Source organism: Mesorhizobium sp. CNPSo 4684, from assembly GCF_057784315.1.
Genome location: NZ_JBWLUX010000005.1, coordinates 1 through 111,782, shown reverse-complemented (window position 1 = coordinate 111,782; position 111,782 = coordinate 1). Strand labels below are relative to the sequence as shown.

The window sequence follows — 111,782 nt, the reverse complement described above, 5'->3', positions numbered from 1 at the left end:
GAGCCTGTTTTGATGATCGGCCATGATGCCGCTCACATTGTGCAGATCGTCCTGAAGCGCCTGGGATAGTGTCGAACGATCCTGGACAAGCCGGCTCGTGTGGTCGGCGATCAGGCTGTTCACATTCTGCAGATCGGCTTCCAGTGCCTTCGAAAGCTGGCTGCGCTCTTCCGCCACCCTGTCGGAATGACCCGCGATGGCACCCTTGATGGTATTGATGTCGGCTTCGAGCGCGCGCTTGAGGATGTCACGGCCTTCGGCCAGCTTCTCGACCTGGCCGGCGACCAGCCCGTCGATGCTCGACCGGCTTTCCGCCAACTTGGCAAGGTCGGCCTCGAGCGTTTGGGACAAGAGGCCACGATCGTCGGCGAGCCGGTTCGAATGGTCGGAGAGCAGGTCCCTGATGCTGGACAGGTCGTTCTCCAGCGCCTTGCTGAGTTCGGTCCGGTCCTCGGCCAGTTTGGCCGAGTGGTTCTCGATCACGCCCTTGATGCCGATAATGTCGTTTTCGAGCGCCTTGGTGAGCACGGCGCGGCCTTCGGCGATCTTTTCGACCTGGCCGGCGACCAGCCCGTCAATCGAGGCGCGGCTGTCGGCCAGCTTGCCGAGGTCGGCTTCCAGGGCGCGCGACAGAATGTTGCGGCCTTCGGCCAGCTTGCCAACATGTCCAGCGACCATTTCATCAATGATCGTGCGGGCTTGCACGAGCTTTCCGGAGTCCTCATGCAAGGCCTGGTTGAGCCGGTTGCGGCCTTCTTCGAGGCGCTCGAGATGGCTGCCGACCGACGCGTCGATGGCGGCGCGAGACTCGTTGACCTTGCGCAGATCCTCTTCCAAAGCGCGCGAAATCAGGTTGCGGCCTTCGGCGAGCTTCTGCACCTGGTTGGTGACGGCTGCGTCGATGCCGGCGCGGCCCTCGGCGAATTTCGCCAAATCCGCCTCCATGGCCGCTGCCATGCGCTCGCGGCTTTCGGACAGCTTGCGGCTGTGGTTTTCGACCGCTTCCTCGATGCCGACGCGGGCGTCGGCAAGGCGCTGGATGTCGGTGTCGAAGGAGCGCGACACGACGTGGCGGGCCGCTTCCATGCGGCCGGCAAAGTCGCTGGCGCGAGCTTCGAGCATCGACGAGGTCGACGAAACGATGTCGGCCATGTCGGCGCCGATCTGGGTCTTGCCCTGATCGATCATCGCCGACAAATGATCCTTGCTCTCGGCAAAGGTGTGGGCGATCTCGCGGGCGCGCTCGACCAGCGTCTCGTTGATCTGGCGGGCACGCGCTTCGAGCGCGGCGTTGAGCTTCTGCGTGCCGGTGTCGAGCGCTTCGGCGCGGGTCTGGAATTCGCTGATCAACGCCTGGCCACGCTCGGCCAGCGTGCGCTCGATGCCGTTGAGGCTGGATTCGAATTCAGAGCTCAAGGTGCGCGCAGCACCGCCGAGCAGCGACACCATGCCGGTGGTGCGGTCGTCGAGCAGGTCGGTCAGCGACCGGGTCAAGCCGTCGGTGGTGTCCGTCAGCTTGGCGATGCGGGTGTCGAGCAGCGAAGCGAAGGCTTCGCCCGAGGTCGACAGCCTGTCGGTGATCGTGTCGAGCCGGCCTTCCACCTGATCGAAGATCGACATCGAGCTTTCATTGATGCGGTCGATCAGCGTGTCGCCGGAATTGGTGATCGTCATCGACAGCTTGGTCGACGCGTTGAGGATGGAGTCGCGAATGATGTCGCTGGCAGCGCCGATTTCGTCCTTCAGCGTCTCATGCGCGCCGGTGATCGAGGCGCGCACGCGCTCGGCATGGGTAACGACGGCTTCGCGCTCGCTGCCCAGCCCGTCGACCAGCGAACGGATACGGGATTCATTCTCCGAATAGGAGCGTTCGATCTGATTGACCTCGCTGTGAACCAGCGTTTCCAGTTCGACGGCGCGCGCCAGCGTGCGCTCGATGCCTTCGCCCATGGCCGCCACTTCGCGGCGAACGGCCTGGCCGATCATCATGACGCGGTCCTGAGCGAGGTTTTCCGGCTCCGCCAGGCGGAAAGCCACTTCCGTCATCGACTGGGCGGCGATGCGCATTTCCTGCGCGCGGCGGATCATTGCCGCGAAAGCCCAAAACAGGACGACCGGTATGATTGCCGCGATTGCGAGGCCGATCAGTTCGGGGCGGGCCAGGAGTTGATCGAATGTACGGATTTTCCAGACGCTGGGGCCAAACAGCAGATTGGCAAGACCTCCGGCGCCGGCAATCCAGGCCAGCGACACGAACGCCACGACCCAATAGATCGTGCTCGACGCACGCCGGTTGAGGCTGTGCAGCAGCGTCTTGTAATCTTTCTGGCGGTCATCGTTTGCCGGCTTGAAGCCGGCCGGCTGCGCGCTATTACGCGATTCAACCGGGCGCAACTCGGCGGGCTTGGCAGCCGGCGTCGCACTTTGATTCTGTTGGACGGGTGCGCTTTGAGCTGGGGCGGGTTTCTGGGTACGGCCTTCGCGCGCCAGTTCGTCCGCGGCCTGCGAAATCTGCGCTTCCAGATCTTCCATCGACGCCGCAATATCGAGATCGCCGCTGCCGTCTCCGCTAAGGTCGAGGTCTAGTGCCTTTTCGAGTTCCCTGGCTACGTCGTTGTCGAGAGTTCTGGTCGTCGTTGGTTTCTTCGCCATGCCTTCGCTACCCTGTACTAGCTGCCGAGGGACTTTATGATTTTGGCCTGATTCTGGCTTGTCTTATCCCACGCAGGAGGCTGAAAATGGACCCTCGTATCGTAATGACACACAGGGGTAAAGAAAACCTGCATTCCGCGAGATACGTAAAACTTTAAATATAAGGTTAACGTGAACGTGATTTCGCCGCCTCTGCGGCAACAATTTTCCAGCCCATTCATTAACGCGTTGGCGACGGAAATCGCCTAAGTTTTTTTGGCGAGCGGGACAAAGGAGTTTCAAATTGGTACGCGGTGAAAGCGGCATTGCCTTCTCAATGCCGGGCGGCGATGCGTCGGGTCCAGCCCGTTCGCGGCCGGTGGATCTGGCCCATCTGGCCCGCCAGACAATGGGCGATCGCGCCCTCGAGCAGGAGGTGTTGGCACTGTTCGTACAGCAGGCGGTTTCTGTTCGCGACAAGATCATCGATGCCGATGTCAGGGAGAGGCTGCTCCTGGCGCATGGGCTGAAAGGTTCGGCGCGCGGCGTCGGCGCATTTGCCATCGCCGACTGCGCCTCATCAATCGAACAGCAGCCGGAAGATACACGCAGCCTCAAGCGCCTCGGCGTCCTGATCGAGGAAGTGCGCGATTTCATCGCCGCCATCAGCCGGTAATGGCTGCCGCTCGTCGGCGGCCACCGACATGAATCGGCCGGGCCAGGGCGCGCTTTAGCCAGCTTTCCGAAAAAACGTCACGAAGCGGCGCTTTCGCGCCGCAGTTGACTTGTCTGGCGGAGTGATTATCTCGGCTGAGACTCCCTTCAGGTGACAAATGACCAAGCTAACCTTCATCGCCCATGACGGCACTCCTTTCGATGTCGAGGCCGAAAACGGCTCGACCGTCATGGAGAATGCGATCCGCAACGCGGTGCCGGGCATCGAGGCCGAATGCGGCGGCGCCTGCGCCTGCGCAACCTGCCATGTCTATGTCGACGAGGCCTGGACGGCCGAGGTCGGCGAGCCGGAGGCGATGGAAGAGGACATGCTGGACTTCGCCTATGACGTCCAGCCGAACTCGCGCCTGTCCTGCCAGATCAAGGTGCGCGACGCCCTTGACGGCCTCGTCGTGCGCGTGCCCGCCCGCCAGGGCTGAACCAACTTCTTTCGGATTTTTACCGCCGACGCTTGGCAGCAAGCCAATGCTCATGCAGTCTCGCGCCCAGTTTGGCCCAGTTTTGGCAATGAGGCTCGCCTGGCATGACCGATGTAATCAAGACGGACGCACTCATTGTCGGGGCAGGGCCGATCGGCCTGTTCGCCGTGTTCGAACTCGGCCTCCTCGACATGAAGTGCCATCTGATCGACATCCTCGACCGGCCCGGTGGCCAGTGTGCCGAACTCTATCCGGAAAAGCCGATCTACGACATTCCGGGCTGGCCCTTGATCTCGGCGCAAGGGCTGGTCGACAGGCTGATCGAGCAGATCCATCCGTTCAAGCCTGACTTCACCTATAACCGCATGGTCTCCAGCCTGGAGAAGCTGGAGGATGGCTCCTTTCGGGTCACCACCGACGAGAACGAGGTGTTCGAGGCCAAGGTGGTGGTGATCGCCGCCGGCGGCGGCTCGTTCCAGCCCAAGCGGCCACCCATTCCCGGCATCGAAGCCTATGAAGGCAAGAGCGTCTTCTATTCGGTGCGCCGCATGGAGGATTTCCGCGGCCACGACCTCGTCATCGTCGGCGGCGGCGATTCCGCGCTCGACTGGACGCTGAACCTGCAGCCGGTGGCAAGAAGCGTGACACTGGTTCATCGCAGGCCGGAATTCCGCGCCGCACCCGACAGCGTCAACAAGATGTACGCCATGCAGGAGATGAAGCAGCTGGAGTTCCGCGTCGGCCAGGTGAGCGGCCTGACCGGCGCCGACGGCCAGCTGGCGTCCGCAACCATCAAGGGCGGACCTGACGGTGACATCGAGGTGCCGTGCACCCGCATGCTGCCGTTCTTCGGCCTGACCATGAAGCTCGGCCCGATCGCCGAATGGGGGTTGAACCTTCACGAGAACCTCATTCCGGTCGACACCGAAAAGTTCCAGAGCTCGGTGCCTGGCATCTTCGCCGTCGGCGACATCAACTGGTACCCCGGCAAGCTGAAGCTGATCCTGTCGGGTTTTCACGAGGTGGCGCTGATGGCGCAGGCCGCCAAGCGCATCATCAGCCCCGGCGAGCGCATCGTCTTCCAGTACACGACGTCGTCGACCAGCCTGCAGAAAAAGCTCGGCGTCGTGGAATAGGCGTTCAGGGCTTTTGCCGGATCACTCCACCAGGACGACTGGCGCCTCGGCCTCGTCGCGGCCGCGCAACGACTTCTCCGGCATCAGCGCCAGCGTGATCAGCGCCAGCACGAGCGTGATGGCCGCGGCAAGGAAGATCATCATGAAGGGCGTCGCCGAGACGATCTGTCCGGCAGCCGGTACGCCTTCGCCGGCAAGCGGCAGGCCATAGCCGAGCGCGACGGCGCCGAGCATGGCGACGCCGAGCGCGCTGCCCAGCGAACGCAGGAAGGTCAGCACACCGGTGGCAACGCCGAGATGTGCACGGTCGACGGCGTTCTGCACAGACACTGTGGCGACCGGGAAAGTGGTGCCGCTTCCAAGCCCAATGCAGATCGTCAGCAGCTCGACCACCAGCAGCGAGGCGCGGCCGGCGACCAGGCTGAGCACGCCAAGGCAGACAATGGCGAAGAGAACGCCGACCATGGCGATGCGCTTGTAATGGAAGAAGCGCGGTATCGTGCGGCCGCTGAACGTCGCGCCGGCGACCGTGCCGAGCAGCAGGCCGAGCATGGCAAGGCCTGACTGGCTGACCGACAGGCCGATGATCGACTGCAGATAGACCGGCAGGTACACGGACAGGCCGATATTGGCGGCCTGCAGCAGGAACATCGACGCCGTGCCGGCAAGCACGATCGGATTGCTGAGCACTTCAAGCGAAATCAGCGGCTCGGCCGCACGCATCAGCCGCAGTGCAAACGCGCCCCAGAAGGCCGCCGAACAGGCGAGCAGGCCGAGGATTTCACGCGAGGCCCATGGATAGGCGCTGCCGCCCCAGTTGAGCGCCAAAAGCAGCAGTGCCGTCGCCACCACCAGAAGCAGTGCTCCCAGGGCGTCGATGCGATGCCGCTTTGCGGCAACCGGCAGTTTGCGCAGCGGCTTGTTGATGATCGCCATGGCCACCAGGCCAAGCGGGATGTTGATCCAGAAGATCAGCGACCAATGCAGATGTTCGGCAAAACCGCCGCCCAGCAACGGTCCGGCGATGCTGGCGACAGCCCATGTGCCCGAAATCCAGGCGGCATAACGCGCCCGTTCGCGTGGCGGCACCAGGTCGCCGATGACGATCTGCGCCAGGGCGAACAGGCCACCGCCGCCCGCGCCCTGGATCGCCCGGCCGATGACCAGCACGAACATGTTGGGGGCCATGGCGCTGACCAGTGATCCCGCGAGGAAGATCAGGATCGCCGCATAGACGGTCGGCCGGCGGCCATAGACGTCGGAGATCTTGCCGTAGAGCGGCGCCATCGCGGTTGCCGTCAGGAGATAGCCAGTCACGATCCACGGCAGATAGTCGGCATGGCCGAGCGAACGGCCGATGGTCGGCATGGCCGGCGCGACGATGGTCTGGTCGAGTGCCGCCAGGAGCATCGACAAGAGGATACCGGCGATGATGACGTTCTTCTCGCTTTCCGTCAGCGGCGTGGCGGGCGCCACCGTCACCGGCTTGTCGACAGCCTGGTCCATATCAGTTCATCCACAATGCTTGGCGAGCGATTGCGCGGCGCCAAATGGCCGCTCCGCTATACGCCGCCCCAATTGGTCTTGATCTCATGTTCCGAAGCTCGCGCCGTGCGAGCCTGACATATGTCGGTCGGTATAGGCCGATTTCGACCTTTGCCCGAAAGTTTTCTGGGGCTGGCCTCATGTTTCGGCAGGGTTGGCTTGGTATCGGTCCTGTGTTTCAGCCGGGCGGAAGCTGGCCGTTTTCGACGCGCTGCATGCGGTAGCGCAGCAGCCGCAGGATGCGGCTTTCGAAGTTGACGCCTTCGACGCGGTCGAAGCGCAGCTGGTCCTGGTCGTGCCTGGCGAGTTCGGCCGCGGTGATCTCAGCCGCCTTCGCCTTGGCCTCGGCGCAGGTCTTTTGCGGGTAGCTGGCGTTCAGCGCTTCCTCGAGCTGACGGCCGTGGTTCTTGGCGATCTCGACATGGCGCTCCTCATGGCGCTTGATGTCGGCCGACAGCGTGTCCCAGAACAGCCTGACATCGGCGTCGGCCTTGCGCGGCCTGCGCCACTCCGGAAGGATGACCTTGACCTTGACGGTGACGGTGGCCTTGGCGATCCGGCAGGAATCAGCGGTTTGTGCGTAGCTGATGCGGGTGGTGAACGCCATCTGGGTGGCGCCCGGATGCCTCATCCCGGTGCTTTTCACCTCGGGTCCATGTTTCGACAATTGCGTCTCGATATCATCGAGCGTGCTGCCGCCGACGGCAAAATAGCTGTAGGTCTTCACCAGATTGGCAGCATTCGCCGGCAGGACGGTCAAAGCCAGCATCAGGGCACAGAGCAGGGGTCGTTTCATCATGTTGCCTCTTCACCCACCTTGCTTTACGGCCGTTGCCGGCGCAACGGAATTGATCTTCCACCGATCACGCATCGTTGATGGATTGCAAGCGCCCGATGAGCCACATGGTTGAAGGACAATGACGACAAGGCGATGGCAACTGGCGCATGGACGCCATCTCGACCTTGGCGAGAAGGCCATAGTGGTCGGCATTCTCAACGTAACGCCGGACAGTTTTTCCGATGGCGGGCTGTTCATAGCGCCTGACCAGGCGGTGGCGCAGGCACGCCGCATGGTGGAAGAGGGCGCTGCCGTCATCGACATCGGTGGAGAATCCACGCGCCCGGGCGCCTCTCCCGTTACCCCTGGGGAAGAGCAGGCCCGCATCCTGCCGGTGGTCGCCGCACTCGCCGGTACCAGTGAAGCCCTTATTTCGGTCGACACCTATCGCGAGGAAACCGCGCGCCTGGCCGTCGCTGCCGGCGCGCACATCGTCAACGATGTCTGGGGCTTGCAGCGTGAACCCGGCATTGCCCGCGTCGCCGCCGAGACCGGCGCCGGGCTGATCATCATGCATACCGGGCGCGAGCGGCAAAAGCTGCCCGATGTCATCGACGACCAGTTTTTCTTCCTCAAGGCATCGTTGGAAATCGCCAAGCGCAATGGCGTCCAGGACGACCGTATCGTGCTCGATGCCGGCTTCGGCTTCGCCAAGGAGACGGCGGAGGAAAATCTCGACCTGATGGCGCGGTTTTCCGAGCTGACGGCGCTGGGCTTTCCCCTGATGGCCGGCACGTCCAGAAAACGCTTCATCGGCACCGTCACCGGCCGCGACGCCGCCGCACGAGATGCCGGGACGGCAGCCACCAGCGTCATCCTGAGGCTGAAGGGCGCCGATCTGTTTCGCGTCCACGATGTCGCAATCAACGTGGACGCGCTGGCCGTCGCGGATGCTATGCTGGCGCGTGAAAAGCCGGGACACTGAGCCCAGGAACCTAAGAAATGTATGTCATCCGCATGAAGAACTGCGCCTTCTTTGCCCGGCACGGCGTGCTGGATGAGGAGGAGGCGCTTGGCCAGCGTTTCTATGTCGATGCCGAGTTGACGGTCGAGCCCAGCCGCCCGCTGGAGGATGATTCCATCGAGGACACCGTCAATTACGGCATCGCCTTCACGGTGATTGAAAAGATCGTCACCGGACACCGCCGGTTCCTGATCGAGGCGCTGGCGCTCGAAGTGGCAAAGGCGCTGACGGCGCGGTTTCCGCAGATCAGGAAGGCCGAGATCACCGTGCGCAAGCCGAACGCGCCGGTGCCCGGTGTGCTCGATTATGTCGAGGTGACCGTTGTCTGGCCCGAATAACACGGTCTATCTCAGCCTTGGCGGCAATCTCGGCGATCCAGCGGCCTCGATGGCGACGGCGCTGCGCCTGCTCGACGCCGACGACAACACGCGCGTCATCGCCGTCTCCTCGCTCTACCGCACGCCGCCATGGGGCAAGCTCGACCAGCCGGATTTTCTCAATGCCGCTGCCGAAATCTCGACCGCGCTGACGCCAAGGGCGCTGCTTGACCTTTGCCTCGAGGCCGAGCGCAAGCTGAAGCGGGTGCGCGAGGAGCGCTGGGGGCCGCGCCTGATCGACATCGACATATTGGTGTTCGGCGACCGCATCATCCACGAGACCGGGCTGGAAGTGCCGCACCCCCGGATGCTGGAGCGCGCCTTCGTGCTGGCGCCCCTGGCCGAGATCGCGCCGGAACTGGCGGTTGGCGGCCGCAGCGTGAGCGAGCGGCTCAGCGCCGTCGATACGTCAGGCATAGAGCGGCTGGCGTCCGGCCGCGACTGGTGGCTGGGTTAGCCGGAGAATCCGCCGCCATCGAGAAATGCCTGTTCGTCCGCCGTCGTCTCGCGACCAAACATGCGATTGCGATGCGGAAAGCGCCCGAAACGCTCGATGATGTCGCGGTGCTCGACCGCGTATTTGATATACTCCGGCGCCCTGGCAGTGGTGAGCTCAACCGACCTGTCCTGGTCGGCGGGCAGTTCCGAATGTTCGTAAGGCAGATACAGGAAGACGCGCAGGTCTTCTTCCAGCGCCAGGTCATGGCCGGCGGCGATCGCCTTGGCGGCAAAGTGCCTTGCCAGCGGATCGGTGGCGTACATATGGCCTGAGCCGCGAAAGCAGTTGCGCGGAAACTGGTCGAGCAGGATCATCAGCGCCAGCGAGCCCTCGGCATGCTCCGACCAGGCGTCGCACTCGCGCCGCGCGGCCGCATAATGCAGGTCGAGAAATCGGCTGCGAAAATCCGCATCGAAAGCGTCGTTCTTTTCGAACCAGGCGTCTTCGCCGGCCTCGCGCCAGAATTTGGTGACGGCGAGCGCGCGCTCATCCAATGCGGTCATCTGCCTTCCTCTGGCTGGGCGGGTTCGGATTTGTTCAACACACCGGCGGTTTCTTCATTCAGCGCCTGGCCGGGTCGACGTGGCGGGGCGAGCGGCGTCGGAATCGGCGTGCCGATGTTGCCCCTGAGGAAGCGCCGGCCAGCCCGTATGCCTTCCGCCAGTTGCGTCTCGAAGCGGTCGTTGTCGCGGCGCCGTACATCCTCGATGACGTCGGCGACGTCTTCCGGTTCGACGCCAAGCGCTTCGAGCGCCGAGCCACCGAAGACGAGGGCCGATTCGAAGGTTTCGCGCAGCTGGAAATCCACGCCGACGCGAATGAGCGACAGCGCTGTGCCGCGATCGAAGGCGCGAGCCAGAACCGTCAGCAGCGGGAACTCCGCCTTGATCAGTTCGGCAATGCGAACGGCAGCGTCGGGCTTGTCGACACAGATCAGCACGGCGCGCGCACGACCAGCGCCAGCGGCGCGCAGAATGTCGAGCCGCGTGCCGTCGCCATAATAGACCTTGAAGCCGAAATCGGCGGCAGCCTGGATCATTTCGACATCATTGTCGATGATCGACACGTCGATGCCGCGCAACAAAAGCGGCTGGCTGGCGATCTGGCCGAAGCGGCCGAAGCCGATGACCAGAACACTGCCGGTCAGCCCTTCGGCGATGTCGACGCCTTCGAGCGACTGCTCGTCGCGCGGCGTGAGATATTTGAGCGCAATAATCGTCAGCGGCGTCAGCACCATCGAGATGATGATGATCGCGGTCAGCGTGGCGTTGGCCCGGCTGTCGATGATGCCGACTGCCGCGGCCGCGGAGTAAAGCACGAAGGCGAATTCGCCGCCCTGCGCCATGAACACGGCGCGCTCCAGCGCTTCGCGATGGCCGCTCTTCAGCATGCGGGCGACGAGATAGATGCCGAGCGCCTTCATCACCATGTAGGCGACGACATAGATGGCGATCAGCCGCCAATTGTCGACCACCACATGCAGGTCGAGCGACATGCCGACGGCGAGGAAGAACAGGCCAAGCAGGATGCCGCGAAACGGCTCGATGTCGGCTTCCAGCTGGTGGCGGAAGGTCGATTCCGACAGGAGCACGCCGGCAAGGAAGGCGCCCATCGCCATCGACAGGCCGGAGAGCTGCATGACCAGCGCCGATCCCAGCACGACCAGAAGTGCGGCCGCCGTCATCACTTCGCGTGCCTTGGCGTCGGCCAGGATGCGGAAGAACGGATTGAGCAGATAGCGGCCGGCCACCACCAGCCCGACAATGGCGCCAAGGCCGATGCCGACCTCGGTCAGCCTTTGCTGCAGGGTCATCTCGGCACCGCCCGGTGCCAGGAAGGCGACCAGCGCCAAAAGCGGCACGATCGCCAAATCCTCAAGCAGCAGGATGGACACGATGCGCTGTCCTTTGGGGCTGGCCATCTCGCCGCGTTCTTCCAGCAGCTGCATGACGATCGCCGTCGAGGTCAGCACGAAGCCGGCGCCGGCAACGAAGGATTGCGCGATCGGAAAGCCGCCCGCTAATCCGACGAGAGTCAGAAGCACCGCGCAGACGCCGACCTGCAGGGCGCCGAGTCCAAAAATTTCGCGCCGCAGTCCCCATAGCCGCGACGGCTGCATCTCCAGCCCAATGATGAACAGGAACATGACGACGCCGAGTTCGGCGACGTGCAGGATGGCTTCCGATTCGGAAAAGATGCGGATGCCGAACGGGCCGATAACCACGCCGGCGGCGAGATAGCCGAGGATCGAGCCCAGCCCCATGCGTTTGAAGATCGGAACGGCGACGACGCCCGCGGCAAGCAGCGCCACCACCTGAATAAGATCGCTGCCCGACGCTTCCGCTGCCATGCCTCTTGTCCCCGTGTTCAGCTGCACTCCTTGCATGCAGTTGGAGCTAGAGGCAAGGGTGGGAAGCCTGACAGGAAGGGTAGGTGCCGTTGACGCGATTCCCCGGGAGGAACAACGGTTCCCGCTTGCCTGCCGGACGTTCGGCATCTATATCAGCTCAATGCTTGACCATTCGTCCCGACCGTCTTCGCCGTCCCATATCCCGATGGATGCGCTCAGTGAAGTTCTGCAGGACTTTCGCTTGAGCGGCGTCAACTATGGCCGCTGCGAACTCCGGCATCCATGGAGCATAGACTTTCCGCAGCAACCGCTGCTTCGGTTCCATTTTGTCGGCCATGGGCCATGCTGGATTCATACCGAAGCGCAAGGCTGGCAGGAGTTGCGCGATGGCGATCTGGTGCTGCTGCCGCAAGGCATCGCCCATCGGCTGGCGAGCGCGCCGGACGTTGAGGTCGACTCGCTCGAGGGCTGCCAGGTGACCAAGTTCGGCGGCAACGTCTGCGAATTGGTACGGCAGGGAACGGGCGCGACGAGCACCCTTTTCTGCGGCTCGATGGCCTTGGGTTCCTGTGCGCTCAACCCATTGATCACGTTGATGCCGCCTGTCATCAAGGGTTGCGACGTGGCCGGCAATGACCCCGTCGTCGGTCCTTTGCTGGCGGCTATGACGGTGGAGGCCGCGCAACCGCAGATGGGCAGCGCCACCATTTTGTCGCGTATGGCGGATTTGCTGACAGCCCGGCTCATCCGCTGCTGGGTCAATTGCAACGGCGCTTCGACCACCGGTTGGCTCGCAGCTATCCGCGACCCCCATATTGGCCGCGCTCTGGCAGCCATGCACCGAAACCCCGGCCACAACTGGACGCTGGGAAGCCTGGCCGGCGTGGCAGGCCAATCGCGGTCGATTTTCGCCGAGCGCTTCAGCGCTGTCCTGGGCGAGGGTGCCGCACACTATCTCGCCCGCATGCGCATGCAGCTTGCCCGTGAGTTGCTGGGGCAAAACGGCTTGTCGGTTGCCGAAGTCGCTACCCGTTTGGGCTATGATTCCGAGGCATCCTTCGCGCGCGCGTTCAAGCGCATCACCAATGTTTCGCCAGGTGTTGTGCGCCGCACAATTCCCGGACGAATAGATATGAATTTCGGATTTTAAGGTACATATCATCCGAGCAGACTCGCCTATCTAAGATCTCCAAACTTTGGAGATCCTTCCGTGACTGACACAACATTACAGCTTGAAGACGCCGCGATTGGCCTTGACGCCGATGCGCCAACCGCATGGAGCGCAGCCACCTGGTTCGCGGTCATTTCATTGGCGGCCACCAGCTTTGCCCTGGTGTCCGCCGAATTCCTGCCGGCAGGTCTGTTGACGCCGATGGCGCGCGATCTCGGCATCAGCGAGGGAACAGCCGGACAGGTCGTCACCGCCACCGCTTCGGTCGGCGCCGTAACGGCGATGTTGAGCAATGTTCTCATCGGCCGGTTGAACCGCAAGACGGTGCTGGTTGGCCTCATGGCCCTGGCGGTCGCATCCAATATTCTTGCAGCACTGGCTCCGAATTTCTGGCTGCTGTTGCTGGGCCGGGCCGGGCTGGGAATCGCGCTCAGCGCTTTCTGGGCGCTTTCGGTTGCCGTCGTGGCAAGGCTGGTTGGCGCCAATGCGACAGGTCGGGGCATGGCTATTGTCACCCTGGGCGTCTCGCTCGCCACCATTGCCGCGCCGTCGATGGGTGCGCTGATCAGCGACTGGCTGGGGTGGCGCAGCGCCATGGCCATGACAGCGGGGCTGGCCTTGGTTGCCATGCTACTGCAGTTTCTCAGCCTGCCGACCTTGCCTGCAAGCGCAAGCAACAGCCTTGCCGACGTGTTTCGGCTGACACGGCGGCGCGGCATTCAGCTCGGCATGCTTGCCATTGTCTTGCTGATGACCGGGCATTTCGCCGGCTCTGTCTATGTGCGCCCCTTCCTCGAACATGTGACGCTGCTTGCAACCGGGCCGATTGCGCTGGCTCTGCTCGGATTTGGCATCGCCGCCGTGGTCGGCAACATTGTCGGCGGCCGCTTGGCCGACGCCAATATCCGCATGGCGCTCGTGGTGACCGCCGTCTTGATGGCGTTTGCGGCGCTGGCATTGGTGCTTTGGGGCGTGCACGTCGGCGCTGCCTTCGCGCTCGTAACGCTTTGGGGCTTGGCCTTCGGCATGGGGCCGGTGGTGCTGCCGACCAATCTGTCCCGTGCGGCACCTGACGCACTGGAAGCGGCGGGCAGCCTGATGGTCGTCTCTTTCCAGGTTGCGATCACCATCGGCGCGGTTGTCGGCGGCTATGTCGTGGACAATTACGGCGCCACGGCGCCTTTGACACTCACCGCCGTCCTTGCCGCATCGACAGCTTTGCTGGCGCTGCTACAGCCTCGCAGCTGAACCCTGCTCAACTGACCTAAAGCGCCTCACGCCTGAACGGCCCTGTGCGACGCGCTTTAGGTTTTTGTTTTTATGCATGTCGTTATCCCAAAACCGCTGCGCACTTTTGGGCGACATGCATTGGACGGCCTGACTCCGGGCCGTCGCGTGTTGCAGCCGCGTTACACAAGTTTATGCGGCACACGCGTTGCGTTTTGCCGCAATCGGCGGCTAAGGGACGCTCGGCTTCGGCCATTTGAAGGCAGCAACGATCAAGTTCTGCCTTTGTGAGGAGATGACTGACATGAAGAAGTTTTTGCTCGTCGGCGTGGGTGTCGCCATGCTTGCCGCATCGGCCTGTTCGAAGGCGCCTGAATGCACGCAGGAGATTGCGGCCAAGAAGGCCCAGGAGATGACCGCCGCGCTGCAGGAGGCGATCACCAAGGATCCGTCCAAGGCGGCTGACCTGACGGCCAAGGTGCAGGCGGTGACGACCAAGTACCAGGGCGCCACGACGCTGGACGAAGCCTGCAAGGCCTATGACGAACTGACGGCCGCCATCAAGGGCTGATTTCGTTCTGGGGAATTGCAGAAGGCGGTGGCTCGGGTGTGGCCGCCGCCTTTTTTGCTGGCCGCTGCCGGGACTCAGTTCTTGGCGATGGAGCCGACTTCGACGGCATCGACGCGCTTGAGGCTCATGCCGATCACCGGCACCAGTTGCTGGTCGACGCGCACGGCGATGGTCACCGTCATCGAATTGTCGTCGGGGATGCGGGCCTGCATGACGCCGCGCAACTGGTTGCGGTTGATGGTGAAGACCACCTTGCGGGGATCGACGACATTGCCGCCGATAATGTCGAGGCCCGAACCTGCGGCGCCGCCCATGAAGTTGCCCTTGTAGTCGCGTCCCTTGCGCTCGACGGTGGCTGACATTTTCTGGGTGAAGACACCGACCCGGCAGTCGCCGTCGAGCGACATGCCCGTCTTGTTGTCAGGCGTCGAGCCGTCGAAGCTGCAGGTGAATTTCGTGCCCTTGTATTTGCCGGCGACGATCTCGCCCGGGCCGACCCATTTGCCTTCGACGGTGCGGAAGAACTGCTTGTCGGGTTCGGCTGCCGAGGCTTTCCCGGCCAGGCCCAGAGGTGCAGCAAGCGCGACCAGGGGCAGGACGCAGGACAAGATTACGCATTTCATAGACGACACCCGGCAACAAGGAGGTTGTTGTTGGACGACCATGAACAAGATTGGTTAATGCTTGGTGACCGCGAGAGGACGTTCACTTGTCGGAAGCAGGCGTTTCACTCTCTTTTTTGGTCGTAAACGAGGTCAGCGCCGACAGGAAATCGCCCATGCCCGGCCGCCTGGCGGCAATGAACGGCAGGGGCCGCGCCGTCTCCATGGCGGCGATGCCGATGCGCGCCGTCATCATGCCGTTGACGACACCTTCGCCGAGTTTCGCCGAGAGCCGCGCGGCAAGGCCATGGCCGACGATCTGCTGGACAAAGCTGTCGCCGACGGCGATCGAGCCGGTCACCGCCAGGTGGGCGAGAACGCTGCGCGCCAGCCGGAAGAAGCCGAGCGTGCCCGGCCGGCCGCCATAAAGCTCGGACAAGCGGCGAATGAGGCGCCCGGCCTCGAAGACGACATAGGCGACGTCGACCAGCGCGCGCGGGCTGACGGCGGTGACCAGTGACACACGCTTGGCCGCTTCCAGGATCATCACCTTTGCCCTAGCGTCGAGCGGCGCCAGAATCTCGGTTTCGGCCAGTCGCACCAGATTGCCGCCATCGATGATCTCGCCGCGTAGTTCGGCCAGCGATCGCCTGCCGGCCGCCGTTTCTGGTTTCGCCGCGACAAAGGCCGAGAGTTCTTCGACGACAGCCCTTGCGGCCTTCGGATCGTCGCGCGCCACGGCATCGAGAGCCCGTTTTTGCAGCCTTTCGACCTCGGCCAGCCGGGCGATGGCCAGGAATTCGCGCACCAGCACCACCACGAGCGCCAGCATGGCGATTGCGGCCATGGAAGCCGCCAGCCAGCCCAGCCACTCCGCGCGCTCGAACAGATCGCGAATAAGCTGGTCGGTCCACAGGCCGACGGCCAGCGAAACCAGGACCCCGACCGCGCCGAAAAACAGGCTGGCGAACAGCGAGCGCTTGCGCGGCGCGGTCGCGGGCGGCGGTTCGGCGGCGACGATGTCAGGCTCGTCGAAGACGTCGACTTCGGCCGGCACGACGACGGCGCGCGGCTTGCGCGTCGGCAGCGGCTCGGCATGGCTGCGGGCCTGCTTCGATTCGGTCTCCGGCTCGATACGGAAAGCTGCCGGTCTGCGGGGCGCGGTCATGCCAGATGGTCTCCGATCAGGAACTGCAAGGCGCGGTCGAGCCTGATATGCGGCAACGACAGCGTGACGCCTTCGGCGGTGCGTTCAAGCTTTGGCGGGCGAAAGCGCACGAAACGGATCGCCGGGTCGTCGCTGCTCTGCCGGTGGTCGGCTTCCGAAACATCGAAAACCGCTTCAATTTTCTCCGGCAAGTCACCGGGAAATATGGCGGTTTCGGCTTTGCCGTCAAAGGTTTCGCCGTTGATCCTCTCGCCCTTCAGCGGCGTACCGATGATCACCGGCAGCGTTTCACGACCTTGCTTGACCATGCCTTCGCGTGTCGCGCGCACCGCCGCCATGGCGACCACGTCGACATCGGCACCGGTAAAATTCGCCCGCGCCACGGCCCGGTCGGCAAGCCGCCGCACGATCGCCTGCAGCCGGTCATGGCTTTCGTGATGCAGATGGTCGGCCTTGGTCGCAGCGACCAGGATGCGGTCGATGCGGCGCGAAAACAAATCGGTGAGGAAATTGCCGCGGCCGGGGCGGAAACAGGAGAGGATCTCGGTCACCGCGCGTTCGAGGTCGGCCATCGCGCCGGGGCCGGCGTTCAGCGCCTGCATGGCGTCGATCAGAACGATCTGGCGGTCGAGGCGGGTGATGTGTTCGCGGAAGAATGGCTTCACCACATGCGTCTTGTAGGCCTCGTAGCGGCGCTCCATCATTGCCTGCAGCGAACCGGAGCGTGGCCGCCGCTCGCCTTGGAGCAGCAAGGGCGCGAAGGTCAGCGCCGGCGAACCCTCGAGGTCGCCAGGCATGAGGAAACGGCCGGGCGGCAAGGTCGAGAGCGCCCGCTCGTCGAGCTTGCAGGCCTTGAGATAAGCGGCAAAGCCTTCGGCCAGCCGGCGCGCCGTCATTTCGTCAGCGTCGGCATTGGGGTCGATCGTCGCCGACAGGGCCCGCCAGTCCTGCGACAGGTCGTGACGCGCCGGCAGCATCGCCATTTCGAAGGCTTCGCGCGAGAAATCGGCGAAGGATTTGCCGAGCAGCGGCAGGTCGAGCAGCCATTCGCCGGGGTAGTCGACAATGTCGACCGACAACCGCCCGCTGGAAAACATGCGGTTCCAGCCGGAGGCTGATTCATATTCGATGGTGAGCCTGAGTTCGGAAATGGCGCGCGTCGAGTCCGGCCAGGCGCGATCGTTGACGAGGGCGGCGATATGGTCCTCGTACTGGAAGCGCGGTACGGCGTCATCCGGCTGTTCCTCGAGGAAGGCGCGCGCGATGCGTCCAGACTTCTGCGCCTCGAACAGCGGCAGGCGTCCACCATGGATCAGATTGTGGACAAGAGCCGAGATGAACACCGTTTTGCCGGCACGGGAGAGGCCGGTGACGCCGAGCCGCAGCGATGGCGAAAACAGCCCGCTGGCCCGCCCCGACAGCGTATCCAGGGCAATTCTCGCTTCGTCTGTGAAAGTGGTAAGCGATGATGCCAAAATCTGTTCTCTCGGGCCTCGGTCCGCCCCGATATAGGCTTTGCATCCGCAGTTTGAAATGGCGTCCGGACCGGGCCGGCTCCGCTCAGAGATCGGCGGGAGTCAGGAAGGCTTCGAGATAGCCCGCGCCTTGCGCGGCCTCGGTGAGGGTGCCCTCGAAGCGCACGACCGCCAGGCCGGAGGTCGGGAAGCCATGGTTCATGATGGCCCGCGCCGCTTCGTCGCCGTCGCCCGAAACCGCCATGGCAAGGTCTTCCGTCATTGGATTGTGGCCGATGACCAGCAGCGAGCCCGGCCCGCCATTGCCGCGGATGATGGCGAGATAGCCGGCGGCATCCTCGCTGTAGAGCGTGTCGAGGAACAGCACCCGGCCGGTGTCGGTGTGGCCGGCTATGCCCTCCAGCGTCTGGCGCGCCCGCTTGGCGTTGGAGCAGAGCGTGATATCGGGAATGTAGTTGCGGGCACGCATCACCGTCCCCATCATTTCGGCATCGGCAATGCCCGATGCGTCGAGCGGGCGGTCGAAGTCGCGCACGCCGGGCAGCGCCCAGCCAGCCTTGGCATGCCGCAACAGATACAGTCTGCTCACCGGGCCCCCATGGTGTGCTGCCTCTCAGATGACAATTGGATTAGCCACGAGAAAGGCCTGCCGCACAATGGCGGCGGCACCCAAGCGCAACGAATCATGTGCGAATTCGCCCGCGCCTTGCTGTGGAAGGCTTTGCCGTGGCTCGCCCCTTGCGGCATTAACAATTGCGTGAAACGCGCGCCGATTACGCTTGTGCAGCCTCCTCTGCGCGAATATATAGGCGCGAAATTTGGGGTTGTTGGGTGAGTCGAATGAACGATATCTCTACCGCCGATTACGTACCCTCCGAAGACGAGCCGTTCATGAACGAACGGCAGAAATCATACTTCCGCCTGAAGCTCGTCACCTGGAAGAACGACATACTGCGCGAAGCGCGCGAAACTCTCGAAATCCTGCAGCAGGAAAACGCCAACCACCCCGATCTCGCCGATCGGGCTTCTTCTGAAACCGACCGCGCCATCGAACTTCGCGCCCGCGACCGCCAGCGCAAGCTCATTTCAAAGATCGATTCGGCGCTGCAGCGCATCGATGAAGGCACTTACGGCTATTGCGAGGAAACCGGCGAACCGATCGCGCTGAAGCGTCTCGACGCACGCCCGATCGCGACCCTGTCGATCGAAGCGCAGGAGCGCCACGAGCGCCGCGAGAAAGTCTATCGCGACGATTGAGCCGCAGCCATCAGGCAGAACTTTTCATTAGAAATGGCCGGGTTTCCCGGCCATTTCTGTTTTTGCGTGGAGCTTCCGGGTTTTTGCCGCGCTAAGCCTCGGTTCGAAGAGATCATACGCAAGAATGGTATAGATCCACACTCCGGTCAGGACCGGCCGGTTTCCGGTAGGATTTATCGCTTCTGACTGGCGAGTTCGCCGAGCAGCTTGGTCATCTCGTCATCGAGCGAAGCCGGCGCTTTCGCCGCCGGCTTGCTGGCGTGCGAATCATCGAGCGAGACCTCAAGTTCCCGCATCAGCGTGTCGTCGATGGACTCGCGCTTCGGTGGCGGCGGGGCCTGCCGGGCGGTGTTGGCGGCGGCGCCATAGGCCGGCAGCGGTGTCACATTGCTCGCCTGGTAGATTTGGGTTGGTTTTGGCGCCGGTGCTGCTTGGCGTGGCGGAACGGCGGCAGGGGCCGCCCTTGCCGGCTGCGGCGGTGGCACCTGCCTTGCAGGTGCGGCGGGGGCGGGTTGTGCTGCGCGCGGACGCGGCGCCTGCTGCTGCAGGCCACCACCGCCGCCATCGCCGGTCAAAGCCGGACGGCGTGGCGCCGCCAGCCTGATATCGCGCTCGACGACGACGTCGGTCGGGCCGCCGATCAAAATCAGGTGTTCGATATCGTCGCGCCGGATGAGCACCAGCCGGCGGTGGCTGTCGACCGCGGTGGCGTCCATGACCGCCAGCCGCGTCTTGCGGTTCCTGCCGCCGGCAACGAAGGTGCCGAAAGTCAGGTTGCGGACCAGCCTGATGATCACAAGCACGATGACCAGCAGGACAAGAGCGGCAAACGTCCACAGCAGCGCTGCGGCATATCCAGGACCCGCCACGCTATCCAGCCACTGCATCGGTGCCCCCAAATCGGTTTTGAAGTGGAAGCGACACTAGACCGTTGCGACCGGGCACCGCAAGTTGCCTTCACGCCTCATGAACAGCTTGAAACACCGGCGCGTCATTTTTATCAGACATTTGCCGCCAAGGCCTTTTCCGGATTAGGAGAATGTGATTCAACCGGCCGGGGGCGATGTCGGACAAACTCACGAGCAGGGGGCATATGGCCAGGGAAACGCGCGGCGATTTCTATCCGGTACCGATCGTCGACCAGAACACGCGGCCAGGCGCGGTTACCCGGCTCATCGTCTTCATCATCGTCTTGACCGGTGCCGCGATCGTTTTCGGCATTTTCCGCGAACGTCTCGGCGATCCCTTCCTGCTCGGCATGCTGGGCGTGCTTGCCATGATCGGCGTCGGCTTCCTGTTTGCAACGGCCATCGGCTTCGTGCAGATCGCGCCGCGTTCGACCGGGGATGAACTGTCGAAGGCCTTCGTCGATTCGATGTCGCAAGGCCTGATCGTCACCGACACCAAGGGCCGCGTCGTCTACGCCAATCGCGCCTATGCCGAGATGACCGGTGCCGCGTCGGCAGCCGACCTGAAGACGGTCGAAGGCCTGCTTTCCGATGTTCCCGAAGCCTCGGTGACCATATACCGGTTGGCCTCGGGCCTGCGCGACGGCCAGGCCGGCGACGGCGAATTCCGGCTGGCGCAGTCGATCCGGCCGGGCGCGGAACCAGGCGCGCGCTGGTACCGCGCGCGGGCCCGCACCTTCAGCGTTCCCGGCCAGCGTTTGCCCATGCTCGCCTGGCAGCTCGCCGATATCTCGCAGGAACGGGCAGAGCAGGAGCGTTTCTTCCTCGACCTGCAGAAGGCCATCGACCATCTCGACCACGCGCCGGCCGGCTTCTTCTCGGCCGACCAGGAGGGCCGCGTCACCTACATCAACGCCACGCTCGCCGAATGGCTGGGCATTGACCTCGCGAGCTTCACGCCCGGCGCGGTCACGCTGCCGGAAATCGTCGCCGGCGACGGCATGGCGCTGGTGCGCTCGGTCAAGGCCGATCCCGGCACTACCCGCAACGCGGTCATCGATCTCGATCTGACGACGACGACCGGCGAGGCGCTGCCGGTGCGCTTCATGCACCGCGTTTCGGCCAGCCGCGAGGGGACCAACGGCCCGACCCGCACCATCGTGCTCAACCGCACCCAGGGTGAGGACGCGTCCGCCGACCTTCGCGCATCGGAAGTGCGCTTCACCCGCTTCTTCAACTCCACGCCAATGGCGATTGCCGGCGTCGACGCCAGCGGCCGCATCCTGCGCACCAACGCGCCGTTCCTGTCGCTGTTTTCCTCCGTCGTCGATCGCGATGCCGTCGACCGCCGCGTGCGGCTGGATACGGTCATCCACGAGCGCGACCGCCCGGCCTTTGCAGCCGCCTTCGAAAAGGCGCGGCTCAGGCAGGCCGACATCGAGCCCATCGATACACTGCTGCCCGGCAATGAGGAGCGCCACATCCGCTTCTACGTCAACGCGGTCGCCGATGGCACCGGCGGCGAGGGGGCTGAGGAATCGGCCATCGTCTATGCCGTCGACACCACCGAGCAGAAGGCGCTCGAGGGCCAGATGGCGCAGAGCCAGAAAATGCAGGCTGTGGGACAGCTCGCCGGCGGCATCGCCCACGACTTCAACAATGTGCTGACTGCCATCATCATGGCGTCGGACCTTCTGCTGACCAATCACCGGCCGTCGGACCCGTCCTTCCCCGACATCATGAACATCAAGCAGAACGCCAATCGGGCGGCCTCGCTGGTGCGGCAACTGCTCGCCTTCTCGCGCAAGCAGACGCTGCGGCCGGAAGTGCTGAACCTGACCGACGTGCTTGCCGATCTCAGGATGCTGCTTGCCCGCCTGGTCGGCAACGACATCAAGCTGAAGGTCGACCACGGCCGCGACCTGTGGCCGGTCAAGGTCGACATCGGCCAGTTCGAGCAGGTGGTGGTCAATCTCGCGGTCAATGCGCGCGACGCCATGCCGGCCGGCGGCGATCTCACCGTGCGCACCCGAAATGTTACCGCCGAAGAATGCAAGAGCTTTTCCTACCGCGAACTCACCCCGGCCGACTATGTCGTCGTCGAGGTCGAGGATAGCGGCTCCGGCATTGCGCCGGACGTGCTGAAGAAGATCTTCGAGCCGTTCTTCACCACCAAGGAAGTTGGCAAGGGCACCGGTCTTGGCCTGTCGATGGTCTACGGCATCATCAAGCAGACCGGCGGCTTCATCTTCTGCGATTCCGAAGTCGGCAAGGGCTCGATCTTCCGCATCTTCCTGCCGCGCCATATAGCGGAGGCGAAGAAGCCGGGTGAAGTCGGCGAAGCGCCGGCAGCCCCGGTGAAAGCCGCCGATCCCGGCAAGGACCTGTCGGGCTCGGCCACGGTGTTGCTGGTCGAGGATGAGGACGCCGTGCGCATGGGCGGTTCGCGGGCGCTGACCTCGCGCGGCTACACCGTCCATGAAGCGTCCTCGGGCGTCGAGGCGCTGGAAGTCTTCGAAGCGCTCGGCGGCAAGGTCGATATCGTCGTGTCCGACGTGGTGATGCCGGAGATGGACGGACCGACGCTGCTTGGCGAATTGCGCAAGCGCCAGCCCGACATCAAGTTTGTCTTCGTGTCCGGCTATGCCGAAGATGCCTTCGCCCGGAACCTGCCGCCCGACGCGCAATTCGGTTTCCTGCCGAAGCCGTTCTCGCTCAAACAACTGGCCACTGTCGTCAAGGACGTGCTTGAATCCTGATGCATGTCGCTCAAAAGTGGCCCCGGTTTTGAGAAAACGACATGCATAAAACAAAAGCCTAAAGTGCGTCGCAAGCGACGCGCTTTAGATCTCCCTAATTCACCGCTTGCGCAATGACGTGACGCTGGCATGATTGCAGGCGAAAGGGGCGGCGGGTTTTGGGGAGCATGTCGTGACGCCGCACAACGAGGCAGCCAAGGGTGACTATGCCGCAACGGTGCTGTTGCCGGGCGATCCGCAGCGCGCCGAGTGGATGGCGAAGACGTTTCTGGAGGCGCCGCGCTGCGTCAACCGTCGCCGGGGCGCGCTGGGCTTTACCGGCCTCTATCGCGGTCGTCCCGTCAGCATCCAGGCCACTGGGATCGGTGTCCCGTCCTTCCTGGTCTATGTGCATGAGCTGCTGGATTTCCACGGCGTCAAAACGCTGATCCGCACCGGTACCTGCGGTGGTCTGACCCCCAACGTCCCGCTGCGTTCCGTGGTGATCTCGCAATCGGTGCGCGCCGAAAGCGAGCGAAGCGGCCAGGTCTTCGGCCTCTACGATGCCGCCGCCGGGCCTGATCCCGGCCTGTACGCCCACGCCTTGGCCTGCGCCGATCAACTCGGCATCGACTATCAGGCAGGGCTGACCATCTGCAGCGATGTATTCTATCACCCGGAAGGGCGCGCTCGATTCGCTGAAGCACAGACGCTTGGCGCGCTTGCCGTCGACATGGAAACCAGCGCGCTCTACCGCCTCGCGGCGCATTTCGGCGCCCGCGCGCTGTCGCTGCTGACCGTCGTCGACAATATCGTGACCGACGAGCTAACCGCCTATTCCGAACGTCAGGCTCTGTTCACCGACATGGCGCGGCTCGGGCTCGAGGTTGCGGCCGAGGGATAGGCAATCGAGGAAAAGGGTGAAACGGTTTTCCCGGGAAAAGCGCGTTGCGCTTTCCCTAGGGAATTGCGTCAAAACGTCAAAACAAAGAGATAGAGCGGTTCGGCGTTTCCGCGAAACGATGAACCGCTCCAGCTTCAGGCGGCTTGGCGCTTCGGCGTCAGCTCATCCATGTCAGGCCGGTGACCGCGCAGATAGAGCGCGCAGGTGGTGCGCAGCATCGAGGCGAAGTTGGGAATGGCGCCGTTGATCTCGATCGCCTCGTCATAGAGTTTCGAGATGAATTTCGGCGTCGTCAGGCCCTGGCTGTCGGCAATCTCGTCCAGCAATGCCCAGAATGTCGCCTCAAGCTGGATGCTGGTCGAGTGTCCGTCGATGCGTATCGACCTGTTGATCTGTCGGTAGCCTTCCGGATCCTGCCCGGCAAAAACCCTGCACATTCCTTCCTCCCGATATTGTTGGTTTTGGGCGCAGTGAGTCGCGCCTTCAAGCATATATTTGTGCGAGCCATTTTCGGCCCGAAAGCCGCAAACGGCAATCGGACTTTCGTCTTTAGGCCCCAGGCATAGCAGTGATTGCAAAATTAGCCGTGGTAACCGGCTGCCACCACCTTTCGCGCATGCCGCCCATAATCGCCTCCAACACGCAGCGACGGAGACTGATTTGGCGAAAGCGATCCATTCCATGATCCGGGTCCTCGAGGAGGCCCGATCCGTCGATTTCTACAGAAACGCTTTCGGGCTCGATATCGCCGACAGGCTGGATTTCGAGACATTCACGCTGATTTACCTCGCCAGCGCCGAAACCGGGTTCGAGCTCGAACTCACCGTGAACAAGGGCCGAACCGAGCCTTATGGGCTTGGTGACGGTTACGGTCACCTGGCGGTCTCGGTCGCCGATCTCGACAGCGAGCACGACCGCATCGGCGCGCTCGGCCTCAACCCCAAGAAGATCGTCGAGTTCAACCGCGATGGGTCGCTCATCGCCCGCTTTTTCTTCATCGAGGACCCCGACGGCTACAAGATCGAGGTTCTGCAGCGTGGAGGGCGCTTCCAGTAGGGCATTATTCCGCCGCGTTCAGCCGCGCGACGCCAGCAACGGCGCTCTTCAAGGGCGCAAATAGCAAGCAGGGAGGAACAAATGGTCACGATCTATGACGGAAAGCCTGGGCTCTCACGTCGTGAACTTCTCAAGCGCGGTGGCATCGGCGCGCTGCTCGTCATCTCCGGCAGCGCCGTCATCAGCCCCGAAAATGCCTGGGGGCTCGAGACATCGGCGCTCAAGCCCGAAACCATGGCGACGCTGATCCAGATGGCGCGCGACATCTATCCGCACGATCAGGTGCCCGACAAATACTACGCCATCGCCGTGAAGGGCCATGACGAGCAGGCCGGCAAGGACGCCGCCTACAAGACGATGATCGAAGACGGCATTGCCGACCTCGACAAGAAGTCGGGCGAGGGCGGCTATCGCGGCCTCGGCTGGGAGGAGCAGCGCGTCGCCGTGCTGCAGCAGATCGAGGCGACGCCGTTCTTCCAGTCGATTCGCGGCGGCCTCGTCGTCAGCCTCTACAACCAGCAAGAGGTATGGCCGATCTTCGGCTACGAGGGCGAGTCCTACTCCAAGGGTGGCTACATCGCGCGCGGTTTCGACGACATCGAGTGGCTCTAGAGGCCCCGTCGTTTTGAACCCTCGCAAACAGGAATTCATGGGAGGAAACCATGGCAGCTTCATTTGATCTCAAGAACGACAATGTCGTCGTCATCATCGGCTCCGGCGCCGGCGGTGGCACGCTCGGCAACGAACTCGCCCAGAAGGGCGTCGATGTCGTCATCCTCGAGGCCGGCGCCCGCCACGAATATGAGGACTTCATCAACGACGAGTGGGGCTCCTTCAGCCAGCTTGCCTGGACAGACAAGCGCACGACGTCCGGCGACTGGCGGGTGTCGAAGGATTTCCCCAATTTGCCGGCCTGGATCGTCAAATCGGTCGGCGGCTCGACCACGCACTGGGCCGGCGCCTCGCTGCGCTTCCAGGAGCATGAGTTCAAGACGCTCTCGACCTATGGAAAGGTGGAAGGCGCCAACCTGCTGGATTGGCCGGTCACGCTGGCCGAGATGGAGCCCTACTACGCCAAGGCCGAAGCCAAGATGGGTGTCACCGGCACCAATAACTGGCCGCGACTGCCCGGCAACAACAATTTCAAGGTGCTGAAGGCCGGCGCCGACAAGCTCGGCTACAAGGAATGTCATACCGGCAACATGGCCATCAACTCGGTCGAGCGCGACGACCGCAACTCCTGCCAGCAGACCGGTTTCTGCTTCCAGGGCTGCAAATGGGGCGCCAAATGGTCGACGCTCTACACCGAGATCCCCAAGGGTGAGGCGACAGGTCATCTCGAAGTCAGGCCGAATGCCATGGCGATCAAGATCAACCACGACGCTTCAGGCAAGGTGACCGGCGTCGTCTATGCCGACAAGGACGGCAAGCTGCAGGAGCAGAAGGCCCGCATCGTCGCCGTCGCCGGCAATTCGATCGAAAGCCCGCGCCTGCTGCTGAACTCCGAGTCAGCGAAATTCCCCCACGGGCTTGCCAATTCGTCGGGACAGGTCGGCAAGAACTACATGCGCCACACCACCGGCTCGGTCTACGCCATCTTCGACAGGCCGGTGCACATGTATCGCGGCACCACCATGGCCGGCATCATCCGCGACGAGGCGCGCCACGATCCCTCGCGCGGTTTCGTCGGCGGCTACGAATTCGAGACGCTGTCGCTCGGTCTGCCCTTCATGGCTGCCTTCATCAATCCCGGCGGCTGGGGTCGTTCCTTCACCACCGCGCTCGACCATTATGATCACATGGCCGGCCTGTGGATCGTCGGCGAAGACATGCCGCGCGAGGAAAACCGCATCACGCTGCACAAGGACGAGAAGGATGCGCACGGCATGCCGATCGCGGACGTGCATTTCGACGACCATCCCAACGACACGGCGATGCGCAACCACGCCTACAAGCAGGCCACAGCGCTTTACGATGCGGTTGGCGCGACGCGCTCGTTCCCGACGCCGCCCTATCCCTCGACCCACAATCTTGGCACCAACCGGATGAGCGAGAAGGCGGAAGACGGCGTCGTCAACCAGCACGGCCAGGCGCACGACATCATGAACCTGTTCGTGTCGGACGGCAGCCAGTTCACCACCGGTGCGGCCGAAAACCCGACACTGACGATCGTGTCGCTGGCGATCCGCCAGGCCGAATATATAGCGTCGCAAATGTCGGCCAAGACGATCTGAGCCGTCCTCCCGGACCGCTACGCGGAACGCGCATCGGCGCGTTCCGCGCCTTTATCTCCCGAGATTGACTAGGCGCCGACCGGCTGCCCGTCCTTGCGGCGGATGGCGACGACGGACGGCCGCGGCAACTGGCCGTCTTTGAAATCGGGCCACAGCGTCTGCACCTTGTCGAGCGTCTCGGCGTCTTCCGCAGGGTGCTGTACCGACAGGAACAGCGTGGTGCCGTCCGGCGTGAAGCACGGGCCGGTTGCTTCCGCGCCATGCGGGCAAGTGAACAGCAGTTTCGGCAGGCCGCGCGCGGCACCCTCGGTGTCGACGCCATAGACGCCGTCCGGCAGGTCGAAATCATTGGCGCCGTCGGTCGCCACCCACAGCCGCCCGGCCGGATCGAACGTGATGTTGTCGGGGCAGACGAACCAGCCATTGTCCGACGTATCGGGATGGAAGGTCGCCCCGACCTTGGCATCCCTGGGATTGCCACAGAGCACGAACAGGTCCCAGGCATACTTTTCCGCCGTGTGGTCGGCATCCGCGCCGCGGCCGCCGGGCGGGATCAGTTCGACAATATGGCCCCAGAGGTTTTCCGGCCGCGTGTTGGCCGGATTGACCTTGGACTGGTCGCGCTTCTTGTTCTTGGTCATCACCGCATAGACGCGGCCGGTCACCGGATTGGTCTCGATGTCCTCGGGCCGGTCCATCGGCGTGGCGCCCAGCGCGTCGGCCGCAAAACGCGTCTTCAACAGCACTTCGGCCTGGTCGGCAAAACCGTTCTCGGCAGTGAGCTTCCCCTGGCCATGCACCAGCGGCAGCCATGTCATCGAGCCGTCGGCATCGAAGCGGGCGACCGACAGCACGCCCTCGTCGAGCAGATCGGCGCCTGAGGCCGGGTTGGCCTTGTCATAGGGCTTGGCCGAGACGAAGCGGTACATGTATTCGAAATAGTCGTCGTCACCCATATAGACGACGACGCGGCCGTCCTTGTTGAGGACCACGGTCGACGCCTCATGCGACATGCGTCCGAGTGCAGTGCGCTTTACCGGCTTGGACTGCGGGTCGTAAGGGTCGATCTCGACCACCCAGTCGAAGCGGTTGGCCTCGTTCGGCTCCTTGTCGAGGTTGAAGCGGTCGTGGAAGCGGCCGCGGCCATAGATGTCGGAGCCGTCGAAGCCGTAACGATCGAGAAGCTCGGCGGTCGGCGCCTTCTTCGGGTCGCCGCCGAAAATGTCCGACACGCCTTCCTCGCAGGTCAGCACCGTGCCCCAGGGGGTGAAGCCGCCGCTGCAGTTGTAGCTGGTGCCGAGCACCTTGGTGCCGGTGGCGTCGGCTGAAGTCATCATCAAGGCATGGCCGGCGGCCGGCCCGGAAACGGTCATTTCGGTGTTGGCGGTGATGCGGCGGTTGAGCGGGCTGTCAGCCACAGTTTCCCACTTGCCGTCCTTCAGTTGCACTTCGACGATCGAATGGCCCATCGCGGCCATGCCGAGATCGACCTGTTCCTTGGTCATCGTCTTGCCGGCGTCGTCCTCGGTCATCCCGGAAAACATCACATTGGGCGAGATGTATTCGTTGTTGACGCAGAGCAGACCGTGGTCGGAGTTCATCGTGCCCTTGGGCAGCGGCATGAAGGCGATGTAGTCGCAATTGTAACCGAAGCGTTTCTCCTGCTCGTCGGCGGCGACTTTGTTGCCGTCGAACTCGGCGAGGCCTGCGGCAAGCGGGTCGCCCCAGCGCGCGACGATGGTCGTCTCATAGCCCTCAGCGGCGGCATGGGTTTTGTCGTAGACCCGCTTCAGCTCGGGAAAGCCGAGCGTCGACTGCGCTGCCGCGGCATGCGTTTCGCCGGCAAACAAGGAGCCGACAAAGCTGCCGCCGGCAATCAAAGCGCCGGAGGCAAGGCTGCCTTTCAAAAGAGACCGGCGCGAGACGCGCTCGGCAATGACGTCGCGGATGACGGGGGAGGATGAAGACGGTGCGTTGGCCATGGTGTCTGCCTCTCAGGGTGGATGTTACGGCATACCGCTGCCCTAGTCTGCTTCGGCAACATCCGCATGACATGAGAGGAAGGTTTTGGCGCAAGCGATGGCGAGAGTGGTTTGCTCGGCTCAGCCCTTGGTGCAGGTCGAGGCGGTGAAGGCACCGTCGGGCTGCTTCAGGATGATGTCGAAGGACGGGGTGGTCTCGCCGTCCAGCGTCGCCTGCGTCATCGAGACGGAGTTGCCGCCGGTAGTGTAGCCGCCCAGCGGTCCCAGCCAGGTGATCTCGCCATTGGCGTTCATCTGATAGTTATAACCTTGCAGCGCGGTGCCGAACGTCACCGGGCCGGTATAGACATTGCCCTTGATAGTGATGTCACCGAGGTTGAGGAAGGCGCCGAGCAGATAGACTTCGCAGTGATAGGTGCCGTCCGGCAGCTTGCCATCGCTGAAATCGGCGCGCGCGGCGTCGCTCGTTGCCATCAGCAGCAGGATGCCGGAAATGCATGAGATGCGGGATGTCATCGGGTCACTCGTTTGCGGAGTGAGCTTGCCCCATTTTTGCGCCGTGCCGCAATATTGTTCGTCCGCATGCCGCTGGCTGAGTTCAAAATCTAGGCACTTGTCATAATTGGGCGAAAATTAGGCAAAAGCCTTGTGCGCTGCGCAAATTTCCCTCAATCAATTTTTAACGGCTGCCTTTGTTTTCTTTAGGCTAATATAATAATCGGCTGATAACGTTAGATTATTCCCCATTTCTGAGAGCCGCATTTGCGTTTGGCACGGCTGTTGCATTGCATGGTTGCGCTGCAATCAACCAGCTTGGGAGTGTTCGGTATGAGGGGTAATTTCGCTACAATAACAAAAATGTTTTCGGCCGGCGTGGTCGCTGCCGGCCTGTCGATGTCGTCTCCGGCCAAGGCCGCCGAAGACACGATCAAGGTCGGCATTCTGCATTCGCTGTCGGGGACCATGGCGATTTCGGAGACGACGCTGAAAGACGCCATGCTGATGCTCATCGAAGAGCAGAACGCCAAGGGCGGCCTGCTCGGCAAGAAGCTGGAAGCGGTCGTCGTCGATCCGGCGTCCAACTGGCCGCTATTCGCCGAAAAGGCGCGCGAGCTGATCTCCAAGGACAAGGTCGCCGCCGTGTTCGGCTGCTGGACCTCGGTGTCGCGCAAATCGGTGCTGCCGGTGTTTTCCGAACTCGACAACATCCTGTTCTATCCCGTCCAGTATGAGGGCGAGGAAAGCGAGCGCAACGTGTTCTACACCGGCGCCGCACCAAACCAGCAGGCGATCCCCGCCGTCGACTACCTCATGAGTGAGGATGGCGGCTCGGTGAAGCGCTGGGTGCTGGAAGGCACCGACTATGTCTATCCTCGCACCACCAACAAGATCCTCGAGGCCTATCTGAAGGCCAAGGGCGTCGCCGCCGAAGACATCATGGTCAACTACACGCCGTTCGGCTTCTCCGACTGGCAGACCGAAGTCTCGGCGATCAAGAAGTTCGGTTCGGCCGGCAAGAAGACCGCCGTCGTCTCGACCGTCAATGGCGACGCCAACGTTCCCTTCTACAAGGAGCTCGGCAACCAGGGCATCAAGGCCGAGGACATCCCGGTCATGGCCTTTTCGGTCGGCGAGGAAGAACTGGCCGGTCTCGACACCGGGCCGCTGGTCGGCCATCTCGCCGCCTGGAACTATTTCGAGAGCGTCGACACGCCGGAAAACAAGAAGTTCATCGCTGACTGGCACAAGTTCATCAAGAACGACAAGCGCACCACCAATGACCCGATGGAAGCCCACTATATCGGCTTCAACATGTGGGTGAAGGCGGTCGAGAAGGCCGGCACCACCGATCCGGACAAGGTCATCGACGCCATGGTCGGCGTGTCCGTGCCGAACCTGACCGGCGGCTATTCGACGATGATGCCGAACCACCACATCACCAAGCCGGTGCTGATCGGCGAGATCCAGGCCGACGGCCAGTTCGAGACCGTGTCGCAGACGCCCGGTCTCGTCATGGGCGACGAGTGGTCCGACTATCTGCCTGACTCCAAGGACCTGATCTCGGATTGGCGTGCGCCTCTGTCCTGCGGCAACTTCAACGTTGCCACCGGCAGGTGTGGCGGCAAGGGCACGAACTGATATCCCTCCCGGGACTGGCCGGTTCCACGGCCAGAGACCGCAAGGCGTCCGGGCGCTTCAGCCCGCCCGGGCGCCAAATTCCACCTCCCGGAAAAGTACCTGAACGGATGATCCTGTTGCGCGCTCTCGGCCTCATGCTGGTGTTCCTGATGGCAAGTCTTTTGCCCTCGAACGCAGCCGAATCCGATCTGCGCGCCATCATCGCCAAATTCGCCACCGGCACGGGATTTGCGGCCACCGAAGCCGTGGTGCGTGAGCTCGCCGCCACCGGCGATCCGCTGGTCGAACGTCCGCTTGCAGCGCTCGCCGAGGGCAATCTTTACATCCGCAAAACTGATTCAGCCGTCTTCGTCGGCAATGAGGCCGGCGACAGTGTCTCGCTGCTCGACCCGCTGAGTGGCGAGAGCGCCGGCGAGGCCGCCAAGGCCGATATCACCAAGATCAAGGTCAACAACACGCTGCGCCGCGTCATCCGCGATGCGCTGGGCACGCTGACGTTGCGTGCGAAAGATCCGGCTGTCCGCATCGCCGCCGCCGACACAATGTTCAAGACGCCCGATGCCGCCAACATCGAGCCGCTCGACGCGGCCATCGCCGCCGAAACCGACGCCAAGGTCAAGGCGCTGTTCGAGCAGGCGCGCGCTGCGTCGGTTCTGGTCTCCGACAAGCCCGAGGCCGACAAGCTTGCAGCCATTGCGCTCATCGGCGCGCGCGGCGACCGCGACGCGCTGTCGCTGCTCACGTCGGTCGAGGCCAACGCGCAAGGCGCGGTCAAGGACGCGGCGGGCGCTGCGATCGCCAGCATCAATTCGAGCCTGGCGCTGTGGGATGCCGGTCAGAACATCTGGTACGGCATATCGCTCGGCTCGGTGCTGCTGCTGGCGGCCATCGGCCTTGCCATCACCTTCGGCGTCATGGGCGTAATCAACATGGCGCATGGCGAGATGGTCATGCTCGGCGCCTACACCACCTTCGTAGTGCAGCAGGTGATCCGAACCTCATTCCCTGGCCTGTTCGACTGGTCGCTGGTCATTGCGTTGCCGCTCGCCTTCCTGGTTGCCGCCTCTATCGGCCTGATCATCGAGCGCGGCGTCATCCGCTTCCTCTACGGCCGGCCGCTGGAAACGCTGCTCGCGACCTGGGGCGTCTCGCTGGTCCTGCAGCAGGCAGTGCGCTCGATCTTCGGGCCGACCAACCAGGAGGTCGGCAATCCCTCCTGGATGTCGGGCTCCTTCGATGTCGGCCAGCTCGCCATCACCTGGAACAGGCTGTGGATTCTGGTCTTCGCGCTCACCGTCTTCGGCGTGCTGCTCTATGTCATGAAGCGCACGCCCTGGGGTCTGCAGATGCGCGCCGTCACCGCCAACCGTCGTATGGCCGCCTCCATGGGCATTCGCACGCCCTGGGTCGACGCGCTGACCTTTGCGCTGGGCTCCGGCATTGCCGGCATCGCCGGTGTCGCGCTCAGCCAGATCGACAATGTCTCGCCCAACCTCGGCCGCGGCTACATCATCGACAGTTTCATGGTCGTCGTCTTCGGCGGCGTCGGCAATCTGTGGGGCACGCTGGTCGGCGCCTTCTCTCTCGGCATCGTCAACAAGGTTTTGGAGCCCTATGCCGGCGCCGTGCTCGGCAAGATCGTTGTTCTCGTCCTGATCATCCTGTTCATCCAGAAGCGCCCGCGCGGCCTGTTCGCGCTCAAGGGCAGGGCGGTGGAAGCATGATCACAGGACGCTTCTTCGCTGCCGGCGCGGACCGCCGCATCGCCATCACCATCTTCATCCTACTGGCCGCCGCCATCATCGTGCCGCTGCTCAACCTCGCGGTGTCGCCGACCAGCGCGTTCTATATCCCGCCCTATATCGTGGCGCTGACCGGCAAATATCTCTGCTACGCATTGCTTGCCTTGGCGCTCGATCTCGTCTGGGGCTATTGCGGCATCCTCTCGCTCGGTCACGGCGCCTTCTTCGCGCTCGGTGGCTATGCGATGGGCATGTATCTGATGCGCCAGATCGGCTCGCGCGGCGTCTACGGCAACCCGATCCTGCCCGATTTCATGGTGTTCCTGAACTACAAGGAATTGCCGTGGTTCTGGTATGGCTTCGATCATTTCTGGTTCGCCGCCGTCATGGTTCTGGCCGTACCTGGCCTGCTCGCCTTCGTCTTCGGCTGGTTCGCCTTCCGCAGCCGCGTCACCGGCGTCTACCTCTCCATCATCACCCAGGCGATGACATACGCGCTGCTGCTCGCTTTCTTCCGCAACGATATGGGTTTTGGCGGCAACAATGGCCTGACCGATTTCAAGGACATTCTGGGCTTCAACGTCCAGGCCGACGCCACCCGCTCGGCACTGTTTGCCGCCAGCGCGGTGATGCTGGCGCTCGCCGTCTTCATCACCTGGGCGATCGTCGGCTCCAAATACGGAAAGCTCTTGATGGCTGTGCGCGATGCCGAAAGCCGCACGCGCTTCCTCGGCTGGCGGGCGGAAAATGTAAAACTGTTTGCCTTCACCGTCTCGGCTGTCATGGCGGGCATTGCCGGCGCGCTTTACGTGCCGCAGGTCGGCATCATCAATCCCGGCGAGTTCGAACCATCCAACTCGATCGAGGTTGTGATCTGGGCGGCCGTTGGCGGGCGCGGCACCATCGTTGGCCCGATCGTCGGCGCGCTGCTCGTCAATGCCGGCAAATCCTGGTTCACCGGCGTGCTGCCGGAATTCTGGCTGTTCGCGTTGGGGGGCCTGTTCGTCGCCGTCACCCTGTTCCTGCCCAAGGGCATCATCGGCATGTGGGATTCCTGGCGCGGAAACGCCAAGGCGATGCGGGCTGCAGCGATTGCAGAGGAAGCCGGCGCCGATTCCGACGTCCCGCCACCGGCGAAGATCGTCCGCTCCGCGGCGACAACGCCCGGCGCCTGGTCCGCGTCCGGCCCCGAACCGCAGCCGGCGGAGTAGAGCGATGTCGAAGTCCAACACCATCCTCTATCTCGACGGCGTCTCGGTCTCCTTCGACGGTTTCCGCGCCATCAACAATCTGTCACTGGTGCTCGACAAGGGCGAGATGCGAGCCATCATCGGCCCCAACGGCGCCGGCAAGACGACGATGATGGACATTGTTACCGGCAAGACCCGTCCCGACGAGGGCGAGGTGTTCTTCGACGGCCACGTCGATCTGACGAGGCACGATGAGGCCGAGATCGCCATGATGGGTATCGGCCGCAAATTCCAGAAACCGACCGTCTTCGAAAGCCACAGCGTCGAAGACAATCTGATGCTGGCGCTCAAGGGGCCGCGCTCGATCTTCCCGGCGCTGTTCCATCGCCGCTCGGCCGCCGAGGCGCGGCAGATCGACGACATCCTCGGCGTCATCCGGCTCGGCGACAAGCGTCACGATCTGGCGGCCAATCTCAGCCACGGCCAGAAACAGTGGCTGGAGATCGGCATGCTCTTGGCGCAGGACCCGAAGCTGCTTTTGGTCGACGAGCCGGTCGCCGGCATGACCGATGCCGAGACCGAGGAAACAGCGCGCTTGCTCAAAGACATAGCGCGTGACCATTCGGTCATCGTCGTCGAGCACGACATGCATTTCGTGCGAGAACTCGGCGTCAAGGTCACCTGCCTGCATGAGGGCTCGGTGCTGTCGGAAGGGACGCTGGATTTCGTCTCGGCCGACGAGCGGGTCGTCGAAGTTTATCTGGGGAGATGAGCATGGTGTGGCGGGTGCAATTCCATCGCTTTGACCTGTCTTTCCTCCGCTTCTGGAAAAGGCGCTGACATGCTCGAAGTTTCCAACGCCACGCTCCACTACGGCGCCGCCCAGGCGCTGCGCGGCGTGTCGCTGAAGGCGGGTGCCGGCAAGATCACCTGCGTGCTCGGCCGCAACGGCGTCGGCAAGACCAGTTTGATGAGATCGATCGTCGGCCACCACCGGCTGACGAGCGGAAGTGTTGCCTTCGAGGGGAAGGCGCTCGACCGGAGCGCGGCGTATGATCGCGCCCGGTCGGGCATCGCATTCGTGCCGCAGGGCAGGGAGATCTTTCCCCTGCTGACGGTACGCGAGAACCTGGAGTCCGGTTTTGCGCCCTTGAAGCGCGCCGACCGCAATGTGCCTGCGCATGTCTTCGAACTGTTCCCGGTGTTGAAGCAGATGCTGGGACGCCGTGGCGGCGATCTCTCCGGCGGCCAGCAGCAGCAGCTCGCCATCGGCCGGGCGCTGGTGATGCGGCCGAAACTGCTGGTGCTGGACGAGCCAACCGAAGGCATCCAGCCTTCGATCATCAAGGACATCGGCCGCGCCATCCGCTATTTGCGCGACCAGGCCGGCATCGCAGTGCTTCTGGTCGAGCAATATCTCGATTTCTGCCGCGAGCTCGCCGACGAGGTCAACATCATGGACCGGGGCCAGATCGTCCATACCGGCCCGGCCGAAGATCTCGACAGGGCGGATGTCAGGAAGTTTCTGACGGTCTAACCATTTTCCACTCAGTTCATCCCCAACACTGGCACCCGCAATACTGCATGCTAGTCTTTCTCAGGCCCCGGTGAGTCGGCCGCTTCCGTATCAGTCTGTAGCAGATGGAGGGAATGCGCTGGCTCAGCCTGCAAGGTCCACGCAAGCAAGCCACCCTAGCTTTCCCTCGCAGTTCTGATTGTCGGTCAATGCGTCCAGATAATCTTGCCAGGAGAATAGGCTATGGAACGGTTCGTCGAAGACCACCAGAAACGACGGCTGACAGAGCGCGTCGACATCATCACCGCCATCAACATTCTGCGCTCGCAAGGCTACCAGCAGGATGAATTGATCGGCGAAATCACCAAGGTTTTCTACGTCGATCTCGATACCTACAACGAGATCGTCCTGGCAGCCTGACCGCTCAGGCCGAGTATGTGTTGAGATTCAGGTCAGGCCGGCTGAATATCGGCACAGCCTACCCGGCGCGCCGGAAGGCGAGCACCCGGTTGCGGCCGCCGCGCTTGGCGCCGTAGAGCGCCTTGTCGGCGGCGCTGAGCACCTTGTCGAACTTGGTGCCGCCTTCGCTGCCGAAAGCGTAGCCGGCGCTGACCGTGCAGGCCAGCAGGCGGGTCTCGGTATCGATCCGGCGCGAGGCAAAACTGGCCCGGATGCGCTCGGCTATGAATTCCACCTTCTCAGGCAAGATGCGATCGAGGACCAGCGCAAACTCCTCTCCGCCCATGCGCGCGGCGACGTCGCCCGGCTGGAGATTGGCGGTCAAATCCTTGGCGAACAGTTTCAGCACTTCGTCTCCGGTGGCATGGCCGAACTCGTCGTTGATGGCTTTGAAGCCATCGAGATCGAACACGATCACGGCGGTGAAGGCCTCGACCGCCGTTTTGCCATACAGGTCGAACAAAGCGCGTCGGTTGAGCAGGCCGGTAAGCGGATCGGTTAGCGCTTCGCGGCGGTGATGCTGCGCCAGGCGCCCCTGGTTGAGCGCCAGCGACAGCGCGCCGATACCGGTCATGCAGGCGATGACGACGATGAGGCTGAGATCCTCGGCCCAGTTGCTCGGCGCATGGCCAAGCACCAGCCTGCCATCCCAGACCAGCACTCCGGAGCACAGCACGAAGGATATGGCGGTGGCCGTGTAGAGCCCGGCAATGCCGATGATCGGAGCCGGGAATTCGGTCCGTCCCTTCCAGTATTCATAGGCTGTTGCAAACAGGAGCAGCGCGGCAAACGCATTTTCCAGCATGAAGCCCAGCCCGTCATAGCCAAGCGCTATTGGCGGCAAGGCGATCGCCAGCGGAACGCCGGCGCCGATGGCGATGCGCGGCAGCGGCGAGGCGCCGGTCGTGAATTGGTGGGCGGCGCCCAGCATGGTCGCGAAGGCGAGCAGCAGGAAGGTGAAGGTGGCGAGGCCGAGCAGGCGTCCGGGCGCGTCGATATAGGCCTGGTAGGCGAAGACGTCGGCGACGATCAGAAGCACGCTGACAGCCCATGTCAGCAGGAATTTTTCCGAGCGCGCGGTAAGCCAGATGCCGAACAATGTCATGCAGAGGCAGGCGGCGGAAAAACCGACAGCCAATAGAAGCGAATTGTAGTCGAGCGACATGCCCTCGTCCTTGCCCGCGGCGACCTGGCTCTTGCAACCGGGCCGGACCGGATTCATGCAGCAAGGAGGTATCGATAAGGTTACGATAGCGGGGAAGATACTACGTTTGGCTTGATTTAGAGCAATTCTGGGTTGAAACGCACCTCCGTCCGGATTGCGTCAAAATGGAGAGTTGGAGCGATAGGGCGAACCACTCAGCCGCTCAGCTCACCCGCTTCATCAGTGCCATGGCGCCGAACGGCGCGCGCACCTTGCCCTCGGTGATGAAGTACGCAAACACGTCGCGCGGCTTCACCGGCGCGTCGACGGACGGATCGGCGCGCCGCAGATCGGCCGGCTGCTTGCCTTCCGCCCAGGTTTTTACCCGCGCCGCCCACTCGTCCAGAGCCTTCGGCGTGTAGCAGTCGGGATTGTCGTCCGAGCCGGTCTGCAGCCGTGCATAGATGAAATCGCCGGTGATGTCGGCAATGTCAGGGTATTTGGCATGGTCAGCATAGACGATCGCCGCCTTGTATTTGCGAGCGAGTGCGGCGAATTCCGGCACGATGAAACTGTCGTTGCGCACTTCGAGTGCATGGCGAAGCGCCACCCCATCCTGCTTTTCCGGCAGCAGTTTCAGGAAGGCTTCGAAATCGTCTGCATCGAACTTTTTCGTCGGCGCGAACTGCCACAGGATCGGGCCTAGCTTCTCGCCGAGCGCCGCGACGCCGGAGCTGAGGAAGCGCGTCACGGACTCGCCGGCCTCGCCGAGCACGCGCCGGTTGGTGACGAAGCGGTTGCCTTTCAGCGAATAGACGAAGCCGTCCGGCGCTTCGCTTGCCCATTTGACGAAGGTCGGTTCCTTGAAGCTGGAATAGTAGGTGCCGTTGACTTCGATGGTCGGCACCTGGCGGCTGGCATAGTGCAGCTGCTTGGCCTTCGACAGTTTGTCCGGATAGAAGGAGGTATCCCAGGGTTCGAAAGTCCAGCCACCCATGCCTGAGCGGATTGTCCCGGATTTGCTCATATTGTCCTCCCTAATTCAGAAAAATCAGGCCGTTGTGCCCGCGCCGACAGGTTTTGCCATGTCGACCACCGTCCATCCCGGCCGGTGGGGATTGGGCCGGCGACCCGTTTCGCTGAAACCATAGGCCGTGTAGATCGCGATGTTCCGCTCCATACGCGAATTGGTGTAGAGCCGCACCTCCGGAACGCCCCACGACCGCGCCTGTTCCTCGGCGAAGTCGAGCAGCGCGGTGCCGCGTTTCTTGCCTTGGAAAGCGGGAGAGACCGCAACGCTGAAGATCATCGCATGATCGGGATGCCGCTCGATGACGATCAGCCCGGCAAGATCCGCGCCGCTCTCCAAGAGCCAGACCTCACCGCGCTCGATGCGTGGCGTGTAATCCTCGGTGACCGGGATAGGTGGTGCGCCTAACAGCGGCGTGTAGTGCTCATAGGCGGCCTGCGTCAGCGAGACGATTGCGTCGAGATCACCGGCAAGCGCCTGTCGGAATGTCATTCAAAACTCTCCAGGCGCTCGACCGGTCTGCCTACTATTCCGCCGCTTCGCGCTTGCCCCCGGGGCGTCGCTCCAAAAGTTCCTTGAGGAACTGGCCGGTATAGCTGCGCTTTTCGCGCACGATGGCTTCCGGCGTACCCTGTGCCACCAGTTCGCCGCCGCCGTCGCCACCTTCGGGGCCGAGGTCGAGCACCCAGTCGGCGGTCTTGATCACTTCGAGATTGTGCTCGATGACCACCACCGTGTTGCCCTGGTCGACCAGTTCGTGCAGCACTTCCAGAAGCTTGGCGACGTCGTGGAAATGCAGGCCGGTTGTCGGCTCGTCCAAGATGTAGAGCGTCTTGCCGGTCGCCTTGCGCGACAGTTCCTTGGCGAGCTTGATGCGCTGCGCCTCGCCGCCCGACAACGTCGTCGCCTGCTGGCCGATATGGATGTAGCCGAGACCAACCTGCTTCAGCGTGTCGAGCTTGTCACGGACGCCGGGCACGGCGGCGAAGAAATCGACGCCTTCCTCGACCGTCATGTCGAGCACGTCGGCGATCGACTTGCCCTTGAACACGACATCGAGCGTCTCGCGGTTGTAGCGCTTGCCATGGCAGACATCGCAGGTGACGTAGACGTCGGGCAAAAAGTGCATCTCGATCTTGATGACGCCATCGCCCTGGCAGGCCTCGCAGCGGCCGCCCTTGACGTTGAACGAGAAACGGCCGGGCTGGTAGCCGCGCGCCTTGGCCTCGGGCAAGCCGGCGAACCAGTCGCGGATCGGCGTGAAGGCGCCGGTATAGGTGGCCGGATTGGAGCGTGGTGTGCGTCCGATCGGCGACTGGTCGATGTCGATGACCTTGTCGAGGAATTCGAGGCCCTCGATGCGGTCATGGTCGGCCGGATGTTCGCGCGAGCCCATGATGCGCCGCGACGCAGCCTTGAACAAAGTCTCAATCAGGAAGGTCGACTTGCCGCCGCCCGACACGCCGGTGACGGCGGTGAAGGTGCCGAGCGGGATTTCGGCAGTGACGTTCTTCAGATTGTTGCCTCGCGCGCCGACGATCTTCAGCCGGCGGCCCTTCTTGGGCTCGCGCCTGATACCAGGTGTGGCCACTTCAAGCGCGCCCGAAAGATATTTGCCGGTGATCGAATTCGGGTTGGCCATCACCTGCTGCGGCGTGCCCTGGGCGATGATCTCGCCGCCATGGATGCCGGCGGCCGGGCCCATGTCGACGACATAGTCGGCATGCAGGATGGCGTCCTCGTCATGCTCGACAACGATCACCGTGTTGCCGATGTCGCGCAAATGCTTCAGCGTGTCGAGCAGGCGCGCATTGTCGCGCTGGTGCAGGCCGATCGACGGCTCGTCCAGCACATAAAGCACGCCGGTGAGGCCGGAGCCGATCTGCGAGGCCAGGCGTATGCGCTGGCTCTCGCCGCCCGACAGCGTGCCGGAATTGCGCGACAGCGTCAGATAGTCGAGGCCGACATCGTTGAGGAAGCGCAGCCGGTCGCGGATCTCCTTGAGCACTCTGACAGCAATCTCGTTCTGCTTGTCGTTGAGCTGCGCCGGCAGGTCGGTGAACCATTTGTCGGCGTTGCGGATCGACTGCTCGGTGACCTCGCCGATGTGCTTTCCGGCGATTTTCACCGCCAGCGCTTCCGGCTTCAGCCGGTAGCCCTTGCAGACCGGGCAGGGCGTTGCCGACATGAAGCGCTCGATCTCCTCGCGCATCCAGGCGGATTCGGTTTCCTTCCAGCGTCGCTCCAGATTGGGAATGACGCCTTCGAACGTCTTGGTCGTCTTGTAGGAGCGCAGGCCGTCATCATACTGGAAGGTGACCTCGCGCTCGCCGGTGCCGCGCAGGACGGCTTCCTTGGCCTCTTCGGTCAGGTCCTTGAATTTGTCGCCGAGTTTGAAGCCGTATGCCTTGCCCAGCGCTTCCAGCGTCTGCGCGTAATAGGGCGAGGTCGATTTCGCCCACGGGCTGACGGCGCCGTCGCGCAGCGAGACGTTTTCGTCCGGCACGATCAGGCTGGCGTCGATGGCACGCTGGCTGCCGAGACCGTCGCAGGTCGGGCAGGCGCCGAACGGGTTGTTGAACGAGAACAGCCTGGGCTCGATCTCCGGAATGGTGAAGCCGGACACCGGGCAGGCGAATTTTTCGGAGAACAGGATGCGCTCATGCGTCTCGTTCTTCGACTTGTTGACCGAGTCTTCGCCGGTCTGGCTGGCGTCGAGCGGCCGGTCGGCAAACTCGGCCACCGCCAGCCCTTCGGCGAGCTTCAGCGCCGTTTCGATGGAATCGGCAAGTCGGGTCGCAAGATCACCGCGCACGACGATGCGGTCGACGACGACGTCGATGTCGTGCTTGTACTTCTTGTCCAGCGCCGGCACGTCGGCGATCTCGTAGAAGACGCCGTCGACCTTGACGCGCTGAAAGCCCTTTTTCTGCAGCTCCAGCAGTTCCTTGCGATACTCGCCCTTGCGGCCGCGCACGATCGGCGCCAGCAGGAACAGGCGCGTGCCTTCCTCGACCGCCAGCACCCGGTCGACCATCTGGCTGACCGTCTGGCTCTCGATCGGCAGGCCGGTGGCCGGCGAATAGGGGATGCCGACGCGCGCAAACAGCAAGCGCATATAGTCGTAAATCTCGGTGACGGTGCCGACCGTCGAGCGCGGGTTCTTCGACGTCGTCTTCTGCTCGATGGAGATGGCAGGCGACAGGCCGTCGATCTGGTCGACGTCCGGCTTCTGCATCATTTCGAGGAACTGGCGCGCATAGGCCGACAGGCTCTCGACATAGCGGCGCTGGCCCTCGGCATAGATGGTGTCGAAGGCAAGCGACGATTTGCCGGAGCCCGACAGGCCGGTCATGACGATCAGGCTGTCACGCGGCAGGTCGAGATCGACATTCTTCAGATTGTGTTCGCGTGCACCGCGAATGGAAAGGTATTTATGGTCGGCCATCGCCGGTCGCCGCCTCAGATTTGGTATCAGTGGGATCGGCGGGGTTTTCCCGGCCATCCCCTATGTAGGTATTTTTGCCGCCACGTCGAGAGACGCCATACTTCTCGACCAAAGTCGTTTAACCGTCTTTCGCGCGAAGGGGCAAGCGGAAAGAACAAAGGCTGAACACGCTCCTGACAAAGCTGTGCGGAAACCTGACAGGGGTGTTTCAGAAACTGACCCTGACGTAAGGTCCCGGCGATCACATTTTTCGGTAACCGGCTATTCAAAGGTTGACGCCGCCAACTCAGGGGCGCAGTCTCCGAAGGTCAACGAAGCCGGCCGTCTTTCGATGGCCTCGCCGCCCATAGGTGGCCTGCGAGACGCCGCAGGTTTTGCGATTTGTGCTTCGGACGACACAGTTGCAACGGACATAGGAGCGGAGCATGACGCCACCGGATAGTCCTTTGAGGCTCCACATCTCGTTGGAGCCGCGGCGGGCATAAGTGCCAGGGTTCAGCGTTTTCGCCACCCGACAAACCGTGACCTGCCATATCCCATGAAAATCAGAGACTGCTAGTCGGATCGTCGGCTGAATGCCGCGAAGCATCCGAGACAAAAGTCGGTATAACACTACCGGCAAGTTGGATCTGGGATCCAAAAAAAGCCCCGACCGTTTGCGGAAGCAACGGCGGGGCTGCTCTTTTGTGGGGATATCGGGGCGAAGCGCCCGCTCGCCCGATCGCACGGGGAGTCATAGATATCGGTGTTGGCGCTGCCCCTCATTGCCCTGCCGGGCATTTCTCCCCGTGAACGGGGAGAAAGAGGCAGCTGCGGCTGCGGTGCTATTTATGCAACGTTGGTGGTTGGCGAAAGCATCGATCGGGAGCGTCCCTCGCCCCGTTTACGGGGAGAGGATGCCGGCAGGCAGGTGAGGGGCGGTGCCAACGCTCGCAGGAAGCACGTATCGCCCGGCTCAGTGATTTGGAGGTCTGATCCCGCCTGTAGCCATATCGACGGTGATGCTGCCGGAAATCCGGACATCGGTATCGCCGATCTTGAATGTCCCGTTCTCGCCGGCGGGCAGCGCGTCGTCGGGCTCAGGCTGCGGCGTCGGCTTGGCGATACGGTAGTCGCTGGTCACGCCGGGCAGGGCGCCCGTCTGCGGCTGCGATGTGCTGTTCCCGGCAAGAGCCGCGCTACAGGTCGCAGCGGTGATCGCAGTGGCTGTCATCAGTCTGTTTAGGCGGTAACGCATTGCAGGACTATAGTGTCGCGCTCCATGCGAGGCCAGACCTGCGGCGTCGAAATTGACGCGACGCCGGTGCGCGTTCAATCCCGCGATCTAGGCCGCCGCCTGCTTGCGGGTGTCGAAAACATGGTCGACGAGGCCCCAGTCCTTGGCTTCGCGCGCGGTCATGAAGAAATCGCGGTCGAGCGTGCGTTCGACGTCTTCATAGGTGCGGCCGCAATGCTGCGCATAGAGCTCGGTCATCTGCCGCTTGGTGCGCAAAATACCTTCGGCATGGCGCTGAATGTCGGAGGCCTGGCCCTGGAAGCCGCCCAGGGGCTGATGCAGCACGATGCTGGCGTTGGGCAGCGCGATGCGCCGGCCCGGCGTTCCCGCCATCAGCAGGAACGAAGCCATCGAGGCGGCAAAGCCCATGCACACCGTCGATACCGGACAGCTGACATATTGCATGGTGTCGTAGATGGCGAAGCCACTGGTCACCACGCCGCCCGGCGAGTTGATGTAGAGCGAGATTTCCTTGTCGGGATTGTCCGATTCCAGCGACAGAAGCTGGGCGCAGACCAGCGCCGACATGCCGTCATTGATTTCGCCATTGATGAAGATGATGCGCTCGCGCAGCAGCCGCGAGAAAATGTCGAAGGCGCGTTCGCCGCGGCTCGATTGCTCGATCACCATCGGCACCAGATTGGCAAAGCCGCTCATCTCATTGTCTCCGTTCGTTTTTCTTCGACTCAGGCCGCGCGCATCAATAGATATGGCGCGTTGGCGGCGATCAGCGGTTTGGGCTTGTATGCCCTGAGCGAAAGCCGGCAACCGGCGCTCGCCATCGCCACCGCGGGCGTTGCCGCCTGCACAAACCCGTCATGAACGATGCGCAGATGTGTACCGCCTGAAACGGTGCGGGCGAGCGTGAAGGTGACGATGCTGTCCAACCCATCGGCATCGCCGGTGTCGGACCGCTCGCGCCAGGAATAGCGCAGCAGTCGCCCCGGTTCGGCATCGAGCACTTCGCACTCGATCGGCGCGTCCGGCCCGGCAAAGGCAAAGCGGCTGCCGGTTTCCGGCTTGATGTCGTTTGGCATCATCCACGCCGCCAAAAGCTCCGGCACGGTCAGCGCCCGCCACACCTTTTCCGGTGCGTCCGGGAGGTCACACTCGAAGGCGAGGGCATCTTTGGCGGTCTGCGCCTGCTTTTCATCGGTCATTGGTCCATGTCCTTCAAAACGGCCTTTAGTCTCTCGATGCGTTCCGGCCAGAATGCGCGGTAGCGTTCGATCCAGCCGAGCAGCGGCTCGAGCCCTTGCGGATCGGCGCGGTAGTACGCGTTGCGGCCGGACCGCCTTTCGCTGACCAGGCCGGCGCCGCGCAGCACGGCGAGGTGTTGCGACACCGCCGGCTGCGACACGCTCATGCCGGTGCGGAGTTCCGACACGCTCATCTCGCCTCCGGCCAGCCGCTCGTAGACGGCGCGGCGCGTCGGGTCGGCCAGGGCGCGAAAAATCTCTGCTTCGATCATGACAAAAGCATAAGTCGATACTTATTGATTTGGCAAGCGGTCTTTTATGGCGCTGCGGGAAGCCAACGCCTCACCGGCTCGGCGGCCCCTTCGAAAGTCGCCTCGAAGATCGGCGACGCCAGCACGGCCTGGATGTGAAGCGTTTCGGTGCCAACGTTTCTAAACCCATGTTTTCGTTGGGCAGGAATGAGAAGCGATTGTCCGGCAATCAGTGTCAGACGTCCTTCGTCGATCCACATTTCAGCGATCCCGGTGATGACGGTTAGCACTTCCTCGACTGGGTGTTGGTGTGTCGGAGCCCCGACGCCAGGCTGAATCCACTGTTCGAACAGGCAAAGCTGGCTCGCTCCGTTGCCGGCGGAAACTTGCATGCGGGTTTCCACGCCCGCTCGCCATTGCTCTCGCGGCTGGTCCAGATGCGCGCAATGACTTTCATTCGCCTCCGCCTTTCGATCCCGGCATAGTCGCAATTTCAGACGCACACCCTACCTCTTGCTGACATTCTTGACAGCCGAGGCAGACAAGAATAGAACAAAAAAAGAACAAAAACCTTGTGGGAAAAGCCAGCCGCGGCAAGCGAGGATCGCATGCAGGCTGTAAGGTGAGCGACTTAAAATTTGTTTCGGATGAGCGCGGAGAAGTGTCATGGCGGGTAGCGTCAACAAGGTCATTCTGGTCGGAAACCTCGGCGCGGACCCTGAAATCCGCCGCCTGAATTCCGGTGACCCGGTCGTCAACATCCGCATCGCCACTTCGGAAAGCTGGCGCGACAAGAATTCCGGCGAGCGCAAGGAAAAGACCGAGTGGCACAACGTCGTCATTTTCAATGACCAGATCGCCAAGGTCGCCGAACAATATCTGAAGAAGGGCATGAAGGTTTACGTCGAAGGCCAGCTGCAGACACGCAAATGGCAGGACCAGACCGGCGCCGACAAATACACGACGGAAGTCGTGCTGCAGAAATTCCGCGGCGAGCTGCAGATGCTCGATTCACGCGGCGAGGGCGGCGGCCAGGTCGGCAACTATGCCGGTGGCGGCGGTGCGAGCCGTGGCTCGGATTTCGGCCAGTCGAGCCCCAATGAAAGCTTCAACCGTGGCGGTGGCGGCGGTTCCAAGGGCGGTGGTGGCGGCGGGTCGTCGCGCGAACTGGACGACGAAATCCCGTTCTGAGCAGCGAGCGATTGCCACCTAGGGAGAGGGCGCGATGTCGCTCGGACCGCTTCTATCGGCGCCCCCTCCCATTCCATGGCACGCCTTCGCGGCCCTAGCCGCGCTGGCCATGGGCGGCGCCCAACTGGCGCTGCCGAAAGGCACGACGCGCCACCGTGTGATGGGCTATGCTTGGGCGGCGCTGATGCTGGTCATCGCCGCCTCTAGCTTGTGGATCCAGCAGATCCGCCTCATCGGCCCGTTCAGCCCGATCCATATCTTGTCGATCATAGTGTTGATCACCGTTCCGCTTGCGGTCTGGCACGCGCATAGGCATCGCGTAGCCAAACATCGCAGGGTCATGATTTCGCTGTATGTTTTTGCGCTGATCGGCGCCGGCGTGTTCACACTGCTGCCCGGCCGCATCATGCATGCGGTCGTGTTCGGCTAGGGATGTCTTTCCAGGAGGATGATTGCCGTGAAAGCACGGATCAAATGGGTCGAAGAGCGCACTTTCGTCGGCGAGTCCGGCAGTGGCCACAAACTCGTGCTGGGGACCGCCTCCGGTCCTGAAGGCAAGACGCCAGGCCCGAGCCCGATGGAGTTGGTGCTGATCGGCACCGGCGGTTGTTCGGCCTATGATGTCGTCCACATTCTGGAAAAAGGCCGCGAGGCGATCGAGGATTGCACCGTCGAACTCGACGCCGACCGGGCCGAAACCGACCCAAAAGTCTTCACCCGCATCCATATGCATTTCATCGTCACGGGCCGCGCGCTGTCGCACGACAAGGTCCAGCGTGCGATCGACCTCTCGATCGAAAAATACTGCTCAGCCTCCGCCATGCTGGCCAAGACCGCTGTGATCACCCATGATTTCGAGGTTGTTGATACGGCTGGGCAGTAGGGCAGTAGGGCAGTAGGGCAGTAGGGCAGTAGGCGCTGTCGTTCACCCCGCCATCAGCGCCTTGATGCCATCGGCCACGAACTGCACCGCAAGCGCTGCCAGAATGACGCCGAGCAGGCGGGTCAGGATCGAGCGGCCGGTCTGGCCGAGGATGCGGTCGATGCGTTCCGACAGCACGAACACCAGATAGGTGATGGCCAGGCAGACGAAGATGATGCCGACCAGCGCAGCCTGTGCGGTAAAACCCTGGAACGAGCCGGACAAAAGCACGGTTGCCGAAATCGCGCCGGGGCCGGCGATAAGCGGGATCGCCAGCGGGAAGGCGGCGATGTTGTGGATCATGTCCTTGGTGATGGCGACGTCGCCGATCTTCTCCTTGCGGTCCTGGCGGCGCTCGAACACCATTTCGAAGGCGATGAAGAACAGCAGGAACCCGCCGGCGACGCGGAAGGCCGGCAGCGTGATGCCGAACACCGACAGGATCGAGGCGCCGGCCACCGCAAACAGCGCCATCACCAGGAAGCCGATGATCGACGCGCGCACCGAAACCTGCTGACGCTCCTCGCGGTTCATGCCGCGTGTCACCGCCAGGAAGAGCGGCGCGAGACCGGGCGGGTCGATAGTCACCAGAATGGTGACGAAGGCGTTGAACAGGCTGTCGAAACTCGGCATCGCTGACCCCTCCCGCCGGGCCGAGCCCCGCACCACCCTATTGGTAGAGCAAAGCCCGGCCGGTGGGAACCGTCTGAGATGGCGATACCGGAGACGCCGGCGGTGTTAGCCGGCGGCGCTGCAATAGGCCTCCAGACGATAGCCGTCGGGATCGATGACGAAGGCGGCGTAGTAGTTCTCGCCATAGTCGGCACGCAGCCCCGGCGCGCCATTGCTGTTGCCGCCGGCGCGCAGGGCGCCGGTGTGAAAGGCGTCGACGCTCGCCCGCGTCGGTGCGGCAAAGCAGAAATGCAGGCCGGATTTTTCGTCAGCCGCCACCGGCCGCGCCGCGTCGTTCACCCAAAACGCTGCCGCCTGCGCGCCATAGCCCAGCGAGCCCGGCGACTGGCTGAGGCAGGAATAGCCGAGCGGCTTCAGCGCGGCATCGTAGAAAGGCTTTGACACCGCGGTGTCGCGGACACCGATCGAAACGTGGTCAAGCATGGTTTTCTCCTTGTTGCAGGTGTTGCGCCATCAGCCCTGGGCGACGCGGCGCGCCAGGAACTCGACTTCGAGGCGCCATGTCGCCCCGTTGTCGTGCGAACGCTCGCCCAGCCAGCGGAAGCTGTCCTTGGTGATCCGTGAAAAACTCCAGCGGACCGAGGAACCAGTGCCGTCGGCGCCGACCTGCACAATCGTGTCGCCTTCGGCGCGACCAAGCTGGCGGCTGTAGTACTGGTTGCGCGGATCGCTCCAGAAGATGTGCCAGGCATCCGCGCCGGGATCATAGGCCCGCAGCGTTGTGCCGTAGAAAGTCCATTTGCCGAGCGAGGGCGAGGGGCCGGCGTCGCGCGCGGGCAGAATCCACACGTCCTGGATCGCCTTGCCTTCCAGGACCCAGCCGAAATGCACCTCGCCGCGCCCGGTCAAGACGGTGCCGTCCTCGAGGTGGCGCGTGGCATCGAATGTCCAAGCGCCGACAAAGCGGCCGTAGAGATCCAGCTTTTCAGCCAGGTCAGGGTTGGGGCCGTCGCTGTGGAGGGCTTCTGTGAATGGATCGGTCATGCTGCTGCCTTCGTGGTGTCAGGAGGCTGCAAGCGATAGGCCGGGTCGGGGTGTTGCGCTTGGGAAAAATTGCTATCTTTCAAACCATGACGACGAGCGAGCAAAAACTGGCTTCAGGGCCGGACTGGTATGTGTCCGACGTGGTGTGCACCGCAGGCGCCGGCGATCGCCCGTTCGAGGAACAGCACCGCAGTGTCTGCATTGCCGCAGTCACCAGCGGCAGCTTCCGCTACCGCACCAGCCAGGGCACCGCCATGCTGGCGCCAGGTGCCGTCCTGCTCGGCAATGTCGGTGCCTGCTATGAATGCGGGCATGAGCATGGCGCCGGCGACCGCTGCCTGTCCTTCCATTTCACTCCCGCCTATCTCGACCGGATTGCCAACGACGTGCCGGGCGCAGGCAAGCTGGCGTTTGGAGTGCCGCATCTGCCGCCCTTGCCGGCCCTTACCTCGCTTCTGGCCGAGGCCGAAGCGGCACGCGAGACGGCCGACATCGATGCCTTCGAGGAGCTTGGCCTGCGCCTTGCTGGCGCGGCTCTTGCCGTCGGCGGCGCAGCCCTTGCTGTCGCCGGCGAGGCCGCGCCTGCCGCTCGCCCGCCGAGCCGGCGCGACCAGAAACGGGTTGCCGAGGCGGTGCGGCAGATCGAGGTCAATGCCGACCGGCCGGTCTCGCTTTCCGAGCTTGCCGGCTCGACGGCGACCAGCCCCTATCACTTCCTGCGCACCTTCCGGCAGGTCGCCGGCATGACTCCCTATCAGTTCCTGCTCAGAACCCGGCTGCATCGTGCGGCGGTGCGGCTGCGCATGTCGGATGAGCCCATCTCGGCAATTGCCTTCGAGGCCGGCTTCAATGACCTGTCAACCTTCAACAGGCGTTTCCGGCGCGTCATGGGCGAGACACCCGGTGACTATCGCGCGCGCCGGCGCAAAAAGTCGGCCCACAGGAATTCGCTGAACGGCGTTGTGTCCTTGGCGAAGCCGCCTTGCCGGCGCAATTCGCCGGCCATGCTGCGGTAGGGATCGTCGACCAGTTCGGCCATGGTCTTGGGGATGGCGTCGTAGTCCCGCCGCCGCCCGTTTTCGTCAAACGGATGCATCCAGCCTCTGTTGTCGAGCACGACAAAAAAAGCGCCCTTGTCGAGCCCCGACAGATCGCTGATCACGGTGACGAAGACATCCTTGACACCTTCCTCGAGCAAGGCGCGGGCGAGATGGTGGTGATCGGTGACATAGTTGCGCTTCTTCGGACCAAGCACCACCGGCACCATGTGGCGGCCGAGGAAAATGCCTGTCTTCTCAGGGCTTTGTGCCCGGATCATCCGGCGCTTCAGCTCCACCTCCCGCATGCCGACGGTGATCTGCGTCGGCCGCAGCTCGTCCACGGCGACAGGCTTCAGCAAGGGTTCCCGCTCGGTGGTCATGGCGCCTTGTCCTGTTGTCCTACAAGTTTCTTGTCCGGCGATAGCGCCTTGATGGCGTCGTCGACGCTGTGAAAGATTCTGTGCGGGCCGACGAGGTCGGCAATGCCGAAACGCGCCAGTGCCGCCTGGGCACGCAGTGATTCCAGCCGTGCGATGGCAAAGACAGCACCGGCCTTGCGGCAGTGGGCAATGGTTTCGATCAGCGCCTGTGCGGCGGTATAGTCGATCTCGGCGATGTTGCTGGCTTCGAGCACGACCAGTTTCACACTGTCGCTCCTGGCGTCGATCAGTTCGCAGACGCCGCGCTTGAAGCTTTCGGCATTGACAAAGGAGAGCGGCGCCTGGAATGCCGCAACCAGCACGCCGGGGAGTTGCTCGCCGGCCGACGGCGTGCTCGGCGGCCACCACACCGAGGTGCCGGGCACCTGTTCCAGCTCGATCGCCTGCGTGCGTGTCGCGCTCCAGAGACCATGCAGCAGCGACAGGCCGATGCCGACCGCCACGCCGGTCTCGATCGGCAGCACGACAATGGCCGTCATAGTGACCAGGATCAGCATGAATTCGACCGGCGCCTGCCGGTAGACACTGGCAAACACCTTCCAGCGCAAGATGTGATGAGCAACGAACATCAGCACGCCGGCAAGGGCGGCCTGCGGGACATCGGCAAGCAGGCCGCCGCCAAAGGCGCCCAGCGCCAGCACGATTGCCGCGGCAATCAGGCCTGAAAACTGCGAACGCCCGCCCGACTGGGCGACGATTGCGGTGCGCGGCGGGCTGGCATTGACCGCGAAGGCGCCGATCAGGCCGGACAGGATGCTGCCGGCGCCGACACCGACAAAGTCGCGGTTGATGTCGTCGCCGGCAAAGGAGCGGCTGGTGGCCGCCGTCTGCACCATGACCACGATGGCGATCAGCAGGGCCAGCGGTAACACCGCCTGCGCATCGCTGAGGCTGACGCTCGGCAGGCCGGCCTGCGGCAGGCCGTAGGGCAAGGCGCCGAGCACTTCGACACCGCGCCCCTTCAGGCCGAAGATCGCAACCGCCAGCGTGGCCAGCACCATGCCGATCAAGGCGCCGGGGATACGGGCGCTGATGCGCTCGGCGGTGAATACGATGGCAAACACGCCAAGGCCGAGCGCCAAGCTCCACGGGTTGATGAGGTGGAGATTGGCGGCGATCTCACCGACGCGGCGCAGCGTTTCACCGCTTTCGGACGGCAGGCCGAGCAGTCCGGGCAGTTGCGAAACGATGATATGGACCGCGATGCCGGCCAGAAAACCGGTGGTGACGGGGACAGACAGAAGGTCGGCGATCCAGCCGAGCCGGAAGATGCCGCTCAAACCCACCAGTAGCCCGACCATCAGCGCCAGCATCGCCGCCAGCGCCAGATAATGCGCCGACCCGGCAACGGCGATGAGCGCAAGGCCGCCGGCAAACAGCGGTGTGATGGTCGAATCCGCCCCGGACGACAGATGGCGGTTGACGCCGAACAGGGCAAAGGCCAGTGATCCCGCGACAAAGGCGAAGAAGCCGATCTCGGGCGCAAAGCCGCCAAGCCGCGCCGTCGCCATCTGTTCGGGAATGGCGATTGCCGCCAGCGTCAGCCCGGCGGCCAGATCGCCATTGAGATCCCCGGGCCGCCAACCGCTCAGCGCTCGCAAAGGCAGCCACCGGGTCCAGTTCATCGTGCTTATGGCTCCCGGCCGGGGAAAACGGTCCATCGCAGGCTTTTGCCTGGCGGCGGCGAAATACGCTTTTGCCAAATCGTCGCAATCAGCGGTATCCATTTGAAATTACCACCGAAATTGTCTTTGGAAAAGTGCCGGGAACATTGGAGTTTCGAGTGGGCTTCCTATATAAGCGGTCAGTGATTCCTGATTAGATTGTGATCCAATTTGACCGACCAAAAGACACCGCGCGGCGCCGACGGCGGCCCCACCGGCATCGAGCCGATCTCCATCATCGAGGAGATGCAGAGCTCCTACCTCTCTTACGCCATGAGCGTGATCGTCAGCCGTGCGCTGCCGGACGTTCGCGACGGCCTGAAGCCGGTGCATCGCCGCATTCTCTATGCGGCGCATGAGAGCGGCTACCACTGGAACCGCAAATATGTGAAATCGGCCCGTCCGGTCGCCGACGTGATGGGTAAATACCATCCGCATGGCGACGCCTCGATCTATGACGCCTTGGTGCGCATGGCGCAGGACTGGTCACTGCGGGTGCCGCTGATCGACGGGCAAGGCAATTTCGGCTCCATCGACGGTGATCCGCCGGCGGCCATGCGCTACACCGAGTCGCGCCTGACCAAGGTCGCGCATGAGCTGCTCGAGGACATCGACAAGGAAACCGTCGATTTCCAGGAGACCTATGATGCCTCCGACACCGAGCCGAAGGTGTTGCCGGCTCGCTTCCCCAACCTTCTGGTCAACGGTTCCGGCGGCATTGCCGTCGGCATGGCCACCAACATTCCGCCGCACAATCTGGCCGAAGTCTGCAACGGCGCCATCGCCATCATCGACAATCCGGCGATCGACCTGCCGGCGCTGATGGAGATCATTCCAGGCCCCGATTTCCCGACCGGCGGCATCGTGCTTGGCCGTTCCGGCATCTACAGCGCCTACGCGACCGGCCGCGGCTCCATCGTCATGCGCGGCAAGGTCAATGTCGAGCAGCGCGGCAACGACCGTGAATCGATCATCATCACCGAAGTCCCGTACCAGGTGAACAAGGCCTCGATGATCGAGAAAATGGCCGAGCTGGTGCGCGACAAGCGCATCGAAGGCATTTCCGACATACGCGACGAAAGCGACCGCCAGGGCTACCGCGTCGTTATCGAGCTGAAACGCGACGCTGTCGCCGATGTCATCCTCAACCAGCTCTACCGCTTCACGCCGCTGCAGACTTCTTTCGGCGCCAATATGGTAGCGCTGAACGGCGGCAAGCCGGAAGTGATGACGCTGACCGACATGCTGAAGGCATTTGTCGGCTTCCGCGAAGAGGTGATCAGCCGGCGAACGAAATTCCTGCTGCGCAAGGCGCGCGACCGCGCCCACGTCCTGGTCGGCCTCGCCATTGCCGTCGCCAACATCGACGAAGTGATCAAGCTGATCCGTACGGCGCCCGATCCGCAGACGGCGCGCGAGCAGTTGATGGAGCGCCGCTGGCCCTCCGGCGACGTCGAATCGCTGATCCTTCTGATCGACGATCCGCGCCATCGCATCAACGAGGACGGCACCTACAATCTGTCCGAGGAACAGGCCCGCGCCATCCTCGAACTGCGCCTGCAGCGCCTGACCGCGCTCGGCCGCGACGAGATCGCCGACGAGTTGAACACGATCGGCGCCGAAATCGTTGATTACCTTGATATTTTGTCGTCCCGCGCGCGCATCCAGCAGATCGTCAAGGACGAGCTCGCCGCCGTGCGCGACGAGTTCGGCACGCCGCGCCGCACCGAGCTCACCGACGGCGGCGCCGACATGGAAGACGAGGACCTGATCCAGCGTGAGGACATGGTCGTCACCGTCAGCCATTCCGGCTACATCAAGCGCGTGCCGCTGTCGCTCTACCGGGCGCAGCGCCGCGGCGGCAAGGGCCGCTCCGGCATGTCGACCAAGGAAGAGGATTTCGTCACCCGGCTGTTCGTGGCCAACACCCATACGCCGGTGCTGTTCTTCTCCTCGCGCGGCATCGTCTACAAGGAAAAGGTCTGGCGGCTGCCGATCGGCAATCCGCAGTCGCGCGGCAAGGCGCTGATCAACATGCTGCCGCTCGAGCAGGGCGAGCGCATCACCACCATCATGCCGCTGCCCGAGGACGAGACCAGCTGGGGCGAGCTCGACGTGATGTTCGCCACCACGCGCGGCACCGTGCGCCGCAACAAGCTGTCCGACTTCGTCCAGGTCAACCGCAACGGCAAGATCGCCATGAAGCTGGAGGAGGAAGGCGACGAGATCCTCGGTGTCGAGACCTGCACCGACAATGACGACGTGCTTTTGACGGCGAACTCCGGCCAGTGCATCCGTTTCTCGGTCGGCGACGTGCGCGTTTTCCAGAGCCGCAATTCGGTCGGCGTGCGCGGCATAAGCATGGCCGAGACCGACCGCATCATCTCGATGTCGGTGATCGAGCATGTCGATGCCTCACCGGCGGAGCGCGCCGCTTACCTCAAGCGGGCGGCGGCGGAGCGGCGGCTCGAGACGGCCGGCGAGGAAGAAGAGATCGCACTGACCAATGAGGAGATCGGCGAGGAGGCGGAGCTTTCCGACGACCGCTACGAATTCCTCAAGGCGCATGAGCAATATGTGCTGACGGTGACCGAATATGGCTACGGCAAGCGCTCGTCGTCCTACGATTTCCGCCTGACCGGGCGCGGCGGCAAGGGCATTCGCGCCACCGACGTGTCGAAAACGGCAGAGATCGGCCAGCTGGTGGCGACCTTCCCGGTCGGCAATGACGACCAGATCATGCTGGTTTCGGACGGCGGCACGGTCATCCGGGTGCCGGTCAACGGCATCCGTTTCGCCAGCCGCGCCACCAAGGGCGTGACCATCTTCAACACCGCCGAAGGCGAGAAGGTGGTTTCGGTCGAGCGGATATCGGAACCGCAGTCGGACGAGGATGCCGAGGAGAACGGCGAAGGCGGGGCCGAGGGCGGTCCGGATGCTGCGGATGCCGCACCCGACAGCGCCGAATAGGCTCAGACACAACAACACCGGCCCGATGGGCCGGCGCGATCAAGACTTGGCCGGTAAGATTAGTGGTGACGGTGGGGCCAGCGAGCGCCGAAGCCTTCGAAGCGCTTGGTCCGGACACGGACACGCTCTGCTTCCTGATGCAGCCCGAATGCGGTAGCAATCAGCATGGCGACGGTCATTGCGGTGGCGAGCATGTAGATCAGCATTTGCGTGTTCTCCTGCGCCTTACAACGGTTAGATGGGGTTTTGGTTTCATCTTCTGAAGTGCAAACTAGTGAACGCTGCGTGAAGTCTTCGTGATCAAGGCATTCATCTGTCGTTCATGTCTGCGAAAAGGTTCACGCAGATGTTCCCAATCGCATTTGCCTTCCGTCCAATGCCCCGCTAGAGCATGATCCCGAAAAGTGGAATCCGGTTTTCGGAAACAGATCATGCTCAAACCGAGAGATAGAGCCCTATCCCTGCCATGACCGAACGCACCGCCCTTTATGCCGGCTCCTTCGACCCGCTGACCAACGGACACCTCGACGTCCTGAAGGCATCGCTGGCCGTTGCCGACACGGTTTATGCGGCGATCGGCACCCATCCTGGCAAGACGCCGCTGTTTTCCTTCGAGGAACGGGTGAAGCTGATCGAGGCGGCGACCAAGGCCGAATTCGGCCGCGACGGCGGCCGCATCAAGGTTGTCGCGTTCGACGGGCTGGTCATCGACGCCGCCAGAAAGCACGGCGCCTCGATCATGATCCGCGGCCTGCGCGACGGCACCGATCTGGACTACGAGATGCAGATGGCTGGCATGAACGAGACCATGGCGCCGGAGCTGCAGACGGTTTTTCTGCCCGCCAGCCCTTCGGTGCGCACGATTACTGCCACACTTGTGCGCCAGATAGCTTCGATGGGAGGCGACATCCGTCCCTTCGTGCCGGCGGCGGTTGCCGGCGCGCTCACCGCAAAATTCAAGAAATAATCCCCCGGAGATCCCTATGCAGCTGAAGAAGCTCGCCTCGTTCCTCGTCGTGCTTGCCGGTCTTGTCACAGCATCTGTCTCGGCCTATGCCGCCGATCCGGAAAACACCATGATCATCACCTTGAAGGATGGCGACGTCACCATCGCGCTGCGGCCCGACCTAGCGCCCAAGCATGTCGCCCAGATCAAGAAGCTGGTGCGCGAAGGCGCCTATGACAATGTCGCCTTCCACCGCGTTATCGATGGCTTCATGGCGCAGACCGGCGACGTCAAGTTCGGCAACATGAAGAAGGGGTTCAGCCCCGAGGCCGTCGGCACCGGCGGCTCCGATCTGCCTGATCTGCCCGCAGAATTCTCGCAGAGCGAACATTACAAGCGTGGCACGCTCGGCATGGCCCGCTCGCAGGATCCGAACTCTGCCAATTCGCAGTTCTTCATCATGTTCGCGCCGGCGCCGAACCTCGACGGCCAGTATACTATCGTCGGCAATGTCGTCAGCGGCATGGAATTGGTCGATCACATCAAGAAGGGCGACGAGGCCGACAATGGAACGGTCAGCAACCCCGACCGCATGATCAAAGTGCGCATCGCCGCAGACAAGTAGTCTATCAAATCAATCTGTTTTTCTGAGATAAAGGATATCCGACATGGCTGAGATCAAGGACCGCGAAAACGCGCTCATCATGGAAACGACCAAGGGCAAGGTCGTCATCGAACTGTTCCCCGATCTGGCCCCCGGCCATGTCGCCCGCATCAAGGAACTGGCGCGCGAAGGCGCCTACGACGGCGTAGTCTTCCACCGCGTCATCGAAGGCTTCATGGCGCAGACCGGCGACGTCAAGTTCGGCAATTCGAGCAAGCCCTCATTTGCCCCCTCCCGCGCCGGCATGGGTGGCTCGGAAAAGCCCGATCTGAAGGCTGAATTTTCCAACGCCAACCACGGTCGCGGCACCTGCTCGATGGCTCGTTCGCAGAACCCGAACTCGGCCAATTCGCAGTTCTTCATCTGCTTCGACGATGCCGCTTTCCTCAACCGCCAGTACACGGTCTGGGGCCAGGTCATCGAAGGCATGGACAATGTCGACAAGATCAAGCGCGGCGAGCCGGTGGTCGATCCCGATAAGATCGTGTCGCTGAAGGTCGCGGCCGACGTCAAGTAAGGACAAACGACAATGATGGGCGTGGTCTGGTCGCTGCTTGGCATCCTGTCCGGCGCCTTCATCGCCGTTCAGGCGCCGATCAATTCGCAGCTGGCGCGCGGCCTGGGTCTCCCGGTCGCGGCGGCGGCGTTTTCGTTCCTGTCCGGCGCGATCGTGCTCGGCATCATCGCCGTCGCCGTGGTAAAGTTGAACGACCTCTCACTCGACTGGAAGGCGCCGGCGCCCTGGCTGTTCATCGCCGGCGGCATGCTCGGCGGTTTCTACGTCACGCTGTCGACCATTTTGACGCCGCGCATCGGTGCGGCCGCCCTGATGGCGTTCCTGGTTGCCGGCCAGCTCTTGGCCGGCATGCTGATCGACCGCGTCGGCTTCCTCGGCGTGGCGGTGCGCGAGATCTCATTCGGCCGCGTCGCCGGCGCGGTGCTGCTCTTGGCCGGAGCGCTGCTCGTCCGGCTTTACTGATGCGTGTCGACCTCTTCGACTTCGACCTGCCGGAGGAGCGCATCGCGCTTCGCCCGGCCGAGCCGCGCGACAGCGCCAGGATGCTGGTGGTCGGGCCGGGCGAGGGCCTTTCGGACCGCATGGTGCGCGACCTGCCGTCCCTGCTCGGGGACGGCGACGTGCTGGTCTTCAACGACACCAAGGTCATCCCGGCGCAGCTGAAAGGCATCAGGCGGCGCGGCGAAGCGCAGGCGCAGGTCGAGGCGACGCTGCACATGCGCATGGCGCCCGACCGCTGGCTGGCCTTCATGCGGCCGGGCAAGCGCATCGCTGCCGGCGACCGCATCCATTTCGGCCATGACAGCAATTCCTGCTTCCTCGGCCAGCTCGACGCCACGGTGATCGAGAAGGGCGAGGCCGGCGAGGCGCTGCTCGGCTTCGACCTGTCCGGCCCGTTTCTCGACGAGGCGCTGCGCGCCGTCGGCCACATCCCGCTGCCGCCCTACATCGCCTCCAAGCGTGACGATGACGAGCGCGACTTGACGGACTATCAGACCATCTATGCCAGGGAGGAGGGCGCGGTTGCCGCGCCAACCGCAGGCCTGCATTTCACACCGGAGCTATTTGCCGCGCTAGACGCCAAAGGCATCGAACGCTGCTTCGTCACGCTTCATGTCGGCGCCGGCACCTTCTTGCCGGTCAAGGCCGACGACACCGCCGACCACAAGATGCATGCAGAGACCGGTTCAGTCAGCGAGGCGACCGCCGCGGCGCTCAATGCCGCGAAGGCGAGGGGCGGGCGCATCGTCGCCGTCGGCACGACCTCGCTGCGCCTGCTGGAGAGCGCGGCAAAGCCCGACGGTACGCTTGCCGCATGGTCCGGCCCGACCGACATTTTCATCACGCCCGGCTATCGGTTCAAGACTGCCGACCTGCTGATGACGAATTTCCATCTGCCGCGCTCGACGCTGTTCATGCTGGTTTCGGCCTTCAGTGGCCTCGACACGATGCGGGCCGCCTATGCGCATGCCATCGACACCAGCTACAGATTCTACTCCTACGGAGACACAAGCCTGCTTTATCGAGCGGAGATGAGCGATGGACGATGACCTGCAAGCCTTTGACCGAGAAAGCCTGATTGCCGAAGTGAAGAAATTGCGTGCCGGCATCCGCGCGCACCGCGACACGACGGGCCATGATCTGTGCTGGCATCATCCCGATCTGTGGGATCTGTTGCCGGAAAAGACCGAGCCTTCGATCGCCGTGCCGCCGTGGCCAAAATTCATGCGCGGCTGCATCCAGTATCGCCAGTCGCTCGACAGGCAGGCGCCGGACGCACCTGTCCATGACAAGGAATTCAATGGCTGAGACGTTCACTTTCAAAGTCCTCGCCACCGACGGCAAGGCACGGCGCGGTGTCATCGACATGCCGCGCGGCGAAATTCGCACGCCGGCCTTCATGCCGGTCGGCACCGGTGGCACCGTCAAGACGATGTACATGGATCAGGTGCGCGACCTTGGCGCCGACATCATCCTTGGCAACACCTACCATCTGATGCTGCGCCCTGGTGCCGAGCGTGTCGCGCGGCTCGGCGGCCTGCATGAATTCGCCCGCTGGCCGCATCCCATCCTGACCGACAGCGGCGGCTTTCAGGTGATGTCGCTGTCGAAGCTGCGAAAGCTGACCGAAAAGGGCGTCACCTTCCGCTCGCATATCGACGGCGCGCCTTACGAGATGTCGCCGGAGCGCTCGATCGAGATCCAGGGGCTGCTCGATTCCGACATCCAGATGCAGCTCGACGAATGCACCGCGCTACCGGCCGATCTGAAGGAGATCGAGCGCGCGATGGAACTGTCGCTGCGCTGGGCGGAGCGCTGCAAGACCGCGTTCGGCGACCAGCCGGGCAAGGCGATGTTCGGCATCGTCCAGGGCGGCGATAATGCAGCGCTCAGGGTGCGCTCGGCGCAGGCGCTGAGCGCCATGGAGCTGAAGGGCTACGCCGTCGGCGGCCTCGCCGTCGGCGAGCCGCAGGCGGTGATGCTGGAGATGCTCGACATCACCTGTCCGGAACTGCCCGACAACAAGCCCAGATATCTCATGGGCGTCGGAACGCCGGACGACATCGTGAAATCGGTGGCGCGCGGTATCGACATGTTCGACTGCGTGATGCCGACCCGCGCCGGCCGCCACGGCCTGGCCTACACCAGGCGCGGCAAGGTCAATCTCAGGAACGCCCGCCACGCCGACGATCCGCGCCCGCTCGACGAGGAGAGCGATTGCCCGGCGGCACGCGATTATTCACGCGCCTATCTGCATCATCTCGTGCGCTCGCAGGAGGCGCTGGGGGCGATGCTTTTGACCTGGAACAACCTGTCCTATTATCAGAAGCTGATGCAGGACCTTCGCACGTCGATCGAGGCCGGCGCCTTCGAGGCGTGCACGGCCGAGATTTCCGAGGGCTGGGCGAGGGGCGATATCCCTACCCTTTGAACAAATCTACGCCACCGGACGATGATTGACGGATCCATTGTCCGGGCGCAGATTCCGGTTGGGGTCAGGCCATGACTGTCACATATGAACTTGGCGGCAAGACCGCGATCGTGACTGGCGGCGCACGAGGCATCGGCAAGGCCATTGCGGCGCAGTTGTTGAACTCCGGGGCCGAAGTCTGGATATGGGATGCTGATCCCACACCTGTGGACGGCGCACATTGCCAGACGGTCGATGTGACAAAGGCTCACCAGATCAAAGACGCCCTGGCCGAGGTCGTCGCAGACAATAGCCGGATTGACATTCTAATCAACAATGCAGGCTATTTAGGCGACTATCGTGGGTTCGAGGCATTCGATCCGATCGAGTGGCAACGCATCATCGGTGTCAACCTGATCGGCGTTTTCGAGGTTACGCATCAGGTTCTGCCGATCATGCGCAAGGCTGGTAGGGGCCGGATCATCAATATGGGATCCCTGGCAGGCAAGGAAGGGTTGCCGAATCTGGCCGCCTATTCAGCGGCAAGTGCAGGCGTCATTGCCTTTACGAAAGCCTTGTCGCGGGAGACCTGCGATACCGACATTCGGGTGAATTGCGTGGCACCGGGGCCGATCGATACCGAGTTGATCAGGCGCCTTGGAAACGATGTCGTAGACGACATGATAAGTGCCAGCCCGCTCAAGCGCCTTGGCGAGGTGGATGAAGTGGCGGCACTGGTGCTTTGGCTTTGTTCCGACGCCAGCGCATTCAACACCGGAGCCGTGTTCGACATGTCGGGCGGCAGGGCACGCTACTGAGGCGTTGTGCGTCAGGTGCTCAGTGAATTCGACCCCCGCAGGCTGCAGCCGGTGATCTGGAAACTGCCGTCGGGCTGCTGCTGCAGCGTATAGACCGCCTCGTAGTCCTTGCCGTCGGGACCGACGATCAGCACCTGCTGGATGATCGAGCCTGGGCCGGTCTGCTCGACCTTGCCGAAGGAATAGCTTTGTGGCCGACGCACCGGCGCGTAGCCGTTGGTCACCATGTTCATGAAGGCGTCGACGGTCGGGAAAATCTGCTTCACGTTTGGAGCAGCGTAGCTGTAGGCCTTGGCGCCATCGTTTGCGATGAGCGCCTTCAGCTGACCATCGATGACGGCCTGGCCGGCCTTGATTTCGGCATCGCCGGCAAGGGCCGCCGAGATGAACAGGGTAGACGCGAACAGCAATGAAACGACTGCGAATGCGATACGGCGCATGGCCTGTCTCCATTGTCTCCTGACAAATCGCTGTCTGAAGACACATCATACCATACGCTTGGCGCTGCCTCACGGTTTCAGCAACCGCAGTAATTCGCCACGCAAGTGCTGCAAGATCATGCTTAAGCATCCTTTAAGGTGGGGCGCGGCCTGATGCTTGAAAGCCGGGCGGCAGTCTGCGAGAAGGGCCGCCATGGGCGCAAGATGCGCGTTTCAACCTGGCAGGACCGGCAATGAAGACGTTTTTCGTGCAGATAAAGTGCGACCTGGGCAAGTCCTACGAGGTCGCCAGCGCGCTCGCCGACGCCGAGATCGCCTCGGAAATCTACTCGACCGCCGGCAATTACGACCTGCTCGCCAAATTCTATGTCGACGACGAGGAAGATGTCGGCCACTTCGTCAACGAGAAGGTGCAGCATCTTCCCGGAATCAAGGACACCTTCACGGTCGTCACTTTCCGCGCTTTCTGAAGCAATTCCAGGAAAAGTGTGAATCGGTTTTCCCGGGAAAAGCGCGTAGCGCTTTCCCTTGGGAATTGCGTTGAAACAAAGGATAGAGCGGTTCACCGTTTCCGTGAAACGATGAGCTGCTCTAGCGCCGCATCAGGCACTTGCCCGGCGACGAGGCAAAGCCTGATTACGCCCCTGTTTCGACTGCCCTAATTTTGGGCAGTCGTAACATACTGATCGCCGATGTCCTCCAAATCACCGATTGCGCTTGATTTTCTCCTGCGACGCCAGTGAAATGGCGTCACAGGGGAGTATGCGATTGGCAGCGTTCGATGAAATGCTTCCGGAAGTTTCCGGATTGAGAAAACCGTATACGGCTTACGACCGCTGGCTGAAGGAGCAGGACCCAGCCAGGCTTACCGAAAAGATGCAGGACGCCGAGCGCGTCTTCCGCAAGACCGGCATCACCTTCGCCGTCTATGGCGAGCAGGAAGCTTCCGAGCGGCTGATCCCCTTCGATATCGTTCCGCGTATCATCTCCGGCAATGAATGGCGGCGCCTCACGCAAGGCATCGAGCAGCGCGTGCAGGCGCTGAACGCTTTCCTTGATGACATCTACCATCGCCAGGAGATCCTGCGCGCCGGCCGTGTGCCGAGGGAGCTGATCGCCAGGAACGAGGCCTTCCTGCCGGAAATGATCGGCGTGCGGCCGCCGGCCGGCGTCTACACCCACATTATCGGCGTCGATATTGTCCGCATCTCTGAGAACGAGTTCTACGTGCTGGAGGACAATGCGCGCACGCCGTCGGGCGTCTCCTACATGCTGGAGAACCGCGAGACGATGATGCAGCTCTTCCCCGAGCTGTTCCAGCAGATCAAGGTACGGCCGGTCGAGAACTATCCGCAGCTCCTTCGCCAGTCGCTGGCAGCGGTCCGGCCGCAAAGCACCAAGGGCGCGCCGACCATCGCCGTGCTGACGCCGGGCAGCTTCAACTCCGCCTATTTCGAGCACGCCTTCCTTGCCGACCAGATGGGCGTGCAGCTGGTCGAAGGCCAGGATCTGCGCGTCGTCGACGGCCATGTCGCCATGCGCACCACCGAGGGCTACAAGCAGATCGACGTGCTCTACCGGCGTGTCGACGATTCCTTCCTCGACCCGCTGACCTTTAGGCCGGACTCGGCCCTTGGCGTGCCCGGCATCATGGATGTCTACCGTGCCGGCAACATCACCATCGCCAATGCGCCGGGAACCGGCATCGCCGACGACAAGGCGATCTATTCCTACATGCCCGAGATCGTCGAATTCTACACCGGCCGCAAGGCGATCCTCGGTAACATCCCGACCTGGCGTTGCTCGGAACCCGACAGCCTGAAATACGTACTCGAACACATCCACGAGCTGGTCATCAAGGAAGTACACGGCTCCGGCGGCTACGGCATGCTGGTCGGCCCGGCGGCGACCAAGAAGGAATGCCAGGACTTCGCCAAGAAGCTGCAGGCCAAACCGTCCAACTACATCGCCCAGCCGACGCTGGCGCTCTCGACCTGTCCGATCCTGACCGAAAAAGGCCTGTCGCCCCGTCACGTCGACTTGCGGCCATACGTGCTGGTGTCAGACCGCATCCAAATCGTGCCTGGCGGGTTGACGCGTGTTGCGCTGAAGGAGGGGTCGCTGGTGGTCAATTCTTCGCAGGGCGGCGGGACGAAGGATACGTGGGTGTTGGACGACTGAGTGAGTAGGGATTAGTCAGTAGGCAGTAGTAAAAAATAGGGGACAGGGAATGCCATATTCTATTGAAATTCAAATGCTTACTAATCCCTACTCACCAATCCCTACTCACTAGCCCGAAGGGCCTCCCATGCTTCTCGGCCGCACCGCCAACGGGCTTTACTGGATGAACCGCTATATCGAGCGGGCGGAAAACATGGCGCGTCTGGTCGATGCCGGCCTGCGCATGGCGCTGACCCGTACCCAGAGCGCATCGGAAGAGTGGAATTCGGTGCTGCTCAGCGCCGGCTCCGACGTCGCCTTCACGCAGAAATACCAGGATTATACCGCCGCCAATGTCGCCGACTTCCTGCTGCGCGACACCTCGAACCCGTCGAGCACGATGTCGGCGATCGAGACCGCACGCAACAATGCCCGCATGGTGCGCACCGCGCTGACACGCGAAACCTGGGAAAGCATCAACGAGGCCTGGATGGCGCTGAAGCGGATGCTGGCAAAGCCGATCGACGAGCGCGACCTGCCGAGCGTGCTCGACGCCATCAAGCGCGAGACGGCGCTTATCCGCGGCTGTTTCTACGGCACCATGCTGCGCAACGAGATCTTCGACTTCTCGCAGCTCGGCACCTATGTCGAACGCGCCGACAACACGGCGCGCATCCTCGACGTGAAATACTACGTGTTGTTGCCTTCGATCTCCTGGGTTGGCTCGACGCTGGACAATTACCAGTGGGAATCGATCCTGCGCTCGGTGTCGGCGCATCGTTCCTACCGCTGGGTCTATGAGGCCGACTACAAGCCGACCAACATTGCCGACTACCTGATCCTCAATGTCCGCATGCCGCGCTCGCTGACCTTCTGCTATCGTTTTCTCGCCGAGCACCTGAAATTCCTCGGCGACGATTATGGCGAACGCCATGCCTGCCACGCCACGGTCGACAGGACCCAGGCGATGCTGCGGGCAGGGTCGATCAAGGACATATTCGACGCCGGCCTGCACGAGTTCCTGGCCAGGTTCATTCAAGACAACACCAAGCTTGGCGACGAGATCGCCCAGGATTACCGGTTCAATTGAGCATGACCCCGAACCGGAGGACCGCGTCAGCGAAAAGTGGGGATAAGGTCATGCTCAAAACGGAAGACAAGTTATGAGATTGAAAATCACCCACCGGACCGAATACCGCTACGACGCGCCGGTGCATTATCTGCTGCAGCGGCTGCGGCTGTTGCCGGTCAGTGGCCCGACGCAGACTGTGCTGTCCTGGGCGCTGAAGATCGAAGGTGCGCGCGAGGAAGTGCGCTTCAGCGACCATTTCGGCAACGATAACAGGCTGTTGAGCGTCGAGGGCGAGCGCGACTTCATCACCGTTGAGGCCTCCGGCGAGGTTGTGACGCGCGACACAGCAGGCGTCTCGGGTCCGCATCACGGCTATGCGCCGCTCTGGCTGTTCAGCCAGGAGACCGCTTTGACCATCCCCGGCGACGGCATCCGCGAGCTTGCCGCGGCGGTCGGCAAAGGCACCGACATAGAGAGGCTGCATCGCTTGATGGCGCTGATCGTCGAGCGCGTCGCCTATACGCCGGGCACCACCAGCGTGACGACGCCTGCCGAAGAAGCGTTGGCGCTGAAGACTGGCGTCTGCCAGGACCACAGCCATATCTTTGTCGCTGCGGCCCGCGCCATGGGCTTTCCGGCCCGTTATGTCAGCGGCTATCTGATGATGGACGCGGCCATCGAACAGGCGGCAAGCCATGCCTGGGCCGAAGTCCATGTCCAGGGTCTCGGCTGGGTCGCCTTCGACGCCGCCAATGGCATTTCCCCTGACGAGCGTTATGTCAGGGTGGCCACCGGCCGCGATTATCGCGACGCCTCGCCGGTGTCGGGAATTCGACTGGGACAGGCGGAGGAACAGCTTGCGGTCACCGTCACGGTAGAGCAGTAGTTCTCGGCAAGATTGCTGCCTGAAGAGATTCCATGACTTATTGCGTCGGCCTCAAGATCGATCGTGGGCTCGTGTTCATGTCGGACACACGCACCAATGCCGGGATGGATTCGATCTCGACCTTCAAGAAGATGCATGTCTGGGAAGAGCCGGGCGAGCGCGTCATCGTGCTGATGTCGGCCGGCAATCTGGCCACGACGCAGGCTGTCATCAGCCTGCTCGACGAGCGCAACAAGGCGATCGGCGAACGCCATGCGACGCTACTCGAAACCCCTTCCATGTACCAGACCGTGCGGCTGGTCGGCGACACCGTCAAGGAAGTCATCGCCCAGTCGTCACCGGCCGGCGAAAAGGCGGATTCCTATTTCAACGCCTCTTTCATCCTCGGCGGCCAGATCAAGGGCAGCGCGCCGCGCCTGTTCATGATCTACCCCGAGGGCAATTTCATCGAATCAACCGACGACACGCCGTTCTTCCAGATCGGCGAGACCAAATACGGCAAGCCGATCATCATCCGCGCCTATGAGAGGACGATGAGCCTGGCCGAAACGGTGAAGCTGCTTCTGGTCTCCTTCGATTCGACGCTGAAGTCGAACCTGTCCGTCGGCCTGCCGCTCGACCTGCTGTTCCTCGAGAAGGATGCTTTCAAGGTCGGGCTGAAGAAGCGGATAGGCCAGGACGACCAGTATTATCGCACCATCTCGGACGGCTGGTCGAACGCGCTGAAGACGGCCTTTGCCAGCCTGCCCGATTTCCCGGGTTAGATTGCCTTGCTGGCGCTGTTGCGTGGCGCTGGCCGCGGCGATCGACGCTGCTTGGCTCAGGTCTGGAGACCAGAATGAACAACGATGATTTCCGGCAATGGTCGAGGCACGCCGCCGATTGGGGAGTAGATTACCGTTCATCGCTGCGTGAAAGACCGGTGCGGCCGCTGGTCGAACCCGGCGACATCTTTCGCAGCATCGAGGCGTCGCCGCCGGAAGCGGCTGAGCCGATGGAGCGGATTTTCGCCGATTTCGAAGAGAAGATCGTGCCGGGCATGACGCATTGGCAGCATCCGCGTTTCTTCGCTTATTTCCCGGCCAATGCCGCGCCGGTCTCGGTGGTTGCCGAATATCTTGTCTCGGCGATGGCCGCGCAATGCATGCTGTGGCAGACCTCGCCGGCCGCGACCGAACTCGAGACACGCATTGTCGACTGGATGCGCCAGGCGCTCGGCCTGCCCGAAGGATTTTCCGGCGTCATCCAGGATTCGGCCTCGTCGGCGACGCTGGCCGCCGTGCTGACCATGCGCGAGCGCGCGCTCGATTGGCAGGGCAACAAGCAGGGCCTGGCCGGGCAGAGGCGGCCGCGCATCTATTCCTCCGATCAGGTCCACACCTCGATCGACCGCGCGATCTGGGTGTCGGGCATCGGCGAGGACAATCTGGTCCGCATTCCGGTCACCGGGCGCTTTCGCGCCATGGATACGGTTGCACTCGAGGCGGCGATCGCCGCCGACCTTGAGGCCGGCATGCTGCCCGCCGGCATCATCGCCAGCGTGGGCGGCACCAGCACCGGCGGCACCGACGATGTCGCCGCCGTCGCCGCAGTGGCCAGGCGCCACGGGCTCTATCTGCATGTCGATGCCGCCTGGGCCGGATCGGCGATGATCTGCCCGGAATTCCGCCATTTCTGGGCCGGCGCAGAGCTCGCCGATTCCATCGTATTCAACCCGCATAAGTGGCTCGGCGCGCAATTTGACTGCTCGATGCAGTTCATCCGCCAGCCCGAGGATCTGGTCCGCACTTTGGCGATCAAGCCCGAATTCCTGAAGACGCACGGCCGCGACGGCATTATCAATTATTCCGAATGGTCGGTGCCGCTCGGCCGCCGCTTCCGGGCGCTGAAACTGTGGTTCTTGCTGCGCGCGCATGGACTGGAAGCGCTGCGCGGCATGATCCGCAACCACGTCGCCTGGAGCGAGGGCCTTGCGGCGCGGCTGGCGAACGAGCCGGATTTCGAGATCGTCACCGAGCCAATGCTGTCACTGTTTTCATTCCGCCATAAGGCCACTGGCGATGCCGACGACCACAATCTGCGCCTGGTCAATGCCATCAACGACGATGGCCGCCTCTATCTGACGCAGACGCGGGTCGACGGACGGATCGCCATTCGTTTCCAGGTCGGACAGTTCGAGACCACGGCGGAAGACGTCAATACCGCCTTCCGTGTGATTTGCGACTGTGCAAGATCCCTGAGGGACTGACTGAGGCGGCTGCCGCCCCAGAGTAGCCAGCAAGGAATTGCGAGCAAGGGCATGGCCGGGCAGGGCGAAGAGACGAGCCAAAATCTGACGGGCGTCTGGAGCGGGCGCTATTTTTATCCGCGCGAGTTGGCGCCGGTCTCGTTTGTCGCGACGCTGATCGAGACCGCAACCAGCTTGACGGGGGCGACCCACGAACCGACCGGTCCGGCGACCGGCACAGTGAGATACGCAACCCTGCAGGGGCAGCGCGACGGCAACGCCGTCTCCTTCATCAAAACATATGACAATGCCGGATCGAACATGGATCCGATCGACTACAGCGGCATTCTGAACGGCGATGCCACCGAGATCGCGGGCACCTGGCGCATCCTGGGAAGCTGGTCCGGCAAATTTCTGATGATTCGCTCGCCGGGCAAAGTCGCTGCCGTCGCCCGCAAGGTGGCGGAGCGGGTCTGAGCTGTATCTGCCTGGTTCGCTTTTGCAATCATCGATATTTCATTAGCCGGCTTCTCCCTTTTCATTGCTTTCGTTTTGAGCTACAAACAAGAAAAACGAAAACGGGAGGTCCTCAGTGTATTTGTCGCCGCGTCATGCCGAAATCATCCAGATGGCCAAAGACCATGGCCGCGTACTGGTCGACGATCTGGCCACGCATTTCAATGTGACACCGCAGACCATCCGCAAAGACCTCAACGACCTCTGCGACCAGCGGCTGCTGTCGCGCATTCATGGCGGGGCGTTGTTCCCGTCCGGTATCGAGAACATGGAGTATGAGGCGCGGCGCAAGATCGCCGCCGACGAGAAGGAGGCGATCGGCCGCGCGGCGGCCCGGCTGATCCCCGACAACGCCTCGTTGTTCATCAATATCGGCACCACGACCGAGTCGGTCAGCAAGGCGCTGCTCGATCACACCGGGCTCATGGTCATCACCAATAACATCAATGTTGCCAACAGGATGCGCATCTATCCTTCGATCGAGGTGGTGATCGCCGGCGGCGTCGTGCGCGGCTCCGACGGCGGCGTGGTCGGCGAGGCGGCCGTCGATTTCATCCGGCAGTTCAAGGTCGACTATGCGGTGATCGGCGCCTCTGCGATCGATCATGACGGTGCGCTGCTTGATTTCGATTTTCGCGAGGTCAAGGTGGCGCAAGCCATCATCGCCAATGCCAGGCATGTCATCCTGGTGTCCGACCAGACCAAGTTCGAGCGCACCGCGCCGGTTCGCATCGGCCATCTGTCGCAGGTCAACACCTTCATCACCGACCGTTGCGACATCCCTTCGGTGCGCCGGATCTGCGAAGAGGCCGAGGTGCATCTGATCGAAACATCGTTGGGCTAATGGCTTCCATCACGGCGCTGCGACATTTCGTTTGACATTCGTTCTGATTTCGAAATAATCCCGATACGGTTTCGTAAAAACCTAAAAATGCTGCAATGCGAAATCGCGGGAGGGGCTTTGTGGACGCAATCCATGACATCTTCGTCATCGGTGGCGGCATCAATGGCTGCGGCATCGCCCGCGACGCCGTTGGGCGAGGCTTTTCGGTATTTCTGGCTGAGATGAACGATCTCGCCAGCGGGACCTCCTCCGGTTCGACCAAGCTGATCCATGGCGGCCTGCGCTACCTCGAATTCTATGAGTTCCGCTTGGTGCGCGAGGCGCTGATGGAGCGTGAGGTTCTGTGGAAGAACGCGCCGCACATCATCTGGCCGATGCGCTTCGTGCTGCCCTATGCCAAGGGCCTGCGTCCGGCCTGGCTGATCCGGCTCGGCCTTTTCCTCTACGATCACATTGGCGGCCGCAAATTGCTGCCGGCGACCCGCACACTCGACATGGCCAAGGACCCGGCCGGCAAGCCGCTGAAGCCGCTGTTTCACAAGGCGTTCGAGTATTCCGACGGCTGGGTCAACGATGCCCGCCTGGTGGCGTTGAACGCGCGTGACGCCGCCGACCGCGGCGCCACCATCCGCACCCGCACGAAGGTGGTCTCGGCGCGGCGCGAAGGCGATATCTGGGCGATCCGGCTGGAAGATCTGGCGACAGGAAAGACCGAAGAGGTCAAGGCCCGGCTGCTGGTCAATGCCGCCGGTCCGTGGGTCGACCATGTCCTGTCGACCGCTGTCGGCCAGAACGACGTCCACAATGTCCGCCTGGTGCAGGGCAGCCACATCGTTATCAAGAAGAAGTTCGACGATCCGCGCGCATACTTCTTCCAGAACAAGGACGGGCGCATCATCTTCGCGATTCCCTATGAGGAGGAGTTCACGCTGATCGGCACCACCGATCGCGACTATCCCGGCGATCCGCATGACGTGAAGATCAGCGACACCGAGATCGACTATCTCTGCGCGGCGGCAAGCGAATATTTTGCTCAAGCCGTGACGCGCCCGGACATCGTCTGGACCTATTCGGCCGTGCGCCCGCTCTACGACGACGGCGCCTCGAAGGCGCAGGAAGCGACCCGCGACTATGTGCTGAAGGCCGATGGCGGCGAGGGCAAGGCGCCGATCGTCAACGCTTTCGGCGGCAAGATCACCACCTATCGCCGGCTGTCGGAATCGATGCTGGAAAAGATCGAAGGGTTTCTCGGCAAACGCGGCAAGCCATGGACGGCGAACGCGTCCTTGCCCGGCGGCGATTTCCCGGCCACCGGTTTCGACGCCCAGGTGGCAAAGCTGAAGAGCGCCTATCCCTTCCTCGACCAGCGCCTGGCGCGCCGGCTGACCAGGCTCTACGGCACGCGCGCGCAAGTGCTGCTCGGCCTCGCCAAGTCGAATGCCGATCTCGGCCGCAACTTTGGCGCCGATCTCTACGAGGCCGAAGTGCGCTACCTCTGCGAAAACGAATGGGCGCTGACCGCCGAAGATGTATTGTGGCGCCGCACCAAGCGCGGCCTGCATTTCAGCCGCGAGCAGGTGTCGGCCCTCGACGAGTTCATGCGCGGCATCAGCCAGCGCCATGTCGTGGCAGCGGAATAGGGAAGGCGATTGATGCACAAAGCCTGGGAGGAGGCATCATGCTGGAACTGAGAAACGTGACGAAGACGGTCGGTGCGGCGGAGCACATCCGCGACGTCTCGCTGACGCTTCAGCACGGCTCGCTCAATGTCCTGCTCGGGCCGACGCTGTCGGGCAAGACCAGCCTGATGCGGCTGATGGCCGGCCTCGATGTGCCGACCTCCGGTTCGGTCTGGTTCGACGGCCAGAATGTCACCGGCATGCCGGTGCAGCAGCGCAAGATCGCCATGGTCTACCAGCAGTTCATCAATTACCCCGCGATGACGGTCTATGAGAACATCGCTTCACCGTTGCGCGTCGCCGGCACCGATCAGGCCAAGATCGACAAGGAAGTGCGCAACGCGGCAGCGCTTCTGAAGCTGACGCCCTATCTCGACCGCACGCCGCTCAGCCTGTCCGGCGGCCAGCAGCAGCGCACCGCGCTTGCGCGCGCCATCGTCAAGAATGCCAGCCTGGTGCTGCTCGACGAGCCGCTCGCCAATCTCGACTACAAGCTGCGCGAGGAGTTGCGCGCCGAGCTGCCGAAGATCTTCGCCGCCGCCGGCACCATTTTCGTCTATGCCACGACCGAGCCGCACGAGGCCTTGCTGCTCGGCGGCAACACGGCGACGCTGTCCGAGGGACGCATCACCCAGTTCGGCCCGACCATCGACGTCTTCCGCAAGCCGATCGACCTGGTGACGGCAAGGACCTTTGCCGACCCGCCGCTCAACACCATCGTGCTGGCCAAGAAGGGCCCGGATTTCCTGCTCGAGGGCGGCGTCAAGCTGCCGGTGCCGACCGAGCTTTCCGGCATCGCCGACGCGAATTATACGATCGGCTTCCAGCCGCATCATCTCTCGCTCGAGCGGCCCAACGCCGCCGCCGTGCCGGTCCGCGCCAAGGTGACGATCACCGAGATCACCGGTTCGGAAAGCTTCATCCATCTCGATTTCGCCGACGCGCGCTGGGTCATGCTGACCCATGGCATCCGCGATTTCGAGCCCGACGCAGAGATCGAGGTGTTCATCGATCCGCGCCACATCATGGTCTTCGACAGCAACGGCAGCGCCGTCGCCGCATCGAAGCTGGCGGCTTGAGGGGGAAGCGATGGCGCGCATCGACGTCAACCATGTCCGGCACTCCTACCTGCCCAACCCGCAGAAGGATGCCGATTTCGCTCTGAGGGAAGTGCACCACACTTTCGAGGATGGCGGCGCCTATGCGCTGCTCGGGCCTTCCGGCTGCGGCAAGACCACGCTGCTCAACATCATTTCGGGGCTGCTGCATCCTTCGCACGGAGAGCTGCTGTTCAACGGCAAGGACGTCACCAATTTGTCGACGCAGGAGCGCAACATTGCGCAGGTGTTCCAGTTCCCGGTCATCTACGACACCATGACCGTCTACGACAATCTGGCCTTCCCGCTGCGCAACCGCGGCGTGCCGGAAGCCGACGTCGACCGCAAGGTGCGCGAGACGCTGGAGATGATCGATCTGGCGTCATGGGCGAAGAAGAAGGCGAGGGGCCTGACCGCCGACCAGAAGCAGAAGATTTCGCTCGGCCGCGGCCTGGTGCGCTCAGATGTCAACGCCATCCTGTTCGACGAGCCGCTGACCGTCATCGACCCACATATGAAGTGGGTGCTGCGCTCGCAATTGAAGCAGCTGCACCGCCGCTTCGGCTACACCATGGTCTATGTCACCCACGACCAGACCGAGGCGCTGACCTTCGCCGACCAGGTCGTCGTCATGTACGACGGCGGCATCGTCCAGATCGGCACGCCGGCCGAACTGTTCGAGCGGCCGCGCCACACCTTTGTCGGCTATTTCATCGGTTCGCCCGGCATGAACGTCATGCCGGTGGCGATCGATGGCAAGACCGCGACCATCGGCAGCCAGCGCATCGAGCTGCCCGGCGCGCCAAAGACCGCCGCAGGTAGCTCCGGGGCCATCGAACTCGGCATCCGCCCCGAATATGTCAGGCTCGGCCGCGACGGCATTGCGGTGAAAATCAGCAAGGTCGAGGATCTTGGCCGCCACAAGGTGGTGCGCGCCAGCCTCGAAGGCCGCGAGATCGCGGCCGTCATCGGTGAAGACGAGAGCGTGCCGGCCGAGCCGAAGGTGCGCTTCGACCCGGCCGGCATCAACATCTATGCCGATTCCTGGCGTGTCGAGATGGGGGCATAGATGGATAAGACCTGGAACAACAAGGCCTGGTTCCTTGTCCTGCCGGTGCTGGTGCTGGTGGCGTTCTCGGCCGTCATCCCGTTGATGACCGTCGTCAACTATTCGGTGCAGGACACGTTCGGCAACAATCAGTTCTTCTGGGCCGGGACCGAATGGTTCGAGGAACTGCTGTCATCCGATCGCTTCTGGGAAGCGATGGTCCGCAACCTGGTCTTCTCCTTCATCATACTCGCCATCGAAGTGCCGCTCGGCATCTTCATCGCGCTGAACATGCCGAAGAAGGGCTGGGGCGTTCCGGTCTGCCTGGTGCTGATGGCGCTGCCGCTCTTGATCCCGTGGAACGTGGTCGGCACCATCTGGCAGGTGTTCGGCCGCAACGACATCGGTCTGCTCGGCTATTACGTCAATGCGCTCGGCATCGACTACAACTACGTCCAGGATCCGTACGACGCCTGGGTCACCATCATCATCATGGATGTCTGGCACTGGACCAGCCTTGTCGTGCTGCTTTGCTATGCCGGCCTGGTCTCGATCCCCGATGCTTTCTACCAGGCGGCCAAGATCGACGGCGCTTCGCGCTGGGCGGTGTTCCGCTACATCCAGCTGCCGAAGATGCAGCGCGTGCTGCTGATCGCCGTGCTGTTGCGCTTCATGGATAGTTTCATGATCTACACCGAGCCCTTCGTCGTCACCGGCGGCGGCCCCGGCAATTCGACGACCTTCCTGTCGATCGACCTCGTCAAGACAGCACTTGGCCAGTTCGACCTCGGTCCGGCGGCGGCGATGTCGCTGGTCTACTTCCTGATCATCCTGTTGTTGTCATGGGTGTTCTACACCGTGATGACCAACTACGACGCGGAGCGCTGAGATGAGCGGCGCCAATGAGAGAGCTGACCGAGTGAGCGATACGACAGCCGAGGGCAAACTGGCGAGCACGCTCTCGCAGGACCAGGTCGCCCGGCTGATGCGCAAGCGCGGCGAGGAATCGCGCTGGTGGTGGATCGTCCCGACGGTCTACATCATCGTGCTTTTGCTGCCGATCTACTGGCTCATCAATATGAGCTTCAAGACCAATGCCGAGATCGTGTCGTCGCTGACGCTCTATCCACATGCGCCGACGATCGCCAACTACGTCACCATCTTCACCGACGCCTCCTGGTATTCGGGCTACATCAACTCGATCACCTATGTCGTCATGAACATGGTGATCTCGGTGGCGGCCGCACTGCCGGCGGCCTACGCCTTTTCGCGCTACCGCTTCCTCGGCGACAAGCATCTGTTCTTCTGGCTGCTGACCAACCGCATGGCGCCGCCGGCGGTGTTCGCGCTGCCGTTCTTCCAGCTCTATTCGGCCTTCGGCCTGATCGACACCCATATTGCGGTGGCGCTGGCGCACTGCCTGTTCAATGTGCCGCTGGCGGTGTGGATCCTCGAAGGCTTCATGTCGGGCGTGCCGAAGGAAATCGACGAGACCGCCTACATCGACGGCTATTCCTTCCCGCGTTTCTTCGTGAAGATATTCATGCCGCTGATCGCCAGCGGCATCGGCGTCGCCTGCTTCTTCTGTTTCATGTTCTCATGGGTGGAACTGTTGATCGCGCGCACGCTGACCACCACCGATGCCAAGCCGATCGCCGCTACGATGACCCGCACGGTCTCTGCCGCCGGCATGGACTGGGGTCTGCTCGCCGCCGCCGGCGTGCTGACGCTGATCCCCGGCGCGCTCGTCATCTGGTTTGTCCGCAACTACATCGCCAAGGGCTTCGCCCTGGGGAGGGTGTGACCATGAATCTCGACCTCACCTGGATGGCGTGGACGTGGCCAACGGCGGCGTTCTTCGGCACCATTCTTTTCCTGCTGTGCGGCATGGCGGCCTGGGAATTCGTCTCGCCGGGCGGCAATCCCCGTGTCGGCGTGCTGCGCTTCGAGACGACACGCGGCGATCGCCTTTTTCTTTCGCTGCTTGGCAGCGCCTTCATCCATCTCGCTTGGCTGGGTCTTGTCGGATCCAACCTGTGGTGGGCTCTCGCTCTCTCCGTGGTCTACGCCATTGGCGTGTTCCGCTACGTATAGAGGGGGAAACTGTTGGAGCGACCGCGTGCCGGCGGCCGCTCCAGATCGCACTTGAAACCTAAATGTGGAGGAAACCTATGCGACGGCAATTTTTAACATCAACAACCGCCCTTGTCCTGTTGCTCGGGGCAGGCAACGCCTACGCCGGAATGGACGAGGCAAAAGCGTTCCTGGATAAGGAAATCGGCCCGCTGTCGACGCTTTCGCGCGCCGACCAGGAAGCCGAAATGCAGTGGTTCATCGATGCCGCGAAGCCTTTCGCCGGCATGGACATCAAGGTCGTCTCCGAAACCATCGCCACCCATTCCTATGAATCGCAGGTGCTGGCGCCGGCCTTTTCGGCGATCACCGGCATCAAGGTGACGCATGATACCATCCAGGAAGGCGACGTCGTCGAGAAGATTCAGACCCAGATGCAGACAGGTCAGAACCTCTATGACGGCTGGGTCAACGATTCCGACCTGATCGGCACCCACTGGCGCTACCAGCAGGTGCGCAACCTGACCGACTGGATGGCGGGCGACGGCAAGGATGTCACCAACCCGAACCTCGACCTGAAGGATTTCATCGGCACCTCCTTCACCACTGCGCCGGACAAGAAGCTCTATCAGCTGCCCGACCAGCAGTTCGCCAACCTCTACTGGTTCCGTTACGACTGGTTCAACGACGAGAAAAACAAGGCCGACTTCAAGGCCAAGTACGGCTACGACCTCGGCGTTCCCGTCAACTGGTCGGCCTATGAAGACATCGCCGAGTTCTTCACCGGCCGCGAGATCGACGGCAAGAAGGTCTATGGCCACATGGACTACGGCAAGAAGGATCCGTCACTCGGCTGGCGGTTCACCGACGCCTGGCTGTCCATGGCCGGCAATGGCGACAAGGGTATCCCGAACGGTCTGCCGGTCGACGAATGGGGCATCAAGGTCGACGAGAATTCGCGTCCTGTCGGCTCCTGCACGGCGCGCGGCGGCGACACCAATGGCCCGGCTGCCGTCTACTCGATCCAGAAGTACCTCGACTGGCTGAAGGCCTACGCTCCGGCTGAGGCACAGGGCATGACCTTCTCCGAATCCGGCCCGGTTCCGGCGCAGGGTGCGGTTGCCCAGCAGATCTTCTGGTACACCGCCTTCACCGCTTCGATGGTCGACGCCGGCGCAAAGGCGGTGATGAACGACGACGGCACGCCGAAGTGGCGCATGGCCCCGTCGCCGCACGGCGTCTACTGGAAGGACGGCATGAAGCTCGGCTATCAGGACGTGGGTTCCTGGACGCTGATGAAGTCGACGCCGACCGACCGCGCCAAGGCCGCCTGGCTCTACGCGCAGTTCGTGACCTCGAAGACGGTCGACGTGAAGAAGAGCCACGTTGGTCTCACCTTCATCCGCGAGAGCACGATCCACGACAAGAGCTTCACCGAACGCGCTCCGAAGCTCGGCGGCCTGATCGAGTTCTACCGCTCGCCGGCCCGCGTCCAGTGGTCGCCGACCGGCACCAACGTGCCTGACTATCCGAAGCTGGCACAGCTTTGGTGGCAGGCGATCGGCGATGCTTCGTCCGGCGCCAAGACGGCGCAGGAAGCCATGGACTCGCTCTGCGCCGAGCAGGAAAAGGTCATGACCCGCATCGAGAAGTCGGGCGTCCAGGGCGATATCGGCCCGAAGATGGCCGAAGAGCATGACCTCGCCTACTGGAACGCCGACGCGGTCAAGAAGGGCAATCTCGCGCCTCAGTTGAAGATCGAGAACGAGAAGGAAAAGCCGATCACCATCAACTACGACGAACTGGTGAAGAGCTGGCAGAAGTAGTCTTGGCGTACGCGCCAGGATCATAGTGAACGGGGAGGCGGCATCGTGCCGTCTCCCCTGTTTGTATAAGCGAGCTACCGGGAGGACTAATGACCGGATACATCCTTGCGATCGACCAGGGCACGACATCGACCAGGGCGATCCTGTTCGACGGTGAGATGAAGGTTGCCGGCAGCAAGCAGCAGGAATTCACCCAGCATTACCCGGCCTCCGGCTGGGTCGAGCACGACCCGGAGGACATCTGGGCAACCGTCGTCGCCACGGTCAAAGGCGCGCTGAAGGCCGCCGGCCGCGAGGCGTCCGATGTGGCGGCGATCGGCATCACCAACCAGCGCGAAACCGTCGTGATCTGGGACAAGGCGACGGGCAAGCCGATCCACAACGCCATCGTCTGGCAGGACAGGCGCACCGCGCCGCTCTGCCAGAAGCTGAAGAAGCAGGGGCTGGAAAAGACATTCACCAAAAAAACCGGCCTGCTGCTCGATCCCTATTTCTCCGGCACCAAGATCGCCTGGATGCTGGACAAGGTAAAAGGCGCCAGAAAACGCGCCGAAAAGGGCGAACTGCTCGCCGGCACCATCGACAGTTTTTTGATCTGGCGGCTGACCGGCGGCAAGGTTCACGCAACCGACGCCACCAACGCCTCGCGCACGCTGGTCTACAACATCGAGAAAAATGTCTGGGACGACGAGCTGCTCTCCATCCTGCGCATCCCGGTCGCGATGCTGCCGCAGGTCAAGGATTGCGCCGACGACTACGGCGTGACGGAGAAAAGCCTGTTTGGCGCCGGGATAAAGATCCTCGGCGTGGCGGGTGACCAACACGCTGCGACCATCGGCCAGGCCTGTTTCGAGCCGGGCATGATGAAATCCACTTACGGCACCGGCTGCTTCGCGCTGCTCAACACGGGCGCCGATCTGGTGCGCTCGAAGAACCGGCTGTTGACCACCATCGCCTACCGGCTGAACGGCAAGACCACCTATGCGCTGGAAGGCTCGATCTTCATCGCCGGTGCTGCCGTGCAATGGCTGCGCGACGGGATCAAAGTAATCGGCAAGGCCGAGCACAGCGGTGTGCTGGCTGCCGAGGCAGATCCCACGCAGAATGTCTATCTGGTGCCGGCTTTCGTCGGGCTGGGCGCGCCGCACTGGGACGCCGAGGCGCGTGGCGCGATCTTCGGCCTGACCCGTAATTCAGGCCCGGCGGAGTTCGCCCGCGCCGCGCTCGAATCCGTCGCCTACCAGACGCGCGATCTGCTCGACGCCATGCGCAAGGACTGGAAAGGGGCTTCGGCGAAAACCGTGCTTCGCGTCGACGGCGGCATGGTGGCCTCCGACTGGACGATGCAGCGACTGGCCGACATTCTCGATGCGCCGGTCGACCGCCCGACCATTCTGGAGACGACGGCGCTAGGCGCCGCATGGCTCGCCGGCTCGAAGGCGGGCGTGTGGCCGAAGGCGAAGGATTTTTCCAGGAGCTGGGCGCTTGAGCGCCGCTTCAAGCCGGATATGGACGCCGCCGTCCGCTCGGCAAAACTGGCGGGCTGGCGCGATGCGGTGCGCCGGACCTTAAGCACGCCCTGACTTCGCGCCCAAAGACGAAACCCGCGCGCCGTTGCCGGCGCGGGTTCCAATAGCCTCCCATACTCAGAATTTTACCCAGGACTCGTCAGTAGGGCGAATAACACTGCTGGCGCGGCCCGTTATAGGGCTGGAACGTATTGTCCGACGCGCGATAGGACCGGTAGCGGTCATAGCACCACTGGACATGCGAATTGCCCCGGTAGACACGGTTGTTCTGGCTGTTGACGATCGCGCCTGTGATCAGGGCGCCCGTGGCGAACGCAGCCAGCGGGAACCAATAGTCGCCATGACGGCGATAGCCCCTGCGGTATTCGCGATAGCCGCGATGGCCGTTCCAGTACATGCCATCACTCCGGCTGACGCGGAAGTTGCGGTGCCTCATCCACGGCTGATAGTCGACCGCCTGCACATTGGGAGCCGACGGTGCTTGCGGTACGAATATCTGCGCGGCATCGGCCGGCACGATCGCTGCAGCAGCGAATGAAACTGACAGTGTGGTCGCCAGCAAACCCGTTGCGATCTTGTTCATGATCTTCTCCCTTGAAAGGGTGGTTGACGTCCCTGTGAGGAAAAAACGGATCGACAGTCCTAAGGTTCCGCCAAAAAGGATAAGTTACTGATTTGTAATGTTTCTTCATTCAGCTCGAAAGAGAAGTCCATTTCACGCACCCGCAGATTAGAAGCGGCGACCTCGTTGCGGGGTAGCTCGCTGGGCGTCGCGTGAGTGGCAATTTGCGGCGCGTCAGGCGAGGGCAGAAACCTCGGTGAACGAGCCATCTTTTTCCGGTTGACCGTTCGCGGCACTCTCCCTATGTTCCGCGCAATTTCGAGGGCGGCCTTTAGAGCCCGCGGGAGCGCGTAGCTCAGCCGGTAGAGCAACTGACTTTTAATCAGTAGGTCATGGGTTCGAATCCCATCGCGCTCACCAAAATGCAAGCAAAATCAAATGCATATGGTCTCGATACGAAACGATCGGACCGGTTTTCCACAGGGGCTAACCAGCGGCTAACAAAAATTCCAAGCAGGGGGTGAGATGATCGATTGGGATAGAATCCGGCAGTATCGGCACGTCGTTGAGCCCTCACCACCGGAATGGCCGGCCGGTGTCAAAGCCATCAGCCTCAACGGCGTGTCTTTGCTGGGTGTCCACGAAAGCACGGGAGAGCTTTATTGGGACGGCCAACAGATCGTGACCGCGAGACGTCTTGCCAGTTTCGAACGATGGATGGCGGCACTTGTAACGGCAGCAAGCGTGATCTTGGCAATCATTGAGATAGGACGGGCCGCCGGCCTGCTCGCCCATTGAAAAAGCCCGCCACCCAGGCAGCGGGCCAAATTTAGCAGCGTGATAAATTACAGGCCTTGCCGGCCCCTGATGGCGCACCAGTGTGGTCTGCTTATTTTGCCGGGGATTTGTAGGAAGAAGCGATTTTTCCCGCCTTCTCTTGGGCCGCCTTGAACTCTGCGCCCGTGTATGCTCGCACGGTTTTGATATTCGATACTGCTCCCGATGCGCCGACGACGAGAAGTGCGGGGATCAGGTCAGCACCGTCGCCGAATTCCGTGATTGCCATCCAGTCAGTTTCACCCGTCGTGACGTAGAAAGAATGCAGTTTCCCGCCTGCTGCTTCAAAGATGGCACGGGCCGCCTTTTCTCGGTTCGTCGGATTGTCAATCATTCCACTCGCTGCGGTGGCTGAATAGGACCCTGTGACTATGAACGTTGGCATATGACATCCTCCCTCGATAATCGGCAGACCTTGTGATCTGCCGAATATTCAGTTTTATCGATACAAGGGTCGGTTCCTTTGCGGGGTACATAGCCCGTGCTGAGCACCCAGTAGCGGGCTTCTGCTGTTGGATTAAGGTCTGACGTTACCGTTTTGGTTCCGAAATCGTCGATTGGACATTCCGCATTTTCACCAATCGACATGTGACGTTAACTCAGATCGTTTTCGGCGCTGCTCAGCCGCAGGACCTTCCCTCCGTCTCCTTCCATCGCCTCGAGGCGATAGCTCCTCAATCCCAGTAGGAATGGCCGGTGCGGGGGGTTGCTTGGGCAAGCAGGCGCACCGGCCATTGCGGGTTTGGAATTCGGGGGTCCCCCGCACTGCCTAAGCTATAGGCATATTAGGAATGACTCAATTACGACTGAAGTCCCTGGGACGTACGTCGCCCTATAAGCGTGGGCGCGACGCGTTTTCCTCAAAAATGGCTGAGAGGTCTATCTCATCATGAAACTGGGCATGAGGGTCGAAGGCCAGCCAAGACGCATGAGATCGAAGCTCTCGGAGGCGCGCGCTCTTTGCGAGTTGGACCTGGTGTTGTTCCTCCTCAAACGGAGAAATAGCCTTGTCACGAGGGTTCATGCGCACACCCGATTGGCGCCATACCCTGATTGAACGATTGAGCGTAGAATTAGGTTCCTTTAGCCCGCCAGAGCGCTGTATGAGTCGGCTGCTGCGCCTCGCAGCCTCGAAGCAGCCGCTGTTGGGTGCGCTTTTTTGGCTTTGATCCGGGACGAAGAAGGCTCATCTGATCTCCTGAGAACCTCTTGCGGCTCGTGTCTATTAGAACATGCTTGTATTTCCCCTGAAGTGAGATCATCCTTTGCAGGCGCGCGGAGGGGGCCACCAGGTCAACGGTGAAAAGGGGTACGTCATGGAAACAGTTTGCTCCGTCCCCGGCGGGATTTGTGTCTTGTCGGTTTTCGTCGGTGTCACGATGGCGTTTATCGCTATGGCGCCATTCGCAGCCACGCGCCTGCTGGTGTTGAGGATGCGCGAGCGCTCGGTCGGGCACCTTCAACCCGCCTGAATGTGTCGGCAGCGTCCCTGTCGTCCGCTGCGAGCCGCTTGAGCCCTGCCTTTGGCTCCCGGATATCGTCACAGCTGGCCGATGGCAGGCGAGTGATCGCCTTGCCGCTCGCGGCGTCGCGTCGTAGTGCTTGCATTCGTTTTAGTGTTGAGGCCCTGACTTTTAATCAGCAGGTCATGGGTTCGACCCCCCTCACGCTCGCCATTTCTACTCGCAAAATCACAAGACGACCTTGCGGACTGCATCGGCGCGGGCGCAGCTCCAACCTTGTCGCCACACCCGCCGCTGGCTAAACTCGGGCCTTCCAGGGGAGGGTTCGAACATGGCACTTCAGCTTTCGGCGGATGCTGTAGCTCCTAAGGCGGGGACACCTCAGAAATATCTCTTCGGCCCGGTCGCCGATTTCCTGATGCTGGGCGGCAGCGCTTTTCTCATCCTGCCGGTGCTGTTTCTCGTTCCGCTCGAGTATGAGGGTCCGGTAGCCGCAACGATGGTCTTCGTGGCCTATCTCGTGAACTATCCCCACTTCGCCCACTCCTACCAGCTTTTCTATCGCAATTTCACGCGCAAGGTGTCCGGCGACGGCTACGACCGGAGCCTGCAACTCCGCTACATCTTTGCGGGCATTGTCGTGCCTCTGGTCATGACCGGGTTCTTCGCCTATGGCGCGGGGGCGGCGAACACGCGGCTGCTCGGCTATGCAACCAACGCCATGTTCTTTTTTGTCGGCTGGCACTACGTCAAGCAGGGCTACGGCATGCTGATGGTGGATGCGGTGCTCAAGCGCAAATTCTTCGACGACCGCGACAAGAAGGTGCTGCTGGTCAACTCCTATGCCGTGTGGATCCTGGCGTGGCTGCAGACCAACACCGCGGTCACCCAGGGCAAATATTACGGGCTGGACTATTACACATTCGCCGCCCCTTCCTGGATTGCCGACATTGCCCTGCTGGCGGCCGTAGCGTCGACGGCGGCCACGCTTTTGATGTTGGTCAATCGCTGGCGAAAGAACGGCGGCGGTCTGCCCTATAACGGCCTGGTGGCCTATGTCGCGTCGCTCTATCTCTGGATCCTGATTGCCAGAATAAACCCGCTCTGGCTGCTCATCGTACCAGCGCTCCACTCGCTGCAGTATCTCGCCGTGGTCTGGCGCTACCAGACGAACGTCGAGCGTGACAGCTCCGATGCCGAAAGCGATCCGCAGCCGAAGGTCCTGTCCTTTCTAGGCCCACTCTACAGGTTCCGGCTCCTCGGCTTTATCGTCGGCGGCACCGCCCTTGGCTATCTCGGCTTCTGGCTGATCCCGTCCGCGCTGACGGCTTTGATCCCCTATGACAGGCAAGTCCTGGGATCATCGCTGTTCTTCTTCATCGTGCTGATCTTCATCAACGTGCATCATTATTTTCTGGACAATGTGATGTGGCGCCGTGGCAATCCGGAGGTGTCGCGGTATCTGTTCCGCTAGCCGTCAGGAGCCGCCGAACACGAGCGAGACACTGCCGCCGGCGTGGCGCTCGATGCGGCCGGCAAGGTCGAGTTCAAGCAGCACCATCGACACCTGGGCGGCGTTGAGGCCGGTGTGGCGGATGATTTCATCCACCGCCACCGGAGTCGGCCCCAACACTTCGAGCACGCCGCTGCGCTCGTCCTCGCCGGGCGGCGGCGTTGCCGAAAAGTCGGGCGCCTTTTCCGAGGACGCCGCCATGGGCGACCGCGTGCCGGCCAAGGGCGCGATCGCGCCGGAAACATCGGATGCCTCGGTGACCAGGGTGGCGCCATCCTTGAGCAGGCCGTTTGAGCCGGCGCAACGCGGATCGAGCGGTGAACCCGGCACGGCAAAGACCAGCCGGCCCATTTCGCCGGCCAGGCGCGCGCTGATCAGCGAGCCGGAGCGTTGCGCCGCCTCGATCACCACCAGTCCGAGGGCCGCACCCGCGACAAGCCGGTTGCGGCGCGGAAAATCCTGCGCCCGCGGCTGCCAGCCGAACGGCATCTCCGAAATAACGGCACCGCCACGTTCGGCGATGTCGTTGCATAGGCCGATATTTTCGGGCGGGTAGGGGACGTCGAGCCCGCCGGCCAGCACCCCGATCGTGCCTGTCGAGAGACTGCCCTGATGTGCCGCCGTGTCGATGCCGCGCGCCAGGCCCGAGACAATGGCGTAGCCGTCGCGGCCAAGATCCGCCGCCAGCATGCGCGCCATCTTGATCCCGGCGAGCGATGCGTTGCGGGCGCCGACAATGGCGACCGCCGGCAGGCGGAACACCGCGGCTTCGCCTTTCATGGCAATCAGCGGCGGCGGATTGTCCATATTCTTGAGCATCGGCGGATAGTCGGCCTCACCAATGCCGACGAAGCGGGCGCCGTTCTCGCCGGCCGCCTCCAGTTCCGCTTCGGCCTCGGCGATGGAGGGAATGCGGACGGTTTTTCTGGCGCCGCCCGAAATCATCAGCTCGGGCAGCATCTCGAGCGCTGTCTCGGCCGAGCCGAAGCGGTTGATCAATTCGCGAAACGAGGCCGGGCCGACATTTTGCGTGCGGATCAGCCGCAGCCAGCTCAGCCGCTGCCGGTCGCTGAGGCGCGGCCCGGCGGCAGGCTTGCTCATCCCTTGGCTCCAATCTTGCCTTCAGTGCCGGCAAGCAGGCGCGAAATGTTGGCGCGGTGTTTTACAATGACGATCAGGCTCATCACCACGAACAGCCCGGCGACCTCAGGCGTGCTCAGGAAATACAGCGCAATCGGCACGATGACCGCTGCCGTCAGCGCCGCCAGCGACGAGTAGCGGAAGACGAAAGCCATCACCAGCCAGACGACGATGAAGATCAACGCCACATGCCAGCCGAGCGCGATCAGCACGCCGAGATAGGTCGCCACGCCCTTGCCGCCCTTGAAACCAAGCCAGACGGGAAACAGATGGCCAAGGAAGGCGCCGAGGCCTGCCCAGAGTCCAAGCCCAGCCCACGGTCCGAAGTCGTGCCCATAATGGCGCGCGATCATCACCGCCGCCGTGCCCTTCAGCGCGTCGAGCACCAGCGTCGCGGCGGCCAGGCCCTTATTGCCGGTGCGCAGCACATTGGTGGCGCCGATATTGCCGGAGCCGATCTTGCGCACGTCGCCGAGACCGGCGGCGCGGGTGATCAGCAGGCCGAAGGGAATCGAACCCAGGAGATAGCCGAACAGCAATGCCAGGATGACGTTGTAACTCATTGTTTCCCCCCCCGCATTTCCCTGGCAGCAGATCGACGCGCGACGTGCCGCAATCACTCTAGGTCGAAAACACTGTGCGGCCCGTCACCAGCGTTTGCAAGACCATGCCTTGCAGCCGCGCACCTTCGAAACAGGTGTTTTTCGAGCGCGAACGGATGCCGCTTTCGCTGACGATCCAGGGCTCTTCGAGGTCGACGACTGCAAGATCAGCCGGAGCGCCCGGCTTCAGCGTGCCGCCGGGCAGGCCGAACAGTTTCGCCGGTGCCGTGGACAGCGTCTCGATCAACCTGAGCAGCGGCACATCGCCATTGTGGTAGAGCCGCAGTGCTGCGCCCAGCAACGTCTCCAGCCCGATGGCGCCGGCAGCGGCATCGGCGAAGGGCAGGCGCTTGGTGTCGACATCCTGCGGGTCGTGCGAGGAGACGATGATGTCGATCGTGCCATCCTTCACCGCTTCGATCATCGCCAGCCGGTCCTCCTCGGCGCGCAGCGGCGGCGTCAGCCGGAAGAAGGTGCGGTATTCCCCGACATCGTTCTCGTTGAGTGACAGATTGTGGATCGCGACGCCTGCCGTGACATTGGCCTGGTCGGCTTTCGCCCGCCTCACGGCTTGCGCTGCCATTTCCGTCGAAATCTTGGCCGCGTGATAGGCGCCGTGCGTCAGCCGCGCCAGGGCCAGGTCGCGTTCCAGCGGGATGGACTCGGCCTCGCGTGGAATGCCGGCAAGGCCGAGCCAGCTGGCATAGAGGCCTTCATTCATCACGCCTGCCGAGGCGAGATCGCCATCCTGCGTCTCATGCGCGATGACGCCGCCGAAATCGCGGGCATAGGTCAGTGCCCGGCGCATCACCAGCGCGCTGGATATTGTATGCCGGCCGTCAGTGAAGGCGACCGCGCCGGCCTCGCGCAGCAGGCCGAACTCGGTCATTTCGCGACCGGCAAGGCCCTTGGTGATCGCCGCCGCCGGGAAGATATTGACGATTGCGGTGTCCCTGGCGGTGCGCAGCACGAATTCGACCAGCGCGACATTGTCGATCACCGGGTCGGTGTCGGGCATCATGATGACGGAGGTGACGCCGCCGGCCGCCGCCGCAACGCTTGCCGATGCAATCGTCTCGCGGTGTTCGCCACCGGGCTCGCCGATGAAGACGCGCGCATCGATCAGGCCGGGGATAATCGTCTTGCCGGCGCAGTCGACGACTGTGGCTCCCGCCGGCACCCCCTGGTTCAGGGCAGCCTTGCCGGCAGCAACGATCTTGCGGCCCTCGACGATGACGGTGCCGACTTCATCGATGCCCCGCGACGGGTCGACGATACGGGCGCGCTCAAAGACCGTCGTGCTCATGCGCCACGGCCCTCTGCGTTGCGGCGGGGATCAAGCAGCGCTTCCATCACCGCCATGCGCACGGCGACACCCATTTCGACCTGTTCCTGGATGACACTTTGCGGGCCGTCAGCGATTTCGGACGCGATCTCGACGCCGCGGTTCATCGGTCCGGGATGCATGACCAGTGCGCCATCCTTGGCCGCCTTCAGCTTTTCGGCATCGAGGCCGAAATAGCGGAAATATTCGCGCACCGACGGCACGAAGGCGCCTTCCATGCGCTCGCGCTGCAGGCGCAGCATCATCACCACGTCGGCGCCTTTCAGCCCTTCAGCCATCGAGCGCGAGACGATGACACCCATTTTCTCGATGCCGGACGGCAACAGCGTGGACGGCGCCACGACCCGCACCTGCGCGCCGAGCGCGTTCAAGAGCATGATGTTGGAGCGCGCCACGCGCGAATGCAGGATGTCGCCGCAGATCGCCACGATCAGCTTCGACAGCGGCCCCTTGGCGCGGCGGATGGTCAGCGCGTCGAGCAGCGCCTGCGTCGGGTGCTCATGTGCGCCGTCGCCCGCATTGACCACCGAACAGCCGACTTTCTGTGCCAGAAGCGCGGCGGCGCCCGCCGACTGGTGGCGGATGATGAGGATGTCAGGGCGCATGGCGTTCAGCGTCATCGCCGTGTCGATCAGCGTTTCGCCCTTCTTCACCGAAGAACTCGCCACCGACATGTTCATGACGTCGGCGCCAAGCCGTTTACCGGCCAGCTCGAACGACGATTGCGTGCGGGTCGAGGCTTCGTAAAAGAGGTTGATCTGGGTGCGGCCGCGCAGCGTCGAGGTCTTTTTCTCGGATTGCCGGGAAATGGCGACGGCGCGATCGGCCCGGTCGAGCAAAAGCTCGATATCGGCGGGGGAAAGATCGCGGATGCCCAGAAGATGGCGATGAGGATAAAGCGGCAGGGACGAAGCGTCGGTCATCTCAAGGCGCTGCTATAGGGGGGAGAATTCCTTGCCGCAAGCGCCAGCTTGGGATTGCGGCCTTTCTCCCCGGTATTTTCGTCGCGCGCTCCGGCAAGCTTGGGCTATATCTAGCCGATGGCTTCGGATTCGAAGCCTTCGTAACATAAGGACAGTGCGTGACCGACGACGTGACCAACCAGCCGCCGCCGCTAACGGGCGGCAACGCCTGGCGGGGCGATCCGTTGCTGATCCAGCTCGCCGAACGCTTTTCCGATCCGGTCCGCAAGGATCTCGACGGGCTTGGCCGCTTCGTCCTGACACAGGAAGCGCAGGAGCTGGCGCGTCTTGCCAATGTCGAGACGCCCAAGCTCCGCACGCATGACCGCCAGGGCCGGCGCATCGACCAGGTCGAGTTCCACCCGGCCTATCATGCGTTGATGCGGCGCTCGGTCGCCGGCGGCCTGCATTCCTCGATCTGGGAGAACGGCGACAGCGAGATCGGCCGCCGCCATCAGGTCCGCGCCGCGCGTTTCTACCTGACAGCCGAGCTCGAAACCGGGCACCTGTGCCCCATCACCATGACCAGCGCTTCGCTGGCCGCGTTGATGGCCAGCCCAAAGCTGTTTCGCGAATGGGCGCCGCGCGTGACGACGCGCAAATACGACCAGAGCCAGAAGCCGCCGGTCGAAAAGACCGGGCTGACGCTCGGCATGGGCATGACCGAAAAGCAGGGTGGCACCGACGTGCGCGCCAACACCACAAGGGCCGAGCGCGCCGGCAGCGGTTTTTATCGTCTCACCGGCCACAAATGGTTCATGTCGGCGCCGATGTCGGATGCTTTCCTCGTGCTCGGACAGGCGCCGGAAGGGCTTTCCTGCTTTCTCGTCCCGCGCATTCTCGGCGACGGCTCCGGCAACGGCTTCCGTTTCCAGCGGCTGAAGGACAAGCTCGGCAACCGTTCCAACGCCTCCTCGGAAGTGGAGTTCGTCAATGCCATCGGCGAGATGGTCGGCGAGCCCGGCGCCGGGGTGAAGACGATCATGGACATGGTCACCTTGACCCGGCTCGACTGCGCTGTCGCCTCGTCGGCGATCATGCGCGCCGGCTTGGCCGAAGCCGTCCATCATACCCGCCACCGCCAGGTGTTTGGCTCGACATTGATCGAACAGCCGCTGATGCAGCGTGTGCTGGCCGACATGGCGCTCGATGTCGCCGCCGCCACAGCGCTCTCGTTCCGGCTGGCGCGTTCTTTCGACGAGGCGGCCAGCGACCGCGGCGAGGCGGCTTTTGCCCGCGCCATGACGCCAGTGGTCAAATACTGGGTCTGCAAGATCGCGCCGCCGCTGCTCTACGAGGCGATGGAATGCCTCGGCGGCAATGGCTATGTCGAGGAAGCGCCGCTCGCCCGTTACTATCGTGAAGCCCCGGTCAACGCGATCTGGGAGGGCTCCGGCAATGTCATGGCACTCGACGTGCTGCGCGTGCTTGGCCGCGCGCCCGGCCTGTTCGAGGAGGTGCTGGCCGGCATCGATCGCGATCTCGGCGCCGGCGGACGCGGCACCATCGGCGTGCTCAAGGCCGCCATGCAGGTCGCAGGCACCGATGAGGGGTCGGCCCGCCTGCTCACCGAGCAGCTGGCGCTGTCGGCGGCAGCGGCGGAATTGCGCCGGCTGGGGGCAGGGCGGATTGCCGATGCCTTTGTCGAGACGCGGCTCGCCGGTCAGTGGCGCAACACCTATGGCATGCTCGATTCACGCCATGACGCGCGCATGATTATCGACACGCTCTATCCGCCGGTCAACTGAGGCCCGGCTGCACAGCCTGTCACCGCGAATTTACCGCGGCCTGTGGATGGACGTTAACCTTAACAAATGGTTTCCGTTGCAGCGGCGGGCCGCAAAGCCCACTGTCTTTGTCACCAAAGCAGGAATGCCATGCGTGCCATTTTGACCTCTTTTCTGGCCTTGCACTGGGCAGTGGTTTTCGCCCTGCTGGCGTTCATCTGCATGGATGGAAACCGCGGCGTTGCGGGCGCTCTGGCGGTGCTCGGCGTCGTCGTGGAAAACACCCGTATGATCGATCTCGACAACGCTGCCGTCGTGGCGCCGCTGGCCATTGCGCTGCTGGTCGTCGCGGTGTTGTTTTGCTGGGTCTTCGTCGAGAGTTTGGTTAACGCCGCAGCGAGCCCCGAAGGAGCCGATAGCGTGGCGCGGACCGCCTTTATTTCCGCATCCGCCGTCCTGTCGCTAATCCTGATCGGCGGCGCCGCGCAAGGCATCAACGGCCTGTTCATGGTTGTGGCCGTGCAACTGGCGGCACTTCTGGCCTCTTACGTCGCCATGCATGCCGAGCGGAGGTCGGTTTTGGCCGTCGCAGTTTCGCGCGAGGCCGAGAGCCTCGCCACTGCGCACGCTATGGCACAAGGCGCCGCGCACGGCTCCTTGCTGTCGCGCATTTCCGGCCGGCCGGACATTGGTCCCAGGGATGGCGGTCCCAGGGATGGCGGTCACAGGGATGGCGGTCCCAAAGATGGTGGCCATAGAGGCGGCTCCAGCCGCAGGGACGGTCACTGATGCGCACGCTGTTCGCATTGTGGGCCGCCCCACTTGCTCTGTTCTGGGGCTGGTTCTTCCTGTCGCTCAACGACATCAATTTCGGCTACGTCATGCTCAGCCGGCAGCTGCACGACGTCGTGTTCCAGCTCTACGGCCAGATGCTGGGCATCGACCCGGCAATCATTCCGGGCATGGTGGCAAGAGCCTGCGTCTTTGACGGATTCCTGTTGATGGCATTGTGGGCGTTCCGGCGCCGCCGCAACATCGCCGCCTGGATCAGGCGCCAGATGGGAAGTCCGGTTCCGTCCGATCGGATGAGCCAAGCGACTGGAGTCGATCTAAAGCTCCCTGCAGAATAAAGGCGGCGGCCGCCGAATCGATCTTGCCGGCGCGCTTGGCGCGCGAGAAATCCATTTCGATCAACGTCCGCTCGGCGGCGACCGTCGACAGCCGCTCGTCCCACAGCACGAAAGGCAGGTCGGTCACGCCTGCCATGTTGCGCACGAAGGCGCGCGATTTCTGGGCGCGGGGACCTTCCGACCCGTCCATGTTGATGGGAAGGCCGAGCACGAACGCGCCGATATTGTCCTTCTGCAGTTGGGCAAGCAGCGCCGCCGCATCCAGCGAAAACTTCTTGCGCAGGATCACCGGGCGCGGATGGGCGAAGGACAAGCCCCGGTCGGAAACGGCGACGCCGATCGTCTTGTCGCCGAGATCTAGCCCGGCCAGCGTCCTGCCGCCTTCCAGGCGTGCCGGCAGATCCTCAATCGCTATGATGCCCAACGGCTTTCCCCAAACCAGTTTTACCGTGACAAAGCCCCTGACACGTTCTTTTGAACCAGGAGCACACTATGTCACTTTAATTTCGCAGCCGGCGTTCTATCTTCCGGCGCAACCAAAATCGAGGAAAACGATTGATGAAATTGACCTGGTACGGCCATTCGGCCTTTCGCATCGAGACATCAGGTGCGACCATCCTGATCGACCCCTATCTCATCGGCAATCCGTCATGGACGGGCGGCTGGGAGGGGCCGGCGGAGGGCGTCACCCATGTGCTTTTGACCCACGGCCACAGTGACCATGTCAGCGGCGCGGTGGAGGTGCTGAAGAAGAGCGGCGCCCAGCTGGTCGCCAATTTCGAGATCTGCATGTACCTGGTCGGCAAGGGCGTCGACGGCAACAAGATCAACCCCGGCAATCTCGGCGGCACCGTCGATTGCGGCGCCTTCACCACCACCTTCGTGCAGGCGCTGCATTCCTCGTCGTTTGGCCTCGATGGTGGCCAGAACGTCTATCTCGGCAATCCCGGCGGGCTGGTCCTGCATTTTCCGGAAGACAAGACGCTCTACCACATGGGCGACACCGACATCTTCTCCGACATGGCGCTGATCAACGAATTGCACGAGCCGAAGATCGGCATCGTGCCGGTCGGCGACCGCTTCACCATGGGCGGTGCGGTGGCGGCCCTTGCCTGCCGGCGCTTCTTCCACTTCGACACGGTCGTGCCCTGTCACTTCGGCACGTTCCCGATCATCGACCCAACGGCGGAAAAGTTCGTTGCGGGCCTCGAAGGATCGGGTGTTGACGTGGCCTTGCCAGCAATCGGCCAAACGATCACACTGTAGAGCGATCGTTTGGACGATCCCTTGTCGCAAAAGGGAATGAAACCATGGGTTTGAGAAGGACTCTTTGCGTGTCGATGCTGGTTGCGGCGTCACCCGCATCGGCCGCCGAGGACTTCATCAAGGGCGTCTATCTCCAAACCCAGGAGCTTTGTGCCCAAGCCAAAAAGGACACGCTGCAGACGCTGATCGACGCCGGCAATGTCATCCTGTCGGCGGACGGACTGCAAAGCGTCGAGTACAATTGCGAGTTCGTCCAGGTCACCAAGGCGACGGGCTCGCCGAGCTGGGCGGTCACCGCCATCTGCCAGGAGCCGGGCTTTCTTTTTCCCGACGTGCTTTCGATCACGCAGATGAACGCGACGCAAATCGACATCGTCTCGGTGCGCCCGACCGCCGACGAAGGCGAGCAGGCCGGCAATGGCGGCAGCTATTACCTGTGCGAAGGCGTGTCCCTGCCTTAGAGCAATTCCAGGAAAAGTGTGGAGCGGTTTTCCCTTGGGAATTGCGTAAAACAAAGAGCTGAAATTTGCCGTCGGCGGCAGATGCACCGCACACATCCGCATGCTAGCGTGACCCTATGCTGAAACGGATGGGATTGCTTTTGCGGGGAGAGCAGCCGGTGTTCCGGAAGCTTGAACTGCACGTCGCACATGGTTGCAATCTGGCCTGCGAAAGCTGCTCGCACTATTCCAACCATGCCCATTCCGGCACGGTTTCAGTTGAGGATGCCGGCCGCTGGATGGGGCTGTGGAGCCGGCGCGTCTCGGTCACCCGGTTTTCCCTGCTTGGCGGCGAACCCACCATCCATCCGCACTTGCCGCAATTTGTCGGTCTGGTGCGGCGGCATTGGCCGCAGACACAGATCGAGATCGTCTCGAACGGCTTCTTCCTGCATCGCCACCCGACGCTGCCAACCATCCTTGCGGCGGACCCAGACGCCCGCCTTGTCATATCCGTGCATCATGATTCCGAAGAGTACCGCGACCGGTTGAAACCGGTCTTCGCCTTGCTGGAGCAATGGCGGCAGGAACACGGATTCGTCGCCAGAGTGCGTCCAGCGCACAAGAACTGGACCCGGCGCTACGAAGGTTTTGGCGACACGATGGTGCCGTTCGAGGATGGCGACCCGCGCGCCAGCTGGGAGGCCTGTCCGGCTCGTCACTGCAAGCAGCTTCTCGATGGGCGCATCTGGAAATGTGCTCCCTTGGCCTATCTGCCGATGCAGAAGGCAAAATACCGGCTTTCCGACAAATGGGATGGCTATCTCGCCTATCAGCCCCTCGATCCGGATTGCTCCAACGCCGAGCTGAAAGACTTTGCCGCGCTAGAGGATGAGGCCGCCTGCGGTATGTGTCCGGCGAAGGAGCGGCTGTTCGAATTGCCGCTTCCGCTGCGTCAGAGCAAGGCCCGGGCCGGCACTGCAGCGCAGCCCTGAGCACGATCGATGTTGCGCGGCACGCGCCGCGCCGCTATAGCGCCATCTGGTTTTCCCAAAGGCTAAAGACATGTCCGTTGATCTGCAGACAGTGAAGCGCGTCGCTCGTCTCGCCCGCATTGCGGTGAGCGAGGAGGATGCCGAGCGCATGACCGGCGAGTTGAACGCCATTCTGGGCTTCGTCGAGCAGCTGAACGAGGTCGATGTCTCTGGGGTCGAGCCAATGACCTCGGTGACGCCGATGGAGATGAAGAAGCGCGAAGACATCGTCACCGACGGCAACAAAGCCGCCGACATCGTCGCCAACGCGCCGGCCACCGAAGAGAATTTCTTCCTCGTGCCGAAGGTCGTGGAGTAGGCGGCCGATGGCAATCGAGATCGCCATCGAAACGCCGTTGCAGGACGATGTCCGCGCTTTGGTCGAGGAGCTCAACGCGACGCTGCTCGAACTGACGCCGCCGGAGCACTGTTATCACCTGACGGTCGAGCAGATGGCCGGCGCAGACACCACCGTCTTCATAGCCCGCGACGACGGGCAGGCCATCGGCTGTGGCGCGCTGAAGCGCCATGATGCGACCGTCGGCGAGGTGAAGCGCATGTATACGCGGCCCTCGCATCGCGGCAGGAAGATCGGCGCCAAAATCGTCGAGCGGGTCGAGACGCTGGCGCGTCAGGAAGGATTGAAGCGCCTGGTGCTGGAAACCGGCGACCGCCATCCCGCGGCATGGACCGTCTACGAACGCGCCGGCTTCTCGCGCTGCGGTCCGGTGCTGGATTATCCCGATTCCGAGTGGTCGGTGTTTTACGAAAAGAGCCTTTGATGAGCGAACTGACCCATCTGACGATTTCGCAGGCCCGCGCCAAGCTGCGCGGCAAGGAGATTTCCGCCGCCGAGATCACCGAGGCCTATCTCTCGGCCATCGAGCGCGCCAATCCGGTGCTCAACGCCTACATCGTCGTCACCGGCGACAAGGCGCGCGATATGGCCAAGGCCTCCGACGCCAGGCTGGCCAAGGGCGAGGGCGGTGCGCTGGAGGGCATCCCGCTCGGCATCAAGGACCTGTTCGGCACCGAGGGCGTCCACACCCAGGCCTGCAGCCATGTGCTGGACGGTTTCAAGCCGCGCTACGAATCTACCGTCACATCCAATCTGTGGGCCGACGGCGCCGTCATGCTGGGCAAGCTCAACATGGACGAGTTCGCCATGGGCTCGTCCAACGAGACCTCCTATTACGGCCCGGTCGTCAATCCGTGGCGGCGCTCGCGCCTCGACACGGTGGTGATGCCGACCACACATCAGGGCGATGGCGGTTTCGTTTCGGCCGGCGGCACCAAGACCGCACGCACTTTGGACAACGCGCAGCTCGTGCCGGGCGGTTCGTCGGGCGGCTCGGCTTCGGCCGTTTCGGCCTTCCTGTGCGCCGGCGCCACGGCCACCGACACGGGCGGGTCGATCCGCCAGCCCGCCGCCTTCACCGGTACGGTCGGCATCAAGCCGACCTATGGCCGCTGCTCGCGCTGGGGCATCGTCGCTTTCGCCTCGTCGCTCGACCAGGCCGGCCCGATCGCCCGCGACGTGCGCGACGCCGCGATCCTGTTGAAGTCGATGGCTTCGGTCGACCCCAAGGACACCACCTCGGTCGACCGTCCGGTGCCGGATTACGAGGCGGCGATCGGCAAGCCGATCAAGGGCATGAAGGTCGGCATTCCCAGGGAATACCGCGTCGACGGCATGCCGGAAGAGATCGAGGCGCTGTGGCAGAAGGGCATTGCCTGGCTGAAGGACGCCGGCGCCGAGATCGTCGACATTTCACTGCCGCACACCAAATATGCTTTGCCGGCTTATTATATCGTCGCGCCGGCCGAAGCGTCGTCCAACCTCGCCCGCTATGACGGTGTCCGCTACGGCCTGCGCGTGCCGGGCAAGGACATCGTCGACATGTATGAAAAGACCCGCGCCGCCGGTTTCGGCCGCGAGGTCAAGCGCCGCATCATGATCGGCACCTATGTGCTGTCGGCCGGCTATTACGACGCATACTATTTGCAGGCGCAGAAGGTGCGCAATCTGATCAAGCGCGACTTCGAGACCGTCTTTGCCGCCGGCGTCGACGTCATCCTGACGCCAGCAACACCGTCCGCCGCCTTTGGCATCGCCGACGAGGACATGGCCGCCGATCCGGTGAAGATGTATCTCAACGACATTTTCACGGTGACCGTGAACATGGCCGGCCTGCCGGGCATCGCGGTACCAGCCGGCCTCGACGCCAAGGGCCTGCCGCTCGGCTTGCAGCTGATCGGCCGTCCCTTCGATGAGGAAACCCTATTCCAGACGGCTGCCGTCATCGAGCAGGGGGCGGGAACCTTCCAGCCGGAGAAGTGGTGGTAGCATGCCGCCCCAGTCTCGCATTTCCATCGTCGAGACGGGAGACCAATTGCTGATCACAAACCCACCACGCACCTCGGATTTCAGGACAGGCTTTGTCTTGATCGGGGCCGCGATCGTAGCCTACACCGGCTATATGGGATTGAGAGACACGTCGCCCGCAACGCTCACCAGCGGCACTCTCGGCCTGCTGTCGTTCGTGGCGATCATTGCCCTGTTCACCTATTTCCTCGGCAAGGATTTTATCTGGCTGGTGTTCGGCAAGGAAACGCTGCGGCTGACCAGCGCTGCCGCCATGCGCGACATCAGGGGTTCTTTGCAAAATCGTTCGTCATTGCCTTTGAAAGGGCACCTTAAGGTCGAGATCCTCGACCATACCTATCCGACGGATGAAGCGGGACTGTCGGAAGTCATCAGATTGACCAACGCGGATGGCGTCCTTGTTTTCGGCAGGGAGTTGAGCCGTCCCGAGGCCGAGGCTGTGGCGAGTGCGGTTGAGCACTTCATCGGCCGTCAAAATTTGAGCTGGCGATAGGCAGGCAATGTTCTTCTATCTCTCCAAGATCTTCTGGTTCTTCGTCCAGCCGCTCAATCTGGCGATCTTCCTGCTGCTGGCTGGTTTGCTCGCGGCGCTGATCGGCCGTCGGCGGTTGGCGGCGACAGGCAGTGTGTTCGCCTTCCTCATTCTCGCGCTTTCGACTTGGACCCCGCTCGGCGCCATGATGCTCAATCCGCTGGAGGAGCGTTTCCCAAGACCGCCGCTGCCGCAAAAGGTTGACGGTATCGTCGTGCTCGGCGGCAGTCTGGAGGGCGCCATAAATTTCGTGCGCGGTGGGTACGAGCTGAACGCCAGCGGCGACCGCATGGTCGAGGCGGCCGTGCTGGCGCGGCGTTTTCCGACAGCGAAAGTCGTCATTTCCGGCGGTCCCGTTGATTTGATGCGCGCAGGCGAGGGCGATGCAGAGACAGCGCCGCGCCTTCTCACGGCCCTTGGCGTGACAGCCGATCGGCTGATCCTCGAGAAAAAATCTCGCAACACCTACGAGAATGCCGTCTTCACCAGGGAGTTGGTGACGCCGAAGCCCGGTGAAACCTGGTTGCTGGTGACCTCGGCCTTCCACATGCCGCGCGCCAAGGCGCTGTTCGACAAGGCCGGCTTTGCGACGGTTCCGTGGCCGGTCGACCATCGCACCTCGGGCAAAGAAGGCATCGGGCCGTTCCGCAATCCCGGCGATGGGCTGGACGTGACCACCACGGCGATCCGCGAATGGATCGGGCTTGCCGCCTATTGGCTGTCGGGCCGGATCGACCAGCTTTTCCCTGGCCCCGGCGGCTGACCGATGACTGCTTGTCTGGCGGCCGAGAAGAACTGGCGCCGCACCAGAACCGCCAGAAGCAGCAGCGTTGACAAAACGAACACGACCGGGTCGACGAACCAGCCGAGATAGCCGATCGAGAAGAACACGGCGCGCAGGCCTGAGTTGAAATGCTTGCCGGCCAACATGTTCATGCGCGCCGCGCGCCACACCGCCGTTTCGCTGACCGGGTTGCGCGAGGCCTCGCCATGCGCGATCGGCACCGCGCCGATCAGGATCGTGCAGTAATTGAAGAGACGATAGGCCCAGCCGAACTTGAAGAAGGCGAAGGCCAGGATCAGCACTAGGCCGAAGACCTTGATCTGAAAGGCCGAGCGCGATGAGGTTGCGTTCAGCGGCAGGTCGTTCAGCACGGCAAGCACCTGGTCGGAGGCGCCGAGCAGCGCAAAGCAGCCGCCGAGCGCAATCAGCGAACTCGAGGCGAAAAAGGCCGTGCCTTGCTGCAGGCCGCTCATGATGGCGGTGTCGACGATGCGGATCTCGCGCTCGGCCATGGTGCGCATCCAGGCCTCGCGCTGCACATTCATCGCCATCGTCAGCGACACCCGGCTGACAAGCTTCCCGTCGGACGCCAGCGTATGCAGCACCCATGCAAGGAGGAAGAAGGCCAGCGCCGCGAGATCGGCCGTCGAAAGATGGAAGGAATCGCCCATGCAATCCTTTTACCACAGGCCAGGCGTCCGTTTCGACGAATGGCTCAGGCCGGCAAAGGCGCAGCCATGTGCAACGCCTCGATGACGCTGTCAGTCCGGGTGATCCATCCGAAAGCGTGTTCGAAGTTCCACAGCGTCGACTGGCGGTTGAAGTCGGGACCCGAATGGTTCATCGCGTCCTCGACCAGGATCGGCCAGAATTCCAGCATGTAGGCGTCACGCGCGGTGGCATCGACGCAGACGTTGGTGGCGACGCCGGTGAACAGCAGATTTCGGATCTTGCGGGCGCGCAGATGCGCTTCCAGGCCGGTGTTGCAAAAGCCGCTGTAGCGCGATTTGCGGATGATCTGGTCGCCCGGTTCGGGCTTCAGCGCGTCGACGATCTGCCAGTCCCAGCTGTTGTCGATCAACAGTCTGCCGGCAAGCTCGGGACGCTCGCGCATCATGACCATCCCCAGTTCCTTGTGATGGTTCGGAGACGAGGGACCTCCCGCATCGCTGAGATCGGGCTTGTACGACATCTGCAGGTAAATGACGCTGACGCCGGCCTCGCGTGCAGCCTTGAGCAGGCGCCTGTTGGCGTCGATTGCCGGCGCGGCGCCGGATATGTCGAAGCCGGCGAGGTCGAACATGCCGCCTTTCGAGGCAAAGGCGTTCTGCATGTCCACCACGACGACAGCGGTCTCGGCAGGCGCGATGCGCACCGGCTGCGGCCTGGCATTCAACGTAAGCACGGCTTCCTCCCTTGCAAATGAGAAGCGAGGCCAAACGCGGCGGGCCTGCGATAGGCAGAATAGCCGCGCCGTCACGGTCGAGCAATCAATGTCGCTGCCGGAGCAAACAAGGTCGGCAGGTGCAGCGCGGCATTTGTCAAAACAGCACAAACATCATGGAAGTCCTATATGTAGGTCTTGATCCCATTCCCGGAGACGGCGCAGCGTGTTCCTTTCGGTTTTCGACCTGTTCAAGATCGGCATCGGGCCGTCGAGTTCGCACACGATGGGGCCGATGACGGCGGCGCGGCGGTTTCTCGACGAGGTCGCCGGCGATGACTGGCCACGCCCGGCCGGCGTCAAGGTCGATCGGATCGGCGCCAGCCTGCACGGATCGCTCGCCTATACCGGCATCGGCCATGGCTCGGACCGCGCTGTTGTTCTCGGCCTTGCCGGCCTGACACCGCAGACAGTCGACCCCGATCAGGCCGATACCATCGCCACGCGCATCGCCGCCGAGAAGCGGATTTCGCCGCCCGGCCATCCCTCTTATCGCTTCGATCCGGCGACGGATCTGGTGCTCGACAGGAAGACGCCGCTCACCGGCCATGCCAACGGCATGGCGTTCTACGCCTACGATGCCGGCGACCGGTTGCTGCTCAAGCGCATCTATTATTCGATCGGCGGCGGGTTCGTGGTCTCGGAAGAAGAGCTGCAGCGGATGAAGGTGAAGGGCTCGGTGACGACCGAAGGCAAAAAGGTGCCTTACCCCTTCAAGAACGCTGTCGAGATGCTGAAGATGGCCGGCAAGAGCGGCCTGTCGATTGCCGATATGAAGCGCGTCAACGAAGAGGCGCATATGTCGCGTGAGGAGCTCGACAGCGGCCTCGACGCCATCTGGGGCGCCATGAAGGGCTGTATCGACCGCGGCCTGTCGCAGGACGGCATCATGCCGGGCGGCTTAAAAGTGCGCCGCCGCGCCCGCATGCTGCACGACAAGCTGCAGGAGCAGTGGCAGCAGAACAAGCCCAACCCGTTGCTGGCCAATGACTGGCTGTCGATCTACGCCATGGCGGTGAACGAGGAGAATGCCGCTGGCGGCCGCGTCGTTACCGCGCCGACCAATGGCGCGGCCGGTACGCTGCCGGCCGTCCTGCGCTACTGGCTGCATTTCCATCCCGAGGCCGACCAGCCGAGCATCCGCGACTTCCTGCTGACCGCCGCAGCCGTCGGCGGCATCATCAAGACCAACGCTTCGATCTCCGGCGCCGAAGTCGGCTGCCAGGGCGAGGTGGGTTCGGCCTCGGCAATGGCCGCGGCTGGCCTCTGCGCCGTCATGGGCGGCACGCCCGAGCAGGTCGAGAACGCCGCCGAGATCGCGCTCGAACACCATCTCGGCATGACCTGCGATCCGGTCGGCGGCCTGGTCCAGGTGCCCTGCATCGAGCGCAATGCGCTTGGCGCCGTCAAGGCGGTGACGGCTGCCTCATTGGCCATCAAGGGCGACGGTATCCATTTCGTGCCGCTCGACGCCGCGATCGAAACCATGCGTCAGACCGGCCTCGACATGAACGAGAAATACAAGGAAACCAGCCTTGGCGGCCTCGCCGTCAATGTCGTGGAATGTTGAAGGCTCAACGCCACTGGCACTGTGGAGAAGTCGGGCAGGGCCGTTGACGCAACCGCGCGCCGTACTAAACCTTAAGCGATGGCACTCAATCTCCTAAAACTGTGCGTCGGTTGCGACAGCGTCGAGGATCTCGAAGAGTGGATCGCCTTCCGCCTAGATGAGCGACGCCGCGCCGGCGAACCGGCCGAGCACTGGCACACGACCCGCATGGTGCCGACACGCGGCGCCGAGGTAACTGATGGCGGCTCGCTCTATTGGGTGATCAAGGGCAGCGTGCAATGCCGCCAGTTGATCACCGAAATCCGCCCCTTCACCGACGATGAAGGTATCGGCCGCTGCCATTTGATGCTTGATTCGGAGGTCGTGCGCACCGACTGGCAGCCGCGCCGCGCCTTCCAGGGCTGGCGATACCTGAAACCGTCGGACGCGCCGGCCGATATCGGCAAGGGCAAGGCCGTCGAGATGCCGCCGAAGCTGAAGCGTGAGCTCGCCGATCTCGGTCTGCTCTAGCGCCTGGGCCGGGCGTCCTGCCCACTGTGCGATCGCTGGCCCTTTATCTTGTCCGAGACTGGACTTGCAAGCGGCCCGGCAACGCCACATCTTGGTTCTTATGAGCGACAAGAAGCAGCCAGTGCCCGCAAAGGCCAGTTCTGCGCCGGTCAAGCCTCAATCCAATGCCGGCGAGATCGACGCCTTTATCCGTCAGACGCGGTCGCTTGCCGCGTCCGCGACCGGCTCCGGGCGGCTGATCCTGGCGCTCGACGCGACGATGAGCCGCCAGCCGACCTGGGATCTCGCCACCAAGCTGCAGGGCGAAATGTTCGATGCAGTCGGCAAGGCCGGAACCCTCAGCGTCCAACTTGCCTATTTTCGCGGGCTGGGCGAATGCCGGTCATCGGCCTTCGTTGCCGATACCGATGCCTTGAAGACGCTAATGACGCGCATCGTGTGCCGAAGCGGCACCACCCAGATCGGAAAGGTCCTCACCCATGCGCTGAAGGAGACGGCGAAGGCGAAGGTCAGTGCGCTGGTCTATATCGGCGACGCCATGGAAGAGAATATCGACGACCTGGCGCAGAAGGCCGGCAGCCTAGGCCTGCACGGCGTTCCCGTCTTCGTCTTCCAGGAAGGTCATGATTCCGGCGCAGAAAAGGCGTTCAAGGAGATCGCGCGGCTGTCCAAAGGGGCCTGGTTCCGGTTCGACCGGCGGGCTGCCGCGACCCTGGCTGGACTGCTTTCAGCCGTCGCCGTCTATGCGACCGGCGGATTGAAGGCGCTCGAGGCAAGGGACCGGCCGGGAGACCGGCTGTTAATCGAGCATCTGCGGGGCGGCAGGAATTGATGGGCGCTATCATCGCAATTGTTGCACTGTTTCTGGTGCTGCTTGGCGCGGCGACGATCTTCGTCCGCGCCGACCCGCAAAAACTGGCGAGCGGCATGCGCACGCTCGGCCCGGTGCTTCTGGCGCTGGTTGGCCTCGCCATGCTGGTGGTCGGCCGCGAAGGCATTGCCGGCCTCATCCTGGCCGGGGCCCTTGCCTGGTATGGTTCGGTGCGGATGAAGCGGCCCACGGTCAGGCCGGCGCCCGGCAAGCGCTCAACGGTGCGCACAGCGGCGCTGGAGATGGAACTTGATCACGATACGGGCGGACTGGAAGGCCTGGTTCTGGCGGGCCGCCATGAAGGCAAGATGTTGGGCGCAATGGGCCTGCCCGAACTGCAGCAGCTTTACCGCGAGCTCCCCGGCGATCCGGAGAGCCGTCAGTTGCTAGAGACGTATCTTGACGGCCGTTTTCCCGTCTGGCGCAAAGACGCTGAGGCGAACGGTGGCGAAGGGCTGGGTGTTGCGCCAGGTGCGGGCGCCATGACTAAGGAGGAGGCCTACAAGGTCCTTGGTCTTGAAGCGGGGGCCGCCGCGGCGGATGTCCGCAAGGCGCACCGCCGCCTGATGCAGCGCCTGCACCCCGACATCGGCGGCACGTCTTTCCTGGCGGCGCGGATCAACGAAGCCAAGGACGTCTTGCTCTCCAATCACAACTAGTTCTCCTTCGACGCAGTAAATTTCCGGGAGATGGTCCTCGACGCCGCCCTACTGTTGGACGGCGTAGCAGGTAATTTTCTTCTTCTTCAAAGCGTTGCAGGCATTCCAGGCCGCATCCTTCGAACCGAAACCGCCGAAGCGGGCGCGGTAATAGGTTTCGCCATCCTTGTCGAAAGCGACCGTAAAACCGGAGGCAGATGCAAGGATCTTCGGCGCCTGCTTGACGGTCTTGTCGAGGAAAGCCTGGGCTTCGGACTGTTTGGGCGAAGACGCCACCTGTACCGCCCAACCGGACGGCACCGAGGCGGTGTTGACCGGATCGACCGCCGGAGGCGATGCTGGCGTGGGCTCGGCGTAGGCCGCGACCATTTGTGCCGTTTCGACCTTGGGCGCCGTCACGATGACGGTCTTGACCTTCCTGGTCTTGACGACGGGTGCGGGTTCTTCAGCCGCGGCCACCGTTTGTTCGTCAGCAGACTGCTCGTCAGCAGATGTCGGATCGTCGTTGGACGCTACGGCATCGTCTTCAACCATCGGCTTGTCGTCGGGCGTCGGCGCGTCATGCTTGGGCAACAGCACCTTGGCCAACGCTTTGATCGGATTGTCGCCACCAGCCTTGGCGATCAGGGCGCCGCCGCCGCGGGTGGAGGCGCGCGGCATATAGGCGTTGATCAGCCCGGCCATCTGGTTGTCGCGGCTGCGGCCCGAGGTTCCGCCCATGACGACGGCAACGAGGCGGCGGTTGCCGTCCGAAACCGATGAGACGAGGTTGAAGCCGGAGGCGCGGGTATAGCCGGTCTTGATGCCGTCGACGCCCTTGATGCGTCCTAGCAGGCGGTTGTGGCCGTTGATACGCTGGCGTCCGTAGAGAAAAGAGCGCTGCGAGAAATAGCCGTAATACTGCGGGTAATGTTCCCGGAGCGCGATGCCGAGCATCGCCATGTCGTGGGCGGTGGTGAACTGGCCGGGATCGGGCAGGCCGTTGGCATTGCGAAACACGGTGCCGTCCATGCCGAGCTGCCGCGCCTTGGCCGTCATCATGCGGGCGAAATTGCTCTCGCTGCCGCCGAGCAGTTCGCCGAGCGCGGTCGCCGAATCGTTGGCAGACTTGGTCACCATCGACAGGATGGCGGTCTCGACCGAAACCGCTCCGCCGGCCTTGACGCCGAGCTTGGTCGGCGGCTCAGCCGCCGCTTTTGCCGAAAACGGCACCGGCGTGTTCTTGCTGATCCGCCCCTTCGCCATGGCTTCGAAGGTCAGATAGAGCGTCATCATCTTGGTCAGCGACGCCGGGTAGCGCCGGCCATTGGCATCGGACGAATAGAGCACCTTGCCGGTCTTGGCATCGACGACGATCGCCGACGATCTGGCGGCCATCGACGATGCGGCATCCGCAACGACAAATGACATCGCCAAGGCGAGGATCATGATCGTTTTGAGGGGAGATGCGGATTTTGAACCGAAGACCGACAACGCCTGACGCACTGATAGTTCCTTTGAAACTCATTGCCCTGGAGGCGGCAAAGGGATCCGACCTCACTTGCCGTCAAACTATGCGGCCTGCGTTACCAATCCGTTTATGGTAACCGGCGCGTTCACCATTTTCCTCGGGCTTGAGGCTTTCTTTATTCGAATTTTAGTCGTTGCCGACGCAGCGCGGCCCCGACGCCGCGGAAATCTTGACTTTTGTGCAGCGCACAATATACTCTCCTGCATTGCACAACGGCGCTCAGCCAAGGGCGCTTCAAAACCGTCAAGGGAAACGTGAAATGACCCAGACCTATGAGGACTTCTCGAAATACGGCAAAGAGTTTGCCGACACCGGTTTGAAGAGCTTCGCTTCGCTCTCCAAAGGCGCTCAGGCGATCGCCACCGAAGCTGGCGAATACACCAAGAAGAGCTTCGAAGCCGGCAGCGCCGTTGTCGAAAAGCTGATCTCCGCCAAGTCGCTGGAGAAGGCGATCGAGATCCAGTCCGACTTCGCCAAGCAGAGCTATGAGAGCTTCGTTGCCGAAGCCACCAAGTTCGGCGATCTCTATGCCGAACTCGCCAAGGAGGCCTACAAGCCCTTCGAATCGATTGTCGCCAAAGCGAAGTAATTTCGCTCCAAAATACCAGGCACGGCCTTTCGGGCTTGCAAAACAGACCCGGTCGCGGATGCGCGGCCGGGTTTTTTCATGCCGGTTTCAATTCCGGGGCTTTGGCGGTTCACGATTTTGAAAATCGCCTCGGTTTGCCCACCTAGCCATATTGTCAGCTAACAAGAAGGGCTTAAAATCGTCCATCGAACACCTACATGTCGAACTCGCATGGGGATTCGAAAGAGGCAGGATTACGTGACGATCGGTTTGACTGCCACGGCAAGCGTGGTGCGGATGCAAAGTGACGGCGACGGCAATGAGGCCGGTCGCGGCACGGCCGTCATTACGCGCACGAAAACCAAGACCAAGAAGCCCAGCCTTTATCGGGTCCTTATCCTCAACGACGACTACACGCCCATGGAGTTCGTGGTTCACGTCCTGGAGCGTTTTTTTCAAAAGGACCGCGAAGCCGCCACACGCATCATGCTTCATGTTCACAATCATGGAGTGGGCGAGTGCGGGGTCTATACATTCGAGGTGGCCGAGACCAAAGTGTCCCAGGTCATGGATTTCGCCCGACAGAATCAGCATCCGCTGCAATGCGTGATGGAGAAGAAGTGAGGTAACATGCCGGCTTTCTCCCAAGGCCTGGAAAAGGCGCTTCACCAGGCGCTGACGCTCGCCAATGAGCGGCACCATGAATATGCAACCCTTGAACATCTGCTGCTCGCGCTCATCGACGACACCGAGGCGGCCGCCGTCATGCGCGCCTGCAACGTCGATCTCGACGAGCTGAAGCATACCGTTCTCACCTATATCGACACCGAGCTCGACAACCTCGTCACCGGCTACGATGAGGATTCCAAGCCGACTGCCGGCTTCCAGCGCGTCATCCAGCGCGCCGTCATCCATGTGCAGTCGTCCGGCCGCGAGGAAGTGTCCGGCGCCAACGTGCTCGTCGCCATCTTTGCCGAGCGCGAGAGCCATGCCGCCTATTTCCTGCAGGAACAGCAGATGACCCGCTACGACGCGGTCAACTACATCTCGCACGGCATCGCCAAGCGCCCGGGCGCATCGGAGACGCGCTCGCCGCGCGGCGCCGATGACGAGCAGGGCGGCCAGAATGGCGCCGAGCCGCAGGAGGAAGGCGGCAAGAAGAAGCAGCAGCAGGATGCGCTGACGGCTTATTGCGTCAACCTCAACAACAAGGCCAAGGCCGGCAAGATCGATCCGCTGATCGGCCGCGAGAGCGAGATCAACCGCACCATCCAGGTGCTGTGCCGCCGCTCCAAGAACAACCCGCTCTATGTCGGCGACCCCGGCGTCGGCAAGACGGCGATCGCCGAAGGTCTGGCCAAGCGCATCGTCGAAGGCGATGTGCCGGAAGTGCTGCAGGACGCCACCATCTTCGCGCTCGACATGGGCACGCTTCTGGCCGGCACCCGTTATCGCGGCGATTTCGAGGAGCGGCTGAAGCAGGTCGTCAAGGAGCTCGAGGATTATCCGGGCGCCGTGCTGTTCATCGACGAGATCCACACCGTTATCGGTGCCGGGGCCACCTCGGGCGGCGCCATGGATGCGTCGAACCTGTTGAAGCCGGCGCTGTCTTCGGGTGCGATCCGTTGCATCGGCTCGACCACCTACAAGGAGTTCCGCCAGTTCTTCGAGAAGGACCGCGCTCTGGTGCGGCGCTTCCAGAAGATCGACGTCAACGAGCCGACCATCGAGGACGCCATCGAAATCATGAAGGGCCTCAAGCCCTATTATGAGGAGTTCCACAAGGTGAAGTTCACCAACGAGGCGATCAAGGCTTCGGTGGAGCTGTCGGCGCGCTATATCAACGACCGCAAGCTGCCGGACAAGGCGATCGACGTGATCGACGAGACAGGCGCCTCGCAGATGCTGGTGCCGGAGGCCAAGCGCAAGAAGACGATCGGCATCAAGGAGATCGAAGCCACGATTGCCACCATGGCCCGCATCCCGCCGAAGACGGTTTCGGCCGACGACGAGAAGGTGCTGCAGGGGCTCGATATCGAGCTGAAGCGCGTCGTCTACGGCCAGGACACCGCGATCACCGCGCTGACCTCGGCGATCAAGCTGGCGCGCGCCGGCCTGCGCGAACCGGAAAAGCCGATCGGCTCTTACCTGTTCTCGGGTCCGACCGGCGTCGGCAAGACCGAAGTGGCCAAGCAGTTGGCTGCCTCGCTCGGCGTCGAACTGATCCGCTTCGACATGTCGGAATATATGGAACGCCACACCGTCTCACGGCTGATCGGCGCGCCTCCCGGCTATGTCGGCTTCGACCAGGGCGGCCTGTTGACCGACGGCGTCGACCAGCATCCGCACTGCGTGCTGCTGCTTGACGAGGTGGAGAAGGCGCATCCCGACCTGTTCAACATCCTGTTGCAGGTCATGGACCACGGCAAGCTGACCGACCACAACGGCAAGCAGATCGACTTCCGCAACGTCATCCTGATCATGACCACCAATGCGGGCGCATCCGATGCGCAGCGCGCGGCGATCGGTTTCGGTTCGACCAAGCGTGAAGGCGACGATGTCGAGGCGATCAACCGGCTGTTCACGCCGGAATTCCGCAACCGTCTCGATGCGATCATCCCGTTCGGCTCGCTGCCGGTCCCGGTCATCCATCAGGTGGTGCAGAAGTTCGTCATGCAGCTCGAAGCCCAGCTTTCCGAGCGTGGCGTCACCTTCGACCTGTCGCCGGACGCGATCGCCTGGCTCGCCGACAAGGGCTATGACGAGCGCATGGGTGCGCGGCCGCTCGGCCGGGTCATCCAGGAGCACATCAAGAAGCCGTTGGCCGACGAGGTGCTGTTCGGCAAGCTCAAGAAGGGCGGCACGGTGCGCGTCACCGTCGAAAAGAAGGAAACCGGCGAAACCGGCCTGAAGCTCGAATCGCTGGCCGACGAAGCCCCGGTGCAGCCGAAGCAGGAGCCGGAAGAGGCGCCGAAAGCCCGCAAGGCGGTGGCCAAGAAGCCCGTCGCAAAGAAGGCGGTGGCGCAAAAGCCCAAGGGCAAGGACGAGCCTGAGCCCAAGGGCAAGGACGGCGGCAAGCGCAGCCTGGTGCCGCAACTGCCACGCAAGGGCTAAAAAGTTCGCCAATGAAAAGGCCCCGGTGACGGGGCCTTTTTTCATGGCTGGCCGGTTTGCCGAAACAGCACCCCTGCTTTTCAGGGGCAGATGCTGTCAGGTCAGGCGGCGACGCCGTCGGGTGCGAAGCGGGACAGGAAATGACCGCATGCCTTCCAGATGGCGATCGAGATCAGCACGCTCGCATAGCCGTCGACAGCATAGTGCCAGCCAAGGACAACCGAGCCGACCATGATGATTGCGGCGAATGCCCACATCAACAGGCCAACCGACCGTGAGCGCCGTGCTGCATAAAGAGCGAAAAGCACCGCCATCGCCACATGCATGGACGGGAAGGCGGATATGCCGAGACTGCCTGGGGTCGCCCCGATGTAGCCGCTCCACAACATGTCCTGCGTGCTCAGCGCCCAGATCGGATAGATGTGATCGGCAGCAGCGAGCGCTTGCAGCAGGGGATGGTAGTCGCTGCCCAGCCCCAGTCGCTCGTAAAAGCACGGCCCTGCCGAAGACAGGCCCATTGCCAGGAAGAACCCCCCCAGTATCCATACGAGCATGAAGCTCATCAGGAACTGGTGGCGCAGCTTCGTGTCCTTGCGCGTGATACAAGCGATGAAGACCGAGGCGATAAGGACGACGAACCAGGAATTGTAAGCCAGGTTGAACAGTCTTACGGCGAGCGGCGACTGGACGATAAACCACAGCCATTCATGGGGAGCTCGACCGAAATGCAGCGCCCGGTCGGCCTGGGCCAATGCGTGGTCCCATGCGAATGGCGAAAGGATCGCGACCGCGCCTTTCAAGACACCGAAAGCGGATATGAGCGCAATGCTCGCAGCCAGACCATTGAGGCTGTTGGCGTTGCGCTCGGCGTCGCCGAAGAAGCCACCCATCGATCTCAGAAAAGTGCCGAGCGGTTCAGTATCCCGCTTGATGAGCGCAAGGTGAAAAAAACTGCCGAGTGCGAAGGCACAGCCGCCCATCCAGAAAGCGAACAGAAGATATAGGGCGTAGTCTTCCAGCACGCTGAAATCCGGCATGTTTCCGGTACGCAGGCCGACCGCGGCTGCCAAGAGCAAGGCAGCGATGGCCATCACGTGCAGCAGCCGGTGTCGCCGGTATGCGTCCGCCAAGATGCTCAGAAAGATCCGCCCGGCACCTGCTTTTGCCAACGGTTCTGATGTCGCAACCGAATTTCCCACGATTTTTGAAAACCCAAACGCACCACGGTACGGCAAGTTACCATGGCGTGGTTTGATACTTTCCTAACCGACGCGGAGGAATTTGCCCAAGCGCATCGCCTTGAGGCACCCCGGCTTCAACCGTTCAGCACTGCCCGGATCTTGGCCGCGTTCTCAGCCAGCACTTCGGGCTTCTCCATCTGTCCCGTGTGCGGCTTGAGCGCGATGCCTTCGAACCGCGGGATGACATGGACATGCAGGTGATAGACGGTCTGGCCAGAGGCCGGTTCGTTGAACTGCAGGACGGTGACGCCGTCGGCGCCGAATGCTTTTTTGACCGCCAGCGCCACCTGCTTAACGACCGTGAACAGCGGGCCGAGCGTCGACGCATCGGCATCGAGCAGATTGCGCGACGGCGCCTTCGGCACAACCAGCGTGTGCCCGAGCCCCTGCGGCATCACATCCATGAAGGCAACCACCGCGTCATCCTCGTAAACGCGGTGCGAGGGGATTTCGCCGCGCAGGATCTTTGCGAAGATATTGCTGGGGTCGTAGCTGGCTTCAGCCATGGCGGTGCTCCGGAATTGTGCCTCCCCGTGTAGCGAAGCCTCCCCAAACCGGCAAGTCAGTCAGGTGACATCGGCCATGCGCGCTTGGAACCAGCGCGCGACGGAAACGCCGTCCTTTGTAGACGCGATGTCGAAACCGGCGGCTGGATCGTCGTTGCGCAAGGCGGCACGGGTGGCGAGACCGGATTGAGACCGCTATTCCTCGAGGTCCTTGCGGAAAGGCGTGTGCTCTTCCAGAATTTCGGCCATTCGCTCGACCTCGCGCCGCTCACGCCGGAGGTAATTTGCCACCGCATTGCGCAAGCCGGGATGCGCAATGTAATGCGCCGAATGCATGGTCACGGGACGGTAGCCGCGGGCCAGCTTGTGCTCACCCTGCGCACCCGCCTCGACCACCTTCAGCTTGCGCTCAATGGCGAAGTCGATAGCCTGGTGGTAGCAGACCTCGAAATGCAGGAAGGGGTGGTCCTCGATGCAGCCCCAATTGCGCCCGTAGAGCGCATCGGAGCCGATGAAGTTGATGGCGCCGGCGATATAGCGGCCGTTGCGTTTGGCCATCACCAGCAGGATGTCGTCGGCCATGCGCTCGCCGATCAGCGAGAAGAACTGGCGGTTGAGATAGGGCCGGCCCCATTTGCGGCTGCCGGTATCCATGTAGAAGGCAAAGAAATCGTCCCAGGCCTTTTCGGTCAGGTCCTTGCCGGTCAGCCGGTCGATCGAGATGTCGTTGGCGAGCGCCTCGCGGCGCTCCTTCTTCATCGCCTTGCGCTTGCGCGATGCCAGCGTGGCGAGGAAATCGTCATAGGTCGAAAAGCCTTCGTTGAAGAAATGGAACTGCTGGTCGGTGCGGTGCAGGAAACCGGATGCTTCGAGGGTGGCGACGTCGCTTTCCTGCGCGAAGGTGACGTGCGCTGAGGACACACCGAGCTTTTCCGTCACCGCCTTCAGGCCTGCCGCGAGACCAGCTTTAACAGTCGCGCTATCCTCGCCCCTGCTGAACAGCAGGCGAGGGCCGGTGACAGGGGAGAACGGCACGGCGCACTGCAATTTTGGATAGTAGCGGCCCCCGGCGCGCTCGAATGCATCCGACCAGCCATGGTCGAAGACATATTCGCCCTGGCTGTGCGATTTGAGATAGCAAGGCATCGCGCCCAGCAGCCGGCCTTGCGCATTTTCCAGCCTGAGATGATGGCCCTGCCAGCCGGTGCGCCGCACGGCGCAGCCGGAATCCTCAAGTGCGCTCAGAAAAGCGTATGAAATCAGAGGGTTATAGCCGTTTCCTGTGCCGCCGCGCGTGGTGCCGGCAAAGCCGTTCCACTCATCGCATGTGAAGGCATTAATTCCAGCGGCGATGCGGATGGAAAACTCCGCATTCGCCGTTTGTCCATCGCCTTCGTCACCCTGATCCATGAGACTTATTTAAGCTCTGTGCGGGCCGCTACAAGTCACGTTTGAGGCACTTGGCTCAAGCGACTTTGACCAGATCGGGTTCGAACCCTTCGAAGGTCATTTGGTCGGCATATTTGAAGGTGAGATCGACCGCCGGCTGGTCATGCACCGTCCAGGTGATGACAGGCATTTTCAGCTTTTCGCGCACGAAGCTGACGAACGGGTTCGGCAAATCGCCCGCGGCATAGGAGGTGAAGGCAAGGTCGTGCGCCAGCATGGCGAAATGCGCCTCGATCAACTGGTTGTCCCGGCCATAGGCCGTGAGCCCGCCCGGAATGCCAGGCGCATCTTTGGGGAAATCGCGGACCAGCCAATGATCGAACGACATGATCGCGGCCTTGCCCCTGTAGCGCTTGAGCATCTTGCCGACGCTGGCCACCAGCCCCTCGTCATAGCCGGGCACGCCCTTCAGTTCGACGACCAGAGGCACGCGGCCGTCGACCAGGTCGAGCACTTCCTGCAGCTTCGGCACATGGTCCTTGGTGCCACCGATACTGAGTGCCGCCAGTTCCGCCGCTGTGCGTTGCCAGACGAAGCCGTCCTGACCGGTCAGCCGCTTGAGGTCGCCGTCATGCATGATGACGGGAACGCGGTCGGACGACAGGTGCACGTCGCATTCGATCGCATAACCGCGCTCGGCGGCCGCCGCGAAGGCCGACAGCGTGTTCTCCCAGCGCGTCTTGTTCATGTCGTGGAGGCCGCGATGCGCGACGGGGCGGGCGGTCAGCCAGGAAAGGTCGGTCATGGTCGTGGCTCTGCTCATGCGACTTCGAAGACGGCTTCGATTTCCACTGCGGCATTAAGCGGCAGCGAGGCGGTGCCGACGGCAGAGCGGGCATGCTTGCCGCGTTCGCCAAGGATGGCGACCAGGAAATCGGAGGCGCCGTTGGCGACCAGATGCTGCTCGACGAAATCCGGCGCTGATGCGACGAAGACGGTGATCTTGACCAGACGCTGGATCTTTTCGAGATCGCCAAGCGCCGCCTTGGCCTGCGCCAAGATGTTGACTGCGCAGTATTTTGCACCTTCCTTGCCGGCTGCCGTGTCGATGTCGCGGCCGAGCAGGCCGCTTGCCTGCAGCTTGCCGTCCTTGAGCGGCAACTGTCCGGCGGTGAACAAGAGATTGCCAGACCTGCAATAGGGCACATAGTTCGCGGCGGGTGCTGCGGCGGCCGGTAACGTCACGCCGAGATCGCTTAGCCGCTTTTCGATTGTTTCACTCATCGTATTTCCCTATTGCTTGGAGACGCTGCGCTGGCCGGGGCCGAAATTGCTATTTTTGCCTCGCTTCCGCCACGACTTTTTTTAAGCTGGACCATCTTTCCCTGCGGCCTGCCACCAGCCGCGACGATCGGAGCCCCCTATGCGCGCAACGCGCCTTGCCTTCCACGCCGTTCTTGTCCCGGTGCTGTTCTCGATGGCTCCCGCCTTTGCCGTGCCGGCATTGCAGGCGCATCGCGCCGTCTACGATCTTACGCTCAGCAAGGCGTCGGACCGTTCGGGGATCACCGGCATCTCCGGCCGCATGGTCTATGAGTTCAATGGCTCCCCCTGCGAGGGCTATACGGTAAAATTCCGTTTCGTCACCCAGATCGTCACCGGCGACAACACCCGGCTGACCGACCAGCAGACCACCACGTTCGAGGATGCGGAAGGCAAGACCTTCTCGTTCGTGACCAAATCCTTCGTCGACCAGAATCTCGACAAGGAGGTCAAGGGCACCGCCACCAAGGAGACCAAGGGCCTCAAGGTCGACATCGACAAGCCCGAGAAGAACAGCCTCGAACTCGCCGCCACCCAGTTCCCGACCCAGCATCTGGTTGAACTGATCGGCAAGGCCGAGAAGGGCGAGAATTTCTACGAAACCAGCCTGTTCGACGGTTCGGAAGACGCCAACAAGGTGATGACCACCACCGTCATCGTCGGCAAGAAGACCGAGGGCGACAAGGCCGATCCCGAGGCGCCGGCGCTGGCCAAGCTTGCCGGCGACAAATACTGGCCGGTCGACATCGCCTATTTCGACGAGACCGACAAATCCGGCGAAGAGGTGCCGGAATACCGCATCAGCTTCAAGCTGCATGAGAACGGCATCACCCGCGACCTTACCATGGACTATGGCGAGTTCTCGATGACCGGCAAGCTGGTCAACCTGTCGCTGTTCTCTCAGACAAAGCCTTGTCCGGTCTCGAAATAACAACAGTGAGGAGCTGTCCACGGCAGGCTTGATGGCGGTGTATGTCGATGCGGCGATCTGGAAGTGGGCCGGCCATCGCTGGTGCCACCTGATGGCAGACGATACCGACGAGCTGCATCGTTTCGCCGCCGTGCTTGGCGTCAAGCGTTCGTCCTACCAAGGCCCGCCCAAGACATCGGCGCCGCACTATGACATAACCGGCTTCGAGCGCGACCGCGCGGTGCGGCTCGGCGCCATCGAATGCAGCCGCGAGGAGATCGTCGCGATCTTCCGGCGCGTGCGGGTGCCCAACGGAAAGGGCCGATCGTGACTTTAACGGCATTCCTGGCCTACTGCCTTGCCATCACGCTTGCCGCCGCAACGCCGGGTCCGGCGATGTTCGCGGTTATCACCAACGGCGTTTCGCGTGGGTTCCTGCGGGCCTTCGTTGCCGGAGTTGGTATCGCTGCCGGGGACGCCGTGTTGGTCACCCTGGCCCTGCTCGGACTGGTGGCGCTGGCCCAGACTTTCGAATGGGTGTTTCTCGCCTTGAAATATGCCGGTGCGGCCTACCTGATCTTTCTCGGCGTCAAGATGTGGCGGGCCGCGGCCGCGCAATCGACTGCGCAGGGGATGCCTCAAACCAGATTGTCGCGGTCGTTCCTGCTTGGCGCCTCCGTTGCGCTCGGCAATCCGAAGGCGATTCTGTTCCATGCTTCGATCATGCCGCTGATCCTCAACCTCGACACCATGACATTTGCCGATGGCCTGCTGGTGGTGGCCGTCGTCGTCAGCGTCAACATCCTCACCATGGGCACCTACGCCGCGCTGGCGGGCAGGGCATCCGGCTGGTTCAGGACGCCCAAACGCATGCGGCTGATGAACCGGTTCGCCGGTAGCGCCATGATCGGCACCGGAGCGCTGATTGCCGCACGCTGAGCGGTAAAGCGCCTCACCGCTGTCGATAGCTAATCAAGTTGTCCGGTTTGGTAGCACATCATTTGTCCGCTTCTGTTTTGCGTCGAAGCGGTTCACGCGGCTTGCCTGATGGGGCAAGTTTCCTCGATTGCGGCGCCATCAGGCCTGTATCGCGCAATGCGGCGCGG

General features: G+C 62.7%; 116 protein-coding genes, 1 tRNA gene and 1 pseudogene (1 of these 118 running past the window's edge). 74 read left to right on the top strand and 44 right to left on the bottom strand.

The genetic code is table 11. The features are described 5' to 3' along the window. On the bottom strand, positions 1-2,652 hold the 5' end (the start) of the coding sequence (locus AC04SG_RS06220) for an apolipoprotein A-IV repeat region-like domain-containing protein (RefSeq protein ID WP_488550310.1). Its footprint begins 3,408 nt before the window's first position; 2,652 of the gene's 6,060 nt are visible here — the first part of the coding sequence; it begins with the start codon at positions 2,650-2,652; the stop codon falls past the left edge of the window. A 316-nt stretch (positions 2,653-2,968) separates the two neighbouring features. On the opposite strand from AC04SG_RS06220, the gene AC04SG_RS06215 reads away from it, so the two are divergent. The 3 genes from AC04SG_RS06215 (at position 2,969) to AC04SG_RS06205 (ending at position 4,921) form a co-directional block, all read left to right on the top strand. Beyond that, complete coding sequence (locus AC04SG_RS06215; RefSeq protein ID WP_488550393.1) at positions 2,969-3,307, top strand: Hpt domain-containing protein; 339 nt, start codon at positions 2,969-2,971, stop codon at positions 3,305-3,307. Between the two features lie 157 nt (positions 3,308-3,464). After that, positions 3,465-3,785, top strand: coding sequence for a 2Fe-2S iron-sulfur cluster-binding protein (locus AC04SG_RS06210; protein WP_023707481.1), 321 nt, complete (start codon positions 3,465-3,467; stop codon positions 3,783-3,785). A 104-nt stretch (positions 3,786-3,889) separates the two neighbouring features. Continuing rightward, positions 3,890-4,921, top strand: a complete 1,032-nt coding sequence (locus tag AC04SG_RS06205) for an NAD(P)/FAD-dependent oxidoreductase (protein WP_488550309.1) — start codon at positions 3,890-3,892, stop codon at positions 4,919-4,921. A 21-nt stretch (positions 4,922-4,942) separates the two neighbouring features. Here AC04SG_RS06205 and AC04SG_RS06200 read toward each other — a convergent pair whose 3' ends face one another. Beyond that, positions 4,943-6,427, bottom strand: coding sequence for an MDR family MFS transporter (locus AC04SG_RS06200; RefSeq protein ID WP_488550308.1), 1,485 nt, complete (start codon positions 6,425-6,427; stop codon positions 4,943-4,945). A 217-nt stretch (positions 6,428-6,644) separates the two neighbouring features. After that, positions 6,645-7,265, bottom strand: a complete 621-nt coding sequence (locus AC04SG_RS06195; protein ID WP_488550307.1) for a DUF922 domain-containing Zn-dependent protease — start codon at positions 7,263-7,265, stop codon at positions 6,645-6,647. A gap of 118 nt (positions 7,266-7,383) precedes the next feature. On the opposite strand from AC04SG_RS06195, the gene folP reads away from it, so the two are divergent. Genes folP through folK form a run of 3 tightly spaced genes read left to right on the top strand, consistent with a single transcriptional unit; the run spans position 7,384 to position 9,102 of the window. Continuing rightward, entirely contained in the window at positions 7,384-8,229 is an 846-nt protein-coding gene (gene folP, locus AC04SG_RS06190; RefSeq protein WP_488550306.1) for a dihydropteroate synthase, read from the top strand. Between the two features lie 17 nt (positions 8,230-8,246). After that, the gene (gene folB / locus AC04SG_RS06185; protein WP_112395424.1) at positions 8,247-8,606 is read left to right on the top strand and encodes a dihydroneopterin aldolase; all 360 of its coding nucleotides are present in this window, start codon (positions 8,247-8,249) and stop codon (positions 8,604-8,606) included. After that, the gene (gene folK, locus AC04SG_RS06180) at positions 8,590-9,102 is read left to right on the top strand and encodes a 2-amino-4-hydroxy-6-hydroxymethyldihydropteridine diphosphokinase (RefSeq protein ID WP_488550305.1); all 513 of its coding nucleotides are present in this window, start codon (positions 8,590-8,592) and stop codon (positions 9,100-9,102) included. The genes folB and folK overlap by 17 nt, the downstream gene beginning before the upstream one ends. Here the strand turns inward: folK and AC04SG_RS06175 are convergent. After that, on the bottom strand, positions 9,099-9,647 hold the full coding sequence (locus AC04SG_RS06175; protein ID WP_488550304.1) for a DUF924 family protein: 549 nt from the start codon (positions 9,645-9,647) through the stop codon (positions 9,099-9,101). The two genes, folK and AC04SG_RS06175, sit on opposite strands and share 4 nt — an antisense overlap. Continuing rightward, positions 9,644-11,494, bottom strand: coding sequence for a monovalent cation:proton antiporter-2 (CPA2) family protein (locus AC04SG_RS06170; protein WP_488550303.1), 1,851 nt, complete (start codon positions 11,492-11,494; stop codon positions 9,644-9,646). Before AC04SG_RS06170 ends, AC04SG_RS06175 begins: the two co-directional genes overlap by 4 nt. Before the next feature lie 160 nt (positions 11,495-11,654). Between AC04SG_RS06170 and AC04SG_RS06165 the strand changes: the two genes are divergently transcribed. From AC04SG_RS06165 to AC04SG_RS06155, 3 genes are all read left to right on the top strand, one after another. Beyond that, positions 11,655-12,644 carry an AraC family transcriptional regulator gene (locus AC04SG_RS06165; protein WP_488550392.1) on the top strand — a complete coding sequence of 330 codons (990 nt, stop codon included), beginning with the start codon at positions 11,655-11,657 and terminating at the stop codon, positions 12,642-12,644. 60 nt (positions 12,645-12,704) lie between these two features. Next, positions 12,705-13,913 carry an MFS transporter gene (locus AC04SG_RS06160; RefSeq protein WP_352561784.1) on the top strand — a complete coding sequence of 403 codons (1,209 nt, stop codon included), beginning with the start codon at positions 12,705-12,707 and terminating at the stop codon, positions 13,911-13,913. A gap of 283 nt (positions 13,914-14,196) precedes the next feature. Next, entirely contained in the window at positions 14,197-14,463 is a 267-nt protein-coding gene (locus AC04SG_RS06155; protein ID WP_112561811.1) for a hypothetical protein, read from the top strand. 74 nt (positions 14,464-14,537) lie between these two features. Here the strand turns inward: AC04SG_RS06155 and AC04SG_RS06150 are convergent, their stop codons facing one another. From AC04SG_RS06150 to AC04SG_RS06135, 4 genes are all read right to left on the bottom strand, one after another. Beyond that, the gene (locus tag AC04SG_RS06150) at positions 14,538-15,086 is read right to left on the bottom strand and encodes a hypothetical protein (protein ID WP_488550302.1); all 549 of its coding nucleotides are present in this window, start codon (positions 15,084-15,086) and stop codon (positions 14,538-14,540) included. 82 nt (positions 15,087-15,168) lie between these two features. Further along, positions 15,169-16,233 (bottom strand): YcjF family protein, encoded by a 1,065-nt coding sequence (locus tag AC04SG_RS06145; RefSeq protein WP_488550301.1) that lies wholly within the window; start codon positions 16,231-16,233, stop codon positions 15,169-15,171. After that, entirely contained in the window at positions 16,230-17,708 is a 1,479-nt protein-coding gene (locus AC04SG_RS06140) for a YcjX family GTP-binding protein (RefSeq protein ID WP_488550300.1), read from the bottom strand. Before AC04SG_RS06140 ends, AC04SG_RS06145 begins: the two co-directional genes overlap by 4 nt. Before the next feature lie 85 nt (positions 17,709-17,793). After that, complete coding sequence (locus tag AC04SG_RS06135) at positions 17,794-18,297, bottom strand: SixA phosphatase family protein (RefSeq protein ID WP_192253704.1); 504 nt, start codon at positions 18,295-18,297, stop codon at positions 17,794-17,796. A 251-nt stretch (positions 18,298-18,548) separates the two neighbouring features. On the opposite strand from AC04SG_RS06135, the gene dksA reads away from it, so the two are divergent. Then, the gene (gene dksA, locus AC04SG_RS06130) at positions 18,549-18,965 is read left to right on the top strand and encodes an RNA polymerase-binding protein DksA (RefSeq protein ID WP_112395407.1); all 417 of its coding nucleotides are present in this window, start codon (positions 18,549-18,551) and stop codon (positions 18,963-18,965) included. Positions 18,966-19,138: 173 nt separating this feature from the next. Here the strand turns inward: dksA and AC04SG_RS06125 are convergent, their stop codons facing one another. Then, on the bottom strand, positions 19,139-19,852 hold the full coding sequence (locus tag AC04SG_RS06125) for a hypothetical protein (protein WP_352586816.1): 714 nt from the start codon (positions 19,850-19,852) through the stop codon (positions 19,139-19,141). 206 nt (positions 19,853-20,058) lie between these two features. Here AC04SG_RS06125 and cckA point away from each other — a divergent pair, with 206 nt between their 5' ends. Next, entirely contained in the window at positions 20,059-22,632 is a 2,574-nt protein-coding gene (cckA, locus tag AC04SG_RS06120; protein ID WP_112561514.1) for a cell cycle histidine kinase CckA, read from the top strand. Positions 22,633-22,804: 172 nt separating this feature from the next. After that, a complete protein-coding gene (locus AC04SG_RS06115) occupies positions 22,805-23,515 on the top strand; it encodes a purine-nucleoside phosphorylase (protein ID WP_488550299.1) in 711 nt (236 codons plus the stop codon). Between the two features lie 134 nt (positions 23,516-23,649). Here AC04SG_RS06115 and AC04SG_RS06110 read toward each other — a convergent pair whose 3' ends face one another. Continuing rightward, the gene (locus AC04SG_RS06110) at positions 23,650-23,952 is read right to left on the bottom strand and encodes a ribbon-helix-helix domain-containing protein (protein WP_112561515.1); all 303 of its coding nucleotides are present in this window, start codon (positions 23,950-23,952) and stop codon (positions 23,650-23,652) included. Between the two features lie 223 nt (positions 23,953-24,175). Between AC04SG_RS06110 and AC04SG_RS06105 the strand changes: the two genes are divergently transcribed. From AC04SG_RS06105 to AC04SG_RS06095, 3 genes are all read left to right on the top strand, one after another. Further along, positions 24,176-24,571, top strand: coding sequence for a VOC family protein (locus AC04SG_RS06105; protein WP_352561776.1), 396 nt, complete (start codon positions 24,176-24,178; stop codon positions 24,569-24,571). A gap of 81 nt (positions 24,572-24,652) precedes the next feature. After that, positions 24,653-25,183 (top strand): gluconate 2-dehydrogenase subunit 3 family protein, encoded by a 531-nt coding sequence (locus tag AC04SG_RS06100; RefSeq protein ID WP_112561517.1) that lies wholly within the window; start codon positions 24,653-24,655, stop codon positions 25,181-25,183. Positions 25,184-25,233: 50 nt separating this feature from the next. Then, a complete protein-coding gene (locus AC04SG_RS06095) occupies positions 25,234-26,805 on the top strand; it encodes a GMC family oxidoreductase (protein WP_488550298.1) in 1,572 nt (523 codons plus the stop codon). Between the two features lie 68 nt (positions 26,806-26,873). Here the strand turns inward: AC04SG_RS06095 and AC04SG_RS06090 are convergent, their stop codons facing one another. Both AC04SG_RS06090 and AC04SG_RS06085 read right to left on the bottom strand, forming a co-directional pair. Then, on the bottom strand, positions 26,874-28,787 hold the full coding sequence (locus tag AC04SG_RS06090) for a PhoX family protein (protein ID WP_488550297.1): 1,914 nt from the start codon (positions 28,785-28,787) through the stop codon (positions 26,874-26,876). A gap of 120 nt (positions 28,788-28,907) precedes the next feature. Then, complete coding sequence (locus AC04SG_RS06085; protein ID WP_192253716.1) at positions 28,908-29,303, bottom strand: hypothetical protein; 396 nt, start codon at positions 29,301-29,303, stop codon at positions 28,908-28,910. 312 nt (positions 29,304-29,615) lie between these two features. On the opposite strand from AC04SG_RS06085, the gene urtA reads away from it, so the two are divergent. From urtA to AC04SG_RS06055, 6 genes are all read left to right on the top strand, one after another. Continuing rightward, positions 29,616-30,926, top strand: a complete 1,311-nt coding sequence (gene urtA, locus AC04SG_RS06080; protein WP_488550296.1) for an urea ABC transporter substrate-binding protein — start codon at positions 29,616-29,618, stop codon at positions 30,924-30,926. A 107-nt stretch (positions 30,927-31,033) separates the two neighbouring features. Beyond that, a complete protein-coding gene (gene urtB, locus AC04SG_RS06075) occupies positions 31,034-32,650 on the top strand; it encodes an urea ABC transporter permease subunit UrtB (RefSeq protein ID WP_488550295.1) in 1,617 nt (538 codons plus the stop codon). Next, complete coding sequence (gene urtC / locus AC04SG_RS06070) at positions 32,647-33,879, top strand: urea ABC transporter permease subunit UrtC (RefSeq protein WP_488550294.1); 1,233 nt, start codon at positions 32,647-32,649, stop codon at positions 33,877-33,879. The genes urtB and urtC overlap by 4 nt, the downstream gene beginning before the upstream one ends. A 4-nt stretch (positions 33,880-33,883) precedes the next feature. Further along, positions 33,884-34,630 carry an urea ABC transporter ATP-binding protein UrtD gene (gene urtD / locus AC04SG_RS06065; RefSeq protein WP_488550293.1) on the top strand — a complete coding sequence of 249 codons (747 nt, stop codon included), beginning with the start codon at positions 33,884-33,886 and terminating at the stop codon, positions 34,628-34,630. A 69-nt stretch (positions 34,631-34,699) separates the two neighbouring features. Continuing rightward, positions 34,700-35,395 carry an urea ABC transporter ATP-binding subunit UrtE gene (urtE, locus tag AC04SG_RS06060; RefSeq protein ID WP_013895283.1) on the top strand — a complete coding sequence of 232 codons (696 nt, stop codon included), beginning with the start codon at positions 34,700-34,702 and terminating at the stop codon, positions 35,393-35,395. A 222-nt stretch (positions 35,396-35,617) separates the two neighbouring features. Continuing rightward, positions 35,618-35,794 (top strand): hypothetical protein, encoded by a 177-nt coding sequence (locus AC04SG_RS06055; RefSeq protein WP_112561526.1) that lies wholly within the window; start codon positions 35,618-35,620, stop codon positions 35,792-35,794. Between the two features lie 58 nt (positions 35,795-35,852). Here AC04SG_RS06055 and AC04SG_RS06050 read toward each other — a convergent pair whose 3' ends face one another. From AC04SG_RS06050 to AC04SG_RS06010, 9 genes are all read right to left on the bottom strand, one after another. Further along, entirely contained in the window at positions 35,853-36,998 is a 1,146-nt protein-coding gene (locus AC04SG_RS06050; RefSeq protein ID WP_488550292.1) for a GGDEF domain-containing protein, read from the bottom strand. 202 nt (positions 36,999-37,200) lie between these two features. Further along, entirely contained in the window at positions 37,201-38,004 is an 804-nt protein-coding gene (locus tag AC04SG_RS06045) for a DUF72 domain-containing protein (RefSeq protein WP_488550291.1), read from the bottom strand. Positions 38,005-38,028: 24 nt separating this feature from the next. Next, entirely contained in the window at positions 38,029-38,499 is a 471-nt protein-coding gene (locus tag AC04SG_RS06040; RefSeq protein ID WP_488550290.1) for a GNAT family N-acetyltransferase, read from the bottom strand. Between the two features lie 34 nt (positions 38,500-38,533). Continuing rightward, a complete protein-coding gene (gene uvrA / locus AC04SG_RS06035; RefSeq protein ID WP_352586839.1) occupies positions 38,534-41,455 on the bottom strand; it encodes an excinuclease ABC subunit UvrA in 2,922 nt (973 codons plus the stop codon). A 955-nt stretch (positions 41,456-42,410) separates the two neighbouring features. Beyond that, positions 42,411-42,668 carry a hypothetical protein gene (locus tag AC04SG_RS06030; RefSeq protein WP_488550289.1) on the bottom strand — a complete coding sequence of 86 codons (258 nt, stop codon included), beginning with the start codon at positions 42,666-42,668 and terminating at the stop codon, positions 42,411-42,413. 111 nt (positions 42,669-42,779) lie between these two features. Next, the gene (locus AC04SG_RS06025) at positions 42,780-43,388 is read right to left on the bottom strand and encodes an ATP-dependent Clp protease proteolytic subunit (protein ID WP_192253728.1); all 609 of its coding nucleotides are present in this window, start codon (positions 43,386-43,388) and stop codon (positions 42,780-42,782) included. A 29-nt stretch (positions 43,389-43,417) separates the two neighbouring features. Further along, entirely contained in the window at positions 43,418-43,891 is a 474-nt protein-coding gene (locus tag AC04SG_RS06020; protein ID WP_488550288.1) for an SRPBCC family protein, read from the bottom strand. Next, positions 43,888-44,202 carry an ArsR/SmtB family transcription factor gene (locus AC04SG_RS06015; protein WP_488550287.1) on the bottom strand — a complete coding sequence of 105 codons (315 nt, stop codon included), beginning with the start codon at positions 44,200-44,202 and terminating at the stop codon, positions 43,888-43,890. Before AC04SG_RS06015 ends, AC04SG_RS06020 begins: the two co-directional genes overlap by 4 nt. Before the next feature lie 44 nt (positions 44,203-44,246). Further along, on the bottom strand, positions 44,247-44,573 hold the full coding sequence (locus AC04SG_RS06010; protein ID WP_488550286.1) for a cupin domain-containing protein: 327 nt from the start codon (positions 44,571-44,573) through the stop codon (positions 44,247-44,249). Between the two features lie 274 nt (positions 44,574-44,847). Here AC04SG_RS06010 and ssb point away from each other — a divergent pair, with 274 nt between their 5' ends. Genes ssb through AC04SG_RS05995 form a run of 3 tightly spaced genes read left to right on the top strand, consistent with a single transcriptional unit; the run spans position 44,848 to position 46,255 of the window. Then, the gene (ssb, locus tag AC04SG_RS06005) at positions 44,848-45,372 is read left to right on the top strand and encodes a single-stranded DNA-binding protein (RefSeq protein WP_112561535.1); all 525 of its coding nucleotides are present in this window, start codon (positions 44,848-44,850) and stop codon (positions 45,370-45,372) included. Between the two features lie 34 nt (positions 45,373-45,406). After that, positions 45,407-45,802: a DUF2306 domain-containing protein gene (locus AC04SG_RS06000; RefSeq protein ID WP_488550285.1), complete on the top strand. Its 396-nt coding sequence runs from the start codon at positions 45,407-45,409 to the stop codon at positions 45,800-45,802. Positions 45,803-45,829: 27 nt separating this feature from the next. After that, on the top strand, positions 45,830-46,255 hold the full coding sequence (locus tag AC04SG_RS05995) for an OsmC family protein (protein WP_488550284.1): 426 nt from the start codon (positions 45,830-45,832) through the stop codon (positions 46,253-46,255). A gap of 42 nt (positions 46,256-46,297) precedes the next feature. On the opposite strand, the gene AC04SG_RS05990 is transcribed toward AC04SG_RS05995, so the two are convergent. From AC04SG_RS05990 to AC04SG_RS05980, 3 genes are all read right to left on the bottom strand, one after another. Further along, positions 46,298-46,927 (bottom strand): MarC family protein, encoded by a 630-nt coding sequence (locus tag AC04SG_RS05990; RefSeq protein ID WP_023822237.1) that lies wholly within the window; start codon positions 46,925-46,927, stop codon positions 46,298-46,300. 105 nt (positions 46,928-47,032) lie between these two features. Further along, positions 47,033-47,410, bottom strand: coding sequence for a VOC family protein (locus AC04SG_RS05985; protein ID WP_488550283.1), 378 nt, complete (start codon positions 47,408-47,410; stop codon positions 47,033-47,035). A gap of 30 nt (positions 47,411-47,440) precedes the next feature. Further along, positions 47,441-47,971 (bottom strand): hypothetical protein, encoded by a 531-nt coding sequence (locus AC04SG_RS05980; protein ID WP_477340200.1) that lies wholly within the window; start codon positions 47,969-47,971, stop codon positions 47,441-47,443. A gap of 86 nt (positions 47,972-48,057) precedes the next feature. Here AC04SG_RS05980 and AC04SG_RS05975 point away from each other — a divergent pair, with 86 nt between their 5' ends. After that, positions 48,058-48,987, top strand: a complete 930-nt coding sequence (locus AC04SG_RS05975) for a helix-turn-helix transcriptional regulator (protein ID WP_488550282.1) — start codon at positions 48,058-48,060, stop codon at positions 48,985-48,987. Here AC04SG_RS05975 and AC04SG_RS05970 read toward each other — a convergent pair. Then, a pseudogene (locus AC04SG_RS05970) lies at positions 48,882-49,391 on the bottom strand (ParB-like protein); the annotation flags it as partial. The gene AC04SG_RS05975 and the pseudogene AC04SG_RS05970 sit on opposite strands and share 106 nt — an antisense overlap. Beyond that, positions 49,388-51,076 carry a SulP family inorganic anion transporter gene (locus AC04SG_RS05965; RefSeq protein ID WP_488550281.1) on the bottom strand — a complete coding sequence of 563 codons (1,689 nt, stop codon included), beginning with the start codon at positions 51,074-51,076 and terminating at the stop codon, positions 49,388-49,390. The gene AC04SG_RS05965 and the pseudogene AC04SG_RS05970, both read right to left, overlap by 4 nt. A 210-nt stretch (positions 51,077-51,286) precedes the next feature. Between AC04SG_RS05965 and gyrA the strand changes: the two genes are divergently transcribed. Further along, the gene (gene gyrA / locus AC04SG_RS05960) at positions 51,287-54,085 is read left to right on the top strand and encodes a DNA gyrase subunit A (protein WP_488550280.1); all 2,799 of its coding nucleotides are present in this window, start codon (positions 51,287-51,289) and stop codon (positions 54,083-54,085) included. A gap of 59 nt (positions 54,086-54,144) precedes the next feature. Here the strand turns inward: gyrA and AC04SG_RS05955 are convergent, their stop codons facing one another. Next, positions 54,145-54,291 carry a hypothetical protein gene (locus tag AC04SG_RS05955; RefSeq protein ID WP_192253752.1) on the bottom strand — a complete coding sequence of 49 codons (147 nt, stop codon included), beginning with the start codon at positions 54,289-54,291 and terminating at the stop codon, positions 54,145-54,147. Positions 54,292-54,551: 260 nt separating this feature from the next. Here AC04SG_RS05955 and coaD point away from each other — a divergent pair, with 260 nt between their 5' ends. From coaD to AC04SG_RS05915, 8 genes are all read left to right on the top strand, one after another. After that, on the top strand, positions 54,552-55,052 hold the full coding sequence (gene coaD / locus AC04SG_RS05950; protein WP_112561542.1) for a pantetheine-phosphate adenylyltransferase: 501 nt from the start codon (positions 54,552-54,554) through the stop codon (positions 55,050-55,052). 109 nt (positions 55,053-55,161) lie between these two features. After that, the gene (locus AC04SG_RS05945) at positions 55,162-55,656 is read left to right on the top strand and encodes a peptidylprolyl isomerase (RefSeq protein WP_376740396.1); all 495 of its coding nucleotides are present in this window, start codon (positions 55,162-55,164) and stop codon (positions 55,654-55,656) included. 43 nt (positions 55,657-55,699) lie between these two features. After that, positions 55,700-56,212, top strand: coding sequence for a peptidylprolyl isomerase (locus tag AC04SG_RS05940; RefSeq protein ID WP_192253758.1), 513 nt, complete (start codon positions 55,700-55,702; stop codon positions 56,210-56,212). Positions 56,213-56,224: 12 nt separating this feature from the next. Then, positions 56,225-56,674 carry a DMT family transporter gene (locus tag AC04SG_RS05935; RefSeq protein WP_488550279.1) on the top strand — a complete coding sequence of 150 codons (450 nt, stop codon included), beginning with the start codon at positions 56,225-56,227 and terminating at the stop codon, positions 56,672-56,674. Then, positions 56,674-57,762 (top strand): tRNA preQ1(34) S-adenosylmethionine ribosyltransferase-isomerase QueA, encoded by a 1,089-nt coding sequence (gene queA / locus AC04SG_RS05930; protein ID WP_488550278.1) that lies wholly within the window; start codon positions 56,674-56,676, stop codon positions 57,760-57,762. The genes AC04SG_RS05935 and queA overlap by 1 nt, the downstream gene beginning before the upstream one ends. Further along, on the top strand, positions 57,752-58,021 hold the full coding sequence (locus tag AC04SG_RS05925) for a hypothetical protein (protein WP_192253764.1): 270 nt from the start codon (positions 57,752-57,754) through the stop codon (positions 58,019-58,021). The genes queA and AC04SG_RS05925 overlap by 11 nt, the downstream gene beginning before the upstream one ends. Next, positions 58,014-59,144 carry a tRNA guanosine(34) transglycosylase Tgt gene (tgt, locus tag AC04SG_RS05920; RefSeq protein WP_488550277.1) on the top strand — a complete coding sequence of 377 codons (1,131 nt, stop codon included), beginning with the start codon at positions 58,014-58,016 and terminating at the stop codon, positions 59,142-59,144. The genes AC04SG_RS05925 and tgt overlap by 8 nt, the downstream gene beginning before the upstream one ends. Positions 59,145-59,215: 71 nt before the next feature. Continuing rightward, positions 59,216-59,941: an SDR family NAD(P)-dependent oxidoreductase gene (locus AC04SG_RS05915; RefSeq protein ID WP_488550276.1), complete on the top strand. Its 726-nt coding sequence runs from the start codon at positions 59,216-59,218 to the stop codon at positions 59,939-59,941. 11 nt (positions 59,942-59,952) lie between these two features. Here the strand turns inward: AC04SG_RS05915 and AC04SG_RS05910 are convergent, their stop codons facing one another. After that, a complete protein-coding gene (locus AC04SG_RS05910; protein WP_488550275.1) occupies positions 59,953-60,381 on the bottom strand; it encodes a DUF4864 domain-containing protein in 429 nt (142 codons plus the stop codon). A gap of 233 nt (positions 60,382-60,614) precedes the next feature. Here AC04SG_RS05910 and AC04SG_RS05905 point away from each other — a divergent pair, with 233 nt between their 5' ends. The 16 genes from AC04SG_RS05905 (at position 60,615) to glpK (ending at position 77,392) form a co-directional block, all read left to right on the top strand. Next, positions 60,615-60,851 (top strand): Lrp/AsnC ligand binding domain-containing protein, encoded by a 237-nt coding sequence (locus tag AC04SG_RS05905; protein WP_112561551.1) that lies wholly within the window; start codon positions 60,615-60,617, stop codon positions 60,849-60,851. 298 nt (positions 60,852-61,149) lie between these two features. Next, positions 61,150-62,562 carry a circularly permuted type 2 ATP-grasp protein gene (locus AC04SG_RS05900; protein ID WP_162712104.1) on the top strand — a complete coding sequence of 471 codons (1,413 nt, stop codon included), beginning with the start codon at positions 61,150-61,152 and terminating at the stop codon, positions 62,560-62,562. Between the two features lie 127 nt (positions 62,563-62,689). Further along, positions 62,690-63,631 carry an alpha-E domain-containing protein gene (locus AC04SG_RS05895; RefSeq protein WP_192253770.1) on the top strand — a complete coding sequence of 314 codons (942 nt, stop codon included), beginning with the start codon at positions 62,690-62,692 and terminating at the stop codon, positions 63,629-63,631. A gap of 73 nt (positions 63,632-63,704) precedes the next feature. Then, positions 63,705-64,499, top strand: a complete 795-nt coding sequence (locus AC04SG_RS05890; RefSeq protein ID WP_112561555.1) for a transglutaminase family protein — start codon at positions 63,705-63,707, stop codon at positions 64,497-64,499. 32 nt (positions 64,500-64,531) lie between these two features. Beyond that, positions 64,532-65,263, top strand: a complete 732-nt coding sequence (locus AC04SG_RS05885; protein ID WP_436259815.1) for a proteasome-type protease — start codon at positions 64,532-64,534, stop codon at positions 65,261-65,263. A 74-nt stretch (positions 65,264-65,337) separates the two neighbouring features. Then, positions 65,338-66,747, top strand: a complete 1,410-nt coding sequence (locus tag AC04SG_RS05880) for a pyridoxal phosphate-dependent decarboxylase family protein (protein ID WP_488550274.1) — start codon at positions 65,338-65,340, stop codon at positions 66,745-66,747. Between the two features lie 51 nt (positions 66,748-66,798). Beyond that, positions 66,799-67,203: a hypothetical protein gene (locus AC04SG_RS05875; RefSeq protein ID WP_488550273.1), complete on the top strand. Its 405-nt coding sequence runs from the start codon at positions 66,799-66,801 to the stop codon at positions 67,201-67,203. Positions 67,204-67,318: 115 nt separating this feature from the next. Continuing rightward, positions 67,319-68,086, top strand: a complete 768-nt coding sequence (locus AC04SG_RS05870) for a DeoR/GlpR family DNA-binding transcription regulator (protein ID WP_488550272.1) — start codon at positions 67,319-67,321, stop codon at positions 68,084-68,086. A gap of 95 nt (positions 68,087-68,181) precedes the next feature. Further along, complete coding sequence (gene glpD / locus AC04SG_RS05865; RefSeq protein ID WP_488550271.1) at positions 68,182-69,726, top strand: glycerol-3-phosphate dehydrogenase; 1,545 nt, start codon at positions 68,182-68,184, stop codon at positions 69,724-69,726. A gap of 38 nt (positions 69,727-69,764) precedes the next feature. After that, a complete protein-coding gene (locus AC04SG_RS05860) occupies positions 69,765-70,844 on the top strand; it encodes an ABC transporter ATP-binding protein (RefSeq protein WP_488550270.1) in 1,080 nt (359 codons plus the stop codon). Between the two features lie 10 nt (positions 70,845-70,854). After that, a complete protein-coding gene (locus AC04SG_RS05855; RefSeq protein ID WP_488550269.1) occupies positions 70,855-71,931 on the top strand; it encodes an ABC transporter ATP-binding protein in 1,077 nt (358 codons plus the stop codon). Then, the gene (locus AC04SG_RS05850; protein ID WP_192253786.1) at positions 71,932-72,798 is read left to right on the top strand and encodes a carbohydrate ABC transporter permease; all 867 of its coding nucleotides are present in this window, start codon (positions 71,932-71,934) and stop codon (positions 72,796-72,798) included. Position 72,799: 1 nt separating this feature from the next. Further along, positions 72,800-73,714: a carbohydrate ABC transporter permease gene (locus AC04SG_RS05845; RefSeq protein WP_488550268.1), complete on the top strand. Its 915-nt coding sequence runs from the start codon at positions 72,800-72,802 to the stop codon at positions 73,712-73,714. Positions 73,715-73,716: 2 nt separating this feature from the next. Beyond that, on the top strand, positions 73,717-74,004 hold the full coding sequence (locus AC04SG_RS05840; protein ID WP_488550267.1) for a DUF2160 domain-containing protein: 288 nt from the start codon (positions 73,717-73,719) through the stop codon (positions 74,002-74,004). 77 nt (positions 74,005-74,081) lie between these two features. Continuing rightward, entirely contained in the window at positions 74,082-75,809 is a 1,728-nt protein-coding gene (locus tag AC04SG_RS05835) for an ABC transporter substrate-binding protein (RefSeq protein WP_192253792.1), read from the top strand. Positions 75,810-75,898: 89 nt separating this feature from the next. Next, positions 75,899-77,392, top strand: a complete 1,494-nt coding sequence (glpK, locus tag AC04SG_RS05830) for a glycerol kinase GlpK (protein ID WP_488550266.1) — start codon at positions 75,899-75,901, stop codon at positions 77,390-77,392. Between the two features lie 85 nt (positions 77,393-77,477). On the opposite strand, the gene AC04SG_RS05825 is transcribed toward glpK, so the two are convergent. Next, positions 77,478-77,921 (bottom strand): BA14K family protein, encoded by a 444-nt coding sequence (locus AC04SG_RS05825; protein WP_488550265.1) that lies wholly within the window; start codon positions 77,919-77,921, stop codon positions 77,478-77,480. Positions 77,922-78,244: 323 nt separating this feature from the next. Between AC04SG_RS05825 and AC04SG_RS05820 the strand changes: the two genes are divergently transcribed. Together AC04SG_RS05820 and AC04SG_RS05815 are read left to right on the top strand one after the other, a co-directional pair. Then, positions 78,245-78,320 (top strand) — tRNA-Lys (locus AC04SG_RS05820). 105 nt (positions 78,321-78,425) lie between these two features. Beyond that, positions 78,426-78,698 carry a hypothetical protein gene (locus tag AC04SG_RS05815; protein WP_488550264.1) on the top strand — a complete coding sequence of 91 codons (273 nt, stop codon included), beginning with the start codon at positions 78,426-78,428 and terminating at the stop codon, positions 78,696-78,698. Between the two features lie 91 nt (positions 78,699-78,789). Here the strand turns inward: AC04SG_RS05815 and AC04SG_RS05810 are convergent, their stop codons facing one another. Further along, entirely contained in the window at positions 78,790-79,071 is a 282-nt protein-coding gene (locus tag AC04SG_RS05810) for a GYD domain-containing protein (RefSeq protein ID WP_488550263.1), read from the bottom strand. Positions 79,072-80,531: 1,460 nt separating this feature from the next. Between AC04SG_RS05810 and AC04SG_RS05805 the strand changes: the two genes are divergently transcribed. After that, positions 80,532-81,674 carry a hypothetical protein gene (locus tag AC04SG_RS05805; RefSeq protein ID WP_488550262.1) on the top strand — a complete coding sequence of 381 codons (1,143 nt, stop codon included), beginning with the start codon at positions 80,532-80,534 and terminating at the stop codon, positions 81,672-81,674. 3 nt (positions 81,675-81,677) lie between these two features. Here the strand turns inward: AC04SG_RS05805 and dprA are convergent, their stop codons facing one another. The 4 genes from dprA to AC04SG_RS05785 are packed head-to-tail and all read right to left on the bottom strand — an operon-like array spanning position 81,678 to position 85,723. After that, a complete protein-coding gene (gene dprA / locus AC04SG_RS05800; RefSeq protein WP_488550261.1) occupies positions 81,678-82,814 on the bottom strand; it encodes a DNA-processing protein DprA in 1,137 nt (378 codons plus the stop codon). Continuing rightward, positions 82,811-83,416, bottom strand: a complete 606-nt coding sequence (gene plsY, locus AC04SG_RS05795) for a glycerol-3-phosphate 1-O-acyltransferase PlsY (RefSeq protein WP_477232634.1) — start codon at positions 83,414-83,416, stop codon at positions 82,811-82,813. Before plsY ends, dprA begins: the two co-directional genes overlap by 4 nt. A 58-nt stretch (positions 83,417-83,474) precedes the next feature. Further along, entirely contained in the window at positions 83,475-84,761 is a 1,287-nt protein-coding gene (locus tag AC04SG_RS05790; protein WP_488550260.1) for a dihydroorotase, read from the bottom strand. After that, positions 84,758-85,723 (bottom strand): aspartate carbamoyltransferase catalytic subunit, encoded by a 966-nt coding sequence (locus AC04SG_RS05785; protein ID WP_112395347.1) that lies wholly within the window; start codon positions 85,721-85,723, stop codon positions 84,758-84,760. Before AC04SG_RS05785 ends, AC04SG_RS05790 begins: the two co-directional genes overlap by 4 nt. A 158-nt stretch (positions 85,724-85,881) precedes the next feature. Between AC04SG_RS05785 and AC04SG_RS05780 the strand changes: the two genes are divergently transcribed. The 3 genes from AC04SG_RS05780 (at position 85,882) to AC04SG_RS05770 (ending at position 88,619) form a co-directional block, all read left to right on the top strand. After that, complete coding sequence (locus tag AC04SG_RS05780) at positions 85,882-87,510, top strand: DNA alkylation response protein (RefSeq protein ID WP_203278357.1); 1,629 nt, start codon at positions 85,882-85,884, stop codon at positions 87,508-87,510. Positions 87,511-87,639: 129 nt separating this feature from the next. Next, positions 87,640-88,278: a hypothetical protein gene (locus AC04SG_RS05775; protein ID WP_488550259.1), complete on the top strand. Its 639-nt coding sequence runs from the start codon at positions 87,640-87,642 to the stop codon at positions 88,276-88,278. Further along, positions 88,278-88,619 carry a DUF6105 family protein gene (locus AC04SG_RS05770; RefSeq protein ID WP_488550258.1) on the top strand — a complete coding sequence of 114 codons (342 nt, stop codon included), beginning with the start codon at positions 88,278-88,280 and terminating at the stop codon, positions 88,617-88,619. The genes AC04SG_RS05775 and AC04SG_RS05770 overlap by 1 nt, the downstream gene beginning before the upstream one ends. Here the strand turns inward: AC04SG_RS05770 and ruvX are convergent. Further along, the gene (gene ruvX, locus AC04SG_RS05765) at positions 88,537-89,043 is read right to left on the bottom strand and encodes a Holliday junction resolvase RuvX (protein ID WP_112561609.1); all 507 of its coding nucleotides are present in this window, start codon (positions 89,041-89,043) and stop codon (positions 88,537-88,539) included. The two genes, AC04SG_RS05770 and ruvX, sit on opposite strands and share 83 nt — an antisense overlap. Positions 89,044-89,177: 134 nt before the next feature. Between ruvX and AC04SG_RS05760 the strand changes: the two genes are divergently transcribed. From AC04SG_RS05760 to AC04SG_RS05725, 8 genes are all read left to right on the top strand, one after another. Further along, on the top strand, positions 89,178-89,885 hold the full coding sequence (locus AC04SG_RS05760; RefSeq protein ID WP_488550257.1) for a metal-dependent hydrolase: 708 nt from the start codon (positions 89,178-89,180) through the stop codon (positions 89,883-89,885). Positions 89,886-89,929: 44 nt separating this feature from the next. Then, positions 89,930-90,346, top strand: a complete 417-nt coding sequence (locus AC04SG_RS05755; protein WP_112561611.1) for a hypothetical protein — start codon at positions 89,930-89,932, stop codon at positions 90,344-90,346. Between the two features lie 158 nt (positions 90,347-90,504). Beyond that, the gene (locus AC04SG_RS05750; protein ID WP_488550256.1) at positions 90,505-91,320 is read left to right on the top strand and encodes a radical SAM protein; all 816 of its coding nucleotides are present in this window, start codon (positions 90,505-90,507) and stop codon (positions 91,318-91,320) included. Positions 91,321-91,390: 70 nt separating this feature from the next. Then, the gene (gene gatC, locus AC04SG_RS05745) at positions 91,391-91,678 is read left to right on the top strand and encodes an Asp-tRNA(Asn)/Glu-tRNA(Gln) amidotransferase subunit GatC (RefSeq protein WP_112561613.1); all 288 of its coding nucleotides are present in this window, start codon (positions 91,391-91,393) and stop codon (positions 91,676-91,678) included. A 7-nt stretch (positions 91,679-91,685) separates the two neighbouring features. Further along, on the top strand, positions 91,686-92,141 hold the full coding sequence (locus AC04SG_RS05740) for a GNAT family N-acetyltransferase (protein ID WP_477232627.1): 456 nt from the start codon (positions 91,686-91,688) through the stop codon (positions 92,139-92,141). Next, positions 92,141-93,706 carry an amidase gene (locus AC04SG_RS05735; RefSeq protein ID WP_488550255.1) on the top strand — a complete coding sequence of 522 codons (1,566 nt, stop codon included), beginning with the start codon at positions 92,141-92,143 and terminating at the stop codon, positions 93,704-93,706. Before AC04SG_RS05740 ends, AC04SG_RS05735 begins: the two co-directional genes overlap by 1 nt. A 46-nt stretch (positions 93,707-93,752) precedes the next feature. Further along, entirely contained in the window at positions 93,753-94,238 is a 486-nt protein-coding gene (locus tag AC04SG_RS05730; protein WP_488550254.1) for a hypothetical protein, read from the top strand. A 7-nt stretch (positions 94,239-94,245) separates the two neighbouring features. Then, positions 94,246-95,040: a YdcF family protein gene (locus AC04SG_RS05725; protein ID WP_488550253.1), complete on the top strand. Its 795-nt coding sequence runs from the start codon at positions 94,246-94,248 to the stop codon at positions 95,038-95,040. On the opposite strand, the gene AC04SG_RS05720 is transcribed toward AC04SG_RS05725, so the two are convergent. Together AC04SG_RS05720 and AC04SG_RS05715 are read right to left on the bottom strand one after the other, a co-directional pair. Continuing rightward, the gene (locus tag AC04SG_RS05720) at positions 94,989-95,732 is read right to left on the bottom strand and encodes a DUF599 domain-containing protein (RefSeq protein ID WP_112561618.1); all 744 of its coding nucleotides are present in this window, start codon (positions 95,730-95,732) and stop codon (positions 94,989-94,991) included. The genes AC04SG_RS05725 and AC04SG_RS05720 overlap by 52 nt on opposite strands. Positions 95,733-95,776: 44 nt before the next feature. Further along, positions 95,777-96,466: a cysteine hydrolase family protein gene (locus AC04SG_RS05715; RefSeq protein WP_488550252.1), complete on the bottom strand. Its 690-nt coding sequence runs from the start codon at positions 96,464-96,466 to the stop codon at positions 95,777-95,779. A gap of 205 nt (positions 96,467-96,671) precedes the next feature. Here AC04SG_RS05715 and AC04SG_RS05710 point away from each other — a divergent pair, with 205 nt between their 5' ends. The 4 genes from AC04SG_RS05710 (at position 96,672) to AC04SG_RS05695 (ending at position 100,115) form a co-directional block, all read left to right on the top strand. Continuing rightward, positions 96,672-98,075: an L-serine ammonia-lyase gene (locus tag AC04SG_RS05710; protein WP_488550251.1), complete on the top strand. Its 1,404-nt coding sequence runs from the start codon at positions 96,672-96,674 to the stop codon at positions 98,073-98,075. A gap of 78 nt (positions 98,076-98,153) precedes the next feature. Next, complete coding sequence (locus AC04SG_RS05705) at positions 98,154-98,585, top strand: DUF1489 family protein (protein WP_488550250.1); 432 nt, start codon at positions 98,154-98,156, stop codon at positions 98,583-98,585. 100 nt (positions 98,586-98,685) lie between these two features. Then, the gene (locus tag AC04SG_RS05700; protein WP_488550249.1) at positions 98,686-99,417 is read left to right on the top strand and encodes a VWA domain-containing protein; all 732 of its coding nucleotides are present in this window, start codon (positions 98,686-98,688) and stop codon (positions 99,415-99,417) included. Next, on the top strand, positions 99,417-100,115 hold the full coding sequence (locus tag AC04SG_RS05695) for a DnaJ domain-containing protein (RefSeq protein ID WP_488550248.1): 699 nt from the start codon (positions 99,417-99,419) through the stop codon (positions 100,113-100,115). Before AC04SG_RS05700 ends, AC04SG_RS05695 begins: the two co-directional genes overlap by 1 nt. A gap of 48 nt (positions 100,116-100,163) precedes the next feature. On the opposite strand, the gene AC04SG_RS05690 is transcribed toward AC04SG_RS05695, so the two are convergent. Further along, positions 100,164-101,543, bottom strand: a complete 1,380-nt coding sequence (locus AC04SG_RS05690; protein ID WP_488550391.1) for an SPOR domain-containing protein — start codon at positions 101,541-101,543, stop codon at positions 100,164-100,166. Between the two features lie 341 nt (positions 101,544-101,884). On the opposite strand from AC04SG_RS05690, the gene AC04SG_RS05685 reads away from it, so the two are divergent. The 3 genes from AC04SG_RS05685 (at position 101,885) to clpA (ending at position 105,307) form a co-directional block, all read left to right on the top strand. Continuing rightward, complete coding sequence (locus tag AC04SG_RS05685; protein ID WP_488550247.1) at positions 101,885-102,214, top strand: phasin family protein; 330 nt, start codon at positions 101,885-101,887, stop codon at positions 102,212-102,214. A gap of 276 nt (positions 102,215-102,490) precedes the next feature. Further along, the gene (gene clpS / locus AC04SG_RS05680) at positions 102,491-102,817 is read left to right on the top strand and encodes an ATP-dependent Clp protease adapter ClpS (protein ID WP_023671012.1); all 327 of its coding nucleotides are present in this window, start codon (positions 102,491-102,493) and stop codon (positions 102,815-102,817) included. A 6-nt stretch (positions 102,818-102,823) separates the two neighbouring features. Then, entirely contained in the window at positions 102,824-105,307 is a 2,484-nt protein-coding gene (clpA, locus tag AC04SG_RS05675; RefSeq protein WP_112561626.1) for an ATP-dependent Clp protease ATP-binding subunit ClpA, read from the top strand. 101 nt (positions 105,308-105,408) lie between these two features. Here the strand turns inward: clpA and AC04SG_RS05670 are convergent, their stop codons facing one another. The 5 genes from AC04SG_RS05670 to AC04SG_RS05650 all read right to left on the bottom strand — a co-directional run bounded on the left by AC04SG_RS05670 (position 105,409) and on the right by AC04SG_RS05650 (position 109,727). Then, a complete protein-coding gene (locus AC04SG_RS05670; RefSeq protein WP_488550246.1) occupies positions 105,409-106,542 on the bottom strand; it encodes a phosphatase PAP2 family protein in 1,134 nt (377 codons plus the stop codon). A gap of 80 nt (positions 106,543-106,622) precedes the next feature. Further along, positions 106,623-107,054 (bottom strand): HIT family protein, encoded by a 432-nt coding sequence (locus tag AC04SG_RS05665; protein ID WP_488550245.1) that lies wholly within the window; start codon positions 107,052-107,054, stop codon positions 106,623-106,625. 195 nt (positions 107,055-107,249) lie between these two features. Then, positions 107,250-108,464, bottom strand: coding sequence for a GNAT family N-acetyltransferase (locus AC04SG_RS05660; protein ID WP_488550244.1), 1,215 nt, complete (start codon positions 108,462-108,464; stop codon positions 107,250-107,252). A gap of 55 nt (positions 108,465-108,519) precedes the next feature. Then, positions 108,520-109,248, bottom strand: coding sequence for a glycerophosphodiester phosphodiesterase (locus AC04SG_RS05655; protein WP_488550390.1), 729 nt, complete (start codon positions 109,246-109,248; stop codon positions 108,520-108,522). Between the two features lie 14 nt (positions 109,249-109,262). After that, entirely contained in the window at positions 109,263-109,727 is a 465-nt protein-coding gene (locus AC04SG_RS05650; RefSeq protein WP_488550243.1) for a RidA family protein, read from the bottom strand. A gap of 139 nt (positions 109,728-109,866) precedes the next feature. Here AC04SG_RS05650 and AC04SG_RS05645 point away from each other — a divergent pair, with 139 nt between their 5' ends. Genes AC04SG_RS05645 through AC04SG_RS05635 form a run of 3 tightly spaced genes read left to right on the top strand, consistent with a single transcriptional unit; the run spans position 109,867 to position 111,615 of the window. Continuing rightward, a complete protein-coding gene (locus AC04SG_RS05645; protein ID WP_488550242.1) occupies positions 109,867-110,697 on the top strand; it encodes a cell envelope integrity EipB family protein in 831 nt (276 codons plus the stop codon). A gap of 31 nt (positions 110,698-110,728) precedes the next feature. Beyond that, on the top strand, positions 110,729-111,007 hold the full coding sequence (locus AC04SG_RS05640) for a DUF4031 domain-containing protein (protein WP_112561631.1): 279 nt from the start codon (positions 110,729-110,731) through the stop codon (positions 111,005-111,007). Next, entirely contained in the window at positions 111,004-111,615 is a 612-nt protein-coding gene (locus AC04SG_RS05635) for a LysE family translocator (protein ID WP_488550241.1), read from the top strand. The genes AC04SG_RS05640 and AC04SG_RS05635 overlap by 4 nt, the downstream gene beginning before the upstream one ends. Positions 111,616-111,782 lie beyond the last annotated feature (167 nt).

Bases quoted from the DNA above. Each gene is read 5' to 3' on its own strand.
- AC04SG_RS05965 (WP_488550281.1), bottom strand. From the start codon at position 51,076: ATGAACTGGACCCGGTGGCTGCCTTTGCGAGCGCTGAGCGGTTGGCGG.
- AC04SG_RS06210 (WP_023707481.1), top strand. From the start codon at position 3,465: ATGACCAAGCTAACCTTCATCGCCCATGACGGCACTCCTTTCGATGTC.
- AC04SG_RS05855 (WP_488550269.1), top strand. From the start codon at position 70,855: ATGGCGCGCATCGACGTCAACCATGTCCGGCACTCCTACCTGCCCAAC.
- AC04SG_RS05790 (WP_488550260.1), bottom strand. From the start codon at position 84,761: ATGAGCACGACGGTCTTTGAGCGCGCCCGTATCGTCGACCCGTCGCGG.
- clpS (WP_023671012.1), top strand. From the start codon at position 102,491: ATGCAAAGTGACGGCGACGGCAATGAGGCCGGTCGCGGCACGGCCGTC.
- AC04SG_RS05705 (WP_488550250.1), top strand. From the start codon at position 98,154: ATGGCACTCAATCTCCTAAAACTGTGCGTCGGTTGCGACAGCGTCGAG.
- AC04SG_RS05850 (WP_192253786.1), top strand. From the start codon at position 71,932: ATGGATAAGACCTGGAACAACAAGGCCTGGTTCCTTGTCCTGCCGGTG.
- AC04SG_RS05815 (WP_488550264.1), top strand. From the start codon at position 78,426: ATGATCGATTGGGATAGAATCCGGCAGTATCGGCACGTCGTTGAGCCC.
- AC04SG_RS05770 (WP_488550258.1), top strand. From the start codon at position 88,278: ATGCGCACGCTGTTCGCATTGTGGGCCGCCCCACTTGCTCTGTTCTGG.
- AC04SG_RS06170 (WP_488550303.1), bottom strand. From the start codon at position 11,494: ATGGCAGCGGAAGCGTCGGGCAGCGATCTTATTCAGGTGGTGGCGCTG.
- AC04SG_RS05975 (WP_488550282.1), top strand. From the start codon at position 48,058: ATGACGACGAGCGAGCAAAAACTGGCTTCAGGGCCGGACTGGTATGTG.
- clpA (WP_112561626.1), top strand. From the start codon at position 102,824: ATGCCGGCTTTCTCCCAAGGCCTGGAAAAGGCGCTTCACCAGGCGCTG.
- coaD (WP_112561542.1), top strand. From the start codon at position 54,552: ATGACCGAACGCACCGCCCTTTATGCCGGCTCCTTCGACCCGCTGACC.
- AC04SG_RS05740 (WP_477232627.1), top strand. From the start codon at position 91,686: ATGGCAATCGAGATCGCCATCGAAACGCCGTTGCAGGACGATGTCCGC.
- glpD (WP_488550271.1), top strand. From the start codon at position 68,182: ATGCGAAATCGCGGGAGGGGCTTTGTGGACGCAATCCATGACATCTTC.
- AC04SG_RS06025 (WP_192253728.1), bottom strand. From the start codon at position 43,388: ATGAGCGGCTTTGCCAATCTGGTGCCGATGGTGATCGAGCAATCGAGC.
- AC04SG_RS05645 (WP_488550242.1), top strand. From the start codon at position 109,867: ATGCGCGCAACGCGCCTTGCCTTCCACGCCGTTCTTGTCCCGGTGCTG.
- AC04SG_RS05755 (WP_112561611.1), top strand. From the start codon at position 89,930: ATGGGTTTGAGAAGGACTCTTTGCGTGTCGATGCTGGTTGCGGCGTCA.
- AC04SG_RS06155 (WP_112561811.1), top strand. From the start codon at position 14,197: ATGAAGAAGTTTTTGCTCGTCGGCGTGGGTGTCGCCATGCTTGCCGCA.
- AC04SG_RS05700 (WP_488550249.1), top strand. From the start codon at position 98,686: ATGAGCGACAAGAAGCAGCCAGTGCCCGCAAAGGCCAGTTCTGCGCCG.
- AC04SG_RS05640 (WP_112561631.1), top strand. From the start codon at position 110,729: ATGGCGGTGTATGTCGATGCGGCGATCTGGAAGTGGGCCGGCCATCGC.
- AC04SG_RS06215 (WP_488550393.1), top strand. From the start codon at position 2,969: ATGCCGGGCGGCGATGCGTCGGGTCCAGCCCGTTCGCGGCCGGTGGAT.
- AC04SG_RS05905 (WP_112561551.1), top strand. From the start codon at position 60,615: ATGAAGACGTTTTTCGTGCAGATAAAGTGCGACCTGGGCAAGTCCTAC.
- urtD (WP_488550293.1), top strand. From the start codon at position 33,884: ATGTCGAAGTCCAACACCATCCTCTATCTCGACGGCGTCTCGGTCTCC.
- AC04SG_RS05805 (WP_488550262.1), top strand. From the start codon at position 80,532: ATGGCACTTCAGCTTTCGGCGGATGCTGTAGCTCCTAAGGCGGGGACA.
- AC04SG_RS05720 (WP_112561618.1), bottom strand. From the start codon at position 95,732: ATGGGCGATTCCTTCCATCTTTCGACGGCCGATCTCGCGGCGCTGGCC.
- AC04SG_RS05910 (WP_488550275.1), bottom strand. From the start codon at position 60,381: ATGCGCCGTATCGCATTCGCAGTCGTTTCATTGCTGTTCGCGTCTACC.
- AC04SG_RS06085 (WP_192253716.1), bottom strand. From the start codon at position 29,303: ATGACATCCCGCATCTCATGCATTTCCGGCATCCTGCTGCTGATGGCA.
- AC04SG_RS06195 (WP_488550307.1), bottom strand. From the start codon at position 7,265: ATGATGAAACGACCCCTGCTCTGTGCCCTGATGCTGGCTTTGACCGTC.
- AC04SG_RS05685 (WP_488550247.1), top strand. From the start codon at position 101,885: ATGACCCAGACCTATGAGGACTTCTCGAAATACGGCAAAGAGTTTGCC.
- AC04SG_RS05880 (WP_488550274.1), top strand. From the start codon at position 65,338: ATGAACAACGATGATTTCCGGCAATGGTCGAGGCACGCCGCCGATTGG.
- folB (WP_112395424.1), top strand. From the start codon at position 8,247: ATGTATGTCATCCGCATGAAGAACTGCGCCTTCTTTGCCCGGCACGGC.
- AC04SG_RS06095 (WP_488550298.1), top strand. From the start codon at position 25,234: ATGGCAGCTTCATTTGATCTCAAGAACGACAATGTCGTCGTCATCATC.
- AC04SG_RS05860 (WP_488550270.1), top strand. From the start codon at position 69,765: ATGCTGGAACTGAGAAACGTGACGAAGACGGTCGGTGCGGCGGAGCAC.
- AC04SG_RS05915 (WP_488550276.1), top strand. From the start codon at position 59,216: ATGACTGTCACATATGAACTTGGCGGCAAGACCGCGATCGTGACTGGC.
- AC04SG_RS05660 (WP_488550244.1), bottom strand. From the start codon at position 108,464: ATGGATCAGGGTGACGAAGGCGATGGACAAACGGCGAATGCGGAGTTT.
- AC04SG_RS05985 (WP_488550283.1), bottom strand. From the start codon at position 47,410: ATGCTTGACCACGTTTCGATCGGTGTCCGCGACACCGCGGTGTCAAAG.
- plsY (WP_477232634.1), bottom strand. From the start codon at position 83,416: ATGAGTTACAACGTCATCCTGGCATTGCTGTTCGGCTATCTCCTGGGT.
- AC04SG_RS06165 (WP_488550392.1), top strand. From the start codon at position 11,655: ATGCTTGACCATTCGTCCCGACCGTCTTCGCCGTCCCATATCCCGATG.
- AC04SG_RS06175 (WP_488550304.1), bottom strand. From the start codon at position 9,647: ATGACCGCATTGGATGAGCGCGCGCTCGCCGTCACCAAATTCTGGCGC.
- AC04SG_RS05825 (WP_488550265.1), bottom strand. From the start codon at position 77,921: ATGAACAAGATCGCAACGGGTTTGCTGGCGACCACACTGTCAGTTTCA.
- ssb (WP_112561535.1), top strand. From the start codon at position 44,848: ATGGCGGGTAGCGTCAACAAGGTCATTCTGGTCGGAAACCTCGGCGCG.
- AC04SG_RS05935 (WP_488550279.1), top strand. From the start codon at position 56,225: ATGATGGGCGTGGTCTGGTCGCTGCTTGGCATCCTGTCCGGCGCCTTC.
- AC04SG_RS05735 (WP_488550255.1), top strand. From the start codon at position 92,141: ATGAGCGAACTGACCCATCTGACGATTTCGCAGGCCCGCGCCAAGCTG.
- AC04SG_RS06110 (WP_112561515.1), bottom strand. From the start codon at position 23,952: ATGTGCAGGGTTTTTGCCGGGCAGGATCCGGAAGGCTACCGACAGATC.
- dksA (WP_112395407.1), top strand. From the start codon at position 18,549: ATGAACGATATCTCTACCGCCGATTACGTACCCTCCGAAGACGAGCCG.
- urtC (WP_488550294.1), top strand. From the start codon at position 32,647: ATGATCACAGGACGCTTCTTCGCTGCCGGCGCGGACCGCCGCATCGCC.
- AC04SG_RS05940 (WP_192253758.1), top strand. From the start codon at position 55,700: ATGGCTGAGATCAAGGACCGCGAAAACGCGCTCATCATGGAAACGACC.
- AC04SG_RS05760 (WP_488550257.1), top strand. From the start codon at position 89,178: ATGAAATTGACCTGGTACGGCCATTCGGCCTTTCGCATCGAGACATCA.
- AC04SG_RS05925 (WP_192253764.1), top strand. From the start codon at position 57,752: ATGGACGATGACCTGCAAGCCTTTGACCGAGAAAGCCTGATTGCCGAA.
- AC04SG_RS05725 (WP_488550253.1), top strand. From the start codon at position 94,246: ATGTTCTTCTATCTCTCCAAGATCTTCTGGTTCTTCGTCCAGCCGCTC.
- AC04SG_RS06055 (WP_112561526.1), top strand. From the start codon at position 35,618: ATGGAACGGTTCGTCGAAGACCACCAGAAACGACGGCTGACAGAGCGC.
- AC04SG_RS06010 (WP_488550286.1), bottom strand. From the start codon at position 44,573: ATGCAAGTTTCCGCCGGCAACGGAGCGAGCCAGCTTTGCCTGTTCGAA.
- AC04SG_RS06000 (WP_488550285.1), top strand. From the start codon at position 45,407: ATGTCGCTCGGACCGCTTCTATCGGCGCCCCCTCCCATTCCATGGCAC.
- AC04SG_RS05690 (WP_488550391.1), bottom strand. From the start codon at position 101,543: ATGATCCTCGCCTTGGCGATGTCATTTGTCGTTGCGGATGCCGCATCG.
- AC04SG_RS06145 (WP_488550301.1), bottom strand. From the start codon at position 16,233: ATGACCGCGCCCCGCAGACCGGCAGCTTTCCGTATCGAGCCGGAGACC.
- AC04SG_RS06045 (WP_488550291.1), bottom strand. From the start codon at position 38,004: ATGAGCAAATCCGGGACAATCCGCTCAGGCATGGGTGGCTGGACTTTC.
- AC04SG_RS06020 (WP_488550288.1), bottom strand. From the start codon at position 43,891: ATGACCGATGAAAAGCAGGCGCAGACCGCCAAAGATGCCCTCGCCTTC.
- AC04SG_RS05695 (WP_488550248.1), top strand. From the start codon at position 99,417: ATGGGCGCTATCATCGCAATTGTTGCACTGTTTCTGGTGCTGCTTGGC.
- AC04SG_RS05955 (WP_192253752.1), bottom strand. From the start codon at position 54,291: ATGCTGATCTACATGCTCGCCACCGCAATGACCGTCGCCATGCTGATT.
- AC04SG_RS05895 (WP_192253770.1), top strand. From the start codon at position 62,690: ATGCTTCTCGGCCGCACCGCCAACGGGCTTTACTGGATGAACCGCTAT.
- tgt (WP_488550277.1), top strand. From the start codon at position 58,014: ATGGCTGAGACGTTCACTTTCAAAGTCCTCGCCACCGACGGCAAGGCA.
- AC04SG_RS06050 (WP_488550292.1), bottom strand. From the start codon at position 36,998: ATGTCGCTCGACTACAATTCGCTTCTATTGGCTGTCGGTTTTTCCGCC.
- AC04SG_RS06090 (WP_488550297.1), bottom strand. From the start codon at position 28,787: ATGGCCAACGCACCGTCTTCATCCTCCCCCGTCATCCGCGACGTCATT.
- AC04SG_RS05875 (WP_488550273.1), top strand. From the start codon at position 66,799: ATGGCCGGGCAGGGCGAAGAGACGAGCCAAAATCTGACGGGCGTCTGG.
- cckA (WP_112561514.1), top strand. From the start codon at position 20,059: ATGGCCAGGGAAACGCGCGGCGATTTCTATCCGGTACCGATCGTCGAC.
- AC04SG_RS06200 (WP_488550308.1), bottom strand. From the start codon at position 6,427: ATGGACCAGGCTGTCGACAAGCCGGTGACGGTGGCGCCCGCCACGCCG.
- dprA (WP_488550261.1), bottom strand. From the start codon at position 82,814: ATGAGCAAGCCTGCCGCCGGGCCGCGCCTCAGCGACCGGCAGCGGCTG.
- AC04SG_RS05980 (WP_477340200.1), bottom strand. From the start codon at position 47,971: ATGACCGATCCATTCACAGAAGCCCTCCACAGCGACGGCCCCAACCCT.
- AC04SG_RS06040 (WP_488550290.1), bottom strand. From the start codon at position 38,499: ATGACATTCCGACAGGCGCTTGCCGGTGATCTCGACGCAATCGTCTCG.
- AC04SG_RS05665 (WP_488550245.1), bottom strand. From the start codon at position 107,054: ATGGCTGAAGCCAGCTACGACCCCAGCAATATCTTCGCAAAGATCCTG.
- AC04SG_RS06100 (WP_112561517.1), top strand. From the start codon at position 24,653: ATGGTCACGATCTATGACGGAAAGCCTGGGCTCTCACGTCGTGAACTT.
- AC04SG_RS05885 (WP_436259815.1), top strand. From the start codon at position 64,532: ATGACTTATTGCGTCGGCCTCAAGATCGATCGTGGGCTCGTGTTCATG.
- AC04SG_RS05810 (WP_488550263.1), bottom strand. From the start codon at position 79,071: ATGATTGACAATCCGACGAACCGAGAAAAGGCGGCCCGTGCCATCTTT.
- AC04SG_RS05785 (WP_112395347.1), bottom strand. From the start codon at position 85,723: ATGACCGACGCTTCGTCCCTGCCGCTTTATCCTCATCGCCATCTTCTG.
- urtE (WP_013895283.1), top strand. From the start codon at position 34,700: ATGCTCGAAGTTTCCAACGCCACGCTCCACTACGGCGCCGCCCAGGCG.
- AC04SG_RS05840 (WP_488550267.1), top strand. From the start codon at position 73,717: ATGAATCTCGACCTCACCTGGATGGCGTGGACGTGGCCAACGGCGGCG.
- folP (WP_488550306.1), top strand. From the start codon at position 7,384: ATGACGACAAGGCGATGGCAACTGGCGCATGGACGCCATCTCGACCTT.
- urtA (WP_488550296.1), top strand. From the start codon at position 29,616: ATGAGGGGTAATTTCGCTACAATAACAAAAATGTTTTCGGCCGGCGTG.
- AC04SG_RS05845 (WP_488550268.1), top strand. From the start codon at position 72,800: ATGAGCGGCGCCAATGAGAGAGCTGACCGAGTGAGCGATACGACAGCC.
- AC04SG_RS05650 (WP_488550243.1), bottom strand. From the start codon at position 109,727: ATGAGTGAAACAATCGAAAAGCGGCTAAGCGATCTCGGCGTGACGTTA.
- AC04SG_RS05945 (WP_376740396.1), top strand. From the start codon at position 55,162: ATGATCATCACCTTGAAGGATGGCGACGTCACCATCGCGCTGCGGCCC.
- gatC (WP_112561613.1), top strand. From the start codon at position 91,391: ATGTCCGTTGATCTGCAGACAGTGAAGCGCGTCGCTCGTCTCGCCCGC.
- AC04SG_RS06150 (WP_488550302.1), bottom strand. From the start codon at position 15,086: ATGAAATGCGTAATCTTGTCCTGCGTCCTGCCCCTGGTCGCGCTTGCT.
- AC04SG_RS06125 (WP_352586816.1), bottom strand. From the start codon at position 19,852: ATGCAGTGGCTGGATAGCGTGGCGGGTCCTGGATATGCCGCAGCGCTG.
- AC04SG_RS05655 (WP_488550390.1), bottom strand. From the start codon at position 109,248: ATGACCGACCTTTCCTGGCTGACCGCCCGCCCCGTCGCGCATCGCGGC.
- urtB (WP_488550295.1), top strand. From the start codon at position 31,034: ATGATCCTGTTGCGCGCTCTCGGCCTCATGCTGGTGTTCCTGATGGCA.
- AC04SG_RS05775 (WP_488550259.1), top strand. From the start codon at position 87,640: ATGCGTGCCATTTTGACCTCTTTTCTGGCCTTGCACTGGGCAGTGGTT.
- uvrA (WP_352586839.1), bottom strand. From the start codon at position 41,455: ATGGCCGACCATAAATACCTTTCCATTCGCGGTGCACGCGAACACAAT.
- AC04SG_RS06030 (WP_488550289.1), bottom strand. From the start codon at position 42,668: ATGACAGCCACTGCGATCACCGCTGCGACCTGTAGCGCGGCTCTTGCC.
- AC04SG_RS05890 (WP_112561555.1), top strand. From the start codon at position 63,705: ATGAGATTGAAAATCACCCACCGGACCGAATACCGCTACGACGCGCCG.
- AC04SG_RS05835 (WP_192253792.1), top strand. From the start codon at position 74,082: ATGCGACGGCAATTTTTAACATCAACAACCGCCCTTGTCCTGTTGCTC.
- AC04SG_RS05990 (WP_023822237.1), bottom strand. From the start codon at position 46,927: ATGCCGAGTTTCGACAGCCTGTTCAACGCCTTCGTCACCATTCTGGTG.
- glpK (WP_488550266.1), top strand. From the start codon at position 75,899: ATGACCGGATACATCCTTGCGATCGACCAGGGCACGACATCGACCAGG.
- AC04SG_RS06015 (WP_488550287.1), bottom strand. From the start codon at position 44,202: ATGATCGAAGCAGAGATTTTTCGCGCCCTGGCCGACCCGACGCGCCGC.
- AC04SG_RS06205 (WP_488550309.1), top strand. From the start codon at position 3,890: ATGACCGATGTAATCAAGACGGACGCACTCATTGTCGGGGCAGGGCCG.
- queA (WP_488550278.1), top strand. From the start codon at position 56,674: ATGCGTGTCGACCTCTTCGACTTCGACCTGCCGGAGGAGCGCATCGCG.